Origin of the sequence: Streptosporangium sp. DT93 (assembly GCF_049844535.1) — a bacterium.
Lineage (GTDB): Bacteria > Actinomycetota > Actinomycetes > Streptosporangiales > Streptosporangiaceae > Streptosporangium.
On sequence record NZ_JBNCLF010000005.1, the window covers coordinates 1 to 114,308 of the forward strand.

A 114,308-nucleotide genomic window follows, 5' to 3' on the forward strand; every position below is an offset into this window, starting at 1 on the left:
GTGGGAGAGTAGGTCACCGCCGGACAATCTTTTCTTGAGGGCCCTCACCGTTGGTGGGGGCCCTCAAGCATTTCCGGGCTCCTGCATTTCTGGGCTTCTGTATTGTCCAGGGTTCATGCGTTTCCCGGGCTCATATGTCTGGGTGCACGTGTTTTGCGGGGCTCTCACTGCCGGTGAGGGTCCTTCCTGTCTTCCTGTTTCGTGCATTTTCTAAGGCCTTCACCGCATGGTGAGGGCCTTTCGTGCTTTCCCAGGCCTTTCTGCGTCCCGGTTCGCGAGCGTCAAGGATGATCGACAAGGACTGCGTCGAGCCCATCCTGGCCAACCCGTCCTTCGACCGGTATGCCGCCAAGAAAGCATTTCGAATTGTTCTATCCCTCATCATGATCGTCCTGTGGCTCGCCTGGGCACTGTTCACCGTTCTCCGGCAGGAGCGGTCACCGCCAGGGATGGCACGACAAGCCGGCAGTGACCTGGGTCGCGAGGCATGAGAAGCCTCACGGAACATGTCGGTGAGCGCCGGGACGGGTCGTGTGCGACGAGAAGCGCTGAGGAGGGGTGAGCGCTCGGCGTAGGCCGTGCGGACGGTGTTCCTACGCCCCGCGGGCCGGTCAGGGACGCGGGGGAAAGGTCAGTAGGCTGGAACCGTGGACTACCGAGCCGTTGAACAAGCGATCATGCAGCGTGGCGTCGAATGGAACTTCGAGCCCGGCCTCGACAGGATCGCCGCGCTCGTGGACCTGCTCGGCTCCCCGCAGCACTCCTACCCCGTGGTGCACGTGGCCGGCACGAACGGCAAGTCGACGACCACCCGCATGATCGAGGCGCTCCTGCGTGAGCGCAACCTGCGCGTCGGCCGTTTCACCAGCCCTCACCTGGTCTCCATGCGGGAGCGCATCAGTGTGGACGGCGTCCCGCTCAGCGAGGAGCGCTTCGTCGAGGTCTACGCGGACATCGTGCCCTACCTCGAGATGGTCGACGCCCGGGGCAGGCGGCTCTCCTTCTTCGAGACCCTCACCGCGATGGCGTTCGCCGCCTTCGCGGACGCCCCGGTGGACGTCGCGGTCATCGAGACCGGGATGGGCGGCATCACCGACGCCACCAACGTCGCCGACGGCGCCGTCGCGGTCATCACACCCATCTCCCTCGACCACGTCGAGCGCCTGGGACCCGATGTGGCGACGATCGCGGGGGAGAAGGCCGGCATCATCAAGCCGGGGTCGGTCGCCGTGCTCGCCCAGCAGCGGCTGCCCGCGGCCGAGGTGCTGATGCGGCAGGCGTCCGAGGTCGGAGCCACCGTGGCGCGCGAGGGCCTGGAGTTCGGGGTGCTGAGCCGGGAGCTCGCCATCGGCGGGCAGCTGCTCCGCCTCAAGGGTCTCAAAGGGACCTACGACGACGTTCTCCTCCCCCTGTACGGCGCCCACCAGGCGGGTAACGCCGCCTGCGCGCTGGCCGCGGCCGAGGCGCTGACCGGCGGTGACGATCCCCTCGACGCCGACCTGGTACGGCAGGCGTTCCTGGGCGTGCGTTCCCCGGGCAGGCTGGAGGTGGTGCGCAGGGGGCCCACCGTGATCGTCGACGCCGCGCACAATCCGGCGGGCATGCAGGCGTCGCTGGACGCGGTGCAGGAGGCGTTCGGCTTCGAGAAGCTCATCGGCGTGGTGGCGGTGTTCGAGGACAAGGACGTCCAGGGCATGCTGGAGCTGCTGGAGCCGATGATGGACGAGATCGTGGTGACGAGGAACTCCTCGCCCAGGTCCATGGACGTCGACGACCTCGCCGCACTGGCCGAGGAGATCTTCGGTCTCGACCGGGTCTACCAGGTCGAGCGGCTGGACAGCGCGATCGACCGGGCGATCGGCCTCGCCGACGCGCTGGGGGAGTTCAGCGGGGCCGGGGTGCTGATCACCGGGTCCGTGGTCACCGCCGGCGACGCCCGCCTCCTGCTCAAGGTGGAGGAGTCCGGTTGACATCCTCCCCTCCCTGAAGGGAGGGGATTCCCACGGTCGCCCGTGGGAGTTCCTGCTTCACCGCCGACCGCCCGCCCGAGAGGACTCTCGTTGAGGTCTTACATCAGCTCCACAGGCGTTTCACCTCTCCGCCGGCCCGGCGGCGAGGATGTTCTTCGCGGCGTTCACATCCCGGTCGTGGCAGGCGCCGCAGGCACACACCCACTCTCGAATCCCCAGGGGCATGGAGTGCTGGAGGGTGCCGCACGCCGAGCACAGCTTCGAGGAGGGAAACCAGCGGTCCACCACCAGCAGCTCGCGCCCGTACCACCGCGCCTTGTACTCCAGCATGCTGCGCATTCGACGCCACGAGGCATCAGAGACGGCACGCGCCAGGGTGTGGTTCCTGACCAGGTTGCGCACGGTGAGGTCCTCGATCACGACCGTTTGGTTCTCACGGACGAGACGCGTGGTGACCTTGTGCAGATGATCACGCCTGCGGTCGACGATGCGGGCATGCACCCGGGCGACCTTGAGTTTCGCCTTCTCCCGGTTGGCCGACCCCTTCTCCTTGCGGGCGAGGGTGCGCTGGGCCTTGGCGAGCTTGCGGCGATCAGCCCGCTCATGCCGAGGGTTGACGATCTTTTCTCCGGTGGAGAGCGTCGCCAGTGCCGTGATCCCCGCGTCCACGCCGACCGTGGCGGTCGTCGGGGCAAGCGCGGGGATGCGGTCCTCGCACAGGATGGACACGAACCACCGCCCGGCCGCGTCCTTCGAGACCGTCACCGTGGACGGGGCCGCCCCCTCGGGAAGGGGGCGCGACCACACCACGTTCAACGGCGTGTCCATCTTCGCGAGGGTGAGTTGACCGTCCTTCCATCGGAAGGCGCTACGGGTGTATTCGGCGCTCGCGCCGGACTTCTTCCTGGATTTGAACGTGGGGTACCTGGCCCGTTTGGCGAAGAAGTTCGCGAACGCCGCCTGCAGGTGGCGCAGCGCCTGCTGGAGCGGAACCGACGACACCTCGTTCAAGAACGCGAGGTCGCCGGTCTTCTTCCACTCGGTCAGCGTGGCCGACGATTCGACGTAGGAGACCTTGCGGCCTTCGATCGTGTAGGCGTGGCTGCGGTGTTCGAGGGCTTTGTTGTAGACCAGGCGGGCGCAGCCGAACGTCCGGGCAAGCTCGCGGGCCTGCTCGGGGGTCGGGTGGAAGCGGAATTTGAAGGCCCGCTTCACGATCTGCGCCACGCCTCACACGATATGGCAACGTCAGTCAGGTGCTGGATGGAACGGGTGAAGCGGGTCGTGCGGGTCCAGGCACGCTCAGGCGCCAGAGCGCCTTCCCGCTCCCGTTTCCTCCCCGGCCTGAAGGCCGGAGTATCCACGGGAGTTATTCAATGACCGAGGACGGGACGACCCCGGAACCGGCAGGCGTCCTGCCGCCGGTGCGACCAGGCGGGAGCGAGAAATGATCACGGTCACTCCGGGCATGCGGCGACTGTGCGCCAGCGTGCTCGGCATGGAGGCGATAGTCGTCGGTCTGTTCACGCCGGTGGCGATCAACGTCCAAGGGGTCGAACCGGCCGTCGCGGCGACCGTCGGCCTCGGTCTCGCGTTCCTGTGCGTGGTGGTCATCGGCCTGCTCAAGCGGCCTTTCGCGTACGTGGCGGGCAGCGTGATCCAGGTGCTCGCCATCGCCTCGGGACTGATGGTTCCGACCATGTTCTTCCTCGGAGTGATCTTCGCCGCACTGTGGATCACGGCGATATTCGTCGCTCGCCGTGTCGAGGGCGTGACTTCTCGCTAAAGTCGGCCAACATGGCCGTCCCTCCCATCCAGCCGACGCGGGCGGTGGCAGCCGGGCCCTCGGGCCTGGTGCGTGCGCTCCGCGTCTCCCCGATGCTCGACGTCGTGCTCGGGTTGCTCGTCGCGATGACCCTGCCGCTGGCGATCCTCGCCATTCCCAACACCATCTCGGTGGTCGCGGCCCTGCTGCCCCCGGACGTCTCGCAGATAGCGATGATCCGTGCGCATGGGCTGGCGTTGCCCGCCATGGTCCTGACCGTGCCGGTCGCCGCGGTCGTCCTCCGCCGGATGAGGGCGGCCCCGATGGTGGTGACGGGGCTGGCGCTGCTCGCCTTCGCCGACGCCGCCGGCGGGTACGCGGGCTCGACCGTGCCGGTGGGGGCCCTGCGGGTCCTGCACGGCATCGGGGCGGGACTGCTGGTGCCGGCCACGCTGATGGCCGTCTGGGGGCGCTCGCCGCTCCTGAGGGCCGTGTGGGGGGCCTCGCTGGCGGCGGGTCTGCTCGCCGCCCAGGCGCTCGCGCTGTGGCCCCTCGACCAGGTCGACTCCTGGCGTGTCACGCTCCAGCCGTACCCGATGCTCACCGGGATCGCGCTCGCGCTGGCCGCGCTCTACCTCGTCCTCTGGCTGAGGGAGGGCGAGGGCGCGACACCCGAGCCGGTCCTCGCCGGGAGCGGGCGGACGGCGTGGACGATGATGCCCGCCGTGGGCGTCGCGGCCCTGGCGCTGGGCAGCACGTTCGACTGGCCGGCCGGTCTGGTGGTCCTGGCGGCCCTGGGCTCGGTGCTGGTGCTGCTGGCGCTGGCCTCGTGGGGCGCGTCGAAGGGAGCGGTCCAGCGCGCGCCGGCGTACGCGATGATCGCGGTCGGTGTCGTGCTCCTGCCGACCGCGGCCCAGACCACCTACGTCGAGCTCGGGGGGCTGGGCGGCCCGGGGCTGTCCGGGCTCTGGCCCGCGTTCGCGATCGCGGCGGTGGCGGGTCTCGTCTGCGCCGCGCTGGTGAACCGGTCGGGCGGCTCGGCGATGCCCCTGCTCACCGCGGGCGGGCTGGGGGTGCTGGTGGCGGGCCTGTGCGCGGTGCGGCTCTTCCTCCCCGCCTCGGCCGGGCTCTCGCTGATCCTTCCCTTCGTGCTGCTCGCGGTCGGCGCCTCGGTGGCGCTCACCGCCGCGTTGCGCTGCTGCGACGAGGGGGCGGCGCTGCTGGCGCTCTCGCTGTTCTTCCCCGCGCTGCTCGCGGGGTTCCTGCTGGGCAGCGGTGTCCAGGTGACCCGTCTCGAAGCGGTCCTGAAGGGGACCGGCACCCCGCAGGCGCTGGTCGACGGGTTCGTGGACGCCCTGCACCTGTGGGCGCTGATCGGGGGCGGCCTGGTGCTCGCGGTGATCGTGCTCGGCGCGATCCTCGGCCGGTTGCGGCCGGGAGCCCCGGTGGATCCCGTGGAAAACGCCGTTTCGGGCCCGGCACGCCCGGCGGGGCGCGTGCCGGGTCTGGTGCCCTCTCCGGCAGGGGAGGCCGACCCGATGGGCGGCGAACGGCCGGGAGCCGTGACGTCCGGGCCGCCCTCGGGGCCGCTGGTCTCCGGGGCGATGTCCTCGGGTTCCATGTCCTCGGATTTCATGTCCTCGGGTTCCGTGTCCTCCGGGGCGATGTCCGCGGCCGGGGGCGGGGCGGGGGAGAGCGGCAGGACCAGGCCCCGGCACGAGCCGGACCGCGATCCCGCCCGTGACCCGGGTCGTGACCCCGCCCACGATCCCGGACGGGAGCCGGAAGGCGCCCCCGGGCGGGAACCCGATCCGGAGAAGGTCGCCACACCACCGGTCGTGGTCCCGCCGCCGGCCCCCTCACCGGAGGACGGCCCAGGGAACGGCCGGACCCTCAGGTAAGAGCGCCGGGAGCGGCCGGACCCTGAAGCGAGGACACCGGGGAGCGGCCGGACCGTGGGGCGATGGCACCGGGAACAACCGGCCCCTGGGGTGAGGGCGCCGGAAACGGCCGGACCGTGGGGTGAGGGCACCGGGAACAACCGGCCCCTGGGGTGAGGGCGCCGGGAGCGGCCGGACTTCGAGACAAGGACATCGGGAACGGCCGGACCCTGCGGTGAGGGCGCCGGCCGGCGAGAAGCCTGGCGCGAGGAAACGCGCGGGGGACGGTAAACTTCGCGCGTTCATCGCAGTCGGCGACCCACGCATGTTCAAAGGAGAACGTCAGTGTCCGAGCGCACCCTAGTCCTGATCAAGCCCGACGGTGTGGCGCGCGGCCTCATCGGCGACGTGATCGCCCGCGTCGAGCGCAAGGGCCTGAAGGTCGCCGCGCTGGAGCTGCGTACCCTGGATGTCGAGACCGCCAAGACGCACTACGCCGAGCACTCCGAGCGGCCGTTCTTCGGCGAGCTGGTGGAGTTCATCACCTCCGGCCCGCTGGTGGCGCTGGTGCTCGAGGGGCCGCGCGCCATCGAGGCGTTCCGTTCCCTGGCGGGGCTGACCGACCCGGTCAAGTCCGCCCCCGGCACGATCCGCGGCGACCACGCCCTGGAGATCGGCGAGAACGTCGTCCACGGTTCCGACTCCCCCGAGTCCGCCGCCAGGGAGATCAAGCTCTTCTTCCCGGACCGCTTCTGAGCGTCCGCCCCTGACGTGACCTCCGGGCCCCGCCGTCCTTCCGGACGGCGGGGCCCGTCGCGTTCCCGCGAGCTTAAGAATTTTGCCGGGCCAGGCCGGCTCATTGCGCTCACGGGTGGGTACATCACGTTACGATTCGAGTGCGTTCCGTAGTTTTTCGCCGACCACCTGACGGAAGGAGGCCAGCCTTCCTCATGGGCAGCAATCTTGCTTTCCTCGGCCGTGACATGGCGGTCGACCTCGGCACCGCGAACACCCTCGTGTACGTGAGAGGCCGCGGGATCGTGCTCAACGAGCCGTCGGTCGTGGCCATCAACACCACGACCGGGAAGATCGTGGCCGTCGGCATCGAGGCCAAGCGGATGATCGGCCGTACTCCCGGCAACATCGTCGCCATCCGGCCGCTCAAGGACGGCGTCATCGCCGACTTCGACGTCACCGAGCGGATGCTCCGCTACTTCATCCAGCGCGTGCACAAGCGCCGCCACTTCGCCAAGCCGCGCATCATCATCGCGGTGCCGAGCGGGATCACCGGGGTCGAGCAGCGGGCGGTCAAGGAGGCGGGCTACCAGGCGGGCGCGCGCCGGGTCTACATCGTCGAGGAGCCCATGGCCGCCGCGATCGGCGCGGGGCTGCCGGTGCACGAGCCCACCGGGAACATGGTGGTCGACATCGGCGGCGGCACCACCGAGGTGGCGATCATCTCGATGGGCGGCGTGGTGACCAGCCAGTCGATCAGGGTGGGCGGCGACGAGCTCGATCACGCGATCATCGCCTTCGCGAAGAAGGAACACTCGCTCATGCTGGGCGAGCGGACCGCCGAGGAGATCAAGATGGCCATCGGCTCCGCCTGCATGCTGCCCGAGGAGAGCCACGCCGAGATCCGGGGGCGCGACCTGGTCAGCGGCCTGCCGAAGACGATCGTGGTCTCGGCCGCGGAGATCCGCAAGGCCATCGAGGAGCCGCTGAACGCGATCGTCGACGCGGTCAAGACGACGCTCGACAAGTGCCCGCCGGAGCTTTCCGGCGATCTGATGGACCGCGGGATCGCCCTCACCGGGGGCGGGGCGCTGCTGAAGGGCATGGACGAGCGGCTGAAGGCCGAGACCGGCATGCCCATCCACCTCGTGGACAACGCCCTCGACTCCGTGGCGCTGGGGTCCGGCAAGTGTGTGGAGGACTTCGACGCCCTCCAGCAGGTCCTGGTCCCCGAGCCGCGGCACTGATGAAGGACACGCGCCGGGCCCGGATCAACCTGGGGCTGCTGCTGGCCGCCGCGCTCGTGTTCGTGACCGTCGACCACCGTTCGGGCGACCGGTCGCCGTTCGGGCCGTTCCGGGGGGTCGGCACGGCGGTGTTCGGCGTCATGGAGAGGGCCGGGGCGGGGGTCGTGGGGCCGGTCGGCGGTTTCTTCGAGACGATGACCGGGGCCTTCTCGGCGCGTGACCGGGTCGAGGAGCTGAAGGCGGAGAACCGGCGGCTCAAGCGTGACCTGATGGCGCAGAGCCTGGACCGGGGGCGTTCGGAGGAGCTGCGCAGGCTGCTCGGCGTCGCCGGGACCGGCGGCTACCGGGTCCTGACCGCCCAGGTGATCGCCCGGCGGGGGGCACCGGGTTTCGAGGAGGCGGTCGAGCTCGACGTGGGACGCGCCGACGGGGTCCGTACGGAGATGACCGTCCTGAACGCCGACGGCCTGGTCGGCAGGGTCGTCAGGACCGGATCGTCCACCTCCACCGTGGTCCTGCTGAGCGACGCCGCCTCGGCGGCGGGGGCCCGGCTGGAGGGCAGCAACGAGATCGGGGTGGTGCACGGTGTGGGGGAGAGCGGACGGCTGGTCCGGTTCCGGCTGCTGGACTCGACCGCGCCCATCACTCCCGGGCACCGGATCGTGAGCTTCGGCTCCCATCGGGGCGTGCCCTACGTGGCGGGGGTGCCGATCGGGGTGATCGAGCGGGTGGAGGCCACGCCGGGCGAGCTGACCCGCATCGCGTACGCGCGGCCGTACGCCGATCTCACCGCCCTCGACGTGGTCGGCGTGGTGGTGCGGGCGCCGGTGCGGGCACCGCGTGACGCGGTGGCCCCCACACCCCCGCCGTCGGAGCCGCGCACGGCCGACAACCGCCGCGTACGGCGAGAGAGGGTCTGAGGCGATGGGCCGCACGGTGGCGTACGCGGTGCTGGTGGTGGTGATCATGGTGCTCCAGGTGACCCTGGTCAACCGGCTTCCGCTGCCCGGGCAGGCCGCGCCGGATCTGGTGCTGCTCGCGGTGGTGGGGTACGCGCTGGCCCGCGGTGCCGTTCCGGGCGCCGCGGCGGGGTTCGCCACGGGCCTGCTGAGTGACGTCCTGCCGCCGGTCGCGCACCTGTTCGGGCACAACGCGCTGGTGTTCTGCGTGGTCGGCTTCGCGGCGGGGCGCGCGGCGCGGGGCCGACCGGGCGCCGAGCCGCTCGTGGCGCTGGCCTGCGCGGCGGCCGGGCCGGTGGTCGCCCTGGCGACGGGCGCCCTGGTGGGGGATCCCAGAAGTGATCTGTCCGTGCTGATGACGACGTTGCCTCCGGCGGTGGTCTACAACCTGTTCGCCGCCCCGCCCGTTGTGTGGGCGGTGCGCAGGCTGGTCCGCGGGCCGGAGCCGCAGCCGCTCCACCTGCGCGGGTCCATGCTGCGGAGCCGGGCATGAGCGTCGCCGGGCCGGGACGGAGCCGGGCGTGAGCATCGGCGGGCGGGGCCGGGCGGGGCCGGGCGGGAACGGGCGGGAACGGGCGGGAACGGGACGGGCGTGAGCGGCGCCGGACGGGAGCGGGGACAGGGCGTTCGGTGAGGTGGTCGGGAAGGGGCGGTCATGGGGCTGATGCGGGGACGGCTGGTCGTGGTGCAGGTGCTGGTGGCGTCGATGCTGGCGGTGCTCGCGGTGCGGCTGTGGCAGGTGCAGGTGGTGCGCGGGGCGCAGTACGTGGTGGCCGCGACCGAGACACGCACGCGTGACGTGATCGTCCCCGCGGTGCGGGGGCAGATCCTCGACGCGTCGGGCCGCCCGCTGGTGCGCAACCGGACCACGCTGGTGGTCTCGGTCGACAGGACGCGGCTGAACCGGATGGAGGGAGGCGGCCGGGAGGTGCTCCGCAGACTGGCCTCGGTGCTCGGCCGCCGCCCCGACGACCTGCGGGAGCGGATCAGGGCGTGCGGCCCCGGGGTGTCCCGGCCGTGCTGGCCCGGTTCCCCCTTCCAGCCGATCCCGATCGACGCCGACGTCACCACCCGCGAGGCCCTGCAGATCCTGGAGCGGCAGGAGATGTTCCCCGGGGTCACCGCAGAGGTGCAGGCCGTGCGGCAGTACCCGCGCAGGGGCGCGGGCGCGCAGGCGCTGGGCTACCTGCAGCCGATCACGCAGGAGGAGATGGACCGGCGGGGCGGGCGCAGGCCCGCGTTCTCCGGGGTGGACCTGGTGGGGCGGGACGGGCTGGAGTCGGTCTACGACGTGCCGCTGCGGGGGACGCCGGGGACGCGGCGGATGCAGGTCGACCGGCTCGGCAAGGTCATGGGCGTGGAGCGGAACGTGCCGCCGGTGCCGGGGGACACGCTGATCACCAGTATCGACGCCCGGGTGCAGGCGGTGACGGAGAAGGCGCTGGCCGAGGCGATGAAGGGGGCGCCCAGGGCCGACGGCGCGGCGGCGGTGGTCCTGGACGCCAGGACGAGCCGGGTGGTCGCGCTGGCGAGCGCGCCGACGTACGACCCGGCGGTCTGGACCGGGGGGATCTCCGAGGGGGAGTACCAGCGGCTGCTGTCGGGCAAGGCGGGCAAACCGCTGGTGTCGCGGGCCATCAAGGGCGAGTTCGCGCCCGGCTCGACGTTCAAGGTGTCGTCGGTGGCGGCGATGCTCAAGGACGGCTACCCGCTGCACGGCCGCTACGACTGCCCCGGCTCCTTCATGGTGGGCGACCGGCCGTTCAACAACTTCCGGGGGATCGCCCTGGGGTCGCTCACCCTGCACATGGCGCTGGTGAAGTCCTGCGACACGATCTTCTACCGGGCGGCCTACGAGCAGTGGCTGCGCGACGGCGGGCTCCACCCCAGGGGGAGGACCAAGGAGCCGATGGCCTCCATGGCCCGCGCCTACGGGTTCGGCCGCCCCACAGGCATCGACCTTCCGGGTGAGTCGCCGGGAAGGATCCCCGACCGGGCGTGGAAGAAGACGATGTGGGCGGCGACCAAGGAGACCAACTGCAAGCGGTCCAGGACCGGGTACCCGGAGGTGGCCAGGAAGAGCCCCAGCAGGGCGGCGTTCCTCAAGCGGCTGGCGTACGAGAACTGCCTGGAGGGGTTCCAGCTGCGGCCCGGGGACGCCGCGAACTTCTCCATCGGGCAGGGCGACGTGCTGGTGACGCCGTTGCAGCTGGCGGCGGCCTACGCGGCGCTGGTCGGCGACGGCAGACTGCGCAGCCCGCGGGTGGGCTGGGCGCTGGTGCGCCCCGACGGCACCAAGGTCAAGGAGATCGAGGTGCCGGTGACGGGCAGGCTGCCGCTCTCGCCCAGGGAGCGGGCCTACATCAAGGGAGCGCTGAGCCAGGTCGCCTCGGACGGCACCGCGGCCGGGGCCTTCTCCGGGTTTCCCATGGACAAGGTCAAGGTGGGCGGCAAGACCGGTACCGCCGAGGTCTACGGCAAGGCCGACACCTCGTGGTTCGCCTCGTTCGCCCCGGCGGACAGGCCCCGGTTCGTGATCGTCGCCATGGTGTCGCAGGGGGGCATGGGCGGCCAGACCGCGGCTCCGGCGGTGCGGAAGATCTACGAGGGCATCTACGGGTTCACGCCGGACGGCAAGCGGGCGGGGCCGCCGATCCTGGCGGGCGGGCGTCCGGCGAGCGCGCTTCCGGTGATCGCGCGGGACGGGACGGTGGCGCGGTGACGTCCGCCCGGATGCCGTCTTCCGCGGGAGCGCCCGCCGCGCCGGTGTCGTGCGAGGTGACGTCGTCGGGAGGGATGCCCGCCGCGCCGGTGCCTTTCGAGGTGGCGTTCTCCGGGGTGATCCCCTCCGGGGGGCCGTTCGCGGGAGGTGCGGGGTGAGCCGGGCCGGGGTGGCGCCCGCGGCGCGGGGGACACCGGCGAGGACGTCCCTGGCCGGGCGGACCGTGGCGGCGGCCTCGGCGCTGAGGCGGACGGACGGGCTGATGATCGTGGCCGTCGCCGCGCTGGCGGTGATCGGCACGATGCTGGTCTGGTCGTCGACCAGGACCTGGGCTGCCGGGTCCACCGGCCTGGTCAAGAAGCACGTCCTCAACCTCGTCATCGGGGCGGTGCTGGCCGCCGTGACCGCGATGGTGGACCACCGGGCGCTGCGGGCCTTCGCGCCGCTGGTGTACGGGGTGACGCTGATCGGGCTGTGCCTGGTGCTCACCCCGCTCGGCAGCACCGTGAACGGCGCCCACTCGTGGATCATGCTCGGCGGCGGGTTCGCGTTCCAGCCCTCGGAGTTCGCCAAGCTCGGCCTGGCGCTGATGCTGGCCATGCTGCTGACCCGGCGGGCCAAGGGCACCGAGCGGCCGCGCGGCCCGTACGTGGTGATCTCGCTGGTGGTGGCCGCCTCGACCATGGCCCTGGTGATGCTCCAGCCGGACCTGGGCACCACGATGGTCATCGGGGTGATCACGGCCGGGACGATCGTGGTGGCCGGGGTCCGCAAGCGCTGGATCGCCGGGCTCGGCCTGGCGGTGGCCGGGGCGGGGGTCGCGGCGTGGTTCCTCGACGTGCTGGAGCCCTACCAGATCGCCAGGTTCACCGCCTTCCTCAACCCGTCCGTGGACCCGCGCGGGGTCGGCTACAACAGCACCCAGTCGCTGCTGGCGATCGGGTCGGGGGAGGTGTTCGGCAAGGGATTGTTCGGGGGCGGCCAGACCACCGGCCGTTTCGTGCCCGAGCAGCACACCGACTTCGTCTTCACGGTGGCGGGGGAGGAGTTCGGCTTCCTCGGTTCGGTCACCGTGGTGGCGCTGCTGGGGGTGATCCTGCTGCGCGGGGCGCGGATCGCCCGCGAGTGCGACGACAGGTTCGGCATGCTGGTGGGCGGGGCGATCGTCTGCTGGCTGGCCTTCCAGACGTTCGTCAACATCGGGATGACGATCGGGATCATGCCGATCACCGGTCTGCCGCTGCCGTTCGTGTCCTACGGGGGCACCGCCACCTTCGCCAACATGATCGCCTTCGGGCTGCTCCAGGCGATCCACCGGCGCGGGCACGCGGCGTAGGGACCGGTACGGGCATCCGGCGTGAAGACCGGAGACGGGCGTCCGGCGGCGCGGGTGTTCGGCGGATCGGGCGTCCGATGGGGTGGGCGTCCGGGGGCCGGATCGGCCGCCTGGGCCGGTCCGATCGGCGCCCGGGCCGGTCGCGGAGGGGCCGGTGGAGGGGCCGGACGCCTGGTGCACCCCTCGGAGGCGGATATTCTTGACGGCATGCCTGTCGAGTCGCTGTTTCCCCGCCTGGAAGCGCTCCTGCCCAAGGTGCAGAAGCCGATCCAGTATGTCGGAGGTGAGCTCAACTCGACCGTCAAGGACTGGGACGAGACCACGGTCCGCTGGGCGCTGATGTATCCGGACGCCTACGAGGTCGGGCTGCCCAACCAGGGCGTCCAGATCCTCTACGAGATCCTCAACGAGCTGCCGGAGACGCTGGCCGAGCGGACCTACGCGGTCTGGCCCGACCTGGAGGCGCTCATGCGCTCCGAGGGCGTGCCCCAGTTCACGGTCGACGCGCACCGGCCGGTGCGGGCGTTCGACGTGCTCGGGCTCTCCTTCTCCACCGAGCTCGGCTACACCAACATGCTGACGGCGCTCGACCTGGCCGGCATCCCGCTGAGGGCGGCCGACCGGGGCGAGGACGACCCGATCGTGCTGGCCGGTGGCCACGCGGCGTTCAACCCCGAGCCGATCGCCGAGTTCCTCGACGCCGCCGTGCTGGGCGACGGGGAGCAGATCGCCATCGCGATCACCGAGGTCATCCGGGAGTGGAAGGCCGAGGGCTCGCCCGGCGGGCGCGACGGGCTGCTGATGCGGCTGGCCGAGTCCGGCGGGGTCTACGTGCCGAGGTTCTACGACGTCGACTACCACCCCGACGGCCGCATCCAGCGCGTGGCGCCCAACAGGCCCGGCGTGCCCTGGCGGATCCACAAGCACACCGTCATGGACCTGGACGAGTGGCCGTACCCGAAGAAGCCGCTGGTGCCGCTGGCCGAGACCGTGCACGAGCGGTTCAGCGTGGAGATCTTCCGCGGCTGCACCCGGGGCTGCCGGTTCTGCCAGGCCGGCATGATCACCCGCCCGGTGCGGGAGCGGTCGATCACCACGATCGGCGACATGGTCGAGGCGGGCGTGAAGGCGTCCGGGTTCAACGAGGTCGGCCTGCTGTCGCTGTCGTCGGCGGACCACTCCGAGATCGGCGCGGTGGCCAAGGGGCTGGCGGACCGCTACGAGGGCACCAACACCTCGCTCTCGCTGCCCTCCACCCGGGTCGACGCCTTCAACATCGACCTGGCGAACGAGTTCTCCCGCGGCGGACGCCGTTCCGGCCTGACGTTCGCCCCGGAGGGCGGCTCGGAGCGGATGCGCAAGGTGATCAACAAGATGGTCACCGAGGAGGATCTGATCCGGACCGTCACGACGGCCTACACCCAGGGCTGGCGGCAGGTGAAGCTGTACTTCATGTGCGGCCTGCCGACCGAGGAGGACGTCGACGTCCTGGGCATCGCCGACCTGGCCAGGAAGGTCATCAAGGCGGGCCGCGAGGCCACCGGGTCGCGCGACGTGCGCTGCACGGTCTCCATCGGCGGGTTCGTGCCCAAGCCGCACACGCCGTTCCAGTGGGCCGGCCAGGCCGACCACGAGACGGTCGACCGCAGGCTGCGGTCGCTGCGGGAGGCGCTGCGCGGTGACCGCGAGTTCGGCCGCGCCATCGGCATCCGCTACCACGACGGCAAGCCCTCGATCGTGGAGGGCCTGCTGTCGCGGGGGGACCGCCGGGTCGGCGACGTCATCCGCGCGGTGTGGGAGGACGGCGGGCGGTTCGACGGCTGGAGCGAGCACTTCTCCTACCAGCGCTGGATGGACGCCGCCGAGAGGGCCGGCGTCGACGTCGACTGGTACACCACGCGCGAGCGCGGAGAGAACGAGGTCCTGCCCTGGGACCACCTCGACGCCGGTCTCGACCGCGAATGGCTCTGGCAGGACTGGCAGGACGCGGTCAACGACGTCGAGGTCGAGGACTGCCGGTGGACGCCGTGCTACGACTGCGGCGTCTGCCCCACGATGGGCACCGAGATCCAGATCGGGCCCACCGGGAAGAAGCTGCTGCCACTGACGGTTGTCTGAGACGGGCGGTGCGTGAGCGCCGCCCCTTTCGAGAAGACGACCACGAACCGGGAAGGACGACACCGCCCTGAAACCAGCTCCCGACGGGCCGCCGCCCGCGCCCGTGGTGCAGCGCCTGCGTGTGCGCTACGCCAAGCGTGGCCGCCTTCGTTTCACCAGCCACCGCGACATCTCCCGGGCCCTCGAACGGGCGGTCCGGCGGGCCGACGTCCCGGTGGCGTTCAGCGCGGGCTTCTCACCCCATCCGAAGATCTCCTACGTGGGAGGGGCCGCTCCCACCGGTGTCGCCAGCGAGGCCGAGTACCTGGAGATCAGCGTCACGCGCGTGTGTGATCCCGAGCGGCTCAGGGTCGCCCTGGACACCTCGCTGCCCGACGGTCTCGACGTGCTCGACGTCGTCGAGGCGGGGAGCGCGAGCCTGGCCGACCGGATGGAGTGCTCGGCGTGGGAGTTGCGGCTGCCTGGAGCCGATCCCGCTCTGGCCGGGGCGGCGGTCGAGAAATTCGTCTCCGCCGGCCAGGTCGAGGTCGAACGCCTTACCAAGAAGGGGATGCGACGCTTCGACGCCCGCGAGGCCGTGCTGAGCCTTGCGGTATTTGAGGGAAATGAGACAACAGCAGGTCAGGCGTCCGGTCAGCCATGTGTCATACTTCGCATGGTTGTACGGCACGCAACTCCTGCCGTACGACCCGACGACGTTCTCACTGGACTGCGTCTTGTGGCTGACTTCGCGCCGCCGGTGCCCCCCGAGGTGACCAGGCTGGCGCAGGGCCCGCTCGACGTTCACACCGGTGAGCCCGCCGATCCGCTCGGCCTGGACCGCGACACCACGCGCGGCGGCGAAGCGGAACCGGTGGGCAGGCACGTCGACGGCGACACATAGGACTTGGCGCCGGGCCCCTGGCCTGGCGGACAGTGAGAGACGAGAGCTCCCGCGCGGCGCGGAGACGCGCCCGGGAGCTGAACGGGAGAGCGTCCGCATGCTCGAGAACGAGCCCGAGACCGGGGCCAGCGGCCCCGGCGGGAACAGCACGACAGATCAGCCGCGACCGGTCCGCCGCAGGGCCGCGAGCCGGCCCGCGGGGCCTCCGCCGGAGGAGCCGGAGCAGGCCCCCGTAGCGCAGGCCTCCGGGCCAGGGGCGGACAAGGCCACGGCACCCGCCACGGCGCCCGCCACAGCGCCCGCCACAGCGCCCGCCACAGCGCCCGCCACCGAGGCGCCGCGGACCCGGTCCTCCCGGCGAGCCAGGGGATCCGGGACGACGGCCGAGCCCGTCGTCGCCCCCGTGACCCCGGAGCCGGTGACCGCTTCCGAGACCGCTTCCGAGACGGTGGCCGAAACGGCGCCCGAGACGGTGGAGGCCCCCAAGCGCGCCACCAGGCGCAAGGCCGCCGCGACCGCCGACGGCACGACCACCACCACGCGCCGTAGCCGCGCGAAGAAGACGGCCGAACCGGTCGCCGAGCCCGCCGGGGCGGAGCCCGCGGGGGTCGCCGACCCCGTGACGGCCGGGCCCGCGGCATCCCCGGTCGCGGCCGACCCCTTCGTGGCCGCCGACCCCTTCGCCGTTCCCGACCCCTTCGCAATGCCCGGATCGCCGGACGCCGGACAGCAGCCCGTCGAGCAGCCCGCCGCCCCGGCCCGGCGCACCCGCGCGCGCAAGAAGGCCGCCGCGCAGGAGGCCCCGGCCGAGCCCGCCGTCACCGAGCCGGCCGCCCCGGAGCTCGCCGCCTCCGGCTCCACCGCCTCCGGGACGGCCGTTCCCGCGCCCGCGGCCCCGGCCGACGAGCCGGTCACGGCGCGGGCGGGCGGGGACCTGACCGCCGCCGAGGCCGAGGAGGCCGCCGCCGCGCTGCTGCTGGAGATGCCCGCCGACGAGCCGCTCGACGACGAGCCCGCCGGTGAGGACGTCATCGAGGAGCCCAGGCCCGGCCTGTTCGCCAACCCGTTCGGGCTGACGTCCCAGAAGCGCGCCGAGGTGCCCTCGGTGACCTTCCAGGCGCCCGCCACGGTGTTCCAGCCGCTGTTCCAGGCCCCCGACCCGCAGCTGGCCGCACAGGCCCCCGCGCGGCCCGCGCCGGTCCAGCCGCCCGCCCCTCCGGTCGAGGCCGAGCCGGTCGAGGCCGAGGCCGCCGAGGAGCCCGAGGACGACGACCTGGACGAGGGCGACGACGCCAGCGGCCGCAGGCGCCGGCGCCGCAGGGGCGGCCGGGGCCGCGGCAAGGCCCGCGACCTCGACGACGGCGAGGAGACCGAGGCCGAGCAGTCCGACGAGGAGCGCCCCGAGGCCGACTCCGACTCCGACGACGACTCCGAGGGCGGCAGCTCGCGCCGTCGCCGGCGCAGGCGCCGCAGGGGCACCGACGAGGTCGCCGACGTGCCGGACGACCCGCCCAACACGGTGGTGCGCATCCGCGCGCCCCGCGCCGGTCGCAGCACCTCGGTGGACGAGGTGCAGAGCGTGCGCGGCTCCACCCGCCTGGAGGCCAAGAAGCAGCGCCGCCGCGAGGGGCGCGAGCTCGGCCGCAGGCGCCCGCCGATCATCACCGAGTCGGAGTTCCTGGCCCGCCGGGAGTCCGTCGAGCGCATGATGGTGGTCCGCCGCACCGGAGGGCGCACCCAGATCGCGGTGCTGGAGGACAACGTCCTCGTCGAGCACTACGTCAACCGCGAGGCAAGCCAGTCGTACGTGGGCAACGTCTACCTCGGCAAGGTGCAGAACGTGCTGCCGAGCATGGAGGCGGCGTTCGTCGACATCGGCAAGGGCCGCAACGCCGTCCTGTACGCCGGTGAGGTGAACTTCGACACCGCCGGGCTGGAGGGTCAGCCCAAGCGGATCGAGGTGGCGCTGAAGTCGGGCCAGTCGGTGCTGGTGCAGGTCACCAAGGACCCCATGGGTCACAAGGGCGCCCGGCTGACCAGCCAGATCAGCCTGCCGGGACGCTACCTGGTCTACGTGCCCGACGGCTCGATGACCGGGATCAGCCGCAAGCTCCCCGACAAGGAGCGCACCCGCCTCAAGAGCATCCTGAAGAAGGTCATGCCGGAGAACGCGGGCGTCATCGTCCGCACGGCCGCCGAGGGCGCCTCCGAGGAGGAGCTCGCCCGCGACGTGGCCAGGCTCTCGGCGCAGTGGGAGAACATCCAGCGCAAGGCCAAGCCGGCCAGCGCGCCGGAGCTGCTCTCCTCCGAGCCGGACCTGACCGTCCGCGTGGTCCGCGACGTCTTCAACGAGGACTTCGCCTCGCTGGTCGTGGCCGGCGAGGACGTCTGGGAGACCGTCGACGAGTACGTCCGCTACGTCGCCCCGCACCTGGCCGACCGGCTCAGCAGGTGGGAGGAGGGCGGCGACGTCTTCGCGGCCTACCGGATCGACGAGCAGATCGCCAAGGCCATGGAGCGCAAGGTCTGGCTGCCCAGCGGCGGTTCGCTGGTGATCGACCGGACCGAGGCCATGACCGTGGTCGACGTCAACACCGGCAAGTTCACCGGCCAGGGCGGCAACCTGGAGGAGACGGTCACCCGCAACAACCTGGAGGCGGCCGAGGAGATCGTCCGCCAGCTCAGGCTCCGCGACATCGGCGGCATCATCGTGATCGACTTCATCGACATGGTGCTGGAGAACAACCGGGACCTGGTGCTGCGGCGGCTGCTGGAGTGCCTGGCGCGCGACCGTACCAAGCACCAGGTCGCCGAGGTCACCTCGCTGGGCCTGGTGCAGATGACGCGCAAGCGGGTCGGCCAGGGGCTGCTGGAGGCGTTCTCCACCGTCTGTGAGTGCTGCAACGGCCGCGGGCTGCACGTCTCGACCGAGCCGGTCGAGGCCAAGCCCGAGCCGCGTGGCACCCAGGGCAAGATGGCGGTCGAGAAGGCCGTGTCCGAGAAGCTCGGCAAGGACGGTAACCACGCGGTGGCGGCCGGTGACCAGTCGGGCCGTGATACGGTGACCGATGCGCTTGACGGAGTCCAGAACGAGGACGGTCAGGCAGCACAGGCTTCTGGCCGGGGGCGGCGACGCTCCCGCAAGGCCAGGCCGGCCGAGTAGGTCCCGTCCCGGAGATCTCGCCGCGACGAGTTCCGGCCAGGTGGTTCCCGCGAGGCGGTGCGGAACCCGTGACATGTCACGGGCCCCGCGCCACCCCGCGGGCGTCGTCCGGCCGGTCGCCGCGGGCAGGGATCCCGCGGGACGGGGCTCGGAGCCGGCACCCCCGACGTCCCGCCCGGTTCGACCAGGACACCGTCAATCCGGTACTCTGGTGAACCGGTGCGCTCATGGCGCGCCCTGTTCGCGCGCCTACCCGGTACGTCATCAACGACCACAGCCGGATGCGGGGCGCAGCATCCAGCGAGCAAGCAGTCAAAGAAGGGTTCCGCGGTGTACGCGATCGTTCGTTGCGGCGGCAGGCAGCAGAAGGTCTCCGTCGGTGACGTCCTTGAGGTGGACAAGGTCGCCGGCGAGGTCGGTTCCACGGTTTCGCTGCCGACGGTCCTCGTCGTCAACGACGGCGACGTGACCACCGAGGCGGGCAAGTTCACGGTCGCCGCCGAGATTCTCGGCGAGACCAAGGGTCCGAAGATCCGGATCCTGAAGTACAAGAACAAGTCGGGGTACAAGAAGCGCCAGGGTCACCGTCAGCGGTACACCCAGGTGAAGATCACCGGCATCGACCAGACCTGAGTTTCGGGAGTTTTGCGAGATGGCACACAAGAAGGGCGCGTCGTCCACTCGGAACGGCCGTGACTCCAACGCCCAGCGACTCGGTGTGAAGCGCTTCGGTGGTCAGCTGGTCAACGCCGGCGAGATCATCGTCCGTCAGCGCGGCACCCACTTCCACCCCGGCGACAACGTCGGCCGTGGCAGTGACGACACGCTGTTCGCACTGGCCGCGGGCCACGTGCTGTTCGGTGTCAAGCGCGGACGCCGCGCGGTGAGCATCGTTCCGGTCACCGTTCCGGCCGCGGAGTAGATTCGCGCCGAAAGACGTTCACGGCAGGGGTGGATCGCATTCAGCGGTCCACCCCTGTTCGCGTTGTAAGCAGGAATTGCCGTAGATAGGGGTAAAAACCAGCATGCCGGACTTTGTGGACCAGGTGGTCCTGCACATCAAGGCCGGTGACGGGGGGAACGGCTGTGCCTCTGTCCATCGGGAGAAGTTCAAGCCGCTGGGGGGGCCCGACGGGGGCAACGGAGGCCGGGGCGGCAACGTGATCCTGGAGGTCGCCGCCAACACCGCGACGCTCCTGGAGTACCACCACCGCCCGCACCGCAAGGCCGAGAACGGCAAGCAGGGGGGCGGCTCCAACCGCGACGGCGCGAACGGCGGCGACATCGTCATCCCGGTGCCGGACGGCACCGTGGTGAAGAACTCCGACACCGGTGAGGTCCTGATCGACCTCATCGGGGTGGGCACCCGCTACGTGATCGCCGAGGGCGGCCACGGCGGGCTCGGCAACGCCGCGCTGGCCTCGGCCAAGCGCAAGGCCCCCGGGTTCGCGCTGCTGGGCGAGCCCGGCGACGAGCTCGACGTGATGCTGGAGATGAAGAGCGTCGCCGACGTGGCGCTGGTCGGCTTCCCCAGCGCGGGCAAGTCCTCCCTGATCGCCGCGCTCTCCGCGGCCCGCCCCAAGATCGCCGACTACCCGTTCACCACGCTGGTGCCCAACCTCGGGGTGGTCACCGCGGGCGACACGATCTTCACCGTCGCCGACGTGCCCGGCCTGATCCCCGGCGCCTCGCAGGGCAAGGGGCTGGGGCACGAGTTCCTGCGCCACGTCGAGCGGTGCAACACGCTGGTCCACGTGATCGACTGCGCCACCATGGAGCCGGGGCGCGACCCGATCAGCGACTACGAGGTCATCGAGGCCGAGCTCGCCGCGTACGGGAAGCTGGAGGACCGGCCGCGGCTGGCGGTGCTCAACAAGTCCGACGTGCCCGACGCCCGGGAGCTGGCCGAGATCGTCACGCCGATGCTCGCCGAGCGCGGCCTGCGGGTCTTCTCGATCTCCGCGGCCACCCACGAGGGCCTCAAGGAGCTGACCTACGCCATGGGCGAGATGGTCGCCGCGGCCAGGGCCGCCGCCCCCGTGCCCGAGCCGACCCGCCTGGTGATCAGGCCCAAGCAGCACGGCGACACCGGCTTCTCCGTCCGCCGGGTCGACGACGACACCTTCCAGGTCACCGGGGTCAAGCCGGAGCGGTGGATCCGCCAGACCGACTTCACCAACGACGAGGCCGTGGGCTACCTGGCCGACCGGCTGGAGCGGCTCGGCGTGGAGGAGGAGCTCACCAAGGCGGGCGCCAGGGCCGGGGCCGAGGTGATCATCGGTTCCATGGAGAACGGGTACATCTTCGACTGGCAGCCGACGCTCAACGCCGAGGCCGTGCGCCAGGGGCCGCGCGGGTCGGACAACCGGCTCGGCGGGCAGTGACCGTTCCTCCCGGTGCCCGCTCCCCCCGATGATCGTTGTGAACAGTGACCGTCTTCGAAAGGTGCCCGTCGTGGACGCTGCGCGCGAACGGATCCGTACGGCCGCACGCCTGGTCGTGAAGGTGGGTTCGTCCTCGCTCACCACCCCGCAGGGAACGATCGACGTCGACCGGGTGGACGCCCTGGTCGACGTGCTGGCCGCGCGGCGGGGGGCGGGGACCCAGATCGTGCTGGTCTCCTCGGGGGCGATCGCGGCCGGCCTCGGCCCGCTGGGGCTGCCGGCCAGGCCGCGTGACCTGGCGACCCAGCAGGCCGCCGCCTCGGTCGGCCAGGGCGTGCTGGTGGCCCGCTACACCTCCTCCTTCGCCCGGTACGGCCTGCGCGTCGGCCAGGTGCTGCTGACGGCCGACGACATGATGCGCCGCTCGCACCACGTCAACGCCGAGCGCACGCTGGCCCGACTGCTGGAGCTGGGCATCGTGCCGGTGGTCAACGAGAACGACACCGTGGCCACCGACGAGATCCGCTTCGGCGACAACGACCGGCTCGCCGCGCTGGTGGCCCACCTGACCCGGGCCGACGCGCTGGTGCTGCTGTCGGACGTGGACGCCCTCTACGACGGCGATCCCCGCCGCCCGGGCGCCCGCAGGCTCACCGACGTGCGCGGGCCCGCCGACCTGGTCGGCGTCGAGCTGGGCAAGGGCGGCACGGTCGGCACCGGCGGCATGGTCACCAAGGTGCAGGCCGCCACGATCGCCACCGGCGCGGGCGTGCCGGTGGTGCTGACCGCCGCCGCGCACGCGGCCCAGGCCCTCGCCGGGGCCGACGTCGGCACCTACTTCCACCCGGGCGGGCGCCACCCGGGCACCCGCCTGCTGTGGCTGGCCCACGCCACCACCGGACGGGGGCGGCTGCACCTGGACTCCGGCGCGGTCGAGGCCGTGGTGGGCCGGCGCATGTCGCTGCTGCCCGCCGGGGTCACCGGCGTGGAGGGCGAGTTCGCGGCCGGCGACCCGGTGGACCTGTGCGGGCCGCGCGGCCGGGTGGTCGCGCGCGGCCTGGTGAACTTCGACGCGGCCGAGATCCCCGGGCTGCTCGGCCGCTCCACGCGGGAGCTGGCGGCCAGCATGGGCCGGGAGTACGAGCGGGAGCTCATCCACCGCGACGACATCGTCATACTGGAAACCCACAACTAGTTCTTTTGGAGCGCGAGATGTCCGAGGACTTCCTGAAGGTGGCCCTGGCGGCCAAAGAGGCCGCCGCCGAGCTGGCCCCGCTGCCGAGGGCGCCGAAGGACGCCGCGCTCCGGGTGATGGCCGACGCGCTGGTGGCCGCGACCGAGGAGATCGTCGCGGCCAACGCGCTCGACGTGCGCAGGGCCGGTGAGAGCGGCATCTCCGCGTACATGATCGACCGGCTCCGTCTCGACGAGGCGAGGATCGCCTCGATCGCCGAGGCGGTCCGCCAGGTCGCCGACCTGCCCGACCCGGTGGGCGAGGTGATCCGGGGCAGCGTCCTGCCCAACGGGCTGGAGCTGCGCCAGGTGCGGGTCCCGCTGGGAGTGATCGGCATCATCTACGAGGGCCGCCCCAACGTGACCGTCGACGCGGCGGCGCTCTGCCTGAAGAGCGGCAACGCGACCCTGCTGCGCGGCTCGTCCAGCGCCTACGAGTCGAACACGGTGCTGGTGAGGGTCATGCAGGAGGCGCTGGAGGGCACCGAGGTGCCGGCCGGGGCGGTCCAGCTCGTGCCGGGCACGTCCCGTGACTCGGTCAAGGAGCTCATGCGGGCGCGGGGCCTGGTGGACGTGCTGATCCCGCGCGGCGGCGCGTCGCTGATCAACTCGGTGGTGGAGGAGTCCACGGTCCCGGTGATCGAGACCGGCGTGGGCAACTGCCACGTCTACGTCGACGCGGACGCCGACGTCGAGCTCGCCGTACGGATCCTGCTCAACTCCAAGGTCCAGCGGCCCTCGGTGTGCAACGCCGCCGAGACGGTGCTGGTGCACGCGGCCGTCGCCGACGCCTTCGTGCCGCGCGCGCTGGCCGCGCTGGCCGCGGAGGGCGTGACGGTGCACGGCGACGCCAGGATCGCCGCCCACGGAGACGTGGTGCCGGCCACCGAGGAGGACTTCCGCACCGAGTACCTCTCGCTGGACATCGCCGCGGCCGTGGTCGACTCCCTGGAGGAGGCGGTCACGCACATCAGGACGTACGGCTCGGCGCACACCGAGGCGATCGTGACCCGCTCGGTCGTCGCGGCGCGCAGGTTCGTCTCCCTGGTCGACTCCGCGGCGGTGGCGGTCAACGCCTCCACCCGGTTCACCGACGGCGGGGAGTTCGGGTTCGGCGCGGAGATCGGCATCTCCACCCAGAAGCTGCACGCGCGCGGTCCCATGGGGCTGCCGGAGCTGACCTCGACCAAGTGGGTCTACACCGGCGAGGGGCACCTGCGCACCGCCGAGGGCACGGTCCTGGCCTCGGCCGGCGGCTGTTCCTGACAGGGGACGGACCCTGGACGGCCTTCCTCGACGGGAAGGCCGTTCCGGAGTTCGCCTGGATCGTCCGGGGCCGCCGCCGATTACCATGGGTCATGGCGTGTCGCTCAGTGTGATCGAGACGGCTTGTGGTTTGACTGGACGCCATGGACATCGCAGTGGCACTCCTGTTTATCGCTCTTGTCCTTTTCGCCGCTGATCGGCTGTTGCTGCTGCTGGAGAGCCGGGGGCATGTCACCTGGCGCCGCAGCAGGAGGCGCGACCTGTCGGCCGAACCCACGGCCGAGCTCGACAGCCTGCTGGAGGACCCGGCCCACCGGCCGCCCGGCCAGCCCTGAGGCGTCCCGCGCGATCCGTTTTCCGGAACTCCGGCGTGCCGCCGGGAAAACGTCACTCTGGCCCGCTATGGTGTGGTCTCCTATGGCTGGAGAGCAGGGAAGCGAGCGGGAGCGAGCGACCCGATAGGCACAGCGGTCCCTGACCCATGTGGCCGACGCAGGAGGTCACGTGGGTCGTCTCGGGCGGGTCGGTCCTTACACGTTGCTGGAGCGTCTCGGCCGGGGAGGCATGGGCGAGGTCTACCTCGCCTCCGGGCGCCGGGGCGACAGGGTCGCGCTCAAGGTCCTCCACGACATGGTCGACGCCGACTTCGAGGCCCGGGTACGGCTGGAGCGGGAGGTCCGCGCGCTGCGCAGGGTCGAGAGCCCCTATGTCGCCCGTGTCGCGGACGCCGACCTGGAGGGGGAGCGCCCCTACCTGGTCATGGAGTACATCGAGGGGGAGACCCTCCTGGAGCGGGTGCGCCGCGCCGGCCCCCTGGAGGGCGGCGGGCTGCTCACGCTCGCGCACGGCCTGGCCACCGCCCTGTCGATCATCCACGCGGCGGGGGTGGTCCACCGTGACCTGAAGCCCGCCAACGTGCTGGTCGGCGAGGACGACGAGCCGGTGCTCATCGACTTCGGCATCGCCCACGTGCTGGACGCCACCCGGCTCACGCTGACCGGCACCTTCCTCGGCACCCCCGGCTACGCCGCCCCCGAGCTGTTCGCCGACGAACCGGTCGGCGAGCCCGCCGACGTGCACGCCTGGGCGGCCACGGTGGCCTTCGCCGCGACCGGGCGCCCCACCTTCGGCCGGGGCACGGTCGAGGCGCAGATGTACGCGATCCTCAACGGCCAGGCCGACCTGGAGGGCGTCCCGGCCGCGCTGCTGCCCCTGATCCGCGCGGCCCTGCATCGCGAGCCCGCCAAGCGCCCCACGGCGGCCCTGCTGTGCGGCCGTCTCGGCCGGCTCGTCCGGACGGCTCCGCCGCGGACGCCCCAGGCGACCGGACCGGCGGCCAGGGGGCAGGGGGGACGCTCCGGGACCAAGGGCGGCGCCGACACCGGGAACGACCGGCCGCCCAGGGCGGGCAAGGGCAGGGGAAGACCGTCCCCTCCGGGGGACGGGCCGTCCGGCCCCGTACGGCCCGCGCGTCCGGCCACCGGTTCCGACGGGGCCCGTGGCGGCCGGCCGGGGGCGGCGTCCGCCACCGACGAGGCGCCCCGGGCGGCGAAAGGGTCGCCTGTCACCGGGGAGACGCCCGGCGGTGGACGTCCCGCCTCGCCCGCGACCGGCGAGACCTCCCGGGGCGGCCGTGCCCCGGGAACCGGTGAGGTCCCGCGTCCGGGCCGGGGGGCTGCGCCGGAGACCTCCCGCACGGGCCGTGGTCCGGTGCCGGAGACGCCGCGTCCGGGGCGGAGCGTGACGCCGGAGACCTCACGTTCCGGCCGTGCCCCGGGAACCGGTGAGACGCCGCGTCCGGGGCGGAGTCCGGTGTCGGAGACCCCCCGTTCGGGCCGGGGGCAGGTGGCGGAGACCTCGCGTCCCGGCCGGACCGCGACGGCCGAAGGGGCGCGTCCCGGGCGCCGGACCTCCGCGGGCACCGGGACCGTCCGGCGCGGGCCGGTGAGAGGCCGCCCGGAGAGCGCGGCCGGGGAGGCGGGAGAGCGCGGCGGGGCGGGACCGCTGCCCACCGGGAGCGGGGCGCTGCTCCTGCTGGCGGTGCTGGCGGTGCCGTGCGTCGTGGCCACGGTCATCTGGCCGGCGGCCACCTTCGCCGTGACCGGTCTGTTCACCACGCTGGCCCGCGCGCTCTGGGCCGGGCACCGGCTGGTCAGGAAGCGCCGGTCGGCCCGGACCCGGGCCGCGCTACGGGTGGCGAGCTTCCCGTTCGTCCTCGCGGGATCGCTGCTGACCGTGCTGGTGTGGCCGGGACTGCCGGCGGCCGCCCTCGCCGGGTCGGTCCTCTGGCTGGCCTCCGGCGGCTCGCTGCCGCCGCAGTGGTGGGAGATCCCCGCGCCGGTGGCGTTCTCCGGGGTGGTGTTCGGCGTCGTCTGCGGCGGAGTGCTCGGCCGGGAGATCGAACGGATCGGCGCCGAACTGGTCGAGCTCCGCAAGGAGGGGCTGCGCGCGCTGGCGGTGCTGGGCGGGTTCGTCGCCCTGTGCTCCGCGGCCGTACAGGCGATCGCCCTGCTGGTGTAGAGGTCCTGGGCCGGGGGCCGCGCCCGGGTGTGAGCGCGGCCCCCGGCAGGGTTCCCGGACGCGTCCGGACGGCCCGGGGCCGGGGGTGCGTTCAGGCGACCTTGGAGGAGGGGGCGATCCAGGTGTTGCAGGCGGCCAGGTCGCTCTCGGCATAGCCGCGAGCCACCCAGGCGGCCCGGCTGGAGCCCTTGCCGTACGTCCGGGCCTCACCCTTGAGGTCGCCGTTCTCCTTCAGACCGCTCAGCAGCCTCTTCCAGTCCCCGCTGCCACGGCCGAGAGAATCCTGGACACTGTGGAGGAACACGCCACCCAGGCAGTCGGCGTACAGGTTGAAACGCCGGATCTGCTCGTTCATCTCGCTCTTGTTCGCGTACGGTGTCTTGTCGAACGCCGCGTAGATGCCGGACAGGGACGCCAGGTGGTACCCGTACAGCGCGGCCGTGTGGTGGAGCAGCCAGAGATCGTCGGTGTCCCGAAGCCAGTCCTTGCCGATCCGCATCATGATCGTTCGCGACTGGTTGCAGTAGAGGGAGTACGATCCCGGGTCCTTCTCGAAGGTGAAGCCGCAGTACTTCTTGGGCAGCTTGTCGAGGAACTCGATCTTCGGCGCGCTGAACGACATCCCCGCCGTGGTGAGGTGCCCTTCCCACGAGGTGTTCAGGCAGCCGAGGATCGCCTGTATGTACCGCTTGGCCTGCGCGCGTGAACCGTCCTTGATCGGAGGCTCGGCGCAGGTGGAGGCCGCGAGCACGCCCGACTCGTACAGGGCGTTCCTCTTCAGGGCCGGGTTCTTGATCGGGTAGGCGTGTGCCGTGCCGGTGAGGAGCATCACGGCCACCCCGGCCATGGCGAAGATCGTGCGGATTCTCATGGTCAACGATGGTAGAGGTAATTTCTTCGCATCGAGGACGTAAAAAACGAAGGGCCCGGGTGTGCGATGCCCGGACCCTTTTGGTGGCGCTCTCCGTCAATTTCCATCGCGGCGGGAGAAGCGGTTGAAGATGCGCTCCCCGGCGTTGACGGCGCCCTCGGCCACATCGCGCAGCACGCCGATGAACGGGTCCTGCGACTGCGACCAGGATTCCCGGTAGGAACGGGCGGCGGCCTTGATCTCCTCGGAGATCTTCGCGTTGGAGTCGTCGGCGCGGCGGGGATACTCGCCGGCGACGATCCTGGCGTACTCGCCGCCACGGCTCCACCTGTCGAGTTCGGCCACCCGGGAGACGGCGAACGGGTGGGTGGTGCCCAGCAGGTTGAGGACCTTGAGCAGGCCGTCGCGGACGTCGCCGGCGGTGTCGTACTCGCGGGCCTGGTCGAGGAACGCCTCGACGTTCATCTCGTGCAGGCGCGAGCCCCCGGCGAGCTTCATCAGGGCGCGCATCGCCGCGTCCGGGTCCTGGCCGCAGAGCAGGCCGCCACGGTCGGCGGAGAGCTCGGACTTGCGGTGCCACTCCTCCAGGCCGGCCACGATCGCGCGCAGGCCGATGTAGCCGAGCGGGATCCAGGCCACCCGGCTGGCGAGACGGGTGAGGATGTCGAGCATGGTGCGGTACACCGCGTGGCCCGACAGGATGTGGGCGGTCTCGTGGCCGATCGCGAAGCGCTGCTCCTCGGAGTCCATCAGGTCGAGAAGACCGGTGGTGACGACGATGAACGGGTCGTCGAAGCCGATCGCCTTCGCCTGCACCAGCGGGCTCTGCTGGACGTAGACCTCGGGAATGCGGTGCAGGTCGAGCGTGTAGGCCGCGTCGCGGCCCATGTCGTGCAGGGCTCGGAACTGCGTGTCGCTGGTCCGTACGGCCGAGGCGAGGTAGATCAGGCGCAGCCGGCGCTCGCTGACCAGGCCGGACATCTGCTTGAGCACCGTGTCGAATCCGCTGAGCGATCGCAGGGCGACCAGCGCGGACCTGTCGGCGGGATGTTCGTAGGCGCGTGAACTGATGCCGGGAAGCTGCACGCGGTTGCGATCCGGGGTGGTGGTCATGTCCGGCATGCTACGTCGGCCTCGCCTGCCCCGCGCGGGGGGTGATTAAAAGCCGGGTGCGGCTTGAGCGTAAGGTCCGTTTCATGATGAACGCGGCCACCGGAGGGGCCAGGCGGCGCCTGGGCGTCATGGGCGGCACCTTCGACCCCATCCATCACGGTCACCTGGTCGCGGCCAGCGAGGTGGCCCACCACTTCGATCTCGACGAAGTGGTCTTCGTGCCGACCGGGCAGCCGTGGCAGAAGGCCGACAAGACCGTCTCGGCCGCCGAGGACCGCTATCTGATGACGGTCATCGCCACCGCCTCCAACCCGCGTTTCTCGGTGAGCCGCGTCGACATCGACCGGCCCGGCCCGACCTTCACCATCGACACGCTCCGGGAGATCTCCGCCGCCCGGGGGCCCGACGTGGATCTCTACTTCATCACCGGCGCCGACGCGCTCGCCCAGATCCTGAGCTGGCACAACGTCGACGAGCTGTTCACCATCGCCCACTTCGTGGGGGCCACCAGGCCCGGCCACGTGCTGCGGGATCCGGGCCTGCCCCGGGGCAAGGTCAGCCTGGTGGAGATCCCCGCGCTGTCGATCTCCTCGTCCGAGTGCCGCGACCGGGTGGGCTCGGGGGAGCCGATCTGGTACCTCGTCCCCGACGGCATCGTCCAGTACATCAACAAGCGCGGCCTCTACAGCGACAAACCACTCTGAGAAGTTCGAACGCAACAGGTCACGCGGCCACTTCGGAGCGGCGCCGCCGAACCGCACGAAGCCCTGTCCCCACGAGGGCGAGGTTCGGTGGCGTGGCCACGGCCGCGGACGATCGACCAGGCGCCGTCGGCCTTGACGGTGAACGCGGTGGTCCTGTCGAACGGGGCGGTCCCCTTGGGGCGCCGATCTCGTCGGCAGGAGGATTGTCCTCGCGGCCCGACGGGGTGAGGGTCCGTGATGCGCGGCACGCGTGTCGCGGCGGACGACCTTTTCGTCGCACGGGTGACGGCCTGAGACGCCGCGTTTCGCGATCTGTGGCCCGTCCTGTCCGGGAAACGCCGACGCTCGCGTGATGCCGCGAACACGACGGAGGGGCGGCACTCTGCTCTCAGGGACACCAGGAGCTCCAACAGAACCCCGCTCACCGGCCAACCCGTGGCCCTCCTCGGCCGTCCACACCTACCCATCCGTCCCAGCACGGGAGCGCCCGAATGAGATTCACCGACTCGATCGTCGTCGCCGCGGTCGTCGCCGCTCTCGCCGGATGCGGTGCGAGTGCCGCGGCGCCCGCCGTGACCGTCACCGCGCCGGCACCCGTGAGGACGAGCACCGAGCCGGACGACACGGAACCCGCCCCCGCCGGGAAGCAGGAGGAGCCGGCGGTGAGGAAGGTGCTGCCGGACGTCGTCGGGATGAACCTGCAGAAAGGGCAGGACGCGATGCAGGCGGCCGGGTTCCATGTCCTGAACGACAAGGACGCCACCGGGCAGAACAGGTTTCAGGTGTACGACCGCAACTGGGTAGTGACCAGGCAGTCGCCCGCCGCCGGACGGAAGGTGCCGGTCGACACGCTGATCACCCTGTACGCGAAGAAGATCGGCGAGTAGGCGAAGGCGCCGCCGGGCGCTCCACAGGTTCTCGAAGGTAGGCAGCAGACGGTCGTACATCACGCTGCCGTTCCCGAATACGAAACAGGGTGAGTTGCGTCCGTGCGCGCTCGATGAATATGGAGTGAAATAGGCGAAATGGTCGGTGATAATTGCCCGGCAGGTGTGGGGAGCATCGAAAAGGCGCATCTCCACCTCCGGATTGGCGGCGACCACCGCCGAGAGGTAGGCGATGTTGGCCGACACCTGCTTGGCCGGCAGGCCGGACTCGAAGCCCGGGTCGACGCGCCGCATCTCCTCCTCCCGGCTCTCGAGCCAGCGTCCCGGATCGGCCGGGTCGGGCAGCAGGATCTGCACCGACCGCAGCCGTGTGTGCCGCTGCCGCCACACCTCCTGGAAGCTGTCACGGGTCAGTTCGTCGCCCCGTCCGGCCAGCACCTTGATCCAGCGGGCCGCGCGCAGATCGGCCGCGAGAGCGGTACTGGCCGCCGACCGTTTCTTGTAGGCGCGCACGACCCCCAGCCCCGACACGCGGGACAACAGCCGCAGCGGCAACGTGGAGCATGTGCCGGGCGCTCGCGCCGACCCGGCATCAGCCGGGTCCGGCCTGCGGCTCCGCCTGCCATCGCGGCCTGATCTCGGCCACCGACCCTGCCGACCCATCTACCGGCAACCCGGCGGCACGCCTGTTGTTCACCATGATCGAACGTCTGGCGATCCTCGCCACACGTAGATCGACGATCACACACATCACCGGCCACGGCCAACCATGCACGAGGTCGTAAGTCACAGCGCACTTCACGGGGATTCGCTATGATTCGAGAAGTTTGCCTGATACGGGTATCCGCAGTTCATCCGGTATGAGGGTCGAACTTCCCGGATCACCCCCGGCAGGTACGGCCGTCTCGGCCGCCAAGCGTGGCCCCGGCCGTGAAGGACGAACCCGATCAAGCCGCCGATCCGCCCGCGGCGTGGAATCGGGCGGCATACGACAGGCGTTGTTCGAACTGTGGCTCTTCAATGAGCGCCCGATCGGGCACCCTGATAGGTGACAGCGCCGACTAGCAGGAGGACTGACCCACACCGTGACAGCAACCGACAGATCCGTCCAGCTCGTCAGGCTCGCCGCCGAGGCGGCCGCGGACAAACTGGCCGATGACATCCTGGCCTACGACGTGAGCGACCAGCTCGTCATCACCGACGCGTTCGTGCTCTGCTCCGCCACCAACGACCGCCAGGTCCGCGCCATCGTCGACGAGATCGAGGACCGGCTGCGGATCGAGGCCGACGTCAAGCCCGTCCGCCGCGAGGGCGAGCGCGAGGGCCGCTGGGTCCTGCTGGACTACATCGACATCGTCGTGCACGTCCAGCACGAGGAGGACCGCACCTTCTACGCGCTGGAGCGCCTGTGGAAGGACTGCCCCTCCATCTCGCTGCCGGACAGCGTCACCCAGGTCGCCGCCCAGCGCGCTCGCGGGACGGTAGCTGAGTGAGCCCCCGTGTCGTCTGCCTCAGGCACGGCCAGACGCTGTGGAACGTCGAGCACCGGTTCCAGGGGCACAGCGACATCCCGCTCGACGAGACCGGGGTCGCGCAGGCCGCCCGCGCGGCCTCGCTGCTCGCCGCGCTCCGCCCCAGCATGATCGTCTCCTCCGATCTCCAGCGGGCCTTCGACACCGCCTCGGCGCTGGCGCGGGTCACCGGGCTGGAGGTCAAGGTCGACAAGGAGCTGCGCGAGCGGGGAGGCGGCGAGTGGGAGGGGCTCGTCCGCGAGGAGATCGCCGAGAAGTGGCCCCGGGAGTTCGTCAACTGGGAGGCGCCGGGCGGTGAGCTGGTCGCCGACGTCGCGGTGCGGGTGTCGTCGTCCATCCGCCGCTGGGCGGCCGAACTCGACTCCGACGGTCTGCTCGTGGTCGTCTCCCACGGGGCGGCGATCCGGCTCGGCATCGCCATGCTGATGAACCTGCCCGAGGAGCTCTGGCCCGCCCTGGGCGGCCTGGGGAACTGCTCGTGGTCGGTGCTGGAGCAGTCCCGCAAGGGCTGGCGCCTGATGGAGCACAACGCCGGCACCCTTCCGGAGCCGGTCAGGAGCGACGACAGCCCCGAGGCCACCGAGGACGAGCCCGGGATCGTCCGGGGGTAGCCCGGCCGCGACCCCGGCCCGGTCCTGCCTGGCCCGGTCCTGCCCGATCCCGCTCGGCCCGGTCTTCCTGGTCCGATGCTGTCAGGCCCGGTTCTGCCCGGTCTGGGGCTTGGTCCGGTCCGTGTCCGCCGGGCTCGCCGGGTCCGCCGTGGCGGGCGGACCGGCCCGTCCCGGCGTACGCCCGGAGACCGTCGCGGGACGCCCGGCCGTCGATTAGGCGAACACGCCGGTGTCCTTATATGCTTCCCGAGCGCCGCGACGAGAGCACTCGCAGCGGTGGCCAAGGGGCTATGGCGCAGCTGGTAGCGCGCCTCCATGGCATGGAGGAGGTCTGGGGTTCGAATCCCCATAGCTCCACCCCCGGCCGTTCTCGGAACGGCATGAAAGCGGTTCACGAGATCCCGCCCGGTCGAGCCGACCGGGCGGGATCTCGCTTTTCCCTGCCGTCCTCCGGGGCGCCGTCAGCAGCCGAGGGTGGCGGTCGTCCGGGGCCTGCCCGAGGCGGGATCCAAGGTCACGGGGAAGATCCGCCCGTCGACCACCCGGATCTCGAACGAACCCGGTCCGGTCCACGTGACCGCGTCGAAGGCGTCGTCGGGTACGTCGTCGTTGAAGCAGCCGACATCCCACTCCCTGCTGAGCGGCCCGCCGTCCCTGCGGAGGCTGAGCCGCATCACCGCGTCCGGCCCGAGGCCCGCCAGCGACCGCTGGAGCCGGATCCTGTACGGGTCCGGCCCGTCGACGAAGCCCACCTCCTTGGTGGTGGCGAACGTCAGGGCGAGTGATCCCGCGAGCAGCGCGACACCCGCGCCCAGCCCGGCGAGAAGGAAGATCACAACGCGTAGCCACATCCACCTCAGTCCGGCGGCGGCCAGTGCCGCCAGGAGGCAGGCCAGTGTGCCGAGCGCGAACGGACGGTTCAGATGTTCCCTCAGGAGCACCAGGTCGGAGTCATGGAAGTACACCAGTGTCGCGAGGCCGCCCGCGCAGAGCGAGGCGGCCGACAGCGCGAGTGAGCGAGGAGGCATCGCGGGTCCCGTCGGTGAGGCGCAACCGCGATCATGACAGCACCGCGGTGCCGTGGCCGCGGAGTGCACGGAATCTCGACGAAACCCTCGCAACCCCGCGATCTTCACGATCCTCGCGACTCCCACCACCCTCCGGGAGCTTCGGAGAACCTCGCGAGGCACGGCCGGTGGAGTCCCCGGCTCGCCGCCTCGAACCGGCCACGTGTCCTCCGTCTGAACGCGTGGCCGGCACGACGCGGCGAGCCGGAAACCGCGGACGCGGGTGAGGCGCGCGGTCTCCCCACGATCGCGCATCCGTGGTGCGGAGAAAGCCCTTTTCAGCCGCCCTTAAGGCGGGCTTATCCACGATCTAATCCGTGCCCGGCCACTTCCCGGGATCATCGGCCGCTTCCCGGGGTCACGGGCCGCTTCCCGGGGATCAGCCGCGCCCGCGGCGTGCCCGCATCCGCCCGTAGCGGCGGTCGTGCCGGTCGGTACGGAACCAGAGCTGGATCCCGGCGCCGCCCAGGGAGGAGACGTCGATGCGCAGTGTGCCGCCCGTGGACTCGGCGAGCCGGCGGGCGATGTCCAGGCCGAGCCCGGTGGACCCCGCGCCGCTGGTCCCGCGCCGCAGGGCGGCCTCGGGGTCGGCGATCCCGGGTCCCGCGTCGGCGATCAGCACCCCGACGGTTCCTGTGCCCTGGTGCAGGGTCACCGTGAACCCGGCGCCCTCGGGGGTGTGCCGGAAGACGTTGCCGAGCAGGGCGTCCACCACGGCGCCGAGCTCGGTGGCCGCGACCGGGACCCGGGCGGGCGAGGCGGCGCCGATCAGTTCCCAGGGGCGCCGCTGGTCCTCGGCGAGCGCCGACCAGAAGGTCAGCCGCTCGCGGAGCACCTCGGCGGCGTCGCAGTGGACGAGTTCCGGCGCACGGGAGGGCTGCCTGGCGGTGGCGATGATCTGGTCCACCTCGGCCTCCAGCCGGCCGAGTGCGTTCCTGCTCTGCTCGGCCTCGGGCCCCAGGTGTTCCAGGCTGAGCCGCAGGGCGGCCAGAGGGGTACGCAGCCGGTGTGACAGGTCGGCGGCCATCTCCCGTTCGGCGGCCAGCAACTGGACCACCCGGTCGGCCATGCTGTTGAAGGCCTCGCCCGCGGCGACCAGCTCCGGAGGCCCCTCAGGGTCGATGCGGACGCTGAGGTCCCCGGCGCCCAGCGCCCCGGCGGCCCGGCCCAGCCGTCGGGCCGAGCGCACCACGCGCACGCCCAGGCGGTCGCCGACCAGCAGGGATCCGGCCACCAGGGCCGCCGCCACCCCGCTCAGCACCGCCCACGAGGCGGTGACCCCCCGGGTCAGGTCTCCGGACGGGACGAAGACCTCGACGACCACGGTCCGGCCGCCGTCCAGGGCGACGGGACGGAGCAGCAGGCGGCCCGAGCCCAGTTCCGCGGTGACGGCCCGGGTCAGCCGGGAGGCCCCGGCCACCGTGGCGGCGGGGGCCCTGACGGTGCCCGCCGAGCCGCCGCCCGGCAGGTGGACACCGATCCGGTCCCGCGCGCCGGTGCTGAGCAGCGCGTGGGTCAGCCGGGCCGGATCGACGGTGATGGCCAGTACGGGCACCAGGGCGGACGCCTGCCGTTCCGCCTGGGCCATGGCCCGGTCGTGGGCGATCTCCCTGACGACCAGCCCGAGGGGGATGAGGAAGGCGAGGGCGACCATCGAGGTGCCCGCGACGGTGAGCAGCGCCAGGGTCCGCCTCACGACGGTGTGATCAGCATGACCCCCACGCCGCGTACGGTGTGCAGGTAGCGGGGGGAGGAGGCGCTCTCGCCGAGCTTGCGGCGCAGCCAGGACAGGTGGACGTCGATCGTCTGGTCGTCCCCGTAGGACTGCTGCCAGACCTCGGTGAGCAGTTCCTTGCGCGAGACCACCCGGTCGGCCCGGGCGGCCAGGTAGGCCAGCAGGTCGAACTCGCGCCTGGTCAGGGTGAGCGCCTGGTCGTCGAGGGCGGCCTCGCGCCGGTTCAGGTCCACGGTGAGCGCGCCGACGCGCAGCATCGCGGACGGTGTGGCGCTGCGCGCCCGGCGCAGCACGGCGTCCAGCCGGGCGTTCAGGTGGTCGCCGGAGAAGGGCTTGACGAGGTAGTCGTCGGCGCCGGCCTGGAGGAGGCGGACGATCTCCGCCTCGTCGTCCCTGGCCGTGGCCACGATCACCGGGACGCTGGAGATGCTGCGGACCATCTTGAGCGCCTCGGCCCCGTCGAGGTCGGGCAGGCCGAGGTCGAGGATCACCGCGTCCGGCGGGTTCTGGGAGATCTCCCGCAGGGCGTCCAGGGCGCGTCCCGCGCTGCGCACCGCGTGCCGGCGTCTGCCGAGTTCCTGAATGATCGCGGATCGCACGTACTCGTCATCTTCGACCACCAGAACCGTCGCCATGCCGTGTAACGGTAGTGAACAATGAGACAAATGACGTAATAATTCACGATATGCGGCAGACGCTGGGGTTCATCGCGGTGTGGTGCTGCGCCACGGTGCTGGCGGTCTCGGTCGCCTGGTTCGGCGTGCGCGACGTGCTGCGCAGCGAGGTCTCCGAGGACGCGGGCGTCGGGTCGCTCAACGCCGCCATCGGCCGTACCGGCCAGGGAGAGCCCCCGCCGGGGATGCCGACCGGGCCGCCCGGCGTGACCGCACCCTCCGGCTCCTCCGGCCGGACCCCGGCACCGGGTCCCGCTCCCTCCGGCTCCCGGAGCGCCGGGCCGCGCACGGCCCGCTCCCCGTCGGGGAGCGTCGCGTCGCCGGAGCGGACGCGGCGGGCCGGGGCCCGTCCCGGGACATCAACGGCACCGACGGCACCGACGGCACCGACGGCATCGGCCGCGTCGGCGAGGACGAGGGCGCCGGCGGCGTCGCCGTCCCGCTCCGGCCGGGCCGCCGGGGCGTCGGCCACCCCCGCACCGGCCGCCACCAGGACCAGATCGGTCTCGACCGAGAACCTGCGCGTGATGAACGTCAAGGGCGGTTCGGTCTCGTTCGCCATCGAGGACGGTGTCTGCCGTCTCATCACCGCCGCCCCCCGGGTGGGTTACGAGGCCAAGGTTGCCTCGGCCACCGGGTGGACCCGGGTCGACCTGGTCCGGGGGGCGCACGGCTCGGCGGTCTTCTGCATCGGCGCGGAGGGGCGTACCGACCTGTGGGAGTACTGAGGCGTGCCCGATGAACGACCTCGGTGGTGCCGGTGCGGCCGGGCTAGTGCTCCCAGGTGATCCTGGGTGCCTCGTCGCCGGTCGCCTTGGCGACGAGGCGGGCGCTCCTCTCGGCCTCCGCGCGCCGGGCGGGTGCCAGGGCGCCGAAGAGGGTGATCGTCACCTCGCGGTCCTGGCGGCGGTGGCGCCAGGTGCCGGCCACCTCGCCGTCCACCAGCAGCGCCCCCGGCCCGGAGAGGGCCTTCCAGACCCGCCGGCGCAGGTCGCCGTCGGGCACGAGCAGGGTCCGGTCGGCCTGGCGCAGGTACGGGTCGTGCGGGGGGACGAGGACCACCCCCTCGGCGTCGGGTGCCCGCCTCACCTCCTCCAGCAGCGCCTCGGGCAGGTCGTGGCGGCGGCCGTCGACCCGTACCCGGACCAGGTCGTCGCCCAGGTCCCTCCACAGGCCGGCGACGGTGGCGGTGTCGCTTCCCATCCAGTCGCGGAACAGGGTCCTGCCGGTCGGGCCGTTCACCCGGAAGTAGGCCCTCAGCAACGTCAGCCGCGGATCGTCGTCCTCCCCCCGGCCGTCGGGTTCCCCTCGCGCGGAGCCAGGAGCGGGGGCCGGGTGGAGCATGGTCACGCGTCCGTCCCCGGGGCCGACGACGATCCGCGCCCGGCACCCGGCCGCGCGGAACAGCGCGTCGGGGACGTGGTCGGCGTCGCAGCGCTCGCACCGGTTCACCAGCGAGGCCGGGACGCGGCCGTTCACCTCTCGGCTCGCCTCCGGCTTCGGGGTCGGGCCGGTCACCACGGCGCGCAGGGCGGCGGCCACCTCCTCGACCGCGCCGGCCCAGGCGGCTCCGCCCTCGTCCGACTCCCGGGGCGCGAGGGCCTCGCGGACGAGGTCCACCTCGTCCAGGCGGTGCACGTGCGGTGCTCCGCGCATCGTCCACATGCTCACCAGCGGCCCGCCGGGGGAGACGGCCTCGCTGACGCTCAGCGATCCGACACCGTCCGTGCGCTGGATCAGCGATCGCCCGGCGTCGGCCTGCCGGCCGTCCTGGAACCCCAGTAACAGCAGGTCGTCGAGCGTCTCCTCGGGGGACCGGCGGGCCAGGCCGTGCCGGTGCCACCTGAAGCCCAGCCATCGGGCCCTGTCCAGCGTGATCATGCCGCCCATCGGATCACTGTAGTACGGGGACGCGAGGGAGGGCCGAGAGCCGGAAGGACTGGGACATCGATGAAAGATTCACATTTTTTCCTGACAAATCAAGTCAAATCTTGACGATCAATACGGTCAGGGCGAAACTGGGCGGCAACCCGGGTGATCCGCGAACCCGTCGCACGCGAGCCGTGGACGACCCGCGGCGTGCGGGACCCGTCGCCCGGCGGCGGGCTCAGGCGGCGGGCGGGCCCGAAGGACGGGCGAGCGTACGGCGGCGTCGTCAACGCTGACAAACCCGGGCGTCACCGGCCGGGCACGGCCGTGAAGCGCAGGCCGCCGCGAAGAACCTCACCTCAAGGAGACTCATGAGATCAGAGGGACCCAGGACACGAAAGGCGCTCGGCGGCCTCGCCGCGACGGCCCTGGCACTGATGACGGCCGTCGCGACGGTGAGCCCGGCGGACGCGGCGACCCGCTACGAGGCCGAGAGCGCCCGCGTCTCCCAGGGCGTGGTCGAGTCCAACCACGCCGGTTACTCCGGCACGGGCTTCGTCAACGGCGACAACGTCGCGGGCTCCTACGTGGAGTGGACGGTCCAGGCGGCGAGCGCGGGCACCGTGACCGTGGCGCTGCGCTACGCCAACGGCTCGACGGGCGACCGGCCCGGCGACGTCGCGGTCAACGGCACGGTGGTCTCCGCGGCCCGCGCGTTCGGCCCGACCGGGGCCTGGAGCACCTGGTCGACCGCCACGCTCACGGTCGCGCTGCGGGCCGGCGCCAACACGATCCGGGTGACCTCGGCCGCCGCCGCCGGCCTCCCCAACCTCGACCACCTCGACCTGGAGACCGCCTCGGCGGACACCCGGCCCCCGACCACGCCGTCGGGCCTGACCCGGTCCACCGTCACCGCCACCACGGCGGCCCTGAGCTGGACCGCCTCCTCCGACGACACCGGCGTCACCTCCTACGAGGTGCGCAGCGGGAGCACCGTCTACGCCACCGTCACCGGCTCACCACCGGTCACCTCCGTCACGGTCACCGGCCTGGCGTGCGCCAGCCCGTACGCGCTGCACGTGGTGGCCAGGGACGCCGCGGGCAACGTCTCCGCCCAGAGCGGGACCGTCACCTTCACCACGGCGGCGTGCGGCGGCGGGGTGCCGTCGGGCATCACCCCGATCTCCACCGGCTGGACGGTCCCGTGGGGCGTGTCCTGGCTGCCGGACGGGCAGAGCGCGCTGGTCACCGAGCGCGACAGCTTCCGGGTGTACCGCACCTCCCTCTCGGGCACCAGGACACAGGTCGGCACCGTGCCCGACGCGGTCGGCACCGGCGGCGAGGGCGGCCTGCTGGGAGTCGCGGTGGACCCGAACTGGACGGCCAACCGCTACGTCTACCTCTTCCACACCGCCGCGGAGGGCAACCGGATCGTCCGGATGACCTATGACGGCACCTCGCTCGGCGGCTACACGGTCCTGGTGCAGGGCATCCCCAAGAACCGCTACCACAACGGCGGCCGGCTGGCCTTCGGCCCGGACGGGTACCTCTACGCCACCACCGGTGACGCGCAGGTCACCGCCAACGCGCAGAACCGCGCCTCGCTCGCCGGCAAGATCCTGCGGATGACCACCGCGGGGCAGCCCGCCCCGGGCAACCCGTTCGGCACGCTCGTCTACAGCTACGGCCACCGCAACCCGCAGGGCATCGCCTGGGACTCCCGGGGACGGCTGTGGCAGGCGGAGTTCGGCAACAACCAGTTCGACGAGCTCAACCTGATCAAGCCGGGCCTCAACTACGGCTGGCCCACCTGCGAGGGGACCTGCTCCGTGGCCGGCATGGAGAACCCCAAGCGCCAGTGGACGGTGAGCACCGCCTCGCCCAGCGCCGTCGCGGTCGTCGGCGACGCGGTCTACATGGCGGCGCAGCGCGGTGAGCGGCTCTGGCGGATCCCGCTGGGAACCGGTGAGACCACCGGCACGCCGGTCGCCTACTACGTGGGCTCCTACGGCCGGCTGCGCACCGTGGTCGCGGTGCCCGGGGCCGACCGGCTCTGGCTGACCACGACCAACGCCGACGCCAACGGGGGAGAGCCCGCCGGTTCCGACCGCATCTTCAGGGTCGACATCTCCTGACATCGGCCTCTCCGTGACACCGGCGCCGTCGAAGGGGCCGGTGTCACCGGGGGCGCCCGGTCACGGCGTCGGCGTCACGGCGCCGGCGTCACCGGAAACGCCTGATCGCCGTCGCCGTCGCCGTCGATGACGTCAGCGGCAGCGGTGCCGGCAGCGCCGGCGTCATCCGCCTCGGCGAGGGCGCACAGGCGCGCGGCGGCCTCGGCGATGCGCTCCTCGCCGAAGACCGCGATCCCCTCGCGCTCCAGCAGGGCGGTGGTGACGCCGCTGCCCGGCACCCGCCCGCCGCCGAAGGTGCCGTCGTGGACGGTCAGGCTGCCGCAGGAGGGGCTGCCCTCCTTGAGGATCGCCACCCGCGCGCCACAGGAGCGGGCGGCCTCCAGCGCGGCCCGCGCGCCGGCCACGAAGGACGCGGTGACGTCGGTGCCGTCGGCGGTCAGCACCCGGGCCGTCCCGGCGAGCACCGCCTCGCCCCCGGCGCCGCCCTCGATCTCCGCGGTCGGGCGCGGGACGGGCAGCCCGCCCTCCACCTCCGGGCAGAACGGGACGAGCCGCCCCTGCCGCCGCCAGTCGGCCAGCAGCGCGTCCTCGCTGGTCCTCGCCGCCCCGTCGTACCGAACCTTGCGCCCCATCAGGCAGGCGCTGACCAGGATCCTGTCCACCGGCCCACCGTAGTGGCGCGCGGGGAGCGGGGGCGCGGGGGCGGGGCAGTACCCTGCTGCTCATGTTCTCCGACTCCCCGGGCTCCGTGACCTCCGCGAGGCCTCGATGATCGGGCCGCTCGCGACGGGCCTGATCGTGCTGTCACTGGTGATCGGGCTGTGGGCCCTGCTGAACACCGCGCGCGACAGGGCGATGGGAAGGGTGCTGCCGGTCGCGCTCGCCGTGCTGGAGCTCGGCCTTCTCGTCCAGGCCGGCGTCGTCGTCGCCGCGCTGACACGGGGCGAGGGCCCGTCGGGGACGGCCACCCTCATCGGCTACCTCGCGGGCACCGTGCTGATCCCGCCGGTGGCCCTGTTCCTGGGGTACGCGGAGCGCTCGCGCTGGGGCTCCGCCGTGATCGCGGTCGCCGGTTGCGCGGTCGCCGGCATGGTGGGCCGGCTGCTCCAGGTCTGGCAGGGAACGGCGTGAGCGAGCCGGCGATCGGCACCGGTCCCGGGCGCGTGCTGGTGGCGGTCTACGGGGTGTTCGCCCTGGCGGCCGGGGCCCGCGCCGCCGTGCAGATCGCGACGCGGTTCGACGAGGCGCCGCTGGCCTACGCGCTGTCGGCGTTCGCCGCGGCCGTCTACGTGGTGCTCACCGTGGCCCTGGCCAGGGGGAACAGGACGCTCGCGCTGGTCGCCTGCGGGATCGAGCTGGCCGGGGTGCTCGTCGTCGGCACGCTCGGGCTGATCGACCCCGAGGCGTTCCCGCGGGCCACGGTCTGGTCGGGCTACGGGAGCGGGTACCTCTTCATCCCGCTCGTGCTGCCTTTGCTAGGACTTTACTGGCTTTTGCGACGCCGCTAGTTAGGGGTGTCCCTTCACGGGCAGCTCTGCTCTTCGAACCGACCAAACCACAAGGGAGGCACGGTCATGAGCACGATTGAACAGTCCGTTGACGTCAACGTCCCCATCCGGACCGCGTACAACCAGTGGACCCAGTTCGAGAGCTTTCCCGAATTCATGGAAGGCGTCGAGTCGATCAAGCAGCTGAGCGACACGCGCACCGCGTGGGTCGTGGAGATCGCCGGGGTTCACCGGGAGTTCGAGGCGGAGATAACCGAGCAGCACCCCGACGAGCGGGTGGCCTGGAAGTCCATCGAGCGGCCGCACCAGGCCGGCGTGGTGACCTTCCACCACCTCGGCCCGGACACCACCCGGGTCACGCTGCAGCTCGACTACGACCCCGAGGGGTTCGTCGAGACCGTGGGTGACTGGCTGCAGATCGTCCGGCTGCGCATCCGTGGCGACATGGAGCGTTTCAAGACCTTCATCGAGTCGCGCGGCAACGAGACCGGTGCCTGGCGCGGCGAGGTGCCCGGACCGCACGAGCGCGGCGCCGAGGGCGGCCCGACGGACGGCCCCGGTGTCGGCGGCGTCGGTGGTACCGGCGGTGTCGGCACCACGGGCGGTGTCGCGGGCTTCGACGAGCCCGCCCCGCCGCGTACGGTGGGCGACACCTTCCCGCCGGACTCCGCGCTTCCCCCTCCCGGCAGCACGCCGCTGCCGGGTGCCGGTCGTGGTCTCGGCGAGGAGCCGCCGCCCACCCCCGGGCCGCGTATCTGACACCCGCCCCGACCGCCCGGCGCCGGTGCGTGAGCATCCGGCGCCCGGGCCGGCCGGGTCGTCGGTGTCGTCCGTGTCGTCCGTGGCGCGGACCTCGGAGCCGGGGTCCGCGCCGCGTGTGAGAGAGCCGGGTCACGCCCTGTAAAGAGGGGCGGGGCCCGGCTTTCACGTTGTCAGCAATGTGCCGCAGAACCCGCCGGTCAGGAACAAACCAAGGTTTCAGTCCTGTTACAGTCGTGGTCAGCCAATCATCCTACGATTGGATGAAACGACCAAGGAGGACAGGAACCCGCATGAGCGTGCTCACCCATCAGACCAGGGGCCGTACCACCGGCGCGAACGGCTCCCTCGCCTGGCTGCTCGTGCTGGGGATCATCCTCGCGGCGCTCAACCTGCGCACCGCCGTCACGAGCGTCGGGCCGGTTCTCGACCAGATCACCTCCGCCCTCGGCATGTCCGCCGCCGGGGTCGGCCTGCTCACCACCCTGCCCGTGCTCATCTTCGCCTCGGTCGGTGCGGTGACTCCCGCCCTGGCCAGGAGGATCGGCGAGCACCGCCTGCTGCTGCTGTCCCTCATCGTGCTCGGTTCCGGCCTGCTGATCCGTTCGATGGTCGGCTCGGCCGAGGTGTTCCTCTACAGCAGCGCGCTGGCGCTGTCGGGCGGCGCGGTGGGCAACGTGCTGATCCCCAGCCTCATCAAGCGCCACTTCCCCGGCAGGGCCGGGACCATGACCACCGTCTACACCACCGCCCTCGCGGTGGGCACCATGCTCGCGGCCGCCGCGACCGTGCCCATCGAGCGGGCCGCCGACGGCAACTGGCACGTCGCGCTGGGGGTGTGGGGGGCGCTCGCCGCCGTCGCCGCCGTCCCGTGGTTCGTGCTCTCGCGCAGGGAGCCGTCGGGGCACGGCGCGGACGGCGGCGCGGGCGCCCGTGCCCTGCTCCGCAGCAGGCTGGCCTGGGCGGTCGCCGCCTACTTCGGCACGCAGAGCATGGTCGCCTACATCATGTTCGGCTTCCTGCCGAAGATCCTCGTCGACGGCGGCTACACCACCGCGCAGGCGGGCCTGGTGCTGGGCGTCTTCACCGCGATCGGCATCCCGGTCTCGCTCCTCGTGCCCGCGATCGCCTCCCGGTTCGCCGACCAGCGGCCCGTCGTGGTCGCCTTCGTGCTCTTCTACACGGCGGGCTTCCTGGGACTCTGGCTCGCGCCGTCGTCCCTGGCCTGGGTCTTCGCGAGCCTGGTCGGCATCGGCATGGGGTCGTTCCCGCTGGCCCTGACCATGCTCGCCATGCGGACCCGCACCCCCGAGGCGACGGCCGCGCTCTCGGCCTTCGGGCAGAGCGCCGGCTACCTCATCGCGGGCGCGGGGCCCCTGGTCGTCGGCATCCTGCACGAGTCGAGCGGCGGCTGGACGATGCCGTTCCTGCTGCTGTTCGCGGTGGTGGCCGCGCAGCTCGTGGCGGGCTGGTACGCCGGCCGGCCGGGTCACCTGGAGGACGAGGGAACCCTCGCCCGCTCAGTTCAGCCGTAGCCGGTCGGCCAGGCCCGCGGCGTCGAAGGCGTCCACCAGGGCGTCGCGGCCCTCGGTGAAGTGGGACCAGCTGTCGAAGTGGACGGGCACCACCCTGCGCGCGCCGAGGATCGCCGCCGCCTCGGCGGCCTGGGCGCTGTCCAGGACGAGCAGCGCGCCGTCGAAGACGACGGGAATGCGGGGGGCCCCGGCGAACAGGACGGCCGTGTCCACCGGGCCGAACCGCCCGGCGATCTCCTTGACCAGGCCCAGCGAGGCGTTGTCGCCGCTGACGTAGACCGTGGGCAGGTCGGCCGAGGTCAGGACGAAGCCGACCACCTCGCCGGTGACCGCCTCCGCCCCCTCGGGGCCGTGCAGGGCGGGCGCGCCCGTCACGGTCACGGTGCCGCCGCCGGGACGGTCCAGCTCGACGGACGCCCACGGTGCCAGGCCCCGGGCGTTGCCGCCCAGGCGGACGGCGCCTCCGGAGGTGGTGAGGGTGAGCGGGACGCCGGCCAGCAGGGCCCGCCCGGAGTCGTCGAGGTTGTCGGGGTGCTCGTCGTGGGAGAGCAGGACCACGTCGACGGGGCCGAGGTCCGCCGGGGTGATCGCGGAGGGTGCGGTCTTGGTCAGGAGCGGGCTGCCGGGCCTGGGGTAGTCGCCGGGGGAGTCGAAGGTCGGATCGGTGAGGAACCTCAGGCCTCCGTACTCGATGAGGGCGGTCGGGCCGCCGAAGACGCGGACGGGAATCTGCTGGTCGAGCGTGCCGGTACCGGCCATGACGAGACACCTCACGGATGAGAAGGGGTTTATCCGTGAGGAACGGTACTTGCTTCTCACGGATCAATGCAATCCGTACCATGAGAACCATGAAGGAGACCGTGACCGCCACGCCCGTACCGCCTCCCGCGCCGGGTGCGGAGCGGCACCTCGCCCTCGACCTGGCCAACACCGCCCTCTCCCTGCCCGGCGGGCGGTCCACCGACCTCCTCGCCACCCCCGCCGCCGTCGGCCACTGGCTCGCCGAACGCGAGCTCGCCCCGGCCGAGGCCGGGCTGGGGGAGACCTGCGCGGCGCAGGTACGGTCGCTGCGCGAGCAGGTCAGGGCACTGCTCGCCGCCGTCACCGGGGGACTGCCCGCCCCCGCCGGGGCGCTCGACGCCGTCAACGACGCGCTCACCCGCGCCCCGGCCGCCTCCCTGCTGCGCTGGGACCCCGCCCGCGGCCTGTACCGCGCCGCCGCCCACCCGCTCACCCAGATCGCCGAGCACGCCCTCGCGGTCCTCGCCGCCGACGCCGCCGACCTGCTCACCGGTCCCGACGCCGCGCGCCTCACCGCCTGCGGCTCCACCCCCTGCACCCGCTACCTGCTGCGGTACGGCCGCCGCCACTGGTGCTCGACCCGTTGCGGCGACCGTGCCCGCGCGGCCCGCGCCTACGCGCGCCGCCCCCGGCCGGAGGCGGACTGAGGCAGGTCCCGGCCCGGTTCCCGGCCCACCGCCCGCAGCGCCGAGGCCGCGGCGGCCAGCGCGCTGTGCGAGGAGACCTCGCTGAGCAGACCCGGGGCCGCCACGGAGTCGCCCGCCAGCCAGACGCCGTTCCCCCGCTCGATGGCCGGCCGGTCCCGCCAGGTGGTCCCGGGCAGGTCCAGGGCGCCGGTGCGGCCGTTGCACGTGGCCTCCCGCCGCCAGGTCGTCCGCTCCCGCCAGCCGGGCAGCCCGAGGTCGGCCACCCGCTCCGCCCGCGCGATCGCCCCCTCCTTGGTCTCGTCCGCCCGCATGGGCATCTGGAGCTGGACGAGGGAGTGGCCGGCGGGGGCGAGCGAGGGGTCGGGCAGGGTGTAGCGCTCCAGGAAACCGCCCTCGTCCAGGTCGGAGACGAGGAAGAGGTCACCCCGGCTCTCGCGCAGGCCGAGGTCGAGCAGGACGGCCCTGCCGCTCTCCCAGCGCAGCGACCCGTCCCCGAGCAGGGTCCTGGCCGCGTCCAGGGAGGTCGCCACGATCACCGGGGTGTCCTCGGGCAGCGCGTCCACCCGCGAGCCGGTCTCGATCCGCACGCCGAGGCCGCGCGCGTGGATCGCCATCCGGTCGATCACCCGCCCCCAGCCGCCGACGACGTAGCGCGGCGCCGGGGGCCTCGGTGCGGCGACCCGCAGCACCCGCTCCCAGACGAACGCCGCGGACAGCCGCCCCGGGTCCCCGTCGTAGGTGACCACGCCGACCAGCCCGCAGGCGGCGCGCATCCCCTCCTGCCCGAGGTGCCGGCCGCCCCAGGTGGCGAAGTCCTCGTCGGCCGGGGCCCGCAGGCGCCGCCTGCCCAGGGCCCTCACCAGGGACAGCGGCGGCCCGCCGAGCCGGCCGCCGTGCCGGAACCTGGACCTGGCCAGCGCGCCGAGGGTGAGCCTGGCGTAGGGCTGGACCAGGCCCCTGGCCGCCAGCCAGCGCCACGGCGTGCCGTCGGAGTAGAAGACGTGGGTGCCGTCGTTGGCGACGTAGGGGCCGCCGGTGCTGCGGGCCCGGCCGCCCGGTTCCCGGTGGGCCTCGTGAAGGGTGACCCGCGCGCCGCCCTCGGCGCACGCGATGGCCGCGGTGAGCCCGGCCAGGCCCCCGCCCACGATGCTGATGTCTCGCGTCTGTCGTGTCATGCCCACCTGACGCACCGGAGGTGGAGGTTCGTGACATCGCCCCGGCGGGCGGGCCTCACAGGTGAACGAGCTTGTCCGGGTTCGCCACGATGAAGACGGTACTGATCAGGCCGTCCGTCATCTCCAGGGAGAACACCGTGACAGGGCGCCCGCCCACCCGTACCAGCAGGGCGGGCGCGTCGTTCACGTCCGCGATCTCCATGTCCAGGCCGTCGCCGGGATCGGCGCCCACGCTCTCCATGAACTTCCGCGACCCCTCGGGGGTGGCGATCGCGGCCAGGAAGCGCACCACCCTGCCCGCGCCCCTGATGACGCGGTGCGGAGCCCTGGCCTTGCCGCCGCCGTCGCTGATCAGCGACGCGTTCTCGGCGAACATCGTGGCCAGCGCCCCCAGGTCACCGCCCATGGCCGCACGGGCGAACCGCTCGGTGAGCTCGCGCCGCAGCCGGAGGTCCACCTCGAACCTGGGCCGGCCCTCGCGCACGTGCTCCCTGCCGCGCCGGGCGAGCTGCCGGGTCGCGGCCTCGCTGCGGCCGATCACCTCGCCGATCTCCGTGTACGGCAGGCCGAACGCCTCGCGCAGCACGAACACCGCCCGCTCCAGCGGCGAGAGCGTCTCCAGGACCACGAGCAGCGCCAGCTCCACCGAGCCCGCCAGCTCCACGTGCTCGGCCACGTCCGGGGTCACCACCAGCTCCGGCAGCCACGACCCCACGTACGACTCCCGCCTGGCCTTGAGCCGGCGCAGCCGGTCGATCGAGAGCCGCGTCACCACCCTGACGAGGTAGGCCCGGTCGTTCTCCACCAGGGAGGCGTCCACCTCCGACCAGCGCAGCCATGCCTCCTGGACGACGTCCTCGGCGTCGGTCAGGCTGCCCAGGATCCGGTAGGAGACCCCGGTCAGCAGGTCTCGGTACTCCTCGAAGCGCTCAACGGTCATGAGGACATAGACGTATCACGCCGCCGCGGTGTGACATGACCCGGTAAACAACCGTTTACCGGGACGCTCTACCATTTCAGGGGCGAACATTCGGCAGCGAGGGAGCAGGCAGTGACCGGAACGATCCTGGCCGAACCGGCTACGGCGCGGCAGGGGAGGCATCTGTGGCTGACCCTGGTGGCGCTCTCGGCGGCCGGGATGGTCGTCTCGGTCCAGCAGACCGTGGTCATCCCCCTGCTGCCCCGGCTGATGGTCACCTTCGGCGCCTCGGTCGCCGAGGTGACCTGGGTCTTCACCGCCTCGCTGCTGGCCGCGGCGGTGGCCACGCCCCTGCTCTCGCGCCTGGGCGACATGTACGGCAAGAAGCGGATGATCCTGTTCACCGTCGGCCTGCTCGTCGTGGGGTCGGTGGTCTGCGCGCTCTCGGCCTCCCTGCCCGTGCTGATCGCCGGACGGGCCCTGCAGGGCGCGTCCGCGGCGCTCATCCCGCTGGCCATCGGCATGATCAAGGACAGCTTCCCGGCCGACAGGGTCATGACGGCCATCGGGGTGGTCAGCGCCACCATGGGCGTCGGCGGCAGCCTCGGCATGATCGTCACGGGCCTGATCGCCGACCGTACCCCCAGCCACCACCCGGTGTTCTGGATCACCGCCGGGCTCGCCGCCGCGGCGATCGTCCTCATCACGCTGAGCGCCCGCGACACCGGCGGCGGCACCGGGGGCCGCCCCGACCTCGTCGGCGCGGCGCTGCTCTCGGTCTGGCTGGTCTGCCTGCTGCTGGCGATCTCCAAGGGCAACGACTGGGGCTGGGACTCCGGGATCGTCCTCGGGCTGTTCGCCGGCGCGGTCGCCTTCTGCGCCGCGTGGGTCTACAGCCAGCTGCGGCTCCGCGCCCCGATGGTCCGCCTCCACCTGCTCGTGGGCCCGCGTTCCCTGCCCGCCAACCTGGCCTCGCTGCTCCTGGGCTTCGCCATGTTCGGCTCCTTCACGTTGATCTCCAGCTTCGTCCAGACGCCCCCGTCCGCCGGGTACGGCTTCGGCGGCTCCGTCCTCGACGTCGGCCTCTACGCGCTGCCCAGCACCGTGACCATGCTGCTGTCCTCCTTCATGGCCGGCCGGCTGTCGGCCCGGCTCGGCCCGGCCTACTCGCTGGCCCTCGGCGCGGGCCTGTGCGCCACCGGATTCGGCTGGTTCACCTTCTTCAACGACTCGGTGCCCCACCTGATCGGCTCCAACGCGGTGCAGGGGCTCGGCTTCGGCATCGCCTACGCCGCGCTGGGCGCGCTCGCCGTCCAGCACGTGCCGATGAACGAGAGCGGCATCGCCAGCGGGATCAACTCCCTGGTCCGCTCCATCGGCGGCAGCGTCTCGGGCGCCGCGACCTCCGCGCTGCTGACCTCGATCACCATCGCCGGCACCTCCGTCCCGGCCCGGAGCGCGTACGTGATCTCCTTCGGCATCATCACCGTCAGCGCCCTCGGGTCCGCCGCCGTCGCCCTGGTCTCCGGAATGCTGGCGCGAGGGGTGCCGAGAATCGGTTAGGATTTCATCTGCGTCGCAAGGGGCTATGGCGCAGCTGGTAGCGCGCCTCCATGGCATGGAGGAGGTCTGGGGTTCGAATCCCCATAGCTCCACCCGGGCCGTCCGCGAGACGGTTCGAAAGCTGTTCACGAGATCCCGTCCGATCACCTCGATCGGGCGGGATCTCGTCGTTTCCCGGCCGCCGAGACCGCCGAGACCGCCGAGACCGCCGAGACCGCCGAGACCGCCGAGACCGCCGAGACCGCCGAGACCGCTGGACCCGCCTGGACCGCCGTGGTCGCGACGTCAGCGCGCCCGCTCGACCCGGCCCTCGCGCCAGACCGGCTCGTCGCTCTCGTAGACCGTCCCGTCGGCGCCGAAGATCAGGAAACGGTCGAGGTCGTCGGCGAACCAGCGGTCGTGGGTGACGGCCAGCACCGTGCCGGAGAAGGAGGCCAGGCCCTGCTGCAGGGCCTCGGCGCCGGCCAGGTCCAGGTTGTCGGTGGGCTCGTCGAGCAGCAGCAGGGTGGCGCCGGACAGCTCCAGCAGCAGGATCTGCAGGCGGGCCTGCTGACCGCCCGACAACGTCTCGAACCGCTGGCCCCCGGCGGGGGCGAGCTCGTAGCGGGCCAGGGCGGCCATCGCCTCGTTCAGGGTGAGCGCGTGCCCGCCCATGACCAGCTCGGCCGGGGTGCGGCCGTGCAGCTCAGGCCGGGTGTGGGTCTGCACGAACAGGCCGGGGGTCACCCGCGTTCCCAGCCGGACCGAACCGCCGTGCGGCAGCGCGGGCACCGCGCCGTCGGCGGCCTGCTCCAGCAGCCGCAGGAAGGTGGACTTGCCCGAGCCGTTGGAGCCGAGCACCCCGACGCGCTCGCCGTACCAGATCTCGGTGCCGAACGGACGCATCAGGCCGGTGAGCTCCAGGTCCTCGCAGACGACGGCGCGCTTGCCGGTACGACCGCCGCGCAGCCGGATCCGCACGTTCTGCGGCCTGGGCGGGCGCTGAGGCGGGCCGGCCTCCTCGAAGCGGCCGAGCCGGGTGCGCGCGGCCCGGTAGGCCGAGGCCAGCGCGTCGTTGCCGGTCGCACCCTGGCGCAGGGTGCGCACCAGGTTCCTGAGCCGGGCGTGTTCCTCCTCCCACCGGCGCAGCCGCTCCTCCAGCCGGTCGACGCGCTCCTCGCGCGCCTTGGCGTAGCCGGCGAAGCCCCCGCCGTGGATCCAGACGCCGCGGTCCTCCACGGTCACGATCCGGTCGGCCGCCTCGGCCAGGAGACGGCGGTCGTGGGAGACCAGCAGCACGGTCTTGCCCGTGGCCCGCAGCCGCCCCTCCAGCCACTGCTTGCCGGGCACGTCCAGGTAGTTGTCCGGCTCGTCCAGCAGCAGCACCTCGTCCGGGCCGCGCAGCAGCGCCTCCAGGACGAGGCGTTTCTGCTCGCCCCCCGACAGGGAGGTCACCGGGCGGTCGCGGATCGCGTCGTAGGAGACGCCCATGGACGCGGTGGCGCAGACGTCCCAGACGACCTCCATGTCGTAGCCGCCGGCGTCGGCGTGGTCGGCGACGGCCTGGGCGTAGGCCAGTTGCGCGGGTTCGTCGTCGACGGCGGCCAGCGCCGCCTCCGCCCGCGCCAGGACCCCGGCGGCGGCCCGGACCCGCTCCGGCGCCACCGACAGCAGCAGGTCGTGCACGCTGCGGCCGTCGCGGACGCCGCCGATGAACTGCCGCATCACCCCCAGGCCTCCGGAGGAGACGACGCGGCCGTCGTCCGGCCGCAGATCCCCGGCGATCAGCCGCAGCAGCGTGGTCTTGCCCGCGCCGTTGGGTCCCACCAGGGCGGCCTTGGCCCCTTCCCCGACGCGGAACGACACCTCGTGCAGGAGCAGCCGCCCGTCCGGCAGCACATGGGTCAGCCGGTCCACCTCGACGTGTCCCGCCACGGCTCCTCCTTCGTGTGAACGTCCGGCCCCGCACGGTCACCGGATCGGTGTTTCAGTACCCGGATCAACGATCCGGTGCTCGATCGTCATACTAGACTCGCTCCCGTGGACACGAGCAAGGCGGAACCGGGAACACACCGATCGGGAGCGGCGGGGGAGGTGTGGCTGCGGCCACCCGCGCGCAGGGGGCGCGACTCCCCGCCGCTCAGCCGGGACCGGATCGTCGAGGAGGCCGTGGCCCTGCTGGACGCCGAGGGCGCCGACCGGCTGACCATGCGGCGCCTGGCCGAACGGCTCGGCACCGGCTCCACCACGCTGTACTGGCACGTCAAGACCAAGGACGACGTCCTCGACCTCGCCCTGGACGCGATCTTCGCCGAGGTCGGGATCCCGTCCGGGGACGGCCGGGGGTGGCGGGCCGGCGTCACCGCGCTGATCGGCGGATGGCGCGCGGTCCTGCTGAGGCACCCCTGGTCGGCGGCGCTGCTGAGCCGCCCCATGCTGGGCCCCAACGTGCTGGCCCGCAGCGAGTTCCTGTACGCGACGCTCCTGGAGGCCGGGGTCGTCGAACCCCGTCTCACCGCCGCGGCGTACGGGCTGTCCAACTACGTCATCGGCTCCGGGCTGATGCAGGCCACCTGGCCGGCCGGTGGGCAGGAGGACGTGCGCGCCGCCGCCCGGGAACACCTGCGCGCCAACCGGGAGCGCTACCCGGCCCTCGCCTCGCACGGTCCTCTCGTCGTGGAGGGCGACTGGGACGCGGCCTTCGCCCTCGGCCTGTCCTGGCTTCTCGACGGCATCCAGGCCGGTGTCACCGGCGGCGACGGGGCGGGGTGAGGCGGATGCGTGCCGGAGAGCGGCCGTGCCGGCGGTAGGAACTTAAGGATGTCAACAATCAATGTGGTGAAGGGGAAGGTATGATCGGCCGGTGAGCGCCGAAGCCGATCCCCTCGTGACCGAGCTGACGCAGCTGGTCTCCCGGGTCGCCGGGCGGCTGCGCGCGCAGTTCAACGCGACGGCGGCGGAGCTGGACCTGCCCCCGGCCCAGGCGCAGGCGCTGGCCAACCTGCGCGGCCCCGTCCCGATGCGCGAGCTGGCCGACGAGCTCTCCTGCGAGGCGTCGAACGTGACCGGCATCGTCGACGGCCTGGAACGCCGCGGCCTGGTCGTGCGCCGGCCCGACCCCTCCGACCGGCGGGTCAAGCGCCTGGTGCTCACCGAGGAGGGCGCGCGGCGGCGGGATCTGCTGTGCTCCCGGGGCCATGCGCAGGCGACGTCCCTGTTCGCCCTCTCCGGTGACGACCGCCTGCTCCTGAGGGACGTGCTGAGACGCCTCCTGGCCGACCCGGGCCCCGACACCGGAACCGGCACCGGCACCTGATCCGACAGACGGGAGCCGGGGACGTCTCCCCGGACGCCGGTCCCGGCCTGGGCGGGGCCGCGGACGCGTGATGTTTGCCGCCCGGGGGTGGGGGCAGCCGAGGACGTATCCGACGTGGTGCTACAGGAGGTCAGATGGTCCCCCGGAAGCAGAAGGTCGGCACGGTCGCGGTGGTCGCCCATCAGCGCAAGACGTTCGGCGGAGGGCTGGACGAGTTGCGCAGGCTGCTCGCCGACGAGGGTGTCGGCAAGCTGCTCTGGTACGAGGTGCCCAAGAGCAAGAAGGCCCCCAAGAAGGCGCGCAAGGCCCTCAAGGAGGGCGCCGACCTGGTCCTGGTGTGGGGCGGCGACGGCATGGTCCAGCGCTGCGTGGACGCGCTCGCCGGTTCGGGCGTGACGGTCGGCATCCTGCCCGCAGGCACGGCGAACCTCTTCGCGCAGAACCTCGGCATCCCCGAGGACCTGCCCAAGGCCGTGCACATCGCCTTCCACGGCGACAGCAGGAAGCTGGACCTGGGAAGCGTCAACGGCGAGCACTTCGCCGTCATGGCCGGGGTCGGGTTCGACGCCGCCATGATCAAGGACGCGGACCGGGGGCTGAAGGACCGCCTGGGGCGCGCCGCCTACGTCCTGACGGGCCTGCGCCACATCCGCGGCGAGCTCGTGCCGATGGAGGTCAAGATCGACGGGGTGCCCTGGTTCGAGGGTGAGGCGAGCTGCCTGCTGCTGGGCAACGTCGGCACCATCACCGGCGGGATCGAGGCGTTCGACGACGCGCGTCCCGACGACGGCTGGCTGGAGGTCGGCGTGACCACGGCCAAGGGGCCGATCCAGTGGGCGCGGGTGCTCGGCCGGATGACCGCCGGCAGGTCCGACGAGTCGCCGTTCGTCCGGATGACCCGGGCGCGCAAGATCACCGCCAAGCTCGGTGCTCCCATGACCTACGAGCTGGACGGCGGCGCCAAGGGGACCGTCACCGAGCTCAAGGCCAAGGTCGTGCCGGGCGGCATCACGATCCGCGTCCCCGCGTCCACGGACACCCCGGAGGGTACGGACACCTCGGAGGGCAGGGACACCCCGGAGGGTGCCGGCGTCACGCGCGGCGCCGGAGAGCCGGCCGTGACCGCGTGATCGTGCGTTCCCCGTCTCCGGCCGTGCCGTGACGGGGATTCACCGTCGGCCCTCCGGTGACCGCCGGCCCCTGTGATCGGGGGCCGGGGTGACCGGAGGGCCGCGGTGATCGGGAGGTCGTGGCCGTCGCGTGGCGGCGCTCGGCCCGTTGTCCGAGGGGCCCGGCCTCCGGCACCGTCGGCGAGGTACGGCCGAATGATTACAGCTTTTCATTAACATTCGTAACAAATGCGTATTCGGTATAGTTTGTCGATATTTTCGCTTGATGGAAGCGGGCGGATCGATGACCGGTAACCGTTGGACCGAGGCAGACGTCCCCGACCAGGCAGGACGCGTCGCCCTGGTGACCGGCGCCAACACCGGTATCGGCCTGGAGACCGCCCGGGTGCTCGCCGGGCGCGGGGCCACGGTGGTGATCGCCTGCCGTGACACCGCCAAGGCGGCCGCCGCGGTGGAGCGGATCGGCGCCGGAGCGATGTCCGGGGTCCGGGTCGAGGTGCTCCGGCTCGACCTCGCGTCGCTGGAGTCGGTACGCCGGGCCGCAGGGGAGTTCCTCGACCGCCACGAGCGCCTGGACCTCCTGGTGAACAACGCCGGGGTGATGATCCCGCCGCTGAGCCGTACCGAGGAGGGGTTCGAGCTGCAGTTCGGCGTGAACCACCTGGGACACTTCGCCCTGACCGGCCTGCTTCTCGGCGGCCTCCTGAAGACCTCCGGCTCCCGCGTGGTCACCGTCAGCAGCATCGCCCACCAGCAGGGCCGGATGGACCTCGGCGACCTGCGCGCCGAGCGCTCCTACAACGCCTACACCGCCTACGGCCGCTCCAAGCTGGCGAACCTGATGTTCACGTACGAGCTGCAGCGGAGGCTCGCCGCGGCGGGGGCGGGGACGATCGCGCTGGCCGCGCATCCGGGGGTGTCCAGGACCGAGCTCAGCCGGAACATGTCGCCGGTGCTGCGGACCCTCAACGACGTCGTGGGCGGCCTCGTCCTGCAGAACGCGCGGATGGGCGCCCTGCCCAGTCTCCGCGCGGCCACCGATCCCGCCGCGCGGGGCGGCGACTACTACGGTCCGGCCGGGGCGGGCGGGTTCCGCGGCCACCCCCGGCGGGTCCGCCCCGCCGCCCGCGCGCACGACGAAGCCCTCCAGGGGCGGCTCTGGACGGAGTCCGAGCGGCTGTCCGGGGTCGTGTACGAGCTGTGATCGAACTGAGGGTGTCGATCGACATAGAGCGCCCCGCCGCCGAGATGTGGCGGATCGTCGCCGACTTCGGCCAGGACCCCCGCTGGCGCGCGGGCGTGATCACCATGGCGCCGGACCCCCCGGGGCCGGTCGTCCCCGGCACCACCACCGACGAGTCGATCAGCTTCCGCGGCCGTTCCTACCACACCGGCAGCCAGGTGACCGGGGTGATGCCGGGCAGGGAGTTCTCCTGGCGGATGACGTCGGGGATCGACGCCGAGGGCGGCAGGTCGGTCGTGCCGCTGGGCGAGGACCGGTGCCGGGTGACCGTACGGCTGAGGTTCAGGCCTCCGGGCCTGCACCGCCTGCGCGGTCCCCTGCTGCGCCGCGCGCTCAGGCGCAAGTACCAGCAGGACCTCCGCCGCCTCAGCGACCTGGTGACCACGCGCGCCTGATCCTCGTCCCGACGCCGGGGACGGGGCGGTTCCCTTCGGGCGGGTTCACGGTTCCCTTGGCGCGAGGGCCCGGCCGTCCGGGTGCGGGTTCCCGGTTCGCTCCGTGCGAGGGTCCGGCCGTCTCGGTGCGGGTTCCCGGCGCCTTCCGTGTGAGGCCCGGTCGTCCTGGCGGGGGTTCCCGGTTCTGTCCGTGCGGGTTCCGGGTCCTCTCCGGCCAGGTCCTCGCGGGGCACGCGGTCGTTGACGGCTACCGGCGGGTAGGAATAGGTTCCCAGATACCGGCCGGTCGGTTAACGGGAGCGTGCCCGCGGACACGGAACGGGGTCGCCGGCCTCGTCCGGTGCCGGTCGGGCCGCCCCGGCCTCCAACCGGCCGCGACGACCCGTTTCGTTGACCGTTCGGAGGCATGAGATGACCGACGTCCAGCTCGCCCGTCAGTCCTGGCGGCGCCTGGAGCCGCTGCACGGGATGATCTACTTCGTTCCCGAGGCCACCGAGCGCTACGCCGCGCTCGGAGTGGACGGGCGCGCCGGTTACTTCGCCTCCCGCGCGGCCGCCTTCGGCGCCGCCTCCGCCGAGCTGGTCATCGCGACCTTCTACAACTTCCATCCCGCGCTCGTCCGCGGCCACCTCCCGGCCGTCTGGCGGGTGACGACCCCGGAGAAGATGCTCGACGCCCGTCTTGAGGCCGCCGACGCGGCCCTGCGCCGGGCCGGGATCCACGAGATCGACACCCTGGACGACACCGCCGAGCTGGCCGCCCGCGCCGCGCGGGAGGCGTGCGAGCACCCCCAGGGCCGCCCGCTGTTCGCCGCGCACGCGGCGCTGCCCTGGCCGTCCGAGCCGCTGCCGAAGCTCTGGCACGCCCAGACGCTGCTGCGCGAGTTCCGCGGCGACGCGCACGTGGCGACCCTCCTGGCCGAGGGGGTCGGCCCGCTGGACGCGCTGGTCCTGCACGCCGCGACGGGCCAGGTCCCCACGGTCTTCCTCAAGTTCAGCCGGGAATGGCCCGAGGAGGAGTGGGCCGCCGCCACCGAGAGGCTGCGCGAGCGCGGCCTGGTGCGGGGGGAGGAGCTCACCGACGAGGGCAGGACGCTCAGGCAGCGGATCGAGGACCGTACCGACGAGCTGGCACTGCCCGCGTACGCGGCGCTCTCCGACGAGGAGCTGGCCCGCCTGGCCGAGCAGGCCCGCGTCTTCGGGCGGACCGTGGTGGACGCGGGCCTGCTGACCTTCTCCGGCTGAGCAGGGAAAGACCCGGTCTCACCCCCGTGAGGCCGGGTCTCCCACCTGGCCGACGAAGAGCGGGGTCAGCGTCGGCCGGTGCACGATCGCGAACGCGAACGGGCGGTCGGCGCGGACCCGCACCTCGGGCGGAGCCATGGCCATCACCGGGAAGGCGAGACCGGTGACGGCCGCGGCCTCGGTCCCCCACTCGTCCACGGTGACGGTGGCGCGGTGGACCGCCTGGCCGAGCGAGGCGCCGTCGATGACACCGGAGTAGTCGGAGCCGCGCAGCCCCAGCGTCCCGAGCGGTTCCGTCAGGTCCAGGGCGGTGGAGAAGTCCCAGCGGGGCAGGTCCAGCCGTACCGGCCGCGCGCGCAGGCCGGAGGACACCTCGGCGAGCACCGCGGGGGAGAGCAGGTCGGCCGGGGAGGCGCCGGTCCGCGGCACCAGGACCCACATGGCCAGCTCGTCACCGGTGTAGCGCAGCTCCACGGCCTGCCAGGCGGGCCCCTCCACGTACGGGACATCGCCGTCGCGGCGCATCAGGGTGGTGCGCACGGTCGTCCCGTCCGCACGGGTGAAGACGGCGTTCTCCTCGGGAGGGTCGGTGAACGGCGTCGCCCACTCGGCCTTGAGGTAGAGGGCGTCCGCGACGACCAGCATGGTCTTCGGGTCCAGCCGGTCGAACACCCTGGTGATCCGCCCGGCCGTCCGTTCCTCGGCCCAGGCGTCGATGACCTCCGTGGCGTCCCCGGTGAAGTCCACCTGGTGCGCGCCCGTGCCGTACTGCTCGGCGAGCGTGCGCAGGAAGTCCGGCTTGACGCTCAGCCCCTCCTGGACGAACAGCCCGTCCGCGATGCCCACGACCGGGGGCCGGGGCGGGCCGCCGTCCTGCGCGTCCCTTCGCTCGTCGGGGTCGGGCGGGGGCGGCGGGTCGTCGGTCGTGACGATCCGCCGGGTCAGCGCGTTGAGCGGGACGTGCGGCCCGCCGGAGGGGAAACCGAAGACCCTGTCGAGCTCGGCGGCGGTGTCTCCGGTGGCTCCGGCCCTCGCCATCCCGAACGCGTGGGTGATGCTCAGCGGTGACAGGACGACGTTGGCGCGGGCGGGCGCGGCGATCGCGAACAGCGAGTGACCGAAGGCCGTCAGACCGCGTACGGTCTCCGCGACCGGAGGGTTCTGCGGGTCCTGCCGCTTCACCCCCTTCGCGGAGATCAGGTTGGGTTTGGACATGGCGCAGGCCGAGAGGGCGGCGACGGCCAGCAGTGCGGGGAACAGTCGGCGCATGCCTGTGGAACGTACGGGGGCGCCGGGTGGTTCACGCGTCCGGCCGGAGATCGTGCCGCCGGGTCCCGTCGCTGTCCGGCCCTGGTGCTGTCCGGCCCGTCCCCGTCCGGCCCGTCCCTGCTCGGTTTCGTCACGTCAGGGCGGCGAAGACGCCCGCGCCGATGAGGGCGACGGCCCAGGCGAGGTCGAGGTTGAACCACGCCCTGCGCAGTACCGAAACCCCCAGCCGCTCGTAGACGAGCAGGGCCAGGACGGTCGTCACGACCAGCATGGCCACCGTGTGGACCCCCGTCGCGAGCAGGCTCTGCGAGGCCAGCGCGACGGCCCCCTGATCGCCGTGCGCGAGATGACCCGCGTGCCCGCCCTGCTGACCGTGCCCCGCGTGGCCCGCGTGCGCCTCGTGCCCGCCCCCCGCGCCGAGGGTGACCGGGAGCACCATGAGACCCGCGCCGTGGGCGGTGGCCATCAGGAACGACCAGCCGGTGAGCTGCCACCCGTTCACCTTCATCCCCACCCGGCGGGGATGGTGGCGTCTCAGCAGCCGCCATACCCCGAACCCGCACACCAGGGCCGCCACACCGTACGAGACCGCCTTGGGCGGGGCGGCGAGACGGGCGGCCGACACCAGTCCCAGCGTGGCCAGCACCGAGGCGGCGTGACCGAGCACGATCGGCGGGAGCGCGCGGAGCACGCCGGCGCGCGAGCGCTCCTGCAGGCCGAGCGCGACCGCGAAGAGCCAGCCCATGGCCGGGTTCAGGCCGTGGAAGGCGCCGAGCCCGGCCACGATGAGCAGGGGGGTCAGATCCATCGGTTGCGCCTCACAGGGACGGTGGGACGGCCGGGACCGGTGACGGGCTCGGAGGCGGCCGGAAGCGGACGGGGGTCGGGGTTCGGGGAGTGGGGCCGGGTTGCGCCGGGTGGAGGGACAGGAAGTGAGGGGGAAGGGCTCCGGAGGGCGCGGACCCTGGAGTCCGGGGACGACCGGGGAGGCGGGATCAGGGGAAGCAGTAGGAGTCGGAGGAGGAGTCGCCTCCCTGAAGGCGGATCTGGTGCGCGCGGCGGCCGTCGGCCGCGAAGTCGGTGAAGAAGCCCGCGTCGAGGGCGAGGGAACCGTCCTCGGCGACGTCCACCTTCGCCATCCAGCCGGAGACGCCGTCGGGGTAGAAGACGTCGTCCCAGGAGCGGTAGAGCGAGTTGGTGAAGTAGACCCGCCGCCCGTCCCTGCTGGCCTCGACCATCTGCGGGCCGCCGTTGAGCGGCCGGCCGGGGGCGGCCGGGTGGGCGTCACGGCGGACGATCCCGCCGATCCGCACCGAACCGGTCTCCCGGGGAGCGAACGGGTCGGAGACGTCGTACGCCTTGAGCTCCCCGGTGCCCCAGGCCGAGACGAGCAGGATGCGGTCGTCGAGGGTCAGCGAGATGTCGCTGACCAGGGGCGGTACCGCGCCGAACTGCTTGAGCGGCTCCGGCAGCAGGTCGGGGTCGGCCGGTTCGGCCGGGATCGTGATCGTCTTGCGGGCCTTCCAGACACCGTCCTCCAGGTACCAGGTGAAGATGTTGGACGACAGGTCCTCGACGTCGATCACCGTGTTGACGAAGCCGTAGGTCCTGGTGGGATCGTGGGCGGGCCGCAACTCCAGCGCCATCTGGTGCCGGTCGCCCAGGTCGATCTCCTGGAGGTGGGTGCGCCTGGTCAGGTCCCAGACGTGCAGCCGATGACCGTAACCGCGGCCGGCCAGCAGCTCCAAGGACGGCCCCGGCTCGATCTGGTTGGGTGTGCCCCACTCACTGGTGATCATCGTGTCGTGTCCCAGGTGCCACCAGAAGTCGTAGTGCAGCCGTTGCGGTCCGCGGTCGGCCTCCCAGCGGCCCTTGGGCTCGAAGGTGTCGTGGTCGAGCGTGAAGACCCCGCCGGGCGCGTCGCCGTCCACGTTTCCCAGCGCACTGACGTAGATGGCGTCGGTGCCGCAGTGAACGGTGTGCGGACGGCTGTAGCCGGTCCTCTCGAAGACCGTCTCGGGTTCGATCGTCTTGACGAGCTTGGGACGGCGGGGATCGTCCTTGACGTCGAAGATGTAGATCCTGCTCGACCGCAGGCCGGGGAGGACCAGGTAGCGCCGCTCCACGTGCGGGTGCGGGGCGTACGGGCACAGGGCCGCGCTGCACACGTTCCAGCCGAAATGGTGGAGCTCGTCGCCGGGAACGGACATGTCGTGCACATCGGCGATCGATCCGTCGGACAGGTCGATCGTGGCGAGCCCGTCGGGCCGTCCGTCGCCGGACGCGTCCAGCAGGGCGACGTAGGCGAGCTCCTCCCGGGGCGCCAGCATGGCCTCGCGCGCGGAGGGATAGAAGGTGGGGTCGGGCTGCATGAGCGGCACGGTGAACTCCTGACTCGTGGCCGGAACCGATACCCAACCAATGTTGTAGGAAAGAGAGTCGCTGTCCAGGGGACATATCGGTACGACTGCCACGGGATTACCGGGAAAGGCGTGTGGGGGTCCGCTCCGCCGGTTCGTCGAGGTGGCGGATCTCGCAGGGGAGGTGGGCGGGGTGGGCCGGTCGGTGAAGGGGCCGGCGGGATTCTCGGGTGGGCGGGCGGGGTCTTCGCCCGGTGGCCGTGAACGACGAGCCCGAAACAGAATGAATGCGGGGGATCTTCGTAACGTGGCGGGAGGGGCGCGGCTCTCCGGACGAAGGAAAGGGACGCGGCTCTCCGGGGGAAGGAAGAGGACGAGGCTCTCCGGACGAAGGAAGAGGTGCGGGGCGACGATGCCCCGCACCTCTTCGCTTTCAACCGACGTTCACATGTCCTGTGCGATCGTTCCGGTGTTCTTCTCGTGCTACCGGAGAACTCCGGAGTGCCCCTTCAAGACGTGACGCGCCGATCGGCCTGCTTCCATGAAACCCGGCGAATATCTCAGCAGATCTTCACGGGGGTGCAGATCCCCATGGAGCTACCGATTCCGATGGAGTCGCCGATCCCGATGGGGGCTCCCATCACCGGGATGCCGATGACCGAGGGGCCGTACACCGGAGTCGCGACGACCCGGATGGGAGTGACGTGGACGGTGTGGAGCGGCCTGCTGGTAGGTCCGGCCCCGGTTCCGGCCGGTCCCTCCGGTCCAGCGGGTCCTTCGGGTCCTGCGGGTCCCTCCGGGCCTGCGGGTCCTTCGGGTCCTGCCGGTCCCGCTAGACCGTCCGCGCCTGCGGGTCCCTCCGGCCCTGCGGGTCCCTCCGGTCCTGCCGATCCGGGGAAGCCGTCGGCTCCTGCGGGTCCGGGAGGTCCTGCGGGTCCCTCGGGTCCGGGGAAGCCGTCGGCTCCCGCCGGTCCGGGAGGTCCTGCCGGTCCCTCAGGTCCGGGGAAGCCGTCGGCTCCCGCCGGTCCGGGAGGTCCTGCCGGTCCCTCAGGTCCGGGAAGGCCGTCTGCGCCTGCCGGTCCGGGAGGTCCTGCGGGTCCCTCGGGTCCGGGAAGGCCGTCAGCCCCTGCGGGTCCTGCCGGGCCTGGGAGGCCGTCTGCTCCCGCCGATCCGGGAAGGCCGTCTGCGCCTGCCGGGCCTGGGAGTCCGTCTGCTCCGGGAGGTCCTGCGGGTCCGGGGAAGCCGTCTGCACCTGCGGGTCCGGGAGGCCCAGCGGGTCCCTCGGGTCCGGGAAGGCCGTCAGCCCCTGCGGGTCCGGGTAGGCCGTCGGCTCCGGGAGGTCCTGCGGGTCCCTCGGGTCCGGGGAAGCCGTCGGCTCCTGCGGGTCCTGCCGGTCCGGGTGGGCCGTCTGCGCCTGCCGGTCCGGGGAGTCCGTCGGCTCCGGGAGGTCCTGCCGGTCCCTCGGGCCCGGGGAAACCTGCGGGTCCCGCCGGTCCGGGAAGGCCGTCTGCGCCTGCGGGTCCGGGAAGACCGTCTGCTCCCGCCGGTCCTGCCGGGCCGGGAAGACCATCTGCTCCGGGAGGTCCTGCGGGTCCCTCGGGTCCGGGAAGGCCGTCAAGTCCCGCCGGACCTGCCGGTCCGGGCAGGCCATCGGCTCCCGCGGGTCCGGGAAGGCCGTCAGCCCCTGCCGGTCCTGCGGGCCCGGGGAGACCGTCTGCGCCTGCGGGTCCGGGTAGGCCGTCAGCTCCGGGAGGCCCTGCGGGTCCCTCGGGTCCGGGCAGGCCATCGGCTCCCGCCGGTCCGGGTAGGCCGTCAGCCCCTGCCGGTCCTGCGGGTCCGGGGAGACCGTCTGCGCCTGCGGGTCCGGGTAGGCCGTCAGCCCCTGCCGGTCCTGCGGGTCCGGGTAGGCCGTCGGCTCCGGGAGGTCCTGCGGGTCCCTCGGGTCCGGGAAGGCCGTCAAGTCCCGCCGGACCTGCCGGTCCGGGAAGACCATCTGCTCCGGGAGGTCCTGCGGGTCCCTCGGGCCCGGGAAGGCCATCGGCTCCCGCCGGCCCGGGTAGGCCGTCAGCCCCCGCCGGTCCTGGGAGACCGTCGGCTCCGGGAGGCCCTTCCGGTCCCTCGGGTCCGGGTAGGCCGTCAGCCCCCGCCGGTCCTGCCGGGCCGGGCAGGCCGTCAGCCCCCGCCGGTCCTGCCGGGCCGGGCAGGCCGTCGGCTCCCGCGGGTCCTGCCGGTCCGGCGGGGCCCCTGGGGCCGGCAGGCCCGCGCAGCCCGTCGGGAAGCTTGCACAGGAAACTCGGCAGGCCGAGCCACCTGCACAGCAGGATGTAATTGCCGTCGGTCGCGGTCGGTCGCACCGCCTTGTTGATGATTGCTCCGGTGGCCACAATGTCGCTGACGCGAATTGTCGGAGACATGCGGATCACCGGGGACACGCGGACTACCGGAGACACCGGGACAAGGCCTGTGCAAACGGTGGTGAACTGCAGGAGACACGGGTCTGCCTGAGTGCCGTTGAGAGAGCTGATTCCGCCGTGGCGGGCCTGGGCCGTGGCGGGGAGTCGCGAATCGGCCGAAACGGGAACAGGGGAGTTCAGAAGAAGGACGGCCCCGGCGAGCGCGCCGCCCGCAAGGCTCCGTTGCATGAAAGTAGACACGTGCCTTCTCTCTCCCGTTGTATTCACAGAAAACGTCTCGTGGTAATTCTTGAGAAATTCCGTGGATGCGATGAGAGAAACTTCTCCAATCCGGTGACGACACGTGATGAAGAGTGCGACTTTCTTTACCCTCCAAAAATGTAAATCGCCCCATGAATGTTAATATCCTGATTGTCGCATTCAATCCGTCAAGTACTCGATCGCCGTAAAGCGAAAATTCTTCTGTTTGTATGGTTAGTAGGAGGTTGTGGAACTTCGCGGCTTTATGTGACAGGTGCGCCCGAGGTGTGGAACGCCCTCCGGTAGGCCGAGGGGGAGGTACGCATCGCCCGGGTGAAGTGGTGACGAAAGGTCGCCGGGCTGTCGAAGCCCACGGCCGAGGCGATCTCCTCCACGGGTGCGGAGGTGGACTCCAGCATCGCCAGGCTGGCGGCGACCCGCTGAGAGATCACCCAGCGCAGCGGGCTCGTCCCCGTCTGCCGGTTGAAATGCCTGATGAACGTACGTTGCGACATGTGGGCGACCTCCGCCAGAGCAGCGATCGTGATCGGTTCGGCGAGGTGGTCGAGCGCCCAGGCCATCGCGGACGTCACGGCGGCGCCCTCGCGCACGGGTGTGACGGCCGCCTGGATGAACTGGGCCTGCCCGCCCTCCCGGTGGGGAGGGATCACGAGCCTCCGGGCGACCTCGTTGGCCACCCCCGGGCCGTGGTCCTTGCGGACCAGGTGGATCAGCAGGTCCAGCCCGGCCGCGCTGCCCGCGCTGGTGAGCACGTCCCCATCGTCGACGTAGAGCACGTCCGGGTCCACCTTCACTTCGGGGAACCTCCGCTGGAGCAGCCCGGCGTACCTCCAGTGGGTCGTCGCCTCCCTGCCGTCCAGCAGCCCGGCGGCGGCCAGGGCGAACGCTCCCGAGCAGATCGACACGATCCGCGCGCCTCGCCCGTGGGCCCGGCGCAGGGCCGCGACCACCCCGGCGGGCACCTCGTCCCGGACGTCCGCCACCCCGGGGACGATCACGGTCCCGGCCGCGGCCAGCACGTCGAGACCGTGTTCGGCGCGCATCGTGAAGCCGCCCACGACCCGCAGGTCGGTGGGGCTCTCGGCGCAGACCGACAGGTCGTACCAGGGCACGCGCAGTTCGGGGCGGGGGATGCCGAACACCTCGACCACGCAGCCCAGCTCGAACGGGCTCATGCCGTCGAAGGCGAGGACGGAGACGCCGTGGCCCGTGCGGTGTGGTGCCCGGAGGGGGAGCAGCATGGCGAGATGTTAGCGACAAGCGGCATTCATGCCACTGGTCGGGTGGGTGCCGCGCACGACACCATTGCCTCATCCGGCAGGCGACACCCCAGGCCGGAACCCCGGAACCCCGGAACCCCGGAACCCCGGAACCCCCGGGTCTCCTGGATCTACTGGAACCCGCAGGGGCCCGCAGGGATCCGCCGGGACCTCGGGCCGGTGCCCGCGTCGGTACGTCGCTGAGCCGCCATGCCGAAACCCCCGGAAACGCCCGCCGGACGTGCCTCTCACAGGCATCCCCGACGCGTCGAACGCATAGGAAAGGCCCTGCATGTCCACCACTTCTCCCCCGTCCGCCCCCGTCGCGCCCCTGCCCTCCGTGGTCGTACCGTCCATCGCGGTGCCCTCCCCGGCCGCCGCCTCCGCCCCCTCGGCGGCCGTCACCACGGTGCCGGCCGCCGGTAACGCCGCCGCGCTGGCGCACTTCGCGGCGCGGCTGACGTTCGAGACCGACGCGGCCGACGTGGCCGAGGACCTGGCCGCGGGTGCCCCCGGCCTGGTCGTGGTCGACTCGCGCAGCCCGGAGAGCTGGGAGCAGGGACACATCCCCGGCGCCGTCCACCTGCCCACCGCGCTGATCGCCGCGCACGGCGACTCCGTGGTCCCGGCGGGTGCGACCGTGGTGACCTACTGCTGGGGACCCGGCTGCAACGGTGCCACCCGGGCCGCGCTGGAGTTCGCCAGGCTGGGTCACCCGGTCAAGGAGATGCTGGGCGGCTTCGAGTACTGGGCACGGGAGGGATATCCGGTCGAGACGGCGCGGGGAGTGTCCCGCCGCCCGGTCGACGAGCTCACCGCACCGGTCTCCGGCGTCTCCTGCGCCTGCTGAGGGGCCCGTGCGCCTGCTGGGCGTCCGATGACCGCGGTGCCCAGGACGGCGCCGAACGACACGGTGACGCACGGCCGGGACCCGGTCAGGGTCACCGGCCGGGAGTACGCGGTGGACGACGGGACCGGCGAGGTCCGGCGGCGTTCGTCGCGCGGACGGCGCCGCGGGGACGCCCCCGGGAGGTCTTCGGCGAGGAGGTGCCCGTACCGGCGGACGCCTCGCCGTTCGGGCGGCGCCGGGGCTCGGCGGGCGCGACCCCGCCTGGAAATCCTGATCACGCGCCGAACACGGTTTGCGCTCGCTTGGGTCAAGCGACCGGCCGATCCCGGCGGGATGTCGTCGTAGGGGATGACACGCATCCCTAGGAGGCGACATGACGTCCCGCCCGCTCGCCACAGCCCTCGCCGTCCTCGCCCTGTTGGCGGCCGCCGCCTGTGGCGGATCCGAGACCAACGCGCCATCCGAAGCCCTGCCGATGCCCGAGTCGGGCAGGGCGATGCCGTCGGGGGCCGCGCCGCCGCCCGCCCGGGAGGAGTCCGCGGCGGCCGGGGACCGGGCCACGACCCGGGCCGAGGCCGAGGAGCCCGGGGCCACCCGGAGCCAGGACACGGCCGCCGAGCAGATCTCCACCTTCTCCCTGGACGTGGACACCGCCTCCTACGGCTACAGCAGGCGGCTCCTCGACGAGGGCAGGCTGCCGGAACCCGGCCGGGTCCGGCCGGAGGAGTTCGTCAACTCCTTCGCGCAGGACTACGCCGAGCCCGAGGACGACGGCTTCACCGTGCACATGGACGGCGCGCGCACCCCGGGCAACGGCACCGCGCTGCTCCGCGTCGGCCTGCAGACCCGCAGGGTCGCCGCGGAGTCCCGCCGGCCCGCGAACCTGACCTTCGTGGTCGACGTGTCGGGCTCCATGGGCGAACCCGGCAGGCTCGACCTGGTCAGGGAGGCGCTGCACCGGCTCGTCGACCAGCTCGGACCCGGCGACCGGGTCTCGGTCGTCGCCTTCAGCGGACAGGCGGAGGTCGTGCTGGCGATGACCCCGGCGACCGAGCGGGAACGGCTGCACGCCGCCGTCGACCGCCTGGCCGTGCAGCAGTCGACCAACCTGGAGGCGGGGCTGATCCAGGGGTACGCGGTGGCCGCGGAGAGCTTCCTGCCCTCTGCCGCCAACCGGGTCATCCTGCTCTCCGACGGCCTGGCCAACACCGGCGACACGACCTGGCAGGGCATCCTCGACCGGGTCGCCGAGGCCGCGGGCAAGAAGATCACCCTGCTCTGCGTCGGTGTCGGCCGCGAGTACGGCGACGAGCTGATGGAGCAGCTCGCCGACAACGGCGACGGTGCCGCGGTCTACGTCGGCTCCGCCGACGACGCGCGCAAGGTCTTCGTCGAGCAGCTCGCCACCACCGTCGACCTGCGGGCCCGCGACGCCAAGGCGCAGGTCGTGTTCAACCCCTCGGCCGTGGAGTCGTACCGCCTGATCGGTTACGAGAACCGGCGGATCGCGGCCGAGGACTTCCGCGACGACGCCAGGGACGGCGGCGAGGTCGGCCCCGGCCACTCGGTGACCGCCCTGTACGAGGTTCGGCTGCGCGGCGGGGCGTCGGGCCAGCTGGCCACCGCCACCGTGCGCTGGCAGGACCCCGACAGCCGTGCCCCCGCCGAGGCCGCCCGTTCCCTCGCCGCGGGCGAGCTGGCGGAGTCGCTGTGGAAGGGGGCCTCGCCGAGGTTCCAGGTCGACGTGGTGGCCGCGGGCTTCGCCGAGTACCTCCGCACCCGCGAGGGGTTCGCCGGGGTGACGTCCGACGAGCTGGCCACCCACGCCACCCGCCTGGCCGGCTCGACCGAGGACCCCGCGGTGAGCGAGCTCGCCCGGCTGATCGCACGGGCCACCTCGCTCACCTGACGCCATGCCTGACGTCTCGTGCCCGGGTGCCCGGGTGCCCGGGTGCCTGGGGGTTCGGGGGTTCGGTGTCCCGTGCCCGGCGGCCGCGCCCGGGTGGCCGTGCCCCGGTGACGGCCATCCGGGCGCGGCCGTCACCGCCTCCCGCGAGCCGCCGCACGGCCGCGGTTACAGGGTGCGCGGCGGTTTCCTATACACTGGCGTCGTCGCCGGGCCTCGCCCGGAGGCACCCGGAAGGACGACGTCCCAGGGGCTATGGCGCAGCTGGTAGCGCGCCTCCATGGCATGGAGGAGGTCTGGGGTTCGAATCCCCATAGCTCCACATCGGGTCGTTCGCGAGACGACCCGGAGCACGTTCACGAGATCCCGCCCGATCACCTCGATCGCGGCGGGATCTCGTCGTTCCGCGGGTGGGTCCTTCTCAGCCGAGTTCGTAGTCCAGGTGGAAGGAGTGGGCGCCGTCGTCGTTGACGATCTGGCCGCCGCCCCGGATGCCGGTCAGCTCGCCGGTGCCGGAGTCGGGCAGGATCGTCCAGCTCAGCCCCGTGCCGTCGCCGTCCGCGGTGGTCGTGTGGTGCAGCACGAAGGTGCCCTTGCGCCCGTGCGCGGTGCCGGTGAAGCGCTCGAAGCCCACGTAGGCCGCGGACGTCTCGACCCGCGGGATCGCGGTGATGATGTCGGCCGTGCTGGTGCCGACCAGGTCGCCGTCGAAGGTCTTGGTGATGTGGACGCGGGTGAGCGTGGCCCCCTCGGCCTCGTCGTAGGGTTCCGGCTCCCAGCCGTCGATGCTGAAGGTTCCGGCGGCGCGTGGCATATGGGACTCCCTGCTGGATGTGCTGTCGTCGGGACCAGCATGGTGTGCGTACCTGTCAGCTCATGTCAGGTACGCCACCGCAGGCCGGGAGAATTCACCCGGTGGGCGACGCGACGTCTCCGCAGAGGTGGTCCCGCCCGGCACCGGGCCGTGGCCGATGAGCGGGATGTTTCGTCCGGTGCCGGGCCGAAGCCGCCGGAAGGGGTGACGTATCCGGTGTCAGGCCGGAACCGCGGGACGGAACGGGCCGGACGTCAGGACAGGCTCCACCGGTCCATGTTCCAGGTGATGGTCGACTGCGCGGGGTTGGGGACGACGTTCCTGAGTGTCTCGCCCCAGGCGCTGAGCCCCGGGTGCTGGAAGAGCGGGATGGTGGCCAGGTCCCTCCAGAGCCGCTTCTCGATCTCACCGATGATCGGGTTCTGGGCGGCCAGGTCCACCGTGGAGTTCAGCCTCGCGATGAGGCGGTCGACCCGCGCGCTGGAGTAGCAGCCGTTGTTGTTGCCCTTGCTGCGGGCGTCGCACTTCTCCGGCGAGGTGAAGTTGGAGGCCCAGCCGCTGACCAGCGAGGAGCCCGACCAGGCGAACAGTGCCACGTCGTAGCCGTTGGCCGGCATGACCGTGCCGAGGAAGTCGTCGGATCCCTTGTCGACGACCCTGAACCCCGCCTTGTTGCAGGAGTCGATGATGAGCTGCACCGCCGCGGTGCGGCGCGGGTTCGGGGTCTGGTAGCCGATGCTCACCTCCAGCCCCGTCCTGCCCGCCCGCCGCAGCAGCTCCCTGGCGCCCGCGACGTCCTGCCGCGTGTACGCGCCGGCGCTGCCGCTGGCCGCGACGACCTCGGCGCTGTTGGCCTGGAAGGGGGCGACGGTGCGGACCTGGAGCGGCCCCGCGGCGGGCGCGACCGGCTTGATCAGCCGGTCGACGATGAGCTGCCGGGGTACGCACCGGGCGAACGCCTCGCGCAACCTGGGGTCCCTGAACGGGCTGGAGTCGAAGTTGAAGTCCAGGTGCTCGTAGGTGTACCGGTCGAAGACGCCGACCCGCACGCCGTCCAGCGACTGCAACTGCTTGAGCACGTCCGGTCCCGGCTGCGGCTCGACGATCTGGACCTCGCGGTTCTGCAGTGCCTGGGCCTGCTCGTCGAGGGTGATGAAGCGTTCGACGATCGTCGGGGTGGCGGCGGGCGTGCCCCACCACCGGTCGTTGGCGACCAGGGTCAGCCGCTGCCCCGCGTCCAGCTTCGAGAGCTTGTACGGACCGGAGGAGGGGATCAGCTCGGCGTCGGGCAGCCTGCCGTCGGCGACCCAGCCGTCGTTGAAGAACCGGATGCCCTTCTCGAGCCTGCGGGCGTCGGCGTTCCTGACGGCCGCGATGAACTCCTCCTCCGACAGGCCGTCCCGGGCGGCGACCACGTGGGCCGGCAACAGTTCGGTCGCGCCCGGACCACCGGCCACCCAGTCGGCGAACGGCTTGTCGTAGACCAGCTCGAACGTCCTGCCGCCGGCGCGGCAGCCGGGGACGCGGGTGTCCTGGACGCCGTTGGTGTCGGCGGAGGCGAAACCCCTGACCTTGCCGGACCGGAAGGCCCACCACAGCATGACGTCGTCGCAGTCGATCGGGGTGCCGTCCGACCAGACGGCCCGGTCGCTGATGGTGTACTCGACCGTGAGCGGGTCGTCGGAGGTCTTCCGGTAGGTCCCGAAGTCCCGGTCGGGAGTGATCGTGCCCTTGTCGCCGTAGAACCAGAAGCCGGTCAGCACCCGCTGCAGGGGGGCGAAGTTGCGGGTGGCGTTCTCCGCGGTCGTGTTGTTGTTGTACGAGTGGAACTCCTGCTCGTACGCGTAGGTGATGGTCCTGGTCGACGGGGCCGTCGCCGAGCCGGAGGGATCCTTCACCGGGTCGGGGCCGGCGCAGGCGCCCAGCAGGAGCGCGCCGCCCGCCAGCAGCGCCGGCAACCTCCCGGACCTTCGCGCGTGGAACACGGCACCACCCCTTCGATCTGCGGATCCCCGTCCGGCCCCCGTGCCGGTCGGGCGGCACCGGGTCCGCCCGCCCCGTGGCAGGGGCGCCGTCCCGGAGCCGGGGCCGCGCCTGTCGGTGCCTGTCGCTGCCTGTCGCTGCCTGTCGGCTGCCTGTCGGCTGCCTGTCGGCTGCCTGTCGGTGTCCTTCGGGTCTGTCAGTGTCTGTCAATGCCCGTTCGTGCCGACTCGTGCCCGTTCATGACCCCGCCTGGTGCGATCCCCTCCGAGCGAGAATAGAAAAAACATGACCTTTGAGCGAATTGCGCCACTATGCGAGATGACCGGAGTCGTGTCCCTCCCATTCTCGGGGGCGCGCGCGGCCGATGGCGGCGGACGGCGACTCTGGCCCGATCCTTGCGGATATTGGCACCCGGGCCACTCGTGACAGGACGCCGGCTCCGCCGATGATGAGGCCCATGACAACGACTCTTCAGCCGGGTCGCGGACTTCACCGCGCCTGGATCGTGGCGGCGGTCGCCTTCGTCGCCATTCTGGGCGCGGCGGGGTTCCGCGCCACACCCGGCGTGCTGATCACGCCGTTGCAGGAGGAGTTCGGCTGGTCACGGGGCACGATCTCGCTCGCCGTCTCGGTCAACCTCATGCTCTACGGGCTGACCGCGCCCTTCGCCGCGGCGCTGATGGACCGTTTCGGCATGCGCCGGGTGGTGACGTACGCCCTGCTGCTCGTCGCCGCGGGCAGCGGGTTCACCATCTGGATGAACGCTCCCTGGCAGCTCCTGCTCTGCTGGGGCGTCATGGTCGGCCTGGGGACGGGCTCCATGGCGCTGGTCTTCGCCGCGACCCTCACCGAGCGCTGGTTCGTCCGTCACCGCGGCCTGGTCACCGGCGTGCTCACCGCAGGCGGGGCCACCGGCCAGCTCGTGTTCCTGCCGGTCCTCGCCCACCTCGCGGCCGGTCAGGGGTGGCGGACGGCCGCGCTCACGGTCGCCCTCGCCGCCCTGGTCGTGGTCCCGCTGGTCTGGTTCCTGCTGCGGGACCGGCCTGAGGACGTGGGCACCACCGCCCTGGGCGCCGTCCCGGCGCCACCCACCACCCTGCCCGCGACCGTCGCCGGGCCCGTGTCCGACATCGGGTCCGCGCCTGCCGCCGGGTCCGCGTCCGCGTCCGCGGGACGGTCCGCGACCGGCACCCGGCCGGGCAACGCCGCCTCGCGTGCCCTCGGCGTGCTCCGGAGCGCCGCGAGGACACGCCCCTTCTGGCTGCTCGCGGGCGGGTTCGCGATCTGCGGGATGAGCACCAACGGGCTGGTGGGCACCCATTTCATCCCCGCCGCCCACGACCACGGCATGGCCGAGCCGATCGCCGCCGGGCTGCTCGCGCTGGTCGGGATCTTCGACGTGGTCGGCACCGTCGCCTCCGGCTGGCTGAGCGACAGGGTCGACTCGCGCCTGCTGCTCGGTGCCTACTACGGGCTGCGCGGCCTGTCGCTGCTCGCCCTGCCGAGCCTGTTCGGGGCGAGCGCCGAGCCCAGCATGCTCGTCTTCATCGTCTTCTACGGCCTCGACTGGGTGGCCACGGTCCCGCCGACCGTGGCGCTCTGCCGCCAGATCTACGGTCCCGACGGGGCCGTGGTGTTCGGCTGGGTCTTCGCCTCCCACCAGATCGGCGCGGCGATCGCCGCGACCGCGGCCGGGATCACCCGCGACCACTTCGGCGCCTACGACCTCGCCTGGTACGCCGCGGGCGCGCTCTGCCTGGCCGCCGCGGTCATGTCGATCGCCATCACCCGAGGGCGGTCCGGCGACCGCCCGGACGCCCCGGTCCGTACGGTCAGCGGGGCAGCCTGACGACGTCGGCGAGAACGCCGCCCTGCGGGGTGAGCCGCGCCTGCGACGGGCTGTCGTAGACCACCAGGAGGCGGTCGCCGTCGAGCACGGCGATCCCCTCGGGGTGGTCGTCCCCGTCGCCGTAGGGCAGGTCGCCGACGACCTCGGGCTCGTGCACGACGGAGGGCTCGTCCGGCGGTTCCCAGCGCATCAGGCGCACCGGGCCGTCCAGGCTCATGGTCGGCCCGGCCAGGATCAGCAGCCCGCCCCGGTGGGGGCACATGTCGCGGACGCCGAGCCCGCCGAGGTTCAGGAAGTGCGTCCGGTACGGCTCGCCGTCGATGTCGGCGAGCCGCAGCGAGCCGGGCCGCCGCGGATCGCTCTCCGGACGCATCTCCAGGACGGCGGCCCAGCCGCGCAGCACCGGGCCGCGCAGCCCGGCGAACAGCCGCCCGCCGAGCACGGCGACGCCCTCGACGTCCAGGCCGTTGTCCTTGCTGGGGATCGGCACGAACGGGCCCAGGTGCGGGTCGGCGGCCAGCAGGTCGGCCAGGTTCCTGCCGGGACCGGCCAGGATCTCCGCCCGGCGGCTGCCGTCCTCGCGAACCGGGGTGGCGCCGACGAGCGGCAGCCGTACCAGGATGAAGCGGTTCTCCTCGCGCACCACCGAGGCGAGGCGGCGGCGCGCCTTGTGCGGCGGCTGTCCCTTCTTGACCCGCCTGCGCTTGAGGCTGTGCGACCCGATCGCCCAGAGCCAGCCGTCCGCCCGGCCCAGCCCCTCGATGTCGGCCTCCTCCTCGCGCCCGGCGGGCAGGTCCACGAAGTCGGCGAGGAAGAAGGTGCGCTGGTCGTCGTAGCGCCCGCCGCGGAACGCCAGATGCTCGACGGTGGCGGTCTCGTCGCCGGCCAGCCAGAGTCCCAGGGCGTCGGTGCGTACGGCGGACAGGTTGGTGTGCGTCCTCGCCTCGCGTGAGGAGGCGTCGAACCTGAGCTCCACCTGGCGTTCCACGAACATCCCGGCATCATCGCAGGGTGCCGGGGGCGCCGGGGAGGGAGGTCTCGTTCCCGAAGTGTGATGGGGATCCCACGCGAGAAAACCGGATTTGTCGTACGCTCCCGTTCGTGCTCGATGGGTTGGGTGGGACTCAGGGGACCCGGGAGACGGGTTCCACGCCGACGGACGCGACCGCCGACGCGGAGACCTCGGAGCGGCCGGAGGCCACGGCGCAGAGCCCTCGCAGGGCACCGGCCCCCCAGGTCCCGGCCATCAAGCGGTCCCGCATCGGTGACCTGCAGATGCGCGTGATCTACCGCGCCCTGGCCGTGGGAGCCGCGGTGCTCCTCGTCGCGGTCGTGGCCGTGGTCGGCCTCGTCACCTCGGGCACCCCAGATCAACCGGGCGAGGAGCGAGCGGGGCAGATCGCCGCGCCATCTGCCGCGCCGCCCTCGCCCGGTCCGGCCTCCACCGGGCCCGCCTCCCCGGAGCCGTCGGCGCCGGCCTCGGCCTCCGCCTCGGAAAGCCCGTCGGCGTCCGGATCGGCGTCCCCGTCCGGATCGGTGTCCCCGTCGGCGTCCCCGTCGGCCTCGGGGAGCCCGTCGGCGTCGTCGTCGGCGTCGTCCGGCTCCACCCCGGCACCCGACCGCAGCGCCGTCGTCGCGGCCCTGGCCGACCCCCGGGTGCCCGAGCCGCCGGGCGACAGGCGGCTCGGCAGGCTCACCGGCAAGGCGGACAAGAGCAAGCGCCGCCTCACCGACCGCCGCTCCGGCGTGTCGCTGGTCCGCCTGGGCAAGCCCTGGAAGGTCTTCGGCGCCTCGCCGTTCTCCACCCGGCAGGTGCTGCCCAAGGTGAAGGGGGCGGCCCACCGGGCGATGCTGGTGAGCTGCCCGGTGCCCATCCTGGTGCAGCGGGAGGCCAAGGACACCGCGCTGCTGGCCGCCCGGTGGACGCTCAACCACCACCCCAAGGGCGGCACGATCTCCTGGACGGCCTCACAGCCGATCAAGGACGGCTGGCTGCTCGCCTACCGGGTGAAGTACGAGAGCAAGGGCAAGGCGCGCTCCTCCATGGCCGCCGTCGCGGTGACCGAGCGCTCCGGTGAGAAGCCGGCGATGCTCTTCGTGACGATCCCCGACGTCCAGAAGAAGCACTGGCGCGACATCAACACCGCGGTCTCCTCCCTCAGATTGAAGTGAGCCCGGCCGGGGGAGGATTCGCCTTGCCCGCGTGACCAGGTGAGATTCGGGGGGATTTCACGATCGGTCGCCTCGCCGTCGCACGCGTGACGGCCCCTGCCCGCCCACCGGAGCCCGCTCGCCGGTCGCGCGCCGGGTGCCCGGGCAGGTCCCCCCGTCCTTCGAGGGGGAAGTCCGTGAACCGACCGGCGTCTCAGCAGCCGTCCCGGCAGCGCAAGGGGCCGGGACGGTGGCCGTCCGGCGAGGGGGGCCGCCAGGGCGGCGACGGGGACGGCGAGGGCGGCGGCTCCAAGCCCTGGAGGTCCGAGGGCCTGCCCGACCGCTCGTCAGCCCCGCAGCGCCCGCGGATCAGCTGGCCGCGCTTCCTGCTGACGCTGGCCGTGGTCTACGCGGGGTTCTTCGTGGTCTCCTCGTTCTTCGGCGACGTCACCGAGCCGATCTCCTACACGCAGTTCACCGCGCAGGTGCGGGCGGCCAACGTCAAGGACGTCTACGCCACGGGCGCGTCGATCCAGGGCACCCTCAGGAAACCCGCCCGCGATCCCGACAGCGACAACGTCGAGTACGACCGCTTCTCCACCGAGCTGCCGATCTTCGCCGACGAGGACGAGCTCTACCGCAGGCTCACCGCGACGGGGGTGAACATCAAGGCCGAGCCCGTCGGGGGCGACCGGGGTTTCCTGGCGAACCTGCTGCTGTCGCTGTTCCCGGTGCTGCTGCTGGCCGGGCTGTGGATCTGGTTCATGCGGCGTGCGGCGGCCGGGGCGATGGGCGGCGGGGCGGGGGGCGGTCTCGGCGGCCTCGGAGGTCTCGGCAGGTCGAAGTCCGCCAAACCGGTGGAACCGGACAGGGTCCGGGTCGACTTCGACGACGTGGCCGGCATCGACGAGGTCGAGAACGAGGTCGCCGAGGTGGTCGACTACCTCAAGGACCCCGACAAGTACCGCAGGCTCGGGGCGAAGCTGCCCAAGGGCGTGCTGCTCGCCGGCCCGCCCGGCACCGGCAAGACCCTCCTCGCCCGCGCGGTGGCGGGCGAGGCGGACGTGCCGTTCTTCTCCGCGAGTGCCTCGGAGTTCATCGAGATGATCGTGGGGGTGGGCGCCTCGCGGGTGCGGGAGCTGTTCGAGGAGGCCCGCAAGGTCGCGCCGTCGATCATCTTCATCGACGAGATCGACGCGATCGGCCGGGTGCGGGGCGGCAGCACCATCGGGGGCCACGACGAGCGCGAGCAGACGCTCAACCAGATCCTCACCGAGATGGACGGCTTCACCGGCTCCGAGGGCGTCATCGTGATCGGTGCCTCCAACCGGGCCGAGGTCCTCGATCCGGCGCTGCTGCGGCCCGGCCGGTTCGACCGTACCGTCGTGGTCTCCGCGCCGGACGTCGACGGGCGGCTGGCGATCCTGCGGGTGCACAGCAGGGGCGTGCCGCTCGCCGGTGACGTCCACCTGGAGCGGCTCGCCAGGACCACCCCGGGCATGACCGGCGCGGACCTGGCCAACCTGGTCAACGAGGCCGCGCTGCTCGCCGCCAAGCGGGGCAACGAGAAGGTGCACTCCGCCGACTTCGCCGACGCGCTGGAGAAGATCCTGCTCGGCGCGGCCCGCGCCGTCGTGATCCCGCAGGACGAGCGCAGGCGCACCGCCTACCACGAGGCGGGCCACGCGCTGCTCGGCATGCTCCAGCCGGGCGCGGACCCGGTCAGGAAGGTCTCGATCATCCCACGCGGCCGGGCGCTCGGCGTCACCCTCTCCACACCCGACACCGACCGCTACGCCTACGACGAGAGGCACCTGCGCGACCGGATCGTCGGGGCCCTCGGCGGCATGGCGGCCGAGCAGATCGTCTACGGCGTGGTCACCACCGGCTCGGAGAGCGACCTGGAGCAGGTCACCGTGATCGCGCGCGGCATGGTCGGCCGCTGGGGCATGTCCGCCAGGATCGGCCCGCTCAGCGTGCTGTCCGACTCCGGGGACGGCCGCCCCGCCGCGGCCCCGGACACCCTCGCCACCGTGGACCAGGAGGTCCGGCGCATCGTGGACGAGTGCTACGAGGTCGCGCTGACCGTCCTGAAGGAGAACCGCGGCCGCCTGGACGGCATCGCCGCCGCCCTGCTGGAGAACGAGACCCTGGGCGAGGCCGAGGCCTACGACGCCGCCGGTCTCCCGCGCCGCCCGGCCCCGGAGACCGTGACCCCGCCTCGGCGGCTCCCGGCCCCGCCGGACGACCCCGCCGCGCCGCACAGGTGAGGCCGTGGCCCGCCCGTGGCGGGAAGAGCGACGGGACCGCGCTAGGCTCGACCGGCGTGACCCAGATCGTCCTCGCCTCCGCCTCGCCCGCCCGTCTCGCCCTGCTGCGCAGCGCCGGACTGGATCCCGAAGTGATCGTCAGCGGGGTGGACGAGGCCGCCGTCACCGCCGGCAGCCCGGCCGAGCTCTGTCTCACGCTGGCGCGCGCCAAGGCCGCCGCGGTGGCCGGGAACCTGTCCGGCGGCCTGGTCGTCGGCTGTGACTCCGTGCTCGAACTCGACGGCCGGGCCTACGGCAAGCCGTCCTCCCCCGAGGAGGCCGTCGCGCGCTGGCGCGGCATGCGCGGACGCGAGGGCCGTCTGCTCACCGGCCACTGCGTGATCGACGTCGGGAACGGGCGCGAGGCCGCGGAGGTGGGCGCGACGACCGTACGCTTCGGCACCCCCGGCGACGACGAGATCGCCGCCTACGTCGCCACCGGGGAGCCCCTTCACGTGGCCGGCGCCTTCACCCTGGACGGGCGGGGCGGATGGTTCGTCGAGGGCATCGACGGCGACCACGGCAATGTCCTGGGTCTCTCCCTGCCGCTGCTCCGCCGTCTCCTCGCCACCCTGGGGGTCCCCGTTCCCACCCTGTGGCGGTGAACCGGGCCCGCGCCGGTCTTTCCCCGGACGGGGCCTCGCCGGGTCTCCACGCCCGATCCGCGTGACCCTCCTGAGCCCACGAGCCCGGGTGGCGGCGTCCTTGGCTTCCGTCGCGCGGTGAACGGGACGAAAGGGCGGGGCGGCGCGCCGTCACCCGGGACGTCCGATCCCGCTAATCTTCCGCCATGGGTCATTTCCGCTCCTTTCTGGACGGCATCGGGTTCTTCTTCCAGGGAGTTCGCTGGGTGGCGCGCTACCCGCGCTGGTGGCTGTTCGGGCTGATCCCGGCCCTGATCGCCTTCGCCCTCTACGCGGCCGCCCTCTACTTCCTCGGCACGAACGCGCTGGAGATCGCCGCGTGGGGGACGCCGTTCGCCGACGGGTGGAGCGAGTCGGCCCGGACCGCGTTGCGCGCGGTGGTCGGGCTGGCGCTCTTCGGGGCGGGACTGGTCCTGTCCGTGGTGACCTTCACCGCGGTCACCCTCATCGTGGGCGACCCGTTCTACGAGAGGCTCTCGGAGAAGGTGGAGGGGACCTACGGGGAGGTACCGACCGGCTACGAGCTGCCGCTGTGGAAGTCCATCCCCAGGTCCGTCAGGGACAGCCTGATCACCCTCGGGTGGCTGCTGCTCTTCACCGTCCCGCTGTTCTTCCTCGGGTTCGTACCGGTGATCGGGCAGACGGTGGTGCCGGTCCTGGGCGCCCTGGTCTCCGGTTTCTTCCTCTCGATCGAGCTGACCACGCTGGGCCTGGAGCGCAGGGGAGTGACACGCAAGCGCCGGTTCGGACTGCTCAGGGGGAACAAGGCTCCCGTCCTGGGCTTCGGGGTGCTGCTCTTCCTGCTCTTCCTCATCCCGTTCGTCGCGGTCATCGCGATGCCCGCGGCCGTGGCCGGCGCGGCCGTCATGGTCCGCACCCGCCTGGCGCCGTCAGCGCCGCCGGCCGGGGGAGAGGCGGGAGACCGGAGTGTCGGCCCGCGCACGGACCCGCGGATGGACCCGCGCACGGACCCGCGTGTGGGCCCGGGGGCGGATCCTCGCACGGACCGGCGCGTGAACCCGGGTGCGGACCTTCACCCGGGCCCGCGTACGAACCCGTCCGCGCACCCGGGTACGGACCCGCGTACCGGCGGGCGCACGGACAGGAGTCTCTGAGGGTTCTCCGCCGGCGGCTGTGGAAAACCGGCGCTATCCACAGAACGCAGTTCGGCTCAAACGGGGAGGTGCGGGTCCGGAAGGCTTGCGGCCATGACAACGGACAGCACGTCACCGGCCTCGCCCGAGCCTCCACGCTCCGCGCCTTCCGCGCCATCCGCGCCTTTTTCGCATTCCCTGCCTTCCAGTGCGTTCCCGGCGTCGCCGTCCCCGCCACGGCTCCTGCTCGGTTCCACCGAGGACGTTCTGGGAGCCGTCCCCTACCTGCTGGGGTTCCACCCCGACGAGAGCCTCGTCGTCATCGGTCTCACCGGCGGTCCGGCGACGAGCAGGCTGCATCTCACCGTCCGATGGGACCTGCCGCTCGCGGCCGACGGTCTCGGCCGGATCCTCCCGCTCTTCGAGAAAGAAGGGGTCACCGAGGTCGTCGTGGTCGGCTACGGCCCCGGTCCGCTGGTCACCCCGGCCGTCGACGCGGCGGTGGCGCACGTACGCGGGGGCGGTCTGACCGTCGTCGACGCGCTCCGGGTGGAGCAGGGCCGCTACTGGTCGTACGCCTGCTCGCGGAGCGACTGCTGCCCGGCCGACGGCACGCCCTACGAGCGGCAGGCCGGCGCGGTCGCCGCCGAGGCGACCCTGCAGGGGTTGGTCGCCCTGCCGGATCGGCAGACCCTGGAGCGCTCGCTCGACCCGGTGACCGGTCCCGGCCGGGCGGCCATGCGCGAGGCGACCGTTCGCGTCACCCGCGAGACGCGCGACAGGCTCACCGGATGCCGCGACGCCGACGGATTCGCGGCGGAGTTCGTCGCGGACGGCATGGCCAGGGTCCGCGAGGCGATCGCCGTCTACGCCTCGGGGGGCAGGCTCGGCGACGACCAGGCGGCCAGGCTGGGGCTGGACCTGGCGGTGATCAGGATCAGGGACGAGGCGTGGGCGCTGATCACCGACGACGACCACGACACCCACCTCAGGCTGTGGCACGATCTCACCCGGCGGCTGGAGCCGAGGTTCGTGCCGCCGGTGGCCTCATTGCTCGGCCTGGTCGCCTGGCGCGGGGGTGACTCCGCGCTCGCCGGCGTCGCCCTCGGCCGGGCGTACGAGGCCGATCCCGGCTACTCCATGGCGAATCTGCTCCTGCACGCCATCCGCAGCCTGGTCCCGCCCCACGCCCTCAACGACAGGATGCCCAGCCCCGAGGATCTCGACCAGGAGATGGGCAGCCCGAGAACGGCCTGGCTGCTTCCGATGGTGGTGCTGCTCGACGAGACCGGCGGCCCGGACCTGCGGGCCGTGACCGCCGGTGTGCCGGCTCAGCCCTCCGCGCGCCGCTGACGTTCGTTGTAGGCCCTCATCCGAGCCGGATAGCCGGTCAACTGCACGTCGTAGACGGGCAGGGACAGGCCGCGGGCCACCTTGCCGATCACCGCGGGGGAGCCGACCCGCCGCCGGGTCCACTCACCGTCGTCGGCGACGGCCACCGCCGTGGTGTCCGTCGCGAACGTCTCGGGTTCGACGTAGAACTCCACGCCCCGGCGTGACTTCGCGAAGGCGATGAGCGCCTCGATGTCGGCGTCGGTCGCCTCACGATCGAACTTGGCGATCTTCGGCCCGCGCAGGCGCCTTAACCCATAGCGATCTCGCCATCTCATGTTTTCCTGTATACCTCTCCCGCTTGTTCCCCGGCACGGATGCCAGGGGCGCGTCTCAGGGGTCTATGAGGGTTCATCCTGATGTGTCGCCCCGACAATCCGAGCCAGTATGGAAAGCGAAGAGGCGACGAAAGGGTATCGGTCTCATGGCAGGCACAGTGACACCAGCGGGCCCGGGGCACGGGAGAGTGCCGGTGGCGGGTCTGCGGCCCGACCACCCGACTCTTCGGGTGGGCCACCAGGATCGCGAGCAGGTGGTCGAGCACGTCAAGGCCGCCTACGCGGAGGGAAGGCTCGACGAGATCGAATTCGAGGACCGGCTGGAACGGGCCATGACGGCCCGCGTGCACGGTGACCTGATCCCGATCATGAACGAACTGTACGGCGGGCACCTGGCGCGACCGGTCTCCTACCCGCCCGTCGGCGACGGGTCACCGTTCGCGCGTCAGGGAAAGCCCGGCGGGCGAGGGGAGACGGGCGGGGAACGTCTGGGGGCGGCCGCGGCGCATCTGCTCCCGCTGGCGGGCCTGCCCGTCCTGGGGCCGCTGGTCATGATGCTCACCGCGGGAAGGACCTCGTCCTACGTTCGCGCCCACGCGGTGGAGGCTCTCAACTTCCAGCTGACGCTGCTCGCGGCGACCGTTCTGCTGGCCATCACGATCGTGGGAGCGGTGCTGACCCCCCTGCTCTGGATCGGCGGCGTGGTCCTGTCCGTGGTCGGCGGGGTCGCGGGAGCGAACGACGGCGACTTCCGCTATCCCTTCACCGTGCGCCTGGTGAAGTGACCCCGGCGCCGGGGGCGAGGTCTCGGAGTGCCGTCCTCAGAGCATGAGGGAGCGGACCATGTCCACGGTGTCGGCCTGATCCGCTGTCTTGTCGGGGCGATAGCGGATCACCCTGGCGAAGCGCAGTGCCATCCCGCCGGGGTAGCGGCTGGACTGCTGCACGCCGTCGAAGGCGATCTCGACGACGAGCTCCGGGCGGACGGTGACCGCCCACCCGTCCGTGGGACCGTCCGCGATGGCGAGGAGGTGCTCGGTCTGCCAGGCGAGCAGCTCGTCGGTCAGTCCCTTGAAGGTCTTGCCGAGCATGACGAACCCGCCGCTCTCCGGGTCGCGGGCGCCCAGGTGCAGGTTCGACAGAAGGCCCTCACGGCGGCCGCTTCCCCACTCCACGGCCAGGACGACCAGGTCGAGCGTGTGCCGGGGTTTCACCTTGATCCAGCCGGCTCCGCGCCGTCCGGCGGCGTAGGGCGTCAGCAACGACTTGACCACCACGCCCTCGTGCCCGCTCCTGACCGCGTCCTTGAAGAACGCCTCACCGTCGGCGATGTCGGCGGTGACCAGACGAGGGGTCAGCAGCTCGGCCGGCACGGCCTCGGTCAGGGCGGTGTGGCGCGCCTCGCCCGGCAGGTCGAGCAGGTCGGCGCCGTCGACCCGTAGCGCGTCGAAGAAGAAGACGTTCAGAGGGGTCTTCGCGCGGGCGCGCGGCACGTCGGTGCGGCTGGACACCCGGCCGGAGGTGACCTGGAAGGGCTCGGGGCGGCCGTCGGGGCGTATGGCGAGGACCTCACCGTCCAGCACCAGATCGGACGAGGGCAGTGCGCCGACCGCCTCGACGAGCTCGGGCACCTGCGCGGTGATGTCGTCCAGCGTCCGGGTGAAGACCGAGACCCGATCGCCCGAGCGGTGGGCCTGGATCCTGATGCCGTCGAGTTTCCACTCGACCGCGACGGGCCCGCCGAGCTTGCCGAACGCGGCCTCGATGGAGACGGCGCTCTGGGCGAGCATCGGGGACACCGGCCGGCCGACCTCCAGGTGGAAGGCGCGTAGCGCCTCGACCCCGCCGCCCAGCGCGGCGGCGCCGACGGCCGGCAGCCAGCCGCGGAGCATCAGCGCCCGCCTGACCTCGGCCGCGGGAACCCCGGCCGCCTTCGCGACGGCCTCGATCATCACGCCCTCCAGCGCGCCCTGGCGGAGCTCCCCCCGGAGCAGCCGTGTCAGGAAGAGCTGTTCCTGGCGGGTCAGGGAGGCGAACAGGTCGGTCAGCAGCGCCTTGCGCGTGGTCTGGGAGCCGGGTCCGGCCAGTGCCTTGACGCGGTCGAGCAGGTCGTGCACCTCGCGCAGCGTGGCGGTGGCCGCCAGCCGCGGCTCGGGCAGGTCCTGCAGGCTCTTCCAGCCGACGCCGACGTTGCGCTGCGGCAGCTCACCGGAGAGGTAGGCGATGGCGATCTCCGCCTCGTCCGGAGTGACCCGGCCGAGCAGCTCCGCGAGGTGGGCGATCTTCGCCAGCCGGGCGGAACCCGCGGTCACGGCCGCCGAGGTACGTGCGAGATCGATCAACAACACATGGGTCAGCCTAAGAGCTGCGAGCGACATTTCGGTGAGGTGGGCGCCTGCTTTTTCCGAGCCGCGCCACCGACCCGTTCCACCGACCCGTTCCACCGACCCGTTCCACCGACCCGTTCCACCGAGCCGCCCCGCCGAGTCGTTCTACCGCACCACCGAGCCGTCCCGCGCGTGTCTTCGGTCGAGTCGCCCCGTCGAGCTCGTCTCGGCGAGCCGCCCCCTTCCCCTCGCCGAGGCGCGCAGGGACGCGCCGGGCCGCCCCCCGTCGAGGGGAGCGGCCCGGTGCGTACCGTTTGTGAACCTGGGGCGTCAGCTCACGCCGAGCAGGTCCACGACGAAGATGAGCGTCTCGCCCGGCTTGATGCGGCTGCCCGCACCGGCGTTGCCGTAGCCCAGGTGCGGGGGGATGGTGAGGCGGCGGCGGCCGCCGACCTTCATGCCCTCGACACCCTGGTCCCAGCCCGCGATGACCCGGCCCCCGCCCAGCGGGAACTGGAAGGTGTCACCCCGGTTCCACGACGCGTCGAACTCCTCGCCCGTCGAGAAGGCGACGCCGACGTAGTGCACGGTGACCTGGTGCCCCGACGTGGCCTCCGGGCCGTCCCCTACGACGATGTCGACGATCTCCAGCTCCGACGGCGGGGTGCCTTCCGGAAAGTCGATCTCCGGCTTCTCCAGTGCCACGTGTCTCTCCTCGGTTGGATGCACGCCGGTCGATTGCCGGCCGCCGGACGACTCTACGGGGTCCGGGACCGTCGAGGAGGACACCGGGGCGGAGTGATCGCCGCGTCGCGCCCGCCGGCTCGCACCGGGGACCGGGGCGGACGACGGGCGTACGGGCGCGGAGAGACGGTGGAGCGACAGCTCGGCCGGGCGCCGCGAGGGCACGACGGGCGTACTGGCGTTGAGAGACGTCAGGGAGCGCTCTCTGATGAGAGGGTGACGCTGTCATCGGTCACTGTCAAGGCCCGTCTCACCGTCGTGGAACACCCGGGAAACGCGACCTTAATGTGACCTGGCTCCGGCGGGCTGCCTCGCCGCCCCTGCAGGGGGATCCATCTGTACCGCTTGACCTGCGGAAATGTCAGGTCGACCCGGAGAGCGCTCTCCGTCCGGTGGAGATCATGTTCCCGTGTCAGTGCGCGGAGACCGTTGACAGGTGCGGCACTTGGTATCAATCTGCTCAGGGAGCGCTCTCTCCATGATCACTTATGAGAACCCTGGGAGGGTTCCATGCGCAACTCACGCCACCGGTTCCTCACCTCGATGGCCGCCGTCTCCGCCCTGGCCCTCGGCCTGACCGCCTGCGGCGGTGGCGGCGGTGGCGGCGCCCAAGGCGCCGGGACGGCCTCCCAGCCGGCCGAGAAGATCAAGCTGACCGTCGGGCTGTTCAGCGACTTCCACTTCGCGCCGCTGTACGAGGAGTTCAAGAAGACCCACCCCAACGTGGAGATCGTGGAACGCCGCGCGCAGTTCAACGACCACCACACCAACCTCATCACCCAGCTGACCACCGGCGCGGGCGCCGCCGACGTGGTCGCGGTGGAGGGCGGCTACATCGGCGCCTTCACGCCCGTTCCCGCCAAGTTCCACAATCTCAAGGACTACGGCCTGGACAAGCGCCAGAGCGAGTACCTGGACTGGAAGTGGAAGCTGGGCGTATCCCACGACGGCTCCTCGCTGATGGGGCTGGGCACCGACGTCGGAGGCCTGGCCATGTGCTACCGCCCCGACCTGTTCAAGAAGGCCGGCCTTCCCAGCGAGCGCGACGAGGTGTCGGCGCTCTGGCCCACCTGGGACGCCTACGTCGAGACCGGCAAGAAGTTCGTCGACGCCAAGGTCGAGGGCGCCAAGTTCACCGACGCCCCCGGCGAGCACTTCCGCGCCATGGTCGAGCAGGCCCCCGTCGGGTTCTACGACGCCCAGTACACCATCGTCGCCGCCACCAACCCCGAGGTGCGCAAGGCGTACGACATGTCCGTGAAGATCATCGACAGCGGCCTGTCGGCCAAACTGGCCGCGTTCACGCCGCCGTGGAACACCGGCATCGCCAAGGGCACCTTCGCCACCATGGTCTGCCCCGCCTGGAAGACCGGCACGATCAAGGACCAGAAGCCCGGTGAGGGCACCTGGGACATCGCCGCGGTCCCCGGCGGCGGCGGCAACCAGGGCGGCACCCACCTGATGCTGCCCAAGCAGGGCAAGCACCCCAAGGAGGCCGCGGAGCTGATCGACCTGCTGACCAGCAAGGAGAGCCAGATCAAGCTCTTCAAGGAGGCCAGCGCGCTGCCCTCGCTGCCCGCGCTGTACGACGACCCGGCCGTGAAGGACTACGTCAACCCGTACTTCGGCAACGCGCCGATCGGCAAGATCTTCACCGACGCGGCCAAGGCGCTCAAGCCGCAGCCCGCCGGCCCCAAGGCCGGTGACGTCCTGCTGGCGTTCGGCAACGGTCTCCAGCGCATCGAGCAGGGCAAGCAGAACGCCGAGGAGGCCTGGGCCCAGGCCCTCAAGGACGTGAGCCGGATCAAGTAGCCGCGTCCGGCCGGCCGGGGACGCACCGGCCGGCCCGTGTCCCGCCGACGGCCCTCCCCCACCGCGGCGGGCGGCCCGTTCCCCGTTCCCCGTTCCCCGCTCCCGCTCCCCGCCTCAGACGACTCGCCGAAAGGAGCCGCCGTGGCCACCCGCGCTCCGGACCGCCTGGCGGCGGTCCCACCGAACAGACCGGTACGACCTCGCCTCCGCCGCCACCTGGTCCACCAGCTCGACGTCAAGGGCTCCCCGTACGCGTACGTGGCCCCGTTCTTCCTGCTGTTCTCCGCCTTCGGGTTGTTCCCGCTGGCCTACACCGCCTGGGTGAGCCTGCACGAGTGGACGCTGCTGTCGGAGGAGCAGACCTTCGTCGGCCTGGACAACTTCCGCACGCTGCTGGCCGACGACTACTTCTGGAACGCCACCTTCAACACCCTGTCCATCGGGGTGCTCTCGACCGTGCCGCAGCTGCTGCTGGCCATCTGGCTGGCCCACCTGCTCAACCGGCCGCTGCGGGCGCAGACCTTCTTCCGCATCACGCTGCTGCTGCCCAACGTGACCAGCGTGGTCGCCGTGGTGGTCATCTTCAGCCAGCTCTTCGGCCGCGACTTCGGGATGATCAACTGGATGCTCTCGCTCTTCGGGGTCGAGGGCGTCGCCTGGAACGAGGGGGTGCTGACCTCGCACTCCGCCATCTCTATCATGATCATGTGGCGGTGGACGGGGTACAACGCCCTGATCTTCCTGGCGGCCATGCAGGCCGTGCCGCGCGAGCTGTACGAGGCGGCCACCATCGACGGGGCGAGCGGGCTGACCCAGCTGCGCAGGATCACCGTCCCGATGATCAGGCCCACGATCGTCTTCGTCGTCATCACCTCGACGATCGGCGCCATGCAGATCCTCGCCGAGCCGCTGCTGTTCGGCTCGTACAGCATCTCCGGCGGGGCGGACCGGCAGTACCAGACGCTCGCGCTGCTCATCTACGAGAACTTCACCAAGCTCGACCTCGGCTACGCCTCGGCCATCTCCTGGATGATGTTCGTCCTCATCGTCGTGATCGCCGGGATCAACTACCTGCTCACCCGCCGCGCGAAGGGAGGGCTGACGTGAGCGCGCCCGCCCCGGGTCCCGTCTCCGCCCCCGCTCCCGTCTCCGCCCCGGAGACCGTCCCCGCCCGCGGGCGGCGCGGCCCCGGCCCCGTCTCAGGGGCCGTCAGAGGGGCCCGGCGCTCCGAAGCCGCCCGCAGGCTCACCTACCTCACCCTGACGGCCGTGGCGTTCTTCTCCCTGCTGCCGCTCTACTACAGCGTCGTGGTGGCCTCCCGCGACAACGCCGCCCTGGCCGAGGTCCCGCCGCCGCTGGTGCCCGGCGGCAACTTCTTCGCCAACGTCGCCCGCGTCTTCGACACGGTGCCCTTCGCGCTGGCGATGCTCAACTCCGTGCTGGTGGCGGGCTCGGTCGCGATCGCGGTGATGTTCTTCTCCACGCTGGCCGGGTTCGCCTTCGCCAAGCTGCGCTTCCGCGGGCGCAACGCGCTGCTCCTGCTCACCGTGGCGACCATGATGGTGCCCACCCAGCTCGGCATCATCCCGCTGTATATGCTGATGGTGAAGCTGGAGTGGACGGGCACCATGTACGCGCTGATCGTGCCCGCGCTCGTCAACGCGTTCGGCGTGTTCTTCATGACCCAGTACCTCTCGCGGGCGCTGCCGACCGAGCTGCTGGAGGCGGGCCGGGTCGACGGCTGCACCACCCGGGGCCTGTTCTGGCACGTGGTGCTCCCGGCCGCGCGCCCGGCCGCGGCGGTGCTCGGCATGCTCACCTTCATGTCGGTCTGGAACGACTACTTCTGGCCGCTGGTCGTGCTGACCCCGGAGGACCCGACGGTCCAGGTCGCCCTGTCCACGCTGGCCAGCGGATACGTCAACGACTACGTACTCGGCCTGGCGGGCACCACCCTCGGCACGCTGCCGCTGGTGCTGGTGTTCGCCCTGCTCGGCAAACAGATCATCGGAGGAATCATGCAGGGAGCGGTGAAGGGATGACCGTCGTCGGCACTCGGGGGGCCACTCTCACACAGGGTCGCGCCGACTTCCCCACCGGTTTCGTCTGGGGCGCGGCCACCGCGTCCTACCAGATCGAGGGGGCCGTCCACGAGGACGGCCGCGGGCCCTCGATCTGGGACACCTTCTCGCACACCCCGGGCAGGGTCGCCGGCGGCGACACCGGAGACGTGGCGTGCGACCACTACGCCCGCCACGCCGACGACATCGCCCTGATGGGCGAGCTGGGCCTGGCCGCCTACCGCTTCTCGGTGGCCTGGCCCCGGGTGCGGCCGGCGGGCGGCGGCCCGGTCAACGCCCGCGGCCTCGACTTCTACGACCGGCTCGTGGACAAGCTGCTCAAGGCGGGCATCACGCCGTACGCCACCCTCTACCACTGGGACCTGCCGCAGCCGCTGGAGGACGCGGGAGGCTGGCCCGAGCGCGACACCGCCTACCGCTTCGCCGAGTACGCGGCGGCCGTGCACGAGCGGCTGGGCGACCGGGTCGGGCACTGGACGACCCTCAACGAGCCGTGGGTGGCGGCCTTCCTCGGCTACGGCAACGGGGTGCACGCCCCGGGCAGGACCGACGCCGCGGCGGCCCTGCGGGCGGCCCACCACCTCATGCTCGGGCACGGGCTGGCCGCGCGGGCCCTGCGCGAGGCGGGCGCGCGGGAGATCTCGCTGGTGCTGAACCTCTCGCCGGTGATCACCCCAGCCCAGGTGTCCGACCCGGGCGCCGGGGTCTCCGGGGCGGACGCCGAGGCGATCGGCCGGATCGACGCCCTGCTGGTCCGGCAGTTCACCGAGCCCGCGCTGCGCGGGCGGTACCCGGACGGGTTCCTGGAGATCGTCGACCGCAACGGCGGCCTCGGCCACATCCGGGACGGCGACCTGGAGATCGTCCACCAGCCGATCGACGTGCTGGGTGTCAACTACTACAACCCGTGCGTGGTCGAGGCCGGTCCGGGCCTGGCGGCGGACGCGGCCTGGCCGGGCAGCGAGGACGTCCGGTTCTGCCCGGCCGACGGCGTGCCGGCCACCGCCATGGGCTGGCCGATCGTGCCCACCGGCCTGTCCCGGCTGCTGGTGCGCCTGTCCGACGACTACCCCGAGGTCGGACTGATGATCACCGAGAACGGCGCGGCCTTCGACGACGTGGTCGAGGACGGCCGCGTCCACGACGCGCTCAGGACCGGCTACCTGGACGGCCACCTGCGCGCCGTGCACGCCGCGATCGCCGACGGGGCCGACGTGCGGGGTTATCTGGTGTGGTCCCTGCTGGATAATTTCGAGTGGGCCGAGGGATACCGGCGCAGGTTCGGCGTCGTGCACGTCGACTTCGCCACCCAGCGCCGCATCCTCAAGGACAGCGCGCTGTGGTATCGCGAGACCATCGCGCGGAACGGGCTGTAGGGGAACACGAGGACCGTAGGGAGCACGATGAGACGACCCACCCTGGAGGCGGTCGCCGCCCGAGCCGGGGTCTCCCGGTCGACCGTCTCCCGGGTGGTGAACGGCCAGACCACGGTCACGGCCGACATCCGGGACCTGGTCATGCGCGCGGTGAACGAGCTGGGCTACGTGCCCAACGGGGCGGCCAGGAACCTGGTCACCCAGCGGACCAACTCGGTCGCGCTGGTGGTCTCGGAGTCGCCCAACCGGGTGTTCTCCGACGACCCGATGTTCTCCACCGTCATCCGCTCGGCCAGCCTGGAGCTGGAGGCCGCGGGCAAGCAGGTGGTGCTGCTGCTGGCCGGGTCCCCCGAGAGCCACGCCCGGGTGGAGAACTACGTCGCCGGCGGCCACGTGGACGGCGTCATGCTCGTCTCCAGCCACGGCGCCGACCCGCTGCCGGTCGCGCTCACCCGGCTGCGCGTCCCGGTCGTCTCCTACGGGCGCCCGGCCGTGCCGGTCGCGATGCCCTACGTCGACAGCGACAACACCGCCGGTGCCGCCACGGCCGTACGGCACCTGCTGGAGCGCGGCAGGCGGCGGATCGCCACGATCGCCGGGCCGCTGGACATGATCGGCGGGCAGGACCGGCTGGCCGGCTACCGCGAGGTGCTGCGCGACTCCGACCGCCGCTCGATCATCGCGGTGGGCGACTTCACCCGCGAGTCCGGCGCGGTCGCGATGCGCCAGCTCCTGGCCGACGACCCCGACATCGACGCGGTCTTCGCCGCCAACGACCTGATGGCGATCGGCGCCGTGCACGCGCTGCGCCAGGCCGGGCGCCGGGTGCCCGGCGACGTCGCGCTGGTCGGCTTCGACGACATCGAGGCCGCCCGCTACACCGACCCGCCGCTCACCACCGTCCGCAACCCGCACGCCAAGCAGGCCGCGGCCATGGTCCGGCTGCTGCTCGGCCTGCTGGACGGCGGGAGCGCCGAACCGGTGATCCTGCCCACGGAACTGGTGGTCAGGGCGTCCTCGTAGCCCCTCGGTCAAGACCCGCGGGCCCGCGGGCGACCGGCCCGGTGGTCAGGGTGGTGGACCCGCGGTTCGGTCCGGTGGTCAGGGCGGTTGGACCCGCGACCGGCCCGGTGGTCAGGGTGTCGTCGTGGACCCTCGGACGACCAGCTCCGTGGGCAGCACCACCTGGCTCTTCTCCTCCAGGTCGAGCACCATGCGGGCCAGGCGGCGCCCCATCTCCTCCGTCGGCTGCCTGACCGTGGTCAGCGAGGGCTCGGCGTAGGCCGCGGCGGGGATGTCGTCGAAGCCGACCAGCGCGACGTCGCCGGGCACCTGGCGCCCGGCCTGGCGCAGCGCGAGCATGGCGCCCAGCGCCATCAGGTCGTTGGCCACGAAGACCGCGTCGATGTCGGGATCGTCGGCCAGCAGCTGGCGCATGGCCGCGGTACCCGACTCGCGGGTGAAGTCGCCCACCGCGATGATCGAGCGGCGGTCGGAGTCGCGCAGCACGGAGCGGTAGCCGGCCAGCCGGTCGATCCCGGCGATCATGTCCTGCGGTCCCGCGATGGCCGCGATCCGGCGGCGTCCCCCCTCGACCAGGTGCCGCACCGCCCGCTCGGCGCCGCCGACGTTGTCCATGTCCACGTACGGCAGGCTGCTGGGCACGCTGGGGCGGCCGCTGCAGACCACCGGCACGCCGCGCCTGGCCAGGACGCCGGGCAGCGGGTCGGTGCCGTGCATGGACGCGATGATCACCCCGTCCACGTGGCCGTTGGTGGCGTAGCGCTCGACCCGCTGGTAGCCGCCGGACAGGCCGGTGAGCATCAGCACGAGCTGCTTGTCGGCCTCCTCGATCTCCATGCTGACCCCGCGGATGATCCCGGAGAAGGTCGGGTCCTCGGAGAAGACGCGGGTGGCGGGCTCGGGGAAGACCAGGGCGACCGAGTCGGCCCGCTGGGTCACCAGGCTCCGCGCCGCCTGGTTGGGCACATATCCCAGCTCCTCGACGGCACGGGTGACCGCCTCGCGGATCTGCGGAGCGACACGTGTGGAGCCGTTGACCACGCGCGAGGCGGTCGCCCGGGACACCCCGGCCCGGGCGGCCACCTTCTCCAGTGTCGGACGAGCTCTCACAGCCCGTTCCGGCGGACGACCTCGCCGTACCAGCGCGCGCTGTCCTTGGGGATGCGGCGCTGGGTGTCGTAGTCGACGTGGACCACGCCGAAGCGCTTGTTGTAGCCCTCGGCCCACTCGAAGTTGTCCAGCAGCGACCAGACCAGGTATCCGCGCAGGTCCGCGCCGGCCTCGATGGCCGCGTGCGCGGCGCGCAGGTGCCCGTCGAGGTAGGACATCCGGTCGGTGTCGCGCACCCGCCCGTCCTCGACGACGTCGTCGAAGGCCGCCCCGTTCTCGGTGATCATCAGCGGGGTGCCCGGGTAGTCGCGGGAGAGCCGCACCAGCAGGTCGGTCAGGCCGGACGGCTGGATCGCCCAGCCCATCGCGGTCCTGGGCGCGTCGGCCCCGCCGAAGGCGATGCCCTCGCTGCCGGGGAAGACCGGGTTGGCGGCCTCCCCGGGGGCGGCGGCCACGGTCTGCGGGGTGTAGTAGTTCACGCCCAGCAGGTCGATCGGGGCGCCGATGATCTCCAGGTCGCCGTCCTGGACGAAGGACCAGTCGGTGAAGCGCCGGGCCCGCTCGACGACGTCGGCGGGGTACTCGCCGTGCAGCAGCGGGTCCAGGAAGATCCGGTTCTGCAGGCCGTCGACGATCTCGGCGGCGGCCCGGTCGGCCGGCGCGTCGCCGCTGATCACCGGGGCGAGGTTGAGCGTGACGCCGACCTTCTCCGCGCCCGAGGCGCGCAGCGCCGCCGTGGCGAGGCCGTGGCCGAGCAGCAGGTGGTGGGCGGCGGTGAAGCCCAGCGCGGGCTCGTCGCGGCCGGGGGCGTGGATGCCCGAGGCGTACCCCAGGAAGGCCGAGCACCAGGGCTCGTTCAGGGTGGTCCAGGTCTCGACCCGGTCGCCCAGCCTGGCGTGCGCGATCGCGGCGTAGTCGGCGAAGTGCCGGGCCGTGTCCCGGTTCGTCCAGCCGCCGCGGTCCTCGAGGGTCTGCGGCAGGTCCCAGTGGTAGAGCGTCACGACGGGGGTGATCCCGGCGCCGAGGAGCTCGTCGACGAGACGGTCGTAGAAGTCCAGGCCGCGCGGGTTGACCGGGCCCGAGCCGTCGGGCTGCAGGCGCGGCCAGGAGACGGAGAAGCGGTAGGCCCGCAGGCCGAGGTCGCGCATGATCGCGACGTCCTCGGGATAGCGGTGGTAGTGGTCGCACGCGACGTCGCCGGTGTGGCCCGCATGGACCTTGCCGGGGGTCCGTGAGAAGGTGTCCCAGATGGATGGACCCCTGCCGTCGTCCCGGGCGGCACCCTCGATCTGGTAGGCCGCGGTGGCGGCACCCCAGACGAAGCCCTCGGGGAACGTCAGCACGCCGGAGTCCCGAAGCTCGAAGGACTTTTCGGCGGACATGGTCAATGTCCTCACCGCCCCATTCTGTTAGGCCGTCGTGTGAGAGCGCTCTCTGGAGCATCACCGTACAGCAAACATCATGTCAATAAAAACACGATTGTAACCGTAATATCACGGTTGTTGACATCGCGATGTGTGCCGACAATTCTTCCAGAGAGCGCTCTCAGGCTCCCCGGCAAGTACATATGGAGGAAGGTCCATGTCGCTCCTCTCTCGGCCCAATCGTGCAGCCCTGGTGGCCGGAAGCATCGGGCTGGCGCTGGTCGCCACCGCGTGCGGCTCCAGCGAGACCAAGCCCTCGGCGGACGGCGGCGGCAGCGCGGCCGCGGCCCCCGAATGCGCCGAATTCACCAAGTACGGCAAGCACGAGGGCAAGAAGGTCAGCATCTACGCGCCGATCCGCGACGTGGAGGCCGACCGCTTCGAGCAGGCGTGGAAGCCGTTCGCCGACTGCGTCGGCATGAAGATCGTCTACGAGGGCACCGGCGAGTTCGAGGCCCAGATCCAGGTCCGCGCGGACGGCGGCAACCCGCCCGACATCGCCTTCATGCCCCAGCCCGGCCTCGTGGAGCGCTTCGCCAAGGCGGGCAAGCTCAAGCCGGCCCCCGACGAGGTCAAGAAGCTCGCCGCCGAGGGCTGGTCGGCCGACTGGGCCAAGTACTCCACCGTCGACGGCGTCTTCTACGGGCCCCCGCTGGGCGCCAGCGTGAAGTCCCTCGTCTGGTACTCGCCGAAGATGTTCAGCGAGAAGGGCTGGGCCATCCCCAAGACGTGGGACGAGCTCATGACGCTCACCAACACGATCGCCGGCACCGGCGTCAAGCCGTGGTGCGCGGGCATCGAGTCCGGTGAGGCGACCGGCTGGCCGGCCACCGACTGGATCGAGGACATCCTGCTGCGTGAGATCGGCCCCGAGGGCTACGACGACTGGGTGACCCACAAGCTCGCGTTCAACGACCCCAAGGTCAGCGCGGCGGTGGACAAGGTCGGCGCGATCCTCAAGAACGAGAAGTTCGTCAACGGCGGCTACGGCCCGGTCAAGTCGATCGCCAGCACCGCCTTCCAGGAGGGCGGCGTCCCGATCACCGAGGGCAAGTGCGGCCTGCACCGCCAGGGGTCCTTCTACGCCAACTTCTGGCCCGAGGGCACCGAGGTCGCCGAGGACGGCGACGTTTTCGCCTTCTACCTGCCCGGCAACGACCCGGCCAACAAGCCGGTGCTGGGCGCGGGTGAGTTCGTGGTGGCCTTCGCCGACCGTCCCGAGGTCCAGGCGGTCCGGGCCTACCTCGCCTCCGCCGAGTTCCCGGTGGCCCGCATGAAGCAGGGCACCTACGTCACCGCCCGCAAGGGCGTGGACCCGGCCAACGCGCGCAACCCGATCGACAAGCTCTCCATGGAGATGCTCCAGGACCCGAACGCGGTCTTCCGCTTCGACGGCTCCGACCAGATGCCCGCCGCGGTCGGCGCCGGCACCTTCTGGAAGGGCATGACCGACTGGATCAACGGCAAGGACACCAAGACGGTCCTCGACTACATCGAGGCCTCCTGGCCGAAGTCCTGACCCACCGACGACTCCGGCCCCGCCCCGCGCGGGGCCGGACCGTCACCCGTCCGGTCCGATCCTTCCGAAAGATCCTTCGATGGACTTCGACTTCGCCGCCGAACTTCCCAAGATCGTCCAGCTCCTGATCGGCGTCGCCGCCTTCCTGGTGGTGGTCGCGGTGGTCCTGATCCTGGTCGACCGCGTCCCGATGCGCCGCCGTGCCTGGATGCACGCGGCGATCCTGCTGTCGCCCGCCGTGCTGCTGCTCACCATCGGCCTGGTCATCCCGGCCATCCGGACCTCCATGCTGTCGTTCATGAGCGGCGACGGCCAGAGCTGGGTCGGCGCCGACAACTACGGCTGGATGTTCACCCAGACCGAGGCGCTCACCGTGCTGCGCAACACCCTCGTCTGGGTACTGCTCGTCCCGATCCTGGTGACCACGGTCGGACTGCTCTACGCCGTCCTGGTGGACCGCACCCGGTTCGAGTCGCTTGCCAAGTCGCTGGTCTTCCTGCCCATGGCGATCTCCTTCGTCGGCGCGGGCATCATCTGGCGCTTCGTCTACGCCTACCGCTCCGAGGAGCAGGAGCAGATCGGCCTGCTCAACCAGCTCGTCGTCGCCTTCGGCGGCGAGCCGCAGCAGTGGCTCCAGGAGCCGCCGCTCAACACGCTCTTCCTGATCGTGGTCATGGTCTGGATCCAGGCCGGGTTCGCCACCGTGGTGCTGTCGGCGGCCATCAAGGGCATCCCCGCCGAGATCGTCGAGGCCGCCAAGCTGGACGGGACCACCCCGGCGCAGATGTTCTTCCAGGTGACGCTGCCGTCCATCCGCTCGGCCGTCATCGTGGTGATGGTCACCCAGTCGATCGCCACCCTCAAGCTGTTCGACATCGTCCGCACCATGACCGGCGGCCAGTTCGACACCAGCGTCATCGCCAACGAGATGTACAACCAGGCGTTCCGGTACGGCGAGACGGGCAGGGGCGCGGCCCTGGCGGTCTTCCTGTTCGTACTGGTGCTGCCGATCGTGATCTACCAGATCCGCCAGCGCAGGGAGGCCCTCCGATGACCGGACGAGCACGCCGTCAGGGCGCCGCCCGGACGCGGCGGACGAAGGAGAACCCGTGGCCACGTTGACCCGGAGCGCGGCGCGCCCCGAGGCGAGAACCGCGCCGCAGCGCGTACGGCGGCGGCTGAGCGGGCGGGTCGCCAGCGCCGCCGCGATCGTCATCGCGGTGCTCTGGACCACCCCGACCTTCGGGCTGCTGCTGTCCTCGCTGCGCCCGGAGGACCAGATCAAGTCCACCGGCTGGTGGACGTTCTTCGCCGACCCGCAGATTACCCTGGAGAACTACCAGGAGGTCCTGTTCGGCACCTCCTCGTCGTCGGGCCAGATGATGAGCTTCCTGATCAACTCGATCGTCATCACGATCCCGTCGGTGCTCTTCCCGCTGGCCCTGGCCACCTTCGCCGCCTACGCGCTGGCCTGGCTGCCGTTCCGCGGCCGGGAGTGGGTCTACATCGGCATCTTCGCGCTGCAGATCGTGCCGCTGCAGATGTCGCTGGTGCCGCTGCTGTCGTTCTTCTCCGAGGGCGTGTCGGTCTTCGGCGTCCAGCTCATGCCCGCCTGGGAGCTGGAGGGCCCGGCCCGTTTCGTCCAGGTCTGGTTCGCCCACACCTGCTTCGCGCTGCCGCTGGGCATCTTCCTGCTGCACAACTTCATGTCCGAGCTGCCCGGCGAGCTGATGGAGGCGGCCAGGGTGGACGGGGCCAGCCACGGCAAGGTCCTGCGCACCGTCGTCCTCCCGCTGGTCGGGCCCGCGCTGGCCACCTTCGCCATCTTCCAGTTCCTGTGGGTCTGGAACGACCTGCTGGTGGCGCTCATCTTCGCCGGCGGCACCCCGGAGAGCGGCCCCATGACGGTGCGGCTGGCACAGATGGCCGGGACCAAGGGCAACGAGTGGCAACGCCTCACCTCGGGCGCGTTCGTCTCGCTGGTCATCCCGCTGATCGTCTTCCTGTCGATGCAGCGCTACTTCGTCCGCGGCCTGCTTGCGGGCGGCGTGAAGGGCTGACCGGTCTCTCTTCCGCGCCCCGGTGGACGCCCCTGACCGGGGCGCCCACCGGGGCGCGATGCGTTCTCGGGAGCCGCGTTCTCAGGAGGTCGGCCGCTCCGGGTGGGCCGAGGTGGTGGCGGGGCGGTCGGGGGAGGTTCCCTGGGCGGGGACCCGGGGGTCGGAGGTCTCCGGGCCCGCCGGGGCGGGGTGGTTCACGGCGGCCTGCGGGGCCGGAGTCTGGTGCTCACCGGTGACGGGGACGGCCGGGGCGGCGGACTCGGCGGGAAGGTCCGTGCCGGTCCGCGGCGCCGGAGAGGCGGTGACGTCGGGGGCGGACAGGTCGGGGGTGGGGGAGGAGGGGACGGTCGGCCGGGTGGAGACGTCCGTGAGCGACGGCTGCGGGGGCGCGTCGGAGCGGGCGGGAGAGGCGACCGACGCGGCGGCGGAGTCCGAGGCGGTCGGCTGCGGCGGGACGGAGCCGGCGGGGGAGGTGGCCCGCGCGGCGGCCGGGTCGTACAGGCCGGCGGACGGCGGGACCTCGACCACGACGGTGTCGGACGGGCCGGGGGTCGAGTCCAGGACGGCGCGGGCGTGGTCCAGGTGCGAGGCCGCGACCAGGACGTCGTAGCGGCCGGCGACGATCGCGCTGCGCGAGGCGAAGTCGCGCTTGCCGCCGGTGAACACGTGGTTGATGAACCCGAACGCGGCGCCCATCACGGCCCCCCACAGGGCCGCCCAGAGCACGAGCACGACGAACGACATCGTGGTCGAGGTGAACAGGCCGAGGAACATGCCGACCACGGCGCCGAAGAGCACGCCGCTGCCCGCTCCGGTGAGGGCGGCCCGGCCGTTGGTCATCCGGCCGGTGACGGTCTCCTCCAGTGTGAGGTCGCTGCCGACGATCGCCACGTTCTCGACGGGGAATCCCGCGTCGGACAGGCCGTCCACGGTCCGCTGCGCCGCGAGGTAGTTGTCGTACCCCGCCAGGACCCTGCGGTCCACGACGACCTGACCGTCCGGGCCGGTGGGCGTCTTCTCCATGTCGCTCGCCTTTCGCATGGGGGATGGCGTCACCGGCCGACTACCCCTCCTCCGCCCGAGGATGCGCGCCTTTGGCCCCGCTCTCCCCCGCGACGGCGCGCCGCGGGGGAGAAGCGCGGATCCCGCCGCCGGTCCCGCCTAAGGCAGGATTTCCGCCGCCGGTCCCGTCGCGGCTACGCGTCCTGTCGTCGGTACGGGTCGGGGTGGCGCCCGCGGGCGAGGGTCACCAGCTCTGGTGCAGCGGCTTGCCCTCGCTGTAGCCGGACGAGCTCTGCACGCCGACCACCGCGCGCTCGTGGAACTCCTCCAGGGTGGAGGCGCCCGCGTACGTGCACGAGGAGCGCAGGCCCGCCACGATGGCGTCGATCTGGTCCTCCACGCTGGGCATGGCCGGGTCGAGGTACATCCTGGAGGTGGAGATGCCCTCCTCGAACAACGCCTTGCGCGCCCGCTCGAAGGGGGAGTCCTCGGCCGTGCGCAGCCGCACCGCGCGGGCCGAGGCCATGCCGAAGTTCTCCTTGTACCTGCGCCCGTCCGCGGCGGTACGGGTGTCGCCCGGCGACTCGTAGGTGCCGGCGAACCACGAGCCGATCATCACGTTGGCCGCGCCGGCGGCCAGGGCCAGCGCCACGTCGCGCGGGTGGCGGACGCCGCCGTCGGCCCAGACGTGGCGGCCCAGCCTGCGGGCCTCGGTGGAGCACTCCAGCACGGCGGAGAACTGCGGGCGGCCCACCCCGGTCATCATCCGGGTGGTGCACATCGCGCCCGGCCCGACGCCCACCTTCACGATGTCGGCCCCGGCCTCGACCAGGTCGCGGACGCCCGCGGCGGTGACGACGTTGCCCGCCGCGACCGGCACGCCCGGGTCCAGCGCGCGGACCGCCCGCAGAGCGGCGATCATCTTCTCCTGGTGGCCGTGCGCGGTGTCCACCACCAGGCAGTCCACCCCGGCCTGGAGGATCTCCTTGGCCTTGGCGGCCACGTCCCCGTTGACGCCCACGGCCGCGGCGACGCGGAGCCGGCCCGAGGCGTCGACCGCGGGCCGGTACAGGGTGGCGCGCAGCGCGCCGGTCCTGGTCAGGATGCCGACCAGGCGCCCGTCGCCGTCCACCACCGGGGCCAGCCGGTGGCGGCCCTCGTGCAGGCGGTCGAAGGCCTGGCGCGGGTCGAGCCCGGCGGGCAACGTCAGCAGGTGGTCGGACATCACCTGGGAGAGCTGCGTGTACATGTCCACGCCCGTGCAGTCGCTCTCGGTGACCACGCCGGCCGGGCGGTTGTCCCAGTCCACGATGATGATCGCGCCGTGGGCCCGCTTGGGCAGCAGGTTGAGGGCCTCGCCGACCGTGTCGTGCGGGGTGAGCGTGAGGGGCGTGTCGTGCACCAGATCGCGCCGCTTGACCCAGTCGACGACGTCGGCGACCACCTCGATCGGGATGTCCTGCGGGATCACCGTGATCCCGCCTCGCCGGGCCACCGTCTCGGCCATCCGCCGCCCCGCCACCGCCGTCATGTTGGCGACCACGACGGGAATGGTGGTGCCCGTGCCGTCCCGGCCGGAGAGGTCGACGGCGAGCCGTGAGCCGACGGAGGAGAGCGACGGCACCATGAACACGTCGCTGTAGGTCAGGTCGTAGGCCGGTGTCATCCCATTGAGAAATCTCACGCTCATCCACCTTATTCCGTGAATTATCCGGAGAGGAGTGTTCCCCGTTCCCGCCCTTCCAAGAGGGCCGTACCGTCGGACCGGGAGGCTAAGATCCCGTTTGCGTGATTGGTGAATGGCCAGGAGGAGGCGCTGTGATCGTCGTTGATCGGCCCGAGATGCTCGTCGTAGGCCATGCCGTAAGGACGTCGAACGCCGACGAGATGGAGCCGGGCAGGGGCAGGCTCGGCGCGCTCTGGCGGCGGGCGGGGGCGCCGGGGGCGTTCGCGCACGTGCCGGGACGGATCGACGAGAACATCTACGCGGTGCTCACCGACTACGAGAGCGACCACCACGGCGCCTACACCCAGGTCGTGGGGGTCGCGGTGCGCAGCGCGGCGGCACTGCCCGAGGGCATGGTGGCCGTCCGGGTGCCCGGTGTGCCGTCGCTGAGGCTGGAGGCCCGCGGGCCGATGCCGGCCGCGCTGCTGGAGTGCTGGCAGCGGTTGTGGAAGCACACCGAGTCGGCCGGCACCCCGCCCCGGGCGTTCACCACCGACGTGGAGATCCACCACCCCGGAGGGGCCGACGTCTACGCGGCGGTGCTGTCCCCGATGCGCTGAGCCCCCGGCGTGGTCCTCGACCCTCTCAGGCGTCGTCGTCGGGCGGCGGGTCGGGCAGCCGCCAGCCGGAGACGATCAGCGGCATCACGAAGTGGGTCATGAAGAGCGCGATCGTCAGCAGGACCAGCGCCCCGCCCGGCACCGAGAAGTCGCGTCCCCGGGGGATGCCCGTCGTGAGGACCACGACCAGGAGGGCGATCATGACGCCCGTCATGATCCGGTGGGCCAGGGCGACGGCCCGCAGGCGCTCGCCGACCTGGCGTTCGTCCAGGTCGCGTTCGGACAGCTCCACGACGCCGCGGGTGGCGACGTTGAGCAGGCTGACGGCCGGCAGGTAGACGATCAGCGAGATCGTCAGCAGCGCGAAGTTGACCAGGACGGGGCCGTCGCCGGGACCGCTGATCCAGGCCACGGCCGCGTCCACCCAGAACAGCGAGACGCCGAAGGCCGCGGCGGCGGCGAGCAGCCGCCTGCGGCGCCGGGTGGCGTACCAGCCGGGCAGGTAGTCGCGCTGCAGGGCCTCGACACGGGTCCGGTGCCAGTTCTCTTTCCAACCGTTCACGATCTCATCTGCCTAACCACTGCCCAGCCGCGGGAACGGCCTGAGGGAGAACACGACTTCCAGGGGGACTTCGAAATGTTCGGCGATGCGGAGGGCCAGGAACAGGCTGGGGCTGTACTCGCCGCGCTCGAGGTAGCCGATCGTCTGGTAGTGGACCCCCAGCGCGGCGGCCAGTTCCTTGCGTGAGATGCCACGCTCGGCCCGCAGCACCGAGATCCGGTTGTACACGTCTTCGGCGGACATCCCAGCAGTCTCCCAGCACTCAGGAGGCCTGCGCGGCGAGCCTGCGCCCGGCGAGGCGCGAGCCGGACTCGCGCCGGGTGACCCGGCGGATCAGCAGCGGCGCCAGCAGCGTCCCGGCCACCGCCCAGATCGCCAGCACCGAGGCCACCATGGGCAGGCGCCAGCTCCCGCCGATCTCGGCGGCGAGCACGGTGTCGGGCAGGAAGGCGGCCCGCAGGCCGAGCCCCTGCCAGTACAGCGGGAAGACCTGGGAGACCCACTGCGCCGCCTCGGGCAGGAAGTTCATCGGGAGCATCACCCCGGAGGTGACCATCAGCACCATCACCGGCAGCGCCAGGACCCCCGCGGCGGTCTTGGGGCCGGGCAGCATGCAGCCGATGGCCGCGCCCAGCGGCACCACGGCGGCCGTGCCCAGCAGCATCACCCAGGCCAGGGTCGCCCAGTCACGGGGCTGCGAGACCCCGCCCAGGGCCACGCCGACGGCCAGGATCAGCGCGCTCTGCACGACGATCTGGCCCATGACGGTCACGGTCCGTCCCACGACGTAGGCGCCGACGCCGCCGGGGACGGTCCGCAGCCGCAGCAGCGTGCCCTCCTCCCGGTCGGCCGAGATGGCCATCGGCAGCGACATCACGCCGTTGGAGAAGACGGTGAAGGCCAGGAAGCCCACCGTCATGAACGTCCTCATGGAGACGCCGGTCCCCTTGACCTCGTTGTCGCCGATCCACACGAGCAGACCGGCGAAGACGACGACCGTGCCGAGCATGGTGTTCAGCAGTTCCCTGCGGTCGCCGAGCAGGTGCGTGTGCTCGCTCCAGCCGCGCCGCAGCCCGATGCGCAGTGCCCTGACGTTCATGCCGCCCTCCCGATCAGTTCCAGGTAGCTCTCCTCCAGCGACGGGCGCCGGATCTCCAGGCCCGGCACCGGTCCCTCGAATCTCCGGTGCAGCTCCCAGGCCTCCCGCGAGGGGTCCTCGGTGCGCAGGACCCGCTCCCGGCCGTCCTCGACCCACCGGATGTGCGAGCCGCCCCGCACCTGCCTGGCCAGCTCGGACGGGGTGCCGCAGACGGCGATCTCACCGCCCACCAGGATCGCGGTGCGGTGTGCCAGCTTCTCGGCCTCGGCCAGGTCGTGGGTGGTCAGCAGCACCGTGATGCCGTCGTCGGCGGCGAGCCGCTCGATCAGCAGGTGGAACTCGCGCCGGGCCTCGGGGTCGAACCCGGTCGTCGGCTCGTCCAGGAAGAGCAGCTCGGGGCGGCCGACGATGCCCAGGGCCACGTCCAGCCGGCGGCGCTGCCCGCCGGACAGGCGGCTGACCCGCTGCCCGGCCTGGGCGGTGAGACCGAGGTCGGCCAGCAGCCGGTCCGGGTCGTGCGGGTCGTCGTAGAAGGAGCCGATGTGGCCGAGGAGCTCGCGGACGCCCCACCGGCCGTGGTCGCGCCAGCTCTGCAGGACGATGCCCAGCTTCGCCCGCCACGCCTCGCCGGCCTGCTCCGGGTCGGCCCCGAGCACGCTCACCTCGCCGGCCGAGCGGTTCCTGAAGCCTTCCAGGATCTCGATGGTGGTCGTCTTCCCGGCGCCGTTGGGGCCGAGCAGGGTGAAGATCTCGCCGCGTCGGATCTGCAGGTCGATGCCTCGCAGCACCTCGGCGGAACCATAGGTCATCCGCAGCTCGCGGACGCTTACCGCAGTACTCATGTTCATGAATGTAGTACATCTACTACATATGTGCCAACACCTGTGACGGTCGGCGGCACACCTGCGTTCAGATGTACCGCCGGTACGACAGGTGGGTGCGGAAACACCGGAGACCACGAGAGGCGGGCGGCGCGGGCCGCCCGGTCATCGCCGTCGCAGCGTCACCGGGGACGCAGGATCACCGGGAACGAGGACACGCCCCGGACGAAGGCGTTGGGAACGATGCGCGGCCCCACCTCGTCGGCCCGCTCGGCCGAGCCCACCCGGCGGACGAACTCCTCGAAGAAGATCCGCAGCTCCAGCCGGGCCAGCGCCGCCCCCAGGCAGAAGTGGGTGCCGAGGCCGAAGGCGATGTGGCCGCCCGGGGGACGGGTCACGTCGAAGACGCCGGGATCGGTGAAGACCGCGGGATCGCGGTTGGCGGAGCCGTACATCAGCAGGACCTGGGCGCCGGCCGGGACGTTCCGGCCGGCCAGCACGGTGTCGCGGGTGGCGGTCCTGCACATGTTGAGGATCGGGGTCGTCCAGCGGATGAACTCCTCGACCGCGTTCCCGATCAGCGACGGGTCCTCGCGCAGCAGCCGCCACTGCTCCGGATGGCCGATCAGCGCGTCGACGGCGGTGGCGATCACGGTCCTGGTGGTCTCGGCGCCGCCGTCCAGCAGCAGCAACGCCTCGTTGGCCAGCCGCTCGTCGTCGTAGCGGGCCTCCCGGCTCCAGACGGACGTCAGGTCGTCGCGCGGGCAGCCGCGCCGCTCGGCGGCCAGTTCCAGCACGGCCGTGGCGAACTCCCCGGCCGCCACCGCGGCCTCGTGGGTGACGTAGCGCAGGCCGCCTCCGGCCACGACCGTCGTCTCCGACCAGTGGACCAGCTCCCGCCAGCGCTCGTCGGGGAAGCCCAGCAGCCAGCCGATCATCCTGCCGGGCAGGGGTGCGGCCAGTGCGGGCACCGCGTCCACCTCGCCCCGTTCGAGCGCGTCGTCGAGCAGTTCGGTGACCACCGAGCGCACCCGCCCGGCGTACCGCTCCTCCACGTGGCGCGGGGTGAAGCGCCGGTAGACCAGGCGGCGGCGCTCGGCGTGCTCGGGATCGTCCACCCCGATCATGGAGGGGTCGCTGGGAAGCTGCGGCCGGTAGCCGATCGCGCTGGACCAGAGCCTCGCGTCGCGCTCCACCGCGCAGATGTCGGCGTGCCGGGAGACGCCCCACAGGTCGTTGCCGGCGTCGAGGTAGACCGGGGCGTGCTCGCGCAGCCAGGCGTACACCGGCCAGGGGTCGCCCGCGTACAGGTCGCCGTCGAGAAGGTCGATCCCGGCGGCCGGGAGGGATCCGCCGGGCCCGGGCGCCGCCGCCGCGCGGCGCCCGACCTCCCGGTCCATCTCGGAGAACGGGGCGTCCGTCGGACGTTGGACGTGATCATGCATGGTCAGCTCCGGAACATCGGGGTGATCGCACCGAGCCGCCCGACCGGTCGCGCCGACGCGTCCGGGCGAGAGTCGTTCTGCCGTCTCTCGTCGCCGTGCTCTCGTCGTCCCTGTCGCGTCCTCCCGTCGCCGTTCTCCCGTCACCGCGCGGGGCCCGCGCGGGGCCGCAGGACGTGCGGCCCCGCGGCGCCGGCTCAGCCCTCCGGCCTCCACAGCGGTTCGGGGACCTCGAAGCCCACGTCCTGGCCCCATTGGTTGCGGTAGCTCACCTCGTGCGCGGGACGGCGGGGCGCGACGCCCCAGCGTCCGGTCGGGTAGCCGAAGGTGACCGCGCAGGCCATCGTCCAGCCCTTGTCCTCGGGAACGCCGAGCACCCGCAGGGTCTCCTCGGCGTGGAAGATGCCGAGCACGCTGGTCAGCGCGCTGCCCACGCCGTGGGCGCGCGCGGCCAGCTGCGCGCTCCACACCGAGGGGAAGATGGAGCCGCCGGACGGGTCGTTGCGGACGAACGCGAACAGCAGCAGCGGGTAGTTCTCGAAGTGGTCGGCCAGGTGCTTGGCCGAGTTCAGCACGCTGAGCGTGCGGGTGTCGCCCTCGGCCTCGGCCTTCTCGCGCATCGGCCGGTAGTGGCCCTCGAAGAGCTTGCCGAGCGCGTCGCGGTAGAGCGGGCCGAGCCGCTCCTTCACGCCGGGGTCGTCGACGAGCAGGAAGCGCCAGCTCTGCACGTTGCCGCCGCTGGGCGCGCGGACCGCGGCGTCCAGGATGCTGCGCTGGACCTCCTCGGGGATCGGGTCCGGCTTGACCCTGCGCATCGCCCTGGTCGTGTAGAGGGCCTCGAAGACGTCCATCCCCGCCGCTCCCGTCGCCGCGCCGTTCGTCACACCCGCCATTCCCGCCGCTCCCGTCGTGTTCGTCGCGCCCGCCGTGCCTTCCATGCGTTCCGTGCCCTCCGTGTCCCTTGTGCGTTCAGCACCCTGACCGCCCTGACCGCCCTGACCGCCCTGACCGCCCTGACCGCCCTGACCGCCCTGTGTGTCCTCCGTGCTCCGAGGGCCGTCCGGGTCGTGCGCGCCCGTCACGCCAGCACCCCCGCCTCGCGCAGCCGCGCCGCGGTCTCCTCCGGCAGACCCCAGGAGGTCAGGTCCGCCAGCCGGGTCGCGGGGGAGAGGTCCTGCTCGTCCACGCCCAGCAGGCGCGGCGCGGGAGCGGGCTGCCGTACCCCGCCGACCTCGACGAACGCGCCCCTGGCCTTGTTGTGCGGGTGGTCGGCGGCCTCGCCCATCTCCAGCACCGGGGAGACGCACGCGTCCGAGCCGTCGAACACCGCCTCCCACTCGGCGCGGGTCCTGGACCTGAACTCCTCGGCCAGCCGCTCGCGCAGCTCCGGCCACCGCGACCGGTCCTCGCGGTCGGGCAGCTCGGCGGCGGACAGTCCCATCCGCGCGAGCATCTCCGCCCAGAACTGCGGCTCCAGCGAGCCGACGGCCAGGTACCCGCCGTCCGCGGTCTCGTAGGTGTCGTACATCGGCGCGCCCGTGTCGAGCAGGTTGGTGCCGCGGGGGCCCCAGAAGCCGCTCTGCACGCCGTGGTAGAACATCGCGAACAGCGTCGCCGCGCCGTCCACCATCGCCGCGTCGATCACCCGGCCCTCGCCGGTCCGCTCCCGCTCGATCAGCGCGAGCAGCACGCCGTAGGCGAGCATGAGGCCGCCCCCGGCGAAGTCGCCGAGGATGTTGATCGGCGGCGTGGGCCGCTCACCCGCGCGGCCCAGCATCGACAGCACGCCGGAGACGGCGATGTAGTCGATGTCGTGCCCGGCGGTCGCCGCGAGCGGGCCGTCCTGGCCCCAGCCGGTCATCCGCCCGTAGATCAGGCGCGGATTGACCGCGTGCAGGTCGGCCGGGCCGATGCCGAGGCGCTCGGCGACCCCGGGGCGGAACACCTCGACGACCACGTCGGCGTGCCGGGCCAGCTCCTTGAAGGCGGCCACGCCCTCGGGGGACTTCAGGTCCACGCCGACGGTCCGCTTGCCGCGGTCCATCACGTCGGCGCGCGGACGGTCCCCGGCCTTGGCGACCGTGCTCGCCCGCTCGACGCGCAGCACCTCGGCGCCGTGGTCGGCCAGCATCATCCCGGCGAACGGGCCGGGGGCCAGTCCCGCCAGTTCGAGCACGCGGACTCCGGCCAGCGGGCCCTTTCTGGTCACGCGCTCCATCGACATTCTCCTCGGCTGCGACATCGACTCTAGTCCGGCACGGCTCACACAAGCAAACGCTTGGTAAAGAACTTGGCGACCCGTCCCGCCCAAGTAGAACAACATTCGGCTTTCCGTGGCAAGACACATCGCCAGGAGCCGCGTGGCGCCCGCGCGCGTATGGGAAACTTGCGCCCTCTCCGAACGGGACCTAGGGGTTTTGCGATGACGTATCCGCACAGTGAACGGGTGGTCGCTGGGCGCTATCGACTGCTGCGAGAGCTCGGCCGGGGCGGGATGGGGGTCGTGTGGGAAGGCTACGACACCCTCCTCAACCGCGCGGTGGCCGTCAAGGAGGTCCTGCTGCCACCTCACCTCTCACCGGCCGAGCACAGCGTCCAGCTCGCCCGCACCTCCCGCGAGGCCAGGACGGCGGCCCGGCTCAACCACCGCGGCATCGTGGCGATCTACGACGTGGCCGAGCAGGACGGCCGTCCCTGGATCATCATGGAGCTGGTCAGGGCCCGCGGGCTGGACGAGGTCGGGCGGCTGCCGGTGCACCTGGTCGCCGACATCGGCCGCCAGGTGCTCTCGGCCCTGCGCGCCGCCCACGAGGCCGGCATCCTGCACCGCGACGTCAAGCCCAGCAACATCCTGCTGGAGCCCGACGGCCGCGCCGTCCTGTCCGACTTCGGCATCGCCACCATCGAGGGCGACACCTCGCTGACCCAGACCGGCATGGTGACGGGCTCGCCGAGCTTCCTGCCGCCCGAACGCGCCACCGGCGCCGACGCGGGCCCCTGGTCGGACCTGTGGGCGCTCGGCGCCACCCTGTACGCGGCCCTGGTCGGCCAGGCCCCCTTCGAGCGCCGCGACGCCATCGCCACGCTCGGCGCGCTCATCAGCGAGGAGCCCGACCTCACCAGGGTCCCGCCGGAGATGCGCGCGGTGCTCACCGGCATGCTCCAGCGCGAGCCCGCCCACCGGCTGAGCGCGCAGCAGGCCGACGCGCTGCTGGCGGAGGTCCTCAGCGACCCGTCGGCCGCGATCCGCCGCACCGGCGAGAACGCGATTCGCCAGGACCGGCAGACCGCCTCACGCCGTACCGGGGAGAGCGCGGCCCACCGCACCACGGGGACGTCGCGCCGGGCGGTCGCGCGGGACGGAGGCGAGGGCGGGGACCTCGCGGTGGCCGGCCGGCGCCGGCGGCGGCGCGGCGGGCGGGTCCCGCTGATCGTGGCGTCGGTGCTGGTGCTGGCGGCCGGCGGCGCCGTGGCCGCCGTCGCGATGTCCCAGCCCGACCAGCGGAACGTGGCGCGCTCCGGGCCCGCCGCCTCGACGGCGGAACCCGAGCCGGCCAGGAGCACCGCCTCACCCACCCCGACCCCCACCCCCACGCCGACCCCCACACCGACCCCCACTCCGACGGCGGCGCCTGCCCAGGAGCTGCGCACCTGGCGTGCCCGGCCCCCGGAGAACTGGTCCATCACCTACCCCGCCGGCTGGAGGGGCGAGCTGACCAACGAGACGGGCTACACCCAGTGGCTGCGCCGCGACGGGCGCGCCCACCTGGCGGTGGAGCCGATGGAGCAGTCCTTCGACGGCCTGGACGCGCTCCAGCGGACCGTCAGGGAGAGCGCCGCCCTGCAGAGCGAGTTCCACTCCGAGGACCTGCGCAGGGTCCCCTCGTCCTACGGCGCCGCGCTGGAGTGGGAGTTCACCTGGACCGCGAAGGAGAACGGCGGGATCCCCTGGGCCGCGCCCGGCGTGACCTACCACGAGCTGCGGCGGTTCATCGAGGTCGGCGACACGGTCATGGTGCTGGCCTGGACCGTCCACGACGGGGAGTGGGATGCTCAGCGTCCCCTGATGAACCGGGTGTTCTCCGGTTTCCACCCCCGCGGAGGCGAGTGACATGACCTGGAAGGTGCTCGCGCTGCCGCCCCTCCCCGAGGCGGCGGTGCGCAACCTGCTCGGATCCCTGGGCGACCGGGTCGAGGTATCGGTCCCGGCCGCCCGCGACCGCCGGTCGCTGCTGGCGGCCCTCGGCCCGGCCGAGATCGTGGTCGGCGACTGGAGCGGCGGCCTCACCCTGGACGCCGAGGCCGTCCGGGCCGCGCCCGACCTGGCGTTCGTGCAGCAGCCCTCCGTCGGCGTGGACGGCCACGACCTCGCCGCGCTCGCCGCGGCCGGCGTGCCGCTGGCCAACACCGCAGGGGTGAGCGCGATCGGCGTGGCCGAATGGTGCCTCGCGGCCGCCCTCGCGCTGTCGCGGCGGCTGCCGGAGGCCGACGCCGCGGTCCGCGCCGGCCACTGGCCGCAGCTGGACCTCGGGCCCGCCGAGCTGTACGGCTCGGCCGTCGGCGTCGTCGGGTTCGGCCCGATCGGCGAGGCGGCCGCGCGGATGTTCGCCGCCCACGGGTGCGAGGTCTCCTACTGGACCCGCACGCCGCGCGAGGTGCCCTACACCTACCGGGAGATCGGCGAGCTGGTGGCCGGCTCCCGGGTGCTCGTCGTGGTCGTCCCGCTCACCGAGGAGACCCGGGGGATGATCGACCCCTCGGCGATGCCCGCCGGCTCCCTGCTGGTCAACGCGGCGCGCGGGCAGGTGGTGGACTCCGCGGCCCTCGTGGCGGCCCTGGAGTCCGGGCACCTGGGCGGCGCCGCGCTCGACGTGTTCGACACCGAGCCGCTGCCGCCCGGCGACCCGCTGCGCAGCAGCCCCCGGGTGCTGCTCTCCCCGCACGTGGCCGGGGTCACCCCGCAGTCCACCGGACGCCTGATCCGGTGCGTGCTGGACAACCTGGAGGCGGCGCTCGACGGCCGCCCGGTGGTCAACGTGGTGAACGGGGCCGATCCGGTGGTCGGCCGCAGGTCCCGTTCGGCGCTCTCGTAGAGTTTTCCCGCGTTTAACGCGCCCCGCCTGGCTCCGGAGAGATCCGAGATATAACGTGCCTAGGGGCGATCTTTCCAACGACGGTCAGTGGGGGTGATCACCGTGCGACGGATGACGGCGATGTCGGCGCACCGGCAAGCGGTGGAGCAGATCAGGGAGTCCTACGCCGCCATCCCTGACGGCGCGGTGCCGCGGCTCTCCAAGGCCACCACGAACCTGTTCCGCTTCAGGGACGGCGCCCGGGCGGCGAAGCTCTCGGCGCTCTCGGCCAGGGATCTGGACCAGGTCATCGAGGTCGATCCCGAGACGATGACCGCCGAGGTCCAGGGGATGACGACCTACGAGCACCTGGTGGACGCGACGCTCGCCCACGGGCTCATGCCGTACGTGGTGCCGCAGCTGAAGACCATCACGCTGGGCGGGGCGGTGACCGGGCTCGGCATCGAGTCCACCAGCTTCAGGGACGGGCTGCCGCACGAGTCCGTGGAGGAGCTGGAGATCCTCACCGGCGACGGACGGATCGTGGTGGCCCGTGACGACAACGAGCACCGCGACCTGTTCCGGGCCTTCCCCAACTCCTACGGCACGCTCGGCTACGCGCTCCGCATCCGGATCAGGCTCAAGCCCGTCGACCCCTACGTCAGGCTGACCCACATCCCGTTCGGCGACGCCGACAAGTGCATGCTCGCGATGCGCGACATCTGCGAGAGCGGCGAGTACGAGGGCGAGCGCGTCGACTTCGTGGACGGCACGTTCTTCGGCCCCGGCGAGCTGTACGTGACCGTGGGGCGCTTCGCCGAGCGCGCGCCGTACCTGTCGGACTACACCGGGATGCGCATCTACTACCGGTCGATCCAGACCAGGACCCGCGACTGGCTGACCGTCCGCGACTACCTGTGGCGCTGGGACACCGACTGGTTCTGGTGCTCGCGCGCCTTCGGCGTGCAGAGCGCGCTGGTGCGCTCCCTGATGCCGCGCACGTGGATGCGCTCGGACGTCTACCGCAGGCTCGTCGGCCTCGACCGCAGGTACGGCGTGATCGCCCGGGTGGACCGCTGGCGCGGCCTGCCGGTGCAGGAGTCGGTCATCCAGGACATCGAGGTGCCCGTCGAGCGCGGCGCCGAGTTCCTGGAGTTCTTCCACGACAAGGTCGGCATGACGCCGGTGTGGATGTGCCCGCTGCGCTCCACCGGCGAGTGGCCGCTCTACCCGCTCCAGGAGGGGCGGCTGTACGTCAACTTCGGCTTCTGGGGAACGGTCCCGCTGCCCCGGGGGCGGTTCGACGGCTACCACAACCGTCTCATCGAGAACCGGGTCCACGAGCTGGAGGGGCATAAATCGCTGTACTCAACCTCTTACTATCCGGAGGATGAGTTCTGGCGGTTCTACAACGGAACCGCCTACTGGCCGATCAAGCGGGCATACGACGGGGGTGGCCGGTTGCTCGATCTCTACGACAAGTGTGTTCGGGGGCGTTAGGAGAGGTTGATTCTGTGTTGCTCGCAGAGATCTTCGAAAAGGTCATGGGCCCGGAGGCGGACGTACGCTTCATCGCCTACGACGGAAGCAAGGCCGGTCCGGACGGGGCCGACGTCACCGTCGAGGTGAAGACCCCGGCGGCCGTCGCCTACCTGGCGCAGGCGCCGGGAGAGCTGGGCCTGGCCAGGGCCTACGTCTCCGGGCACCTCGACGTCCACGGCGACATGTACACGCTGCTGTCGCGGATGTGGGCGCTCACCGTCAACGACATCCCGGCCAAGGAGAAACTCGCCGCCATCCGGGCACTGGGCATGCGCCCGCTGCTCACGCGGATGCCGCCTCCCCCGCAGGAGGTGCGCAGCAGCGTGCTGGCCCGGATGGGCAGCAGGCACGCCAAGCGCCGCGACGCCGAGGCGATCCACCACCACTACGACGTCTCCAACAGGTTCTACTCGTGGGTGCTGGGCCCCTCCATGGCCTACACCTGCGCGGTCTTCGCCGAGCAGGAGACCACGCTGGAGGAGGCGCAGTTCGCCAAGTTCGACCTCGTCGCCCGCAAGCTCGGCCTCAGGCCCGGGATGAGGCTGCTGGACGTGGGCTGCGGCTGGGGCGGCATGGTGATCCACGCCGCCCGCGAGTACGGCGTGAAGGCGCTGGGCGTCACGCTCTCGCGCCAGCAGGCCGAGTGGGCGCAGAAGGCCATCGCCGAGGCCGGGCTCGGCGAGCTCGCCGAGGTCCGTCACATGGACTACCGCGACGTGCCGGAGACGGGCTTCGACGCGGTCAGCTCGATCGGCCTGACCGAGCACATCGGCAAGGACCAGCTCCCCTTCTACGTCCGCTTCCTGTACGGCAAGCTCGTCCCGGGCGGGCGGCTGCTCAACCACTGCATCACCCGTCCGACGGGCACGGAGCCGACCATCAACGCCGGCGGCTTCATCAACCGCTACGTCTTCCCCGACGGGGAGCTGGAGTCGGTCGGCTACCTGGCCCGCCAGATCGAGGACACCGGTTTCGAGATCCGCCACGAGGAGAACCTCCGCGAGCACTACGCGCAGACCCTCCGCTACTGGTGCGCCAACCTCGACGACCACTGGGACGAGGCGGTCCGTGAGGTCGGGGAGGGGACGGCGCGGGTCTGGCGCCTCTACATGGCGGCCTGCGTGGTCGGCTTCGAACGCAACAAGATCCAGCTCCACCAGATCCTCGGGGTGAGGCTCAACGCCGACGGCACGGCCGGCATGCCGCTCCGCCCCTCCCGCGACTGGCCCTAGCCCTGGCCGGGCCCCGGCCCTTTCGTGCCTGAGCTCGTTCGGTCCTGAGCCCGGTTGTTCACGAGCCGGGCTCAGGACCGGGACCCGGCCGGTCCGGGACCGGCCGGTTCCTCGGGACCCGGCCGGGCGGCGGGATCGCCGTCAGCGCAGCTCGCGCTTGAGGATCTTGCCGGTCGCGGTCATCGGCAGGGCGTCCCTGAACTCGACGATCCGCGGATACTTGTACGCCGCCATGTTCTCCCTGGCCCAGGCGATCAGCTCCTCCTCGGTGACCGTCGCGCCGGGGGTGCGGATGACGTACGCCTTGACCTCCTCGCCGTGCGAGTCGTGGGTGACGCCGACCACCGCCGCGAGCGAGACCTCCGGGTGGGTGATCAGCACCTCCTCGAGCTCGCGCGGGTAGACGTTGAAGCCACCCCGGATGATCATGTCCTTGGCGCGGTCGATGATGGAGTAGTAGCCGTCGGCGTCGCGGGTGGCGATGTCACCGGTGCGGAACCAGCCGTCCCGCATGACCTCGGCGGTCGCCTCGGGCCGGTTGTGGTAGCCCTTCATCACGTTGTGGCCGCGGATCGCGATCTCCCCGGGGCCCTCGCCCTCGACCGTCTTCCAGTCGCCGTCGATCAGGCGCATCTCCACGCCCCAGATCGGCGTGCCGACCGTACCGGGCTTGCTGGTCCTGCCCACCTGGTTGAAGCTGGCCACCGGGGAGGTCTCCGACAGGCCGTACCCCTCGTAGATGCCGACCCCGAAGGTCTTCTCGAAGTCCCGCAGCACCTCGACCGGGGAGGAGGCGCCGCCGGCCACCGCGATCCTCAGCGTGGTCGGCACCGCGTCCCCGTCCGCGTGGATCTTCGTCAGCATCGCCCAGTACATGGTCGGCACGCCCGCGAACAGCGTGACGTTCTCGGCGCGCATGAGCTCCAGCGCCGGGCCCGGCTCGAAGCGCGGCATCAGCACGATGGTCGCCCGCCGCCGGAACCCGGCGTTCATGACGACGGTCTGCCCGAAGGAGTGGAAGAGCGGCAGCACCGCGAGGTAGGCGTCGCCGCCCTCGGTGCGGGGGAACATCTCGTCCGAGACCATGGCGTTGAGCAGCATGTTCTGGTGGCTCAGCTCGGCGCCCTTGGGCTGGCCCGTGGTGCCGCTGGTGTAGAGGATCACCGCGGTGTCCTCGGGCGCGGTCTGCACGGTCTCGAACGTGCCCGGCACGCCGTCCAGCGCCGCCCAGATCGTCTCCCCGTGCTCGGACTCGGTGGCGAGGGCGGCGGCGGGCAGCACGAAGAAGTGCTCGGCGGAGGAGGCCTCGAAGCCCGCCCTGCCCCGCTCGCCCAGCGGCAGCTCGGGGGTGCCCTCGAAGCAGAACAGCGCCTTGGCCTGGGAGTCCTCCAGGTGGTAGGCGATCTCCCTGGTCTGCAGCAGCACGTTGAGCGGCACGACCGTGGCGCCGGCCTTGAGGATCCCGTAGTAGACGAACGGGAAGTAGGGCAGGTTGGGGCAGGCCAGCGCGACCTTGTCGCCGCGGCCGATGCCCCGGGAGACCAGCAGGTTGGCGACCTGGTTCGCGATCGTGTCGACAAAGGAGTACGGCAGCCTCAGGTCGCCGAAGACCAGCGCGGTGCGGTCCGGGGTCTCCCTGGCGCTGTCCTCCAGCACGATCGACAGGTTGAGCATGGTGCGTTCCTCCTCCGAGCAGCTCCGACCCGCTCATCCTCGCAGCCGGAGATACCGGCCGGTAGGTAATGGCGGTCACAAATTGACGGGCAAACCGGGAGAGAGTATGCAGATGAGAGCCCGCTTACGGGGAGGCGAGCTGACCGTCTGGGCGAGGAGGGGTCAGTGAGCGTGGAGTACGACTACGTCATCGTGGGCGCGGGATCGGCGGGGTGCGTGCTGGCCGCGCGCCTGTCCGAGGACCCCGGCACGACGGTCGCCCTGATCGAGGCGGGCGGGTCCGACCGGATGCTCGCGGTGCGGATGCCGGCCGGGTTCGCCAGGCTGTTCAAGACCGAGCACGACTGGAACTTCACCACCGCCCCGCAGGCCGGCCTGTCGGGCCGGGAGCTCTACTGGCCGCGCGGCCGGATGCTCGGCGGCTCCTCCTCGATGAACGCGCAGATGTGGGTGCGCGGGCACCGCGCCGACTACGACGGCTGGGGCGTGCCCGGCTGGTCCTACGAGGAGGTCCTGCCGTACTTCCGCAGGGCCGAGCGGCGCTCGGGATCCAACCGCGGTGACGTGTACGGCACGGACGGCCCGGTCCACGTCTCGGAGCTGCGTTCCCCGAACCCGGCCACCGCGCTCTTCCTGCGCGCCTGCGAGGAGGTGGGCATCGGCCGGCTGGACGAGCTCAACGGGCCCTCCAACGAGGGGTGCTCGCCGACGCCGGTCACCCAGCACCGGGGCCGCCGGTGCAGCTCGGCCGACGCCTACCTCGCGCCCGCGGCCGGACGGCCCAACCTCACCGTGCTGACCTCCTCGCACGTGCGCCGGGTGCTCGTCGAGGACGGCCGCGCCGTCGGCGTGGAGTACGCCGGCGGCCGGGACGAGGGCCGCCGCGGACGCCGGGGTGCCCGCGCAGGGGGCGGGGGCGGGGACGCCGGTGCCGTCACGGTGGTGCGGGCACGGCGGGAGGTGCTGCTCTCGGCCGGCGCGATCGGCTCCCCGCACCTGCTCATGCTCTCCGGTGTCGGCCCCGCCGACGAGCTGCTGGCCGCGGGCGTCGAGCCGGTCCACGAGCTGCCGGAGGTCGGCTCCGGCCTCCAGGACCACCTCGCCTCGGGCGTCTTCCTGCACTGCCCCGAGCCGATCACGCTCGCCGGCGCCGAGACGACCGGCAACCTGATCCGCTTCCTGGTCGGCCGCCGGGGCATGCTCACCTCCAACGTCGGCGAGGCCGTGGCGTTCGTCCGCACCTCACCGGCCGAGCCCGCCCCCGACATCGAGCTGATCTTCGCCCCCGGCCCCTTCATCGACCACGGCCTCACCCCGCCCGCCGGTCACGGCCTGACCATCGCCTCGATCCTGCTCCGGCCCGAGAGCCGGGGCCGGGTCTCGCTGGACGGCCGCGACGTCGTGATCGACCCCCGCTACCTCACGGCCGAGGCGGACCTGCGGCGGCAGGTGGCCGGGCTGCGCAGGGCCGGGGAGCTGTTCGCCACCGAGGCGCTCCGCCCGCTCGCCGGGCCGCCGATGGCCCCCTACTGGGGTGCGAGGACCGAGGAGGAGCTGGCCCGCTGGATCCGCGAGCGGAGCGAGACCCTGTACCACCCGGTCGGCACCTGCCGGATGGGGGAGGACCCCGGCTCGGTGGTGGACCCCTGCCTGCGGGTCCGGGGGATCGCCGGCCTGCGGGTGGTGGACGCGTCGGTGATGCCGTTCATCAACCGGGGGCACACCCACGCGCCCACCGTCATGATCGCCGAGAGGGCGGCCGACCTCATCGCGGCGCGCACCGGCCCGGCCTGACCGGCGGGGTCCGTCGCCGCTCCCGGACCGCGGCCGTCACCCTCCGCCGGGGTCCTCTCCGTCAGGCGACCCGGAGGGCTCCCGCCGGCCGTCACCCTCGCCGCCGGGGCCCCCGGCGAGACGCCGAAGGGATGCCCGCATCCCTTGACGTAAGTGGTCACTTGCACGAATCTGAGGCCATGACCGTGGACGCGACGGACATCGACCTGTCGGAGATCTCGTTCTGGGCGCGGCCCCAGCGGGAGCGCGTGGAGACCTTCCGGCGGCTCCGCGCCCTCGACCGCCCGGTGTTCACCCGGGAGAACAGGATCCCCTTCGTCGGGCACGGGCCCGGCTACTACGCGCTGGTGCGGCACGCCGACGTCTCGGAGGCGAGCAGGAACGCCGGCCTGTTCAGCAGCGAGCCGACCGCCAACAGCATCGTCGACATGCCCCGCTGGCTCGCCGTGTACTTCGGCTCGATGATCAACATGGACGATCCCCGGCACGCCAGGCTCCGGCGCATCGTCTCCCGGGCGTTCACGCCCAGGGTGCTGGCGAAGATGGAGGAGGACCTCCAGCGGGCGGCCACCCGCATCGTGGACGAGGCGATCGCCGAGGGACCGGGCGACTTCGTCACCCAGATCGCCGCCCGGCTGCCGGTCCAGGTCATCTGCGACATGATGGGCGTCCCGCCGGAGCTCCACCCCCGGGTGCTGCGCGCCACCAACGTCATCCTGGGCAACGCCGACGCCGAGTACACCGGGATCGAGCCCACCCTGAACCGCTGGAACGTGGCCCGCGGCCTGGTCGCGCTGCTGGCCGCCGGGCGCGAGCTGAGCCGGCTGGCGATCCGGCTCGGCCGCGAGCGCCGGGGCGCCTCCAACGGCGACCTGGTCGGCACGCTGGTGAACGGCGACGAGCACCTCACCCCGCAGGAGCTCGGCTCGTTCTTCATCCTGCTCGTGGTCGCCGGGAGCGAGACGACCCGCAACGCCATCGCGCACGGGCTCACCCTGCTCACCGGCAACCCCGGACAGCGCGAGCTGCTCACCGGTGACTTCGAGAGGTACATCCCCGGCGCGGTCGAGGAGATCGTCCGCCACTCCACCCCGGTCATCCAGTTCCGCCGTACGCTCACCCGCGACCACGAGATGGGCGGGCAGCACTACCGCGAGGGCGACAAGGTCCTGCTCTTCTACAACTCCGCCAACCGTGACGAGGCCGTCTTCACCGATCCCGACGTCTTCGACATCACCCGCCACCCCAACCCGCACGTGGGGTTCGGCGGCCCGGGGCCCCACTACTGCCTGGGCGCGCACCTGGCCCGGCGGGAGATCACCGTGATGTTCCGCGAGCTGTTCACCCGCATGCCCCGGATCCGCTCGACGGGCGAGCCCGACCCCCTGCTGTCCAACTTCATCAACGGCGTCAAGCATCTGCCGTACGGCGCCTGACCTCGCGCGGGGGCCGGGCGCCGCTTACCAAGCGGGTGTTAGGTTTTCTCCCATGGACACCAGCACCGTCACCGCCAACGGCGTCGAGTTCACCTACCTGGCGCAGGGCGAGGGGCCGCTCGCGCTGTGCCTGCACGGGTTCCCCGACACCGCCCACACCTGGCGGCACCTGCTGCCCGAGCTCGCCGGACGCGGATACCGGGCCGTCGCGCCGTTCATGCGCGGCTACGCGCCCACCGCGATCCCCGCCGACGGCGCCTACGAGGGCGGCGCGCTGATCGCCGACGCCTGCGCGCTGCACGAGGCGCTCGGCGGCGACGGCGACGCCGTGCTCATCGGCCACGACTGGGGCGCCTTCCCCGTCTACGGCGCCACCGCCTTCGCCCCCGAACGCTGGCGCAGGGCGGTCGCCATGGCGGTGCCGCCCACGGCGGCGATGTCGG

The 114,308-nt window shown here is 72.1% G+C and carries 98 protein-coding genes, 3 tRNA genes and 1 pseudogene (1 of these 102 running past the window's edge); 66 read left to right on the plus strand and 36 right to left on the minus strand.

What is annotated here, in order from left to right:
• Positions 1–287 precede the first annotated feature (287 nt).
• Together ACLQ2R_RS12745 and ACLQ2R_RS12750 are read left to right on the plus strand one after the other, a co-directional pair.
• Complete coding sequence (locus ACLQ2R_RS12745) at positions 288–491, plus strand: hypothetical protein (RefSeq protein WP_425959685.1); 204 nt, start codon at positions 288–290, stop codon at positions 489–491.
• 186 nt (positions 492–677) lie between these two features.
• Entirely contained in the window at positions 678–1,970 is a 1,293-nt protein-coding gene (locus ACLQ2R_RS12750) for a bifunctional folylpolyglutamate synthase/dihydrofolate synthase (protein WP_425960039.1), read from the plus strand.
• Here the strand turns inward: ACLQ2R_RS12750 and ACLQ2R_RS12755 are convergent.
• Positions 1,948–3,197, minus strand: a pseudogene (locus ACLQ2R_RS12755) (RNA-guided endonuclease InsQ/TnpB family protein). The gene ACLQ2R_RS12750 and the pseudogene ACLQ2R_RS12755 overlap by 23 nt on opposite strands.
• Positions 3,198–3,417: 220 nt before the next feature.
• Between ACLQ2R_RS12755 and ACLQ2R_RS12760 the strand changes: the two are divergent.
• The 18 genes from ACLQ2R_RS12760 (at position 3,418) to ACLQ2R_RS12845 (ending at position 26,181) form a co-directional block, all read left to right on the plus strand.
• Positions 3,418–3,756 carry a DUF4233 domain-containing protein gene (locus ACLQ2R_RS12760; RefSeq protein ID WP_425959686.1) on the plus strand — a complete coding sequence of 113 codons (339 nt, stop codon included), beginning with the start codon at positions 3,418–3,420 and terminating at the stop codon, positions 3,754–3,756.
• An 11-nt stretch (positions 3,757–3,767) separates the two neighbouring features.
• On the plus strand, positions 3,768–5,636 hold the full coding sequence (locus ACLQ2R_RS12765) for a hypothetical protein (RefSeq protein WP_425959687.1): 1,869 nt from the start codon (positions 3,768–3,770) through the stop codon (positions 5,634–5,636).
• 324 nt (positions 5,637–5,960) lie between these two features.
• A complete protein-coding gene (gene ndk, locus ACLQ2R_RS12770) occupies positions 5,961–6,371 on the plus strand; it encodes a nucleoside-diphosphate kinase (protein WP_386243480.1) in 411 nt (136 codons plus the stop codon).
• Positions 6,372–6,565: 194 nt separating this feature from the next.
• Positions 6,566–7,597: a rod shape-determining protein gene (locus ACLQ2R_RS12775; protein WP_425959688.1), complete on the plus strand. Its 1,032-nt coding sequence runs from the start codon at positions 6,566–6,568 to the stop codon at positions 7,595–7,597.
• Positions 7,597–8,517, plus strand: coding sequence for a rod shape-determining protein MreC (mreC, locus tag ACLQ2R_RS12780; protein WP_425959689.1), 921 nt, complete (start codon positions 7,597–7,599; stop codon positions 8,515–8,517). The genes ACLQ2R_RS12775 and mreC overlap by 1 nt, the downstream gene beginning before the upstream one ends.
• Positions 8,518–8,521: 4 nt before the next feature.
• Positions 8,522–9,049, plus strand: a complete 528-nt coding sequence (mreD, locus tag ACLQ2R_RS12785) for a rod shape-determining protein MreD (RefSeq protein WP_425959690.1) — start codon at positions 8,522–8,524, stop codon at positions 9,047–9,049.
• Between the two features lie 162 nt (positions 9,050–9,211).
• Positions 9,212–11,278, plus strand: a complete 2,067-nt coding sequence (gene mrdA / locus ACLQ2R_RS12790; RefSeq protein WP_425959691.1) for a penicillin-binding protein 2 — start codon at positions 9,212–9,214, stop codon at positions 11,276–11,278.
• A 154-nt stretch (positions 11,279–11,432) separates the two neighbouring features.
• Positions 11,433–12,614, plus strand: a complete 1,182-nt coding sequence (gene rodA, locus ACLQ2R_RS12795; protein WP_425959692.1) for a rod shape-determining protein RodA — start codon at positions 11,433–11,435, stop codon at positions 12,612–12,614.
• 207 nt (positions 12,615–12,821) lie between these two features.
• Positions 12,822–14,732, plus strand: coding sequence for a TIGR03960 family B12-binding radical SAM protein (locus tag ACLQ2R_RS12800; protein WP_425959693.1), 1,911 nt, complete (start codon positions 12,822–12,824; stop codon positions 14,730–14,732).
• A 103-nt stretch (positions 14,733–14,835) separates the two neighbouring features.
• On the plus strand, positions 14,836–15,615 hold the full coding sequence (locus ACLQ2R_RS12805) for a TIGR03936 family radical SAM-associated protein (RefSeq protein ID WP_425959694.1): 780 nt from the start codon (positions 14,836–14,838) through the stop codon (positions 15,613–15,615).
• Between the two features lie 418 nt (positions 15,616–16,033).
• Complete coding sequence (locus ACLQ2R_RS12810) at positions 16,034–18,778, plus strand: Rne/Rng family ribonuclease (RefSeq protein WP_425959695.1); 2,745 nt, start codon at positions 16,034–16,036, stop codon at positions 18,776–18,778.
• A gap of 330 nt (positions 18,779–19,108) precedes the next feature.
• On the plus strand, positions 19,109–19,411 hold the full coding sequence (gene rplU / locus ACLQ2R_RS12815) for a 50S ribosomal protein L21 (RefSeq protein WP_362806083.1): 303 nt from the start codon (positions 19,109–19,111) through the stop codon (positions 19,409–19,411).
• A gap of 19 nt (positions 19,412–19,430) precedes the next feature.
• Entirely contained in the window at positions 19,431–19,700 is a 270-nt protein-coding gene (rpmA, locus tag ACLQ2R_RS12820) for a 50S ribosomal protein L27 (RefSeq protein ID WP_344895807.1), read from the plus strand.
• 103 nt (positions 19,701–19,803) lie between these two features.
• Positions 19,804–21,162, plus strand: a complete 1,359-nt coding sequence (gene obgE, locus ACLQ2R_RS12825; protein WP_425959696.1) for a GTPase ObgE — start codon at positions 19,804–19,806, stop codon at positions 21,160–21,162.
• A 28-nt stretch (positions 21,163–21,190) separates the two neighbouring features.
• The gene (gene proB / locus ACLQ2R_RS12830) at positions 21,191–22,357 is read left to right on the plus strand and encodes a glutamate 5-kinase (RefSeq protein ID WP_425959697.1); all 1,167 of its coding nucleotides are present in this window, start codon (positions 21,191–21,193) and stop codon (positions 22,355–22,357) included.
• A 17-nt stretch (positions 22,358–22,374) separates the two neighbouring features.
• Positions 22,375–23,661, plus strand: coding sequence for a glutamate-5-semialdehyde dehydrogenase (locus ACLQ2R_RS12835; RefSeq protein ID WP_425959698.1), 1,287 nt, complete (start codon positions 22,375–22,377; stop codon positions 23,659–23,661).
• Between the two features lie 143 nt (positions 23,662–23,804).
• The gene (locus ACLQ2R_RS12840) at positions 23,805–23,996 is read left to right on the plus strand and encodes a hypothetical protein (RefSeq protein ID WP_386243513.1); all 192 of its coding nucleotides are present in this window, start codon (positions 23,805–23,807) and stop codon (positions 23,994–23,996) included.
• A 169-nt stretch (positions 23,997–24,165) separates the two neighbouring features.
• On the plus strand, positions 24,166–26,181 hold the full coding sequence (locus ACLQ2R_RS12845) for a protein kinase domain-containing protein (protein WP_425959699.1): 2,016 nt from the start codon (positions 24,166–24,168) through the stop codon (positions 26,179–26,181).
• A 91-nt stretch (positions 26,182–26,272) separates the two neighbouring features.
• On the opposite strand, the gene ACLQ2R_RS12850 is transcribed toward ACLQ2R_RS12845, so the two are convergent.
• Entirely contained in the window at positions 26,273–27,052 is a 780-nt protein-coding gene (locus ACLQ2R_RS12850) for a neutral zinc metallopeptidase (protein WP_425959700.1), read from the minus strand.
• Positions 27,053–27,148: 96 nt separating this feature from the next.
• Positions 27,149–28,174, minus strand: a complete 1,026-nt coding sequence (locus ACLQ2R_RS12855; RefSeq protein WP_425959701.1) for a M48 family metallopeptidase — start codon at positions 28,172–28,174, stop codon at positions 27,149–27,151.
• 74 nt (positions 28,175–28,248) lie between these two features.
• Here ACLQ2R_RS12855 and nadD point away from each other — a divergent pair, with 74 nt between their 5' ends.
• The 5 genes from nadD (at position 28,249) to ACLQ2R_RS12880 (ending at position 32,256) form a co-directional block, all read left to right on the plus strand.
• The gene (gene nadD / locus ACLQ2R_RS12860; protein ID WP_425959702.1) at positions 28,249–28,869 is read left to right on the plus strand and encodes a nicotinate-nucleotide adenylyltransferase; all 621 of its coding nucleotides are present in this window, start codon (positions 28,249–28,251) and stop codon (positions 28,867–28,869) included.
• Between the two features lie 491 nt (positions 28,870–29,360).
• Positions 29,361–29,756, plus strand: coding sequence for a PASTA domain-containing protein (locus tag ACLQ2R_RS12865; RefSeq protein WP_425959703.1), 396 nt, complete (start codon positions 29,361–29,363; stop codon positions 29,754–29,756).
• A gap of 1,085 nt (positions 29,757–30,841) precedes the next feature.
• Complete coding sequence (gene rsfS, locus ACLQ2R_RS12870; protein ID WP_344895858.1) at positions 30,842–31,249, plus strand: ribosome silencing factor; 408 nt, start codon at positions 30,842–30,844, stop codon at positions 31,247–31,249.
• Positions 31,246–31,899, plus strand: a complete 654-nt coding sequence (locus ACLQ2R_RS12875; RefSeq protein ID WP_425959704.1) for a histidine phosphatase family protein — start codon at positions 31,246–31,248, stop codon at positions 31,897–31,899. The genes rsfS and ACLQ2R_RS12875 overlap by 4 nt, the downstream gene beginning before the upstream one ends.
• Positions 31,900–32,183: 284 nt before the next feature.
• Positions 32,184–32,256, plus strand: a tRNA-Ala gene (locus tag ACLQ2R_RS12880).
• Positions 32,257–32,360: 104 nt separating this feature from the next.
• Here ACLQ2R_RS12880 and ACLQ2R_RS12885 read toward each other — a convergent pair.
• From ACLQ2R_RS12885 to ACLQ2R_RS12900, 4 genes are all read right to left on the minus strand, one after another.
• Complete coding sequence (locus ACLQ2R_RS12885) at positions 32,361–32,927, minus strand: hypothetical protein (protein ID WP_425959705.1); 567 nt, start codon at positions 32,925–32,927, stop codon at positions 32,361–32,363.
• 418 nt (positions 32,928–33,345) lie between these two features.
• A complete protein-coding gene (locus ACLQ2R_RS12890) occupies positions 33,346–34,662 on the minus strand; it encodes a sensor histidine kinase (RefSeq protein WP_425959706.1) in 1,317 nt (438 codons plus the stop codon).
• Positions 34,659–35,336, minus strand: a complete 678-nt coding sequence (locus ACLQ2R_RS12895; protein WP_425959707.1) for a response regulator transcription factor — start codon at positions 35,334–35,336, stop codon at positions 34,659–34,661. The genes ACLQ2R_RS12890 and ACLQ2R_RS12895 overlap by 4 nt, the downstream gene beginning before the upstream one ends.
• A 43-nt stretch (positions 35,337–35,379) precedes the next feature.
• Positions 35,380–35,913 carry a hypothetical protein gene (locus ACLQ2R_RS12900; RefSeq protein ID WP_425959708.1) on the minus strand — a complete coding sequence of 178 codons (534 nt, stop codon included), beginning with the start codon at positions 35,911–35,913 and terminating at the stop codon, positions 35,380–35,382.
• Here ACLQ2R_RS12900 and ACLQ2R_RS12905 point away from each other — a divergent pair.
• Complete coding sequence (locus tag ACLQ2R_RS12905; protein WP_425959709.1) at positions 35,903–36,103, plus strand: hypothetical protein; 201 nt, start codon at positions 35,903–35,905, stop codon at positions 36,101–36,103. The genes ACLQ2R_RS12900 and ACLQ2R_RS12905 overlap by 11 nt on opposite strands.
• A 43-nt stretch (positions 36,104–36,146) precedes the next feature.
• On the opposite strand, the gene ACLQ2R_RS12910 is transcribed toward ACLQ2R_RS12905, so the two are convergent.
• The gene (locus tag ACLQ2R_RS12910) at positions 36,147–37,265 is read right to left on the minus strand and encodes a DNA glycosylase AlkZ-like family protein (RefSeq protein WP_425959710.1); all 1,119 of its coding nucleotides are present in this window, start codon (positions 37,263–37,265) and stop codon (positions 36,147–36,149) included.
• 350 nt (positions 37,266–37,615) lie between these two features.
• Between ACLQ2R_RS12910 and ACLQ2R_RS12915 the strand changes: the two genes are divergently transcribed.
• Positions 37,616–39,379 carry a PQQ-dependent sugar dehydrogenase gene (locus ACLQ2R_RS12915; protein ID WP_425959711.1) on the plus strand — a complete coding sequence of 588 codons (1,764 nt, stop codon included), beginning with the start codon at positions 37,616–37,618 and terminating at the stop codon, positions 39,377–39,379.
• Positions 39,380–39,453: 74 nt separating this feature from the next.
• Here ACLQ2R_RS12915 and ACLQ2R_RS12920 read toward each other — a convergent pair whose 3' ends face one another.
• The gene (locus tag ACLQ2R_RS12920; protein WP_425959712.1) at positions 39,454–40,041 is read right to left on the minus strand and encodes a DUF523 domain-containing protein; all 588 of its coding nucleotides are present in this window, start codon (positions 40,039–40,041) and stop codon (positions 39,454–39,456) included.
• 106 nt (positions 40,042–40,147) lie between these two features.
• Here ACLQ2R_RS12920 and ACLQ2R_RS12925 point away from each other — a divergent pair, with 106 nt between their 5' ends.
• The 4 genes from ACLQ2R_RS12925 (at position 40,148) to ACLQ2R_RS12940 (ending at position 43,181) form a co-directional block, all read left to right on the plus strand.
• Positions 40,148–40,510 carry a hypothetical protein gene (locus ACLQ2R_RS12925; protein WP_425959713.1) on the plus strand — a complete coding sequence of 121 codons (363 nt, stop codon included), beginning with the start codon at positions 40,148–40,150 and terminating at the stop codon, positions 40,508–40,510.
• Positions 40,507–40,887 carry a hypothetical protein gene (locus ACLQ2R_RS12930; protein ID WP_425959714.1) on the plus strand — a complete coding sequence of 127 codons (381 nt, stop codon included), beginning with the start codon at positions 40,507–40,509 and terminating at the stop codon, positions 40,885–40,887. The genes ACLQ2R_RS12925 and ACLQ2R_RS12930 overlap by 4 nt, the downstream gene beginning before the upstream one ends.
• 66 nt (positions 40,888–40,953) lie before the next feature.
• Positions 40,954–41,646, plus strand: coding sequence for an SRPBCC family protein (locus ACLQ2R_RS12935; protein WP_425959715.1), 693 nt, complete (start codon positions 40,954–40,956; stop codon positions 41,644–41,646).
• Positions 41,647–41,939: 293 nt separating this feature from the next.
• Complete coding sequence (locus ACLQ2R_RS12940; protein WP_425959716.1) at positions 41,940–43,181, plus strand: CynX/NimT family MFS transporter; 1,242 nt, start codon at positions 41,940–41,942, stop codon at positions 43,179–43,181.
• On the opposite strand, the gene ACLQ2R_RS12945 is transcribed toward ACLQ2R_RS12940, so the two are convergent.
• Positions 43,167–43,940 (minus strand): MBL fold metallo-hydrolase, encoded by a 774-nt coding sequence (locus ACLQ2R_RS12945; RefSeq protein WP_425959717.1) that lies wholly within the window; start codon positions 43,938–43,940, stop codon positions 43,167–43,169. The two genes, ACLQ2R_RS12940 and ACLQ2R_RS12945, sit on opposite strands and share 15 nt — an antisense overlap.
• A gap of 89 nt (positions 43,941–44,029) precedes the next feature.
• Between ACLQ2R_RS12945 and ACLQ2R_RS12950 the strand changes: the two genes are divergently transcribed.
• Positions 44,030–44,629, plus strand: coding sequence for a CGNR zinc finger domain-containing protein (locus tag ACLQ2R_RS12950; RefSeq protein WP_425959718.1), 600 nt, complete (start codon positions 44,030–44,032; stop codon positions 44,627–44,629).
• On the opposite strand, the gene ACLQ2R_RS12955 is transcribed toward ACLQ2R_RS12950, so the two are convergent.
• Positions 44,596–45,804 carry an NAD(P)-binding protein gene (locus tag ACLQ2R_RS12955; RefSeq protein WP_425959719.1) on the minus strand — a complete coding sequence of 403 codons (1,209 nt, stop codon included), beginning with the start codon at positions 45,802–45,804 and terminating at the stop codon, positions 44,596–44,598. The two genes, ACLQ2R_RS12950 and ACLQ2R_RS12955, sit on opposite strands and share 34 nt — an antisense overlap.
• 55 nt (positions 45,805–45,859) lie before the next feature.
• Complete coding sequence (sigJ, locus tag ACLQ2R_RS12960) at positions 45,860–46,744, minus strand: RNA polymerase sigma factor SigJ (RefSeq protein WP_425959720.1); 885 nt, start codon at positions 46,742–46,744, stop codon at positions 45,860–45,862.
• A gap of 111 nt (positions 46,745–46,855) precedes the next feature.
• Between sigJ and ACLQ2R_RS12965 the strand changes: the two genes are divergently transcribed.
• Together ACLQ2R_RS12965 and ACLQ2R_RS12970 are read left to right on the plus strand one after the other, a co-directional pair.
• Complete coding sequence (locus tag ACLQ2R_RS12965) at positions 46,856–48,286, plus strand: MFS transporter (RefSeq protein WP_425959721.1); 1,431 nt, start codon at positions 46,856–46,858, stop codon at positions 48,284–48,286.
• Positions 48,287–48,305: 19 nt separating this feature from the next.
• Positions 48,306–48,378, plus strand: a tRNA-Ala gene (locus ACLQ2R_RS12970).
• 193 nt (positions 48,379–48,571) lie between these two features.
• On the opposite strand, the gene ACLQ2R_RS12975 is transcribed toward ACLQ2R_RS12970, so the two are convergent.
• Positions 48,572–50,200 (minus strand): ATP-binding cassette domain-containing protein, encoded by a 1,629-nt coding sequence (locus ACLQ2R_RS12975; protein WP_425959722.1) that lies wholly within the window; start codon positions 50,198–50,200, stop codon positions 48,572–48,574.
• Between the two features lie 105 nt (positions 50,201–50,305).
• Here ACLQ2R_RS12975 and ACLQ2R_RS12980 point away from each other — a divergent pair, with 105 nt between their 5' ends.
• The 6 genes from ACLQ2R_RS12980 (at position 50,306) to ACLQ2R_RS13005 (ending at position 55,594) form a co-directional block, all read left to right on the plus strand.
• Complete coding sequence (locus ACLQ2R_RS12980; protein WP_425959723.1) at positions 50,306–51,037, plus strand: TetR/AcrR family transcriptional regulator; 732 nt, start codon at positions 50,306–50,308, stop codon at positions 51,035–51,037.
• Between the two features lie 91 nt (positions 51,038–51,128).
• Positions 51,129–51,581, plus strand: a complete 453-nt coding sequence (locus ACLQ2R_RS12985; protein ID WP_425959724.1) for a MarR family winged helix-turn-helix transcriptional regulator — start codon at positions 51,129–51,131, stop codon at positions 51,579–51,581.
• A gap of 134 nt (positions 51,582–51,715) precedes the next feature.
• Entirely contained in the window at positions 51,716–52,711 is a 996-nt protein-coding gene (locus ACLQ2R_RS12990; protein ID WP_425959725.1) for a diacylglycerol/lipid kinase family protein, read from the plus strand.
• A 283-nt stretch (positions 52,712–52,994) separates the two neighbouring features.
• Entirely contained in the window at positions 52,995–53,915 is a 921-nt protein-coding gene (locus ACLQ2R_RS12995) for an oxidoreductase (protein ID WP_425959726.1), read from the plus strand.
• The gene (locus ACLQ2R_RS13000; RefSeq protein WP_425959727.1) at positions 53,912–54,349 is read left to right on the plus strand and encodes an SRPBCC family protein; all 438 of its coding nucleotides are present in this window, start codon (positions 53,912–53,914) and stop codon (positions 54,347–54,349) included. Before ACLQ2R_RS12995 ends, ACLQ2R_RS13000 begins: the two co-directional genes overlap by 4 nt.
• A gap of 411 nt (positions 54,350–54,760) precedes the next feature.
• Complete coding sequence (locus tag ACLQ2R_RS13005; RefSeq protein WP_425959728.1) at positions 54,761–55,594, plus strand: SCO6745 family protein; 834 nt, start codon at positions 54,761–54,763, stop codon at positions 55,592–55,594.
• An 18-nt stretch (positions 55,595–55,612) separates the two neighbouring features.
• On the opposite strand, the gene ACLQ2R_RS13010 is transcribed toward ACLQ2R_RS13005, so the two are convergent.
• The 5 genes from ACLQ2R_RS13010 to ftrA form a co-directional block, all read right to left on the minus strand.
• Positions 55,613–56,863, minus strand: coding sequence for a serpin family protein (locus ACLQ2R_RS13010; RefSeq protein ID WP_425959729.1), 1,251 nt, complete (start codon positions 56,861–56,863; stop codon positions 55,613–55,615).
• 130 nt (positions 56,864–56,993) lie between these two features.
• A complete protein-coding gene (locus ACLQ2R_RS13015) occupies positions 56,994–57,671 on the minus strand; it encodes a hypothetical protein (RefSeq protein WP_425959730.1) in 678 nt (225 codons plus the stop codon).
• 187 nt (positions 57,672–57,858) lie between these two features.
• Positions 57,859–59,235, minus strand: a complete 1,377-nt coding sequence (locus ACLQ2R_RS13020) for a selenium-binding protein SBP56-related protein (protein ID WP_425960040.1) — start codon at positions 59,233–59,235, stop codon at positions 57,859–57,861.
• Between the two features lie 820 nt (positions 59,236–60,055).
• Positions 60,056–61,261 (minus strand): hypothetical protein, encoded by a 1,206-nt coding sequence (locus tag ACLQ2R_RS13025; RefSeq protein WP_425959731.1) that lies wholly within the window; start codon positions 61,259–61,261, stop codon positions 60,056–60,058.
• Positions 61,262–62,140: 879 nt separating this feature from the next.
• Complete coding sequence (gene ftrA, locus ACLQ2R_RS13030) at positions 62,141–63,139, minus strand: transcriptional regulator FtrA (protein WP_425959732.1); 999 nt, start codon at positions 63,137–63,139, stop codon at positions 62,141–62,143.
• A gap of 310 nt (positions 63,140–63,449) precedes the next feature.
• Here ftrA and ACLQ2R_RS13035 point away from each other — a divergent pair, with 310 nt between their 5' ends.
• From ACLQ2R_RS13035 to ACLQ2R_RS13045, 3 genes are all read left to right on the plus strand, one after another.
• Positions 63,450–64,007: a rhodanese-like domain-containing protein gene (locus ACLQ2R_RS13035; protein WP_425959733.1), complete on the plus strand. Its 558-nt coding sequence runs from the start codon at positions 63,450–63,452 to the stop codon at positions 64,005–64,007.
• Positions 64,008–64,380: 373 nt separating this feature from the next.
• Positions 64,381–65,916 (plus strand): YfbK domain-containing protein, encoded by a 1,536-nt coding sequence (locus tag ACLQ2R_RS13040; RefSeq protein ID WP_425959734.1) that lies wholly within the window; start codon positions 64,381–64,383, stop codon positions 65,914–65,916.
• Positions 65,917–66,162: 246 nt separating this feature from the next.
• A tRNA-Ala gene (locus ACLQ2R_RS13045) sits at positions 66,163–66,235 on the plus strand.
• A gap of 99 nt (positions 66,236–66,334) precedes the next feature.
• Here ACLQ2R_RS13045 and ACLQ2R_RS13050 read toward each other — a convergent pair.
• Together ACLQ2R_RS13050 and ACLQ2R_RS13055 are read right to left on the minus strand one after the other, a co-directional pair.
• Positions 66,335–66,727, minus strand: coding sequence for a DUF3224 domain-containing protein (locus ACLQ2R_RS13050; protein WP_425959735.1), 393 nt, complete (start codon positions 66,725–66,727; stop codon positions 66,335–66,337).
• Between the two features lie 254 nt (positions 66,728–66,981).
• Complete coding sequence (locus tag ACLQ2R_RS13055; protein WP_425959736.1) at positions 66,982–68,712, minus strand: ABC transporter family substrate-binding protein; 1,731 nt, start codon at positions 68,710–68,712, stop codon at positions 66,982–66,984.
• A gap of 455 nt (positions 68,713–69,167) precedes the next feature.
• Between ACLQ2R_RS13055 and ACLQ2R_RS13060 the strand changes: the two genes are divergently transcribed.
• Positions 69,168–70,559, plus strand: coding sequence for an MFS transporter (locus ACLQ2R_RS13060; RefSeq protein ID WP_425959737.1), 1,392 nt, complete (start codon positions 69,168–69,170; stop codon positions 70,557–70,559).
• Here the strand turns inward: ACLQ2R_RS13060 and ACLQ2R_RS13065 are convergent.
• Positions 70,543–71,553, minus strand: a complete 1,011-nt coding sequence (locus ACLQ2R_RS13065) for a DUF3616 domain-containing protein (RefSeq protein WP_425959738.1) — start codon at positions 71,551–71,553, stop codon at positions 70,543–70,545. The two genes, ACLQ2R_RS13060 and ACLQ2R_RS13065, sit on opposite strands and share 17 nt — an antisense overlap.
• 107 nt (positions 71,554–71,660) lie before the next feature.
• Between ACLQ2R_RS13065 and ACLQ2R_RS13070 the strand changes: the two genes are divergently transcribed.
• The 5 genes from ACLQ2R_RS13070 (at position 71,661) to ACLQ2R_RS13090 (ending at position 78,110) form a co-directional block, all read left to right on the plus strand.
• Complete coding sequence (locus tag ACLQ2R_RS13070; protein WP_425959739.1) at positions 71,661–72,731, plus strand: hypothetical protein; 1,071 nt, start codon at positions 71,661–71,663, stop codon at positions 72,729–72,731.
• Between the two features lie 176 nt (positions 72,732–72,907).
• A complete protein-coding gene (gene ftsH, locus ACLQ2R_RS13075; protein ID WP_425959740.1) occupies positions 72,908–74,980 on the plus strand; it encodes an ATP-dependent zinc metalloprotease FtsH in 2,073 nt (690 codons plus the stop codon).
• A 56-nt stretch (positions 74,981–75,036) separates the two neighbouring features.
• On the plus strand, positions 75,037–75,624 hold the full coding sequence (locus ACLQ2R_RS13080; RefSeq protein WP_425959741.1) for a Maf family protein: 588 nt from the start codon (positions 75,037–75,039) through the stop codon (positions 75,622–75,624).
• A 185-nt stretch (positions 75,625–75,809) separates the two neighbouring features.
• Complete coding sequence (locus tag ACLQ2R_RS13085) at positions 75,810–76,778, plus strand: EI24 domain-containing protein (RefSeq protein ID WP_425959742.1); 969 nt, start codon at positions 75,810–75,812, stop codon at positions 76,776–76,778.
• A gap of 93 nt (positions 76,779–76,871) precedes the next feature.
• The gene (locus ACLQ2R_RS13090) at positions 76,872–78,110 is read left to right on the plus strand and encodes a DUF4192 domain-containing protein (protein WP_425959743.1); all 1,239 of its coding nucleotides are present in this window, start codon (positions 76,872–76,874) and stop codon (positions 78,108–78,110) included.
• Here ACLQ2R_RS13090 and ACLQ2R_RS13095 read toward each other — a convergent pair.
• A complete protein-coding gene (locus ACLQ2R_RS13095) occupies positions 78,089–78,427 on the minus strand; it encodes a hypothetical protein (RefSeq protein ID WP_399187076.1) in 339 nt (112 codons plus the stop codon). The genes ACLQ2R_RS13090 and ACLQ2R_RS13095 overlap by 22 nt on opposite strands.
• A gap of 194 nt (positions 78,428–78,621) precedes the next feature.
• Between ACLQ2R_RS13095 and ACLQ2R_RS13100 the strand changes: the two genes are divergently transcribed.
• A complete protein-coding gene (locus tag ACLQ2R_RS13100; protein WP_425959744.1) occupies positions 78,622–79,212 on the plus strand; it encodes a DUF4870 domain-containing protein in 591 nt (196 codons plus the stop codon).
• Between the two features lie 36 nt (positions 79,213–79,248).
• Here ACLQ2R_RS13100 and ACLQ2R_RS13105 read toward each other — a convergent pair whose 3' ends face one another.
• Positions 79,249–80,775: an ATP-dependent DNA ligase gene (locus tag ACLQ2R_RS13105; RefSeq protein WP_425959745.1), complete on the minus strand. Its 1,527-nt coding sequence runs from the start codon at positions 80,773–80,775 to the stop codon at positions 79,249–79,251.
• A 309-nt stretch (positions 80,776–81,084) separates the two neighbouring features.
• Positions 81,085–81,459 (minus strand): FKBP-type peptidyl-prolyl cis-trans isomerase, encoded by a 375-nt coding sequence (locus tag ACLQ2R_RS13110; protein ID WP_386243708.1) that lies wholly within the window; start codon positions 81,457–81,459, stop codon positions 81,085–81,087.
• Positions 81,460–82,008: 549 nt separating this feature from the next.
• On the opposite strand from ACLQ2R_RS13110, the gene ACLQ2R_RS13115 reads away from it, so the two are divergent.
• The 5 genes from ACLQ2R_RS13115 (at position 82,009) to ACLQ2R_RS13135 (ending at position 87,790) form a co-directional block, all read left to right on the plus strand.
• A complete protein-coding gene (locus ACLQ2R_RS13115) occupies positions 82,009–83,310 on the plus strand; it encodes an extracellular solute-binding protein (protein ID WP_425959746.1) in 1,302 nt (433 codons plus the stop codon).
• A 141-nt stretch (positions 83,311–83,451) separates the two neighbouring features.
• Positions 83,452–84,417 carry a carbohydrate ABC transporter permease gene (locus tag ACLQ2R_RS13120; RefSeq protein WP_425959747.1) on the plus strand — a complete coding sequence of 322 codons (966 nt, stop codon included), beginning with the start codon at positions 83,452–83,454 and terminating at the stop codon, positions 84,415–84,417.
• Positions 84,414–85,352: a carbohydrate ABC transporter permease gene (locus ACLQ2R_RS13125; RefSeq protein WP_425959748.1), complete on the plus strand. Its 939-nt coding sequence runs from the start codon at positions 84,414–84,416 to the stop codon at positions 85,350–85,352. The genes ACLQ2R_RS13120 and ACLQ2R_RS13125 overlap by 4 nt, the downstream gene beginning before the upstream one ends.
• Positions 85,349–86,767, plus strand: a complete 1,419-nt coding sequence (locus ACLQ2R_RS13130) for a GH1 family beta-glucosidase (protein ID WP_425959749.1) — start codon at positions 85,349–85,351, stop codon at positions 86,765–86,767. Before ACLQ2R_RS13125 ends, ACLQ2R_RS13130 begins: the two co-directional genes overlap by 4 nt.
• A gap of 27 nt (positions 86,768–86,794) precedes the next feature.
• Entirely contained in the window at positions 86,795–87,790 is a 996-nt protein-coding gene (locus ACLQ2R_RS13135) for a LacI family DNA-binding transcriptional regulator (protein WP_425959750.1), read from the plus strand.
• A 111-nt stretch (positions 87,791–87,901) separates the two neighbouring features.
• Here ACLQ2R_RS13135 and ACLQ2R_RS13140 read toward each other — a convergent pair whose 3' ends face one another.
• Both ACLQ2R_RS13140 and ACLQ2R_RS13145 read right to left on the minus strand, forming a co-directional pair.
• Complete coding sequence (locus tag ACLQ2R_RS13140) at positions 87,902–88,900, minus strand: LacI family DNA-binding transcriptional regulator (protein WP_425959751.1); 999 nt, start codon at positions 88,898–88,900, stop codon at positions 87,902–87,904.
• Positions 88,897–90,282 carry a GH1 family beta-glucosidase gene (locus ACLQ2R_RS13145; RefSeq protein ID WP_425959752.1) on the minus strand — a complete coding sequence of 462 codons (1,386 nt, stop codon included), beginning with the start codon at positions 90,280–90,282 and terminating at the stop codon, positions 88,897–88,899. Before ACLQ2R_RS13145 ends, ACLQ2R_RS13140 begins: the two co-directional genes overlap by 4 nt.
• Before the next feature lie 199 nt (positions 90,283–90,481).
• On the opposite strand from ACLQ2R_RS13145, the gene ACLQ2R_RS13150 reads away from it, so the two are divergent.
• The 3 genes from ACLQ2R_RS13150 to ACLQ2R_RS13160 all read left to right on the plus strand — a co-directional run bounded on the left by ACLQ2R_RS13150 (position 90,482) and on the right by ACLQ2R_RS13160 (position 93,903).
• Positions 90,482–91,843, plus strand: coding sequence for an ABC transporter substrate-binding protein (locus ACLQ2R_RS13150; RefSeq protein WP_425959753.1), 1,362 nt, complete (start codon positions 90,482–90,484; stop codon positions 91,841–91,843).
• Positions 91,844–91,922: 79 nt separating this feature from the next.
• The gene (locus ACLQ2R_RS13155) at positions 91,923–92,897 is read left to right on the plus strand and encodes a carbohydrate ABC transporter permease (RefSeq protein WP_425959754.1); all 975 of its coding nucleotides are present in this window, start codon (positions 91,923–91,925) and stop codon (positions 92,895–92,897) included.
• Between the two features lie 55 nt (positions 92,898–92,952).
• Positions 92,953–93,903, plus strand: coding sequence for a carbohydrate ABC transporter permease (locus tag ACLQ2R_RS13160; RefSeq protein WP_386245640.1), 951 nt, complete (start codon positions 92,953–92,955; stop codon positions 93,901–93,903).
• A gap of 81 nt (positions 93,904–93,984) precedes the next feature.
• Here the strand turns inward: ACLQ2R_RS13160 and ACLQ2R_RS13165 are convergent, their stop codons facing one another.
• Positions 93,985–94,926: a general stress protein gene (locus ACLQ2R_RS13165; protein ID WP_425959755.1), complete on the minus strand. Its 942-nt coding sequence runs from the start codon at positions 94,924–94,926 to the stop codon at positions 93,985–93,987.
• 223 nt (positions 94,927–95,149) lie between these two features.
• Positions 95,150–96,589, minus strand: coding sequence for a GuaB1 family IMP dehydrogenase-related protein (locus tag ACLQ2R_RS13170; protein WP_425959756.1), 1,440 nt, complete (start codon positions 96,587–96,589; stop codon positions 95,150–95,152).
• A 134-nt stretch (positions 96,590–96,723) separates the two neighbouring features.
• On the opposite strand from ACLQ2R_RS13170, the gene ACLQ2R_RS13175 reads away from it, so the two are divergent.
• A complete protein-coding gene (locus tag ACLQ2R_RS13175) occupies positions 96,724–97,191 on the plus strand; it encodes a GyrI-like domain-containing protein (protein ID WP_425959757.1) in 468 nt (155 codons plus the stop codon).
• Positions 97,192–97,216: 25 nt separating this feature from the next.
• Here the strand turns inward: ACLQ2R_RS13175 and ACLQ2R_RS13180 are convergent, their stop codons facing one another.
• From ACLQ2R_RS13180 to ACLQ2R_RS13210, 7 genes are all read right to left on the minus strand, one after another.
• On the minus strand, positions 97,217–97,753 hold the full coding sequence (locus tag ACLQ2R_RS13180; protein ID WP_425959758.1) for a hypothetical protein: 537 nt from the start codon (positions 97,751–97,753) through the stop codon (positions 97,217–97,219).
• 12 nt (positions 97,754–97,765) lie between these two features.
• A complete protein-coding gene (locus tag ACLQ2R_RS13185) occupies positions 97,766–97,996 on the minus strand; it encodes a helix-turn-helix transcriptional regulator (protein ID WP_344896321.1) in 231 nt (76 codons plus the stop codon).
• A 19-nt stretch (positions 97,997–98,015) separates the two neighbouring features.
• A complete protein-coding gene (locus tag ACLQ2R_RS13190) occupies positions 98,016–98,852 on the minus strand; it encodes an ABC transporter permease (RefSeq protein ID WP_425959759.1) in 837 nt (278 codons plus the stop codon).
• Complete coding sequence (locus ACLQ2R_RS13195) at positions 98,849–99,694, minus strand: ABC transporter ATP-binding protein (RefSeq protein WP_425959760.1); 846 nt, start codon at positions 99,692–99,694, stop codon at positions 98,849–98,851. The genes ACLQ2R_RS13190 and ACLQ2R_RS13195 overlap by 4 nt, the downstream gene beginning before the upstream one ends.
• 161 nt (positions 99,695–99,855) lie before the next feature.
• On the minus strand, positions 99,856–101,118 hold the full coding sequence (locus tag ACLQ2R_RS13200; RefSeq protein ID WP_425959761.1) for a cytochrome P450: 1,263 nt from the start codon (positions 101,116–101,118) through the stop codon (positions 99,856–99,858).
• Positions 101,119–101,312: 194 nt separating this feature from the next.
• Positions 101,313–102,008 carry a nitroreductase family protein gene (locus tag ACLQ2R_RS13205; protein ID WP_425959762.1) on the minus strand — a complete coding sequence of 232 codons (696 nt, stop codon included), beginning with the start codon at positions 102,006–102,008 and terminating at the stop codon, positions 101,313–101,315.
• Between the two features lie 185 nt (positions 102,009–102,193).
• Positions 102,194–103,333 carry a CaiB/BaiF CoA transferase family protein gene (locus ACLQ2R_RS13210; RefSeq protein ID WP_425959763.1) on the minus strand — a complete coding sequence of 380 codons (1,140 nt, stop codon included), beginning with the start codon at positions 103,331–103,333 and terminating at the stop codon, positions 102,194–102,196.
• 228 nt (positions 103,334–103,561) lie between these two features.
• On the opposite strand from ACLQ2R_RS13210, the gene ACLQ2R_RS13215 reads away from it, so the two are divergent.
• The 4 genes from ACLQ2R_RS13215 to ACLQ2R_RS13230 all read left to right on the plus strand — a co-directional run bounded on the left by ACLQ2R_RS13215 (position 103,562) and on the right by ACLQ2R_RS13230 (position 108,961).
• Positions 103,562–105,226: a serine/threonine-protein kinase gene (locus ACLQ2R_RS13215; RefSeq protein WP_425959764.1), complete on the plus strand. Its 1,665-nt coding sequence runs from the start codon at positions 103,562–103,564 to the stop codon at positions 105,224–105,226.
• Between the two features lies 1 nt (position 105,227).
• A complete protein-coding gene (locus tag ACLQ2R_RS13220; RefSeq protein WP_425959765.1) occupies positions 105,228–106,208 on the plus strand; it encodes an NAD(P)-dependent oxidoreductase in 981 nt (326 codons plus the stop codon).
• Positions 106,209–106,328: 120 nt separating this feature from the next.
• Positions 106,329–107,687, plus strand: coding sequence for an FAD-binding oxidoreductase (locus ACLQ2R_RS13225; protein WP_425960041.1), 1,359 nt, complete (start codon positions 106,329–106,331; stop codon positions 107,685–107,687).
• Positions 107,688–107,701: 14 nt separating this feature from the next.
• Positions 107,702–108,961 (plus strand): class I SAM-dependent methyltransferase, encoded by a 1,260-nt coding sequence (locus ACLQ2R_RS13230; RefSeq protein WP_425959766.1) that lies wholly within the window; start codon positions 107,702–107,704, stop codon positions 108,959–108,961.
• Between the two features lie 141 nt (positions 108,962–109,102).
• Here ACLQ2R_RS13230 and ACLQ2R_RS13235 read toward each other — a convergent pair whose 3' ends face one another.
• Positions 109,103–110,635 carry a long-chain-fatty-acid--CoA ligase gene (locus ACLQ2R_RS13235; RefSeq protein WP_425959767.1) on the minus strand — a complete coding sequence of 511 codons (1,533 nt, stop codon included), beginning with the start codon at positions 110,633–110,635 and terminating at the stop codon, positions 109,103–109,105.
• A gap of 165 nt (positions 110,636–110,800) precedes the next feature.
• On the opposite strand from ACLQ2R_RS13235, the gene ACLQ2R_RS13240 reads away from it, so the two are divergent.
• From ACLQ2R_RS13240 to ACLQ2R_RS13250, 3 genes are all read left to right on the plus strand, one after another.
• Positions 110,801–112,429, plus strand: a complete 1,629-nt coding sequence (locus ACLQ2R_RS13240; RefSeq protein WP_425959768.1) for a GMC family oxidoreductase — start codon at positions 110,801–110,803, stop codon at positions 112,427–112,429.
• Between the two features lie 179 nt (positions 112,430–112,608).
• Positions 112,609–113,865, plus strand: a complete 1,257-nt coding sequence (locus ACLQ2R_RS13245; RefSeq protein WP_425959769.1) for a cytochrome P450 — start codon at positions 112,609–112,611, stop codon at positions 113,863–113,865.
• A 52-nt stretch (positions 113,866–113,917) separates the two neighbouring features.
• On the plus strand, positions 113,918–114,308 hold the 5' portion of the coding sequence (locus tag ACLQ2R_RS13250; RefSeq protein WP_425959770.1) for an alpha/beta fold hydrolase. The gene runs 458 nt beyond the window's last position; only the first 391 of its 849 coding nucleotides appear in the window; the start codon lies at positions 113,918–113,920; its stop codon lies off the right edge, out of view.

Excerpts from the sequence above, each read along its gene's own strand:
- ACLQ2R_RS13010 (WP_425959729.1), bottom strand. The coding sequence starts at position 56,863 with ATGCGCCGACTGTTCCCCGCACTGCTGGCCGTCGCCGCCCTCTCGGCC.
- ACLQ2R_RS12855 (WP_425959701.1), bottom strand. The coding sequence starts at position 28,174 with ATGCCGGACATGACCACCACCCCGGATCGCAACCGCGTGCAGCTTCCC.
- ACLQ2R_RS12935 (WP_425959715.1), top strand. The coding sequence starts at position 40,954 with ATGAGCACGATTGAACAGTCCGTTGACGTCAACGTCCCCATCCGGACC.
- proB (WP_425959697.1), top strand. The coding sequence starts at position 21,191 with ATGATCGTTGTGAACAGTGACCGTCTTCGAAAGGTGCCCGTCGTGGAC.
- obgE (WP_425959696.1), top strand. The coding sequence starts at position 19,804 with ATGCCGGACTTTGTGGACCAGGTGGTCCTGCACATCAAGGCCGGTGAC.
- ACLQ2R_RS13060 (WP_425959737.1), top strand. The coding sequence starts at position 69,168 with ATGACAACGACTCTTCAGCCGGGTCGCGGACTTCACCGCGCCTGGATC.
- ACLQ2R_RS13190 (WP_425959759.1), bottom strand. The coding sequence starts at position 98,852 with ATGAACGTCAGGGCACTGCGCATCGGGCTGCGGCGCGGCTGGAGCGAG.
- ACLQ2R_RS13035 (WP_425959733.1), top strand. The coding sequence starts at position 63,450 with ATGTCCACCACTTCTCCCCCGTCCGCCCCCGTCGCGCCCCTGCCCTCC.
- ACLQ2R_RS12750 (WP_425960039.1), top strand. The coding sequence starts at position 678 with ATGCAGCGTGGCGTCGAATGGAACTTCGAGCCCGGCCTCGACAGGATC.
- ACLQ2R_RS13135 (WP_425959750.1), top strand. The coding sequence starts at position 86,795 with ATGAGACGACCCACCCTGGAGGCGGTCGCCGCCCGAGCCGGGGTCTCC.
- ACLQ2R_RS12895 (WP_425959707.1), bottom strand. The coding sequence starts at position 35,336 with ATGGCGACGGTTCTGGTGGTCGAAGATGACGAGTACGTGCGATCCGCG.
- ACLQ2R_RS13155 (WP_425959754.1), top strand. The coding sequence starts at position 91,923 with ATGGACTTCGACTTCGCCGCCGAACTTCCCAAGATCGTCCAGCTCCTG.
- ACLQ2R_RS12950 (WP_425959718.1), top strand. The coding sequence starts at position 44,030 with ATGAAGGAGACCGTGACCGCCACGCCCGTACCGCCTCCCGCGCCGGGT.
- ACLQ2R_RS12850 (WP_425959700.1), bottom strand. The coding sequence starts at position 27,052 with ATGAGAATCCGCACGATCTTCGCCATGGCCGGGGTGGCCGTGATGCTC.
- ACLQ2R_RS13185 (WP_344896321.1), bottom strand. The coding sequence starts at position 97,996 with ATGTCCGCCGAAGACGTGTACAACCGGATCTCGGTGCTGCGGGCCGAG.
- ACLQ2R_RS12995 (WP_425959726.1), top strand. The coding sequence starts at position 52,995 with ATGACCGGTAACCGTTGGACCGAGGCAGACGTCCCCGACCAGGCAGGA.
- ACLQ2R_RS12760 (WP_425959686.1), top strand. The coding sequence starts at position 3,418 with ATGATCACGGTCACTCCGGGCATGCGGCGACTGTGCGCCAGCGTGCTC.
- ACLQ2R_RS12745 (WP_425959685.1), top strand. The coding sequence starts at position 288 with ATGATCGACAAGGACTGCGTCGAGCCCATCCTGGCCAACCCGTCCTTC.
- ACLQ2R_RS13040 (WP_425959734.1), top strand. The coding sequence starts at position 64,381 with ATGACGTCCCGCCCGCTCGCCACAGCCCTCGCCGTCCTCGCCCTGTTG.
- ACLQ2R_RS12910 (WP_425959710.1), bottom strand. The coding sequence starts at position 37,265 with ATGGGCGGCATGATCACGCTGGACAGGGCCCGATGGCTGGGCTTCAGG.
- ACLQ2R_RS12915 (WP_425959711.1), top strand. The coding sequence starts at position 37,616 with ATGAGATCAGAGGGACCCAGGACACGAAAGGCGCTCGGCGGCCTCGCC.
- ACLQ2R_RS13165 (WP_425959755.1), bottom strand. The coding sequence starts at position 94,926 with ATGGAGAAGACGCCCACCGGCCCGGACGGTCAGGTCGTCGTGGACCGC.
- ACLQ2R_RS12925 (WP_425959713.1), top strand. The coding sequence starts at position 40,148 with ATGATCGGGCCGCTCGCGACGGGCCTGATCGTGCTGTCACTGGTGATC.
- ACLQ2R_RS13005 (WP_425959728.1), top strand. The coding sequence starts at position 54,761 with ATGACCGACGTCCAGCTCGCCCGTCAGTCCTGGCGGCGCCTGGAGCCG.
- ACLQ2R_RS12775 (WP_425959688.1), top strand. The coding sequence starts at position 6,566 with ATGGGCAGCAATCTTGCTTTCCTCGGCCGTGACATGGCGGTCGACCTC.
- ACLQ2R_RS12905 (WP_425959709.1), top strand. The coding sequence starts at position 35,903 with ATGAACGTCAAGGGCGGTTCGGTCTCGTTCGCCATCGAGGACGGTGTC.
- sigJ (WP_425959720.1), bottom strand. The coding sequence starts at position 46,744 with ATGACCGTTGAGCGCTTCGAGGAGTACCGAGACCTGCTGACCGGGGTC.
- ACLQ2R_RS12765 (WP_425959687.1), top strand. The coding sequence starts at position 3,768 with ATGGCCGTCCCTCCCATCCAGCCGACGCGGGCGGTGGCAGCCGGGCCC.
- ACLQ2R_RS13050 (WP_425959735.1), bottom strand. The coding sequence starts at position 66,727 with ATGCCACGCGCCGCCGGAACCTTCAGCATCGACGGCTGGGAGCCGGAA.
- ACLQ2R_RS12835 (WP_425959698.1), top strand. The coding sequence starts at position 22,375 with ATGTCCGAGGACTTCCTGAAGGTGGCCCTGGCGGCCAAAGAGGCCGCC.
- mrdA (WP_425959691.1), top strand. The coding sequence starts at position 9,212 with ATGGGGCTGATGCGGGGACGGCTGGTCGTGGTGCAGGTGCTGGTGGCG.
- ACLQ2R_RS12840 (WP_386243513.1), top strand. The coding sequence starts at position 23,805 with ATGGACATCGCAGTGGCACTCCTGTTTATCGCTCTTGTCCTTTTCGCC.
- nadD (WP_425959702.1), top strand. The coding sequence starts at position 28,249 with ATGATGAACGCGGCCACCGGAGGGGCCAGGCGGCGCCTGGGCGTCATG.
- ACLQ2R_RS13015 (WP_425959730.1), bottom strand. The coding sequence starts at position 57,671 with ATGGATCTGACCCCCCTGCTCATCGTGGCCGGGCTCGGCGCCTTCCAC.
- ACLQ2R_RS13020 (WP_425960040.1), bottom strand. The coding sequence starts at position 59,235 with ATGCAGCCCGACCCCACCTTCTATCCCTCCGCGCGCGAGGCCATGCTG.
- ACLQ2R_RS12955 (WP_425959719.1), bottom strand. The coding sequence starts at position 45,804 with ATGACACGACAGACGCGAGACATCAGCATCGTGGGCGGGGGCCTGGCC.
- rpmA (WP_344895807.1), top strand. The coding sequence starts at position 19,431 with ATGGCACACAAGAAGGGCGCGTCGTCCACTCGGAACGGCCGTGACTCC.
- ACLQ2R_RS13095 (WP_399187076.1), bottom strand. The coding sequence starts at position 78,427 with ATGAGATGGCGAGATCGCTATGGGTTAAGGCGCCTGCGCGGGCCGAAG.
- mreC (WP_425959689.1), top strand. The coding sequence starts at position 7,597 with ATGAAGGACACGCGCCGGGCCCGGATCAACCTGGGGCTGCTGCTGGCC.
- ACLQ2R_RS13225 (WP_425960041.1), top strand. The coding sequence starts at position 106,329 with ATGTCGGCGCACCGGCAAGCGGTGGAGCAGATCAGGGAGTCCTACGCC.
- ACLQ2R_RS13145 (WP_425959752.1), bottom strand. The coding sequence starts at position 90,282 with ATGTCCGCCGAAAAGTCCTTCGAGCTTCGGGACTCCGGCGTGCTGACG.
- ACLQ2R_RS13130 (WP_425959749.1), top strand. The coding sequence starts at position 85,349 with ATGACCGTCGTCGGCACTCGGGGGGCCACTCTCACACAGGGTCGCGCC.
- mreD (WP_425959690.1), top strand. The coding sequence starts at position 8,522 with ATGGGCCGCACGGTGGCGTACGCGGTGCTGGTGGTGGTGATCATGGTG.
- ACLQ2R_RS13245 (WP_425959769.1), top strand. The coding sequence starts at position 112,609 with ATGACCGTGGACGCGACGGACATCGACCTGTCGGAGATCTCGTTCTGG.
- ACLQ2R_RS12990 (WP_425959725.1), top strand. The coding sequence starts at position 51,716 with ATGGTCCCCCGGAAGCAGAAGGTCGGCACGGTCGCGGTGGTCGCCCAT.
- ACLQ2R_RS13205 (WP_425959762.1), bottom strand. The coding sequence starts at position 102,008 with ATGGCGGGTGTGACGAACGGCGCGGCGACGGGAGCGGCGGGGATGGAC.
- ACLQ2R_RS13085 (WP_425959742.1), top strand. The coding sequence starts at position 75,810 with ATGGGTCATTTCCGCTCCTTTCTGGACGGCATCGGGTTCTTCTTCCAG.
- ACLQ2R_RS13065 (WP_425959738.1), bottom strand. The coding sequence starts at position 71,553 with ATGTTCGTGGAACGCCAGGTGGAGCTCAGGTTCGACGCCTCCTCACGC.
- ACLQ2R_RS13210 (WP_425959763.1), bottom strand. The coding sequence starts at position 103,333 with ATGGAGCGCGTGACCAGAAAGGGCCCGCTGGCCGGAGTCCGCGTGCTC.
- ACLQ2R_RS12800 (WP_425959693.1), top strand. The coding sequence starts at position 12,822 with ATGCCTGTCGAGTCGCTGTTTCCCCGCCTGGAAGCGCTCCTGCCCAAG.
- ACLQ2R_RS13200 (WP_425959761.1), bottom strand. The coding sequence starts at position 101,118 with ATGCATGATCACGTCCAACGTCCGACGGACGCCCCGTTCTCCGAGATG.
- ACLQ2R_RS12865 (WP_425959703.1), top strand. The coding sequence starts at position 29,361 with ATGAGATTCACCGACTCGATCGTCGTCGCCGCGGTCGTCGCCGCTCTC.
- ACLQ2R_RS13090 (WP_425959743.1), top strand. The coding sequence starts at position 76,872 with ATGACAACGGACAGCACGTCACCGGCCTCGCCCGAGCCTCCACGCTCC.
- ACLQ2R_RS12945 (WP_425959717.1), bottom strand. The coding sequence starts at position 43,940 with ATGGCCGGTACCGGCACGCTCGACCAGCAGATTCCCGTCCGCGTCTTC.
- ACLQ2R_RS13220 (WP_425959765.1), top strand. The coding sequence starts at position 105,228 with ATGACCTGGAAGGTGCTCGCGCTGCCGCCCCTCCCCGAGGCGGCGGTG.
- ACLQ2R_RS13195 (WP_425959760.1), bottom strand. The coding sequence starts at position 99,694 with ATGAGTACTGCGGTAAGCGTCCGCGAGCTGCGGATGACCTATGGTTCC.
- ACLQ2R_RS12940 (WP_425959716.1), top strand. The coding sequence starts at position 41,940 with ATGAGCGTGCTCACCCATCAGACCAGGGGCCGTACCACCGGCGCGAAC.
- ACLQ2R_RS13025 (WP_425959731.1), bottom strand. The coding sequence starts at position 61,261 with ATGGCCTTCCCGGGCCCGAGGGACCCGCAGGACCTCCCGGAGCAGATG.
- ACLQ2R_RS12885 (WP_425959705.1), bottom strand. The coding sequence starts at position 32,927 with ATGCCTCCTCGCTCACTCGCGCTGTCGGCCGCCTCGCTCTGCGCGGGC.
- ftrA (WP_425959732.1), bottom strand. The coding sequence starts at position 63,139 with ATGCTGCTCCCCCTCCGGGCACCACACCGCACGGGCCACGGCGTCTCC.
- ACLQ2R_RS13115 (WP_425959746.1), top strand. The coding sequence starts at position 82,009 with ATGCGCAACTCACGCCACCGGTTCCTCACCTCGATGGCCGCCGTCTCC.
- ACLQ2R_RS13235 (WP_425959767.1), bottom strand. The coding sequence starts at position 110,635 with ATGCTCAACCTGTCGATCGTGCTGGAGGACAGCGCCAGGGAGACCCCG.
- ACLQ2R_RS13150 (WP_425959753.1), top strand. The coding sequence starts at position 90,482 with ATGTCGCTCCTCTCTCGGCCCAATCGTGCAGCCCTGGTGGCCGGAAGC.